The 115,343-nt window shown below is 42.8% G+C and carries 100 protein-coding genes, 1 tRNA gene and 1 pseudogene (1 of these 102 running past the window's edge); 70 read left to right on the top strand and 32 right to left on the bottom strand.

The features are described 5' to 3' along the window. Both G5B00_RS08555 and G5B00_RS08560 read left to right on the top strand, forming a co-directional pair. Window positions 1-787, top strand: a 787-nt coding sequence (locus G5B00_RS08555) for an MBL fold metallo-hydrolase (protein ID WP_317168841.1), incomplete at its 5' end; no start/stop codon positions are given. A gap of 84 nt (window positions 788-871) precedes the next feature. Continuing rightward, on the top strand, window positions 872-1,024 hold the full coding sequence (locus G5B00_RS08560; RefSeq protein WP_163873531.1) for a lmo0937 family membrane protein: 153 nt from the start codon (window positions 872-874) through the stop codon (window positions 1,022-1,024). Here G5B00_RS08560 and ispD read toward each other — a convergent pair. Continuing rightward, window positions 1,021-1,752: a 2-C-methyl-D-erythritol 4-phosphate cytidylyltransferase gene (ispD, locus tag G5B00_RS08565; RefSeq protein ID WP_163873534.1), complete on the bottom strand. Its 732-nt coding sequence runs from the start codon at window positions 1,750-1,752 to the stop codon at window positions 1,021-1,023. The two genes, G5B00_RS08560 and ispD, sit on opposite strands and share 4 nt — an antisense overlap. Before the next feature lie 125 nt (window positions 1,753-1,877). Beyond that, a complete protein-coding gene (gene queA / locus G5B00_RS08570; RefSeq protein ID WP_163873537.1) occupies window positions 1,878-2,927 on the bottom strand; it encodes a tRNA preQ1(34) S-adenosylmethionine ribosyltransferase-isomerase QueA in 1,050 nt (349 codons plus the stop codon). Between the two features lie 284 nt (window positions 2,928-3,211). Here queA and G5B00_RS08575 point away from each other — a divergent pair, with 284 nt between their 5' ends. From G5B00_RS08575 to G5B00_RS08605, 7 genes are all read left to right on the top strand, one after another. Then, window positions 3,212-4,219 (top strand): OmpA family protein, encoded by a 1,008-nt coding sequence (locus G5B00_RS08575; RefSeq protein ID WP_163873540.1) that lies wholly within the window; start codon window positions 3,212-3,214, stop codon window positions 4,217-4,219. 159 nt (window positions 4,220-4,378) lie between these two features. After that, entirely contained in the window at window positions 4,379-6,835 is a 2,457-nt protein-coding gene (locus tag G5B00_RS08580; RefSeq protein ID WP_163873543.1) for a glycoside hydrolase family 31 protein, read from the top strand. A gap of 18 nt (window positions 6,836-6,853) precedes the next feature. Continuing rightward, a complete protein-coding gene (glgB, locus tag G5B00_RS08585; protein ID WP_163873546.1) occupies window positions 6,854-8,764 on the top strand; it encodes a 1,4-alpha-glucan branching protein GlgB in 1,911 nt (636 codons plus the stop codon). A 4-nt stretch (window positions 8,765-8,768) separates the two neighbouring features. Next, window positions 8,769-10,181: a glycogen synthase gene (locus G5B00_RS08590; RefSeq protein WP_163873550.1), complete on the top strand. Its 1,413-nt coding sequence runs from the start codon at window positions 8,769-8,771 to the stop codon at window positions 10,179-10,181. A 12-nt stretch (window positions 10,182-10,193) separates the two neighbouring features. Then, window positions 10,194-11,465, top strand: coding sequence for a glucose-1-phosphate adenylyltransferase (locus G5B00_RS08595; protein ID WP_163873552.1), 1,272 nt, complete (start codon window positions 10,194-10,196; stop codon window positions 11,463-11,465). A gap of 179 nt (window positions 11,466-11,644) precedes the next feature. Continuing rightward, entirely contained in the window at window positions 11,645-11,956 is a 312-nt protein-coding gene (locus G5B00_RS08600) for a hypothetical protein (RefSeq protein WP_163873555.1), read from the top strand. A gap of 202 nt (window positions 11,957-12,158) precedes the next feature. Continuing rightward, complete coding sequence (locus G5B00_RS08605; RefSeq protein ID WP_163873558.1) at window positions 12,159-13,319, top strand: aldose epimerase family protein; 1,161 nt, start codon at window positions 12,159-12,161, stop codon at window positions 13,317-13,319. Window positions 13,320-13,352: 33 nt separating this feature from the next. Here the strand turns inward: G5B00_RS08605 and G5B00_RS08610 are convergent, their stop codons facing one another. Continuing rightward, on the bottom strand, window positions 13,353-14,012 hold the full coding sequence (locus tag G5B00_RS08610; RefSeq protein WP_163873561.1) for a DUF937 domain-containing protein: 660 nt from the start codon (window positions 14,010-14,012) through the stop codon (window positions 13,353-13,355). A gap of 112 nt (window positions 14,013-14,124) precedes the next feature. Next, window positions 14,125-15,000, bottom strand: coding sequence for a PPK2 family polyphosphate kinase (locus G5B00_RS08615; protein ID WP_163873564.1), 876 nt, complete (start codon window positions 14,998-15,000; stop codon window positions 14,125-14,127). A gap of 376 nt (window positions 15,001-15,376) precedes the next feature. Here G5B00_RS08615 and G5B00_RS08620 point away from each other — a divergent pair, with 376 nt between their 5' ends. Both G5B00_RS08620 and G5B00_RS08625 read left to right on the top strand, forming a co-directional pair. Beyond that, window positions 15,377-15,973: a SatD family protein gene (locus tag G5B00_RS08620; protein WP_163873567.1), complete on the top strand. Its 597-nt coding sequence runs from the start codon at window positions 15,377-15,379 to the stop codon at window positions 15,971-15,973. Further along, window positions 15,967-16,695: a DUF3307 domain-containing protein gene (locus tag G5B00_RS08625; protein ID WP_163873570.1), complete on the top strand. Its 729-nt coding sequence runs from the start codon at window positions 15,967-15,969 to the stop codon at window positions 16,693-16,695. Before G5B00_RS08620 ends, G5B00_RS08625 begins: the two co-directional genes overlap by 7 nt. Window positions 16,696-16,699: 4 nt before the next feature. Here the strand turns inward: G5B00_RS08625 and G5B00_RS08630 are convergent, their stop codons facing one another. Both G5B00_RS08630 and G5B00_RS08635 read right to left on the bottom strand, forming a co-directional pair. Further along, window positions 16,700-17,437, bottom strand: coding sequence for a class I SAM-dependent methyltransferase (locus tag G5B00_RS08630; protein ID WP_163873573.1), 738 nt, complete (start codon window positions 17,435-17,437; stop codon window positions 16,700-16,702). A 78-nt stretch (window positions 17,438-17,515) separates the two neighbouring features. Then, the gene (locus G5B00_RS08635) at window positions 17,516-18,937 is read right to left on the bottom strand and encodes an ATP-dependent RecD-like DNA helicase (RefSeq protein ID WP_163873575.1); all 1,422 of its coding nucleotides are present in this window, start codon (window positions 18,935-18,937) and stop codon (window positions 17,516-17,518) included. Between the two features lie 91 nt (window positions 18,938-19,028). Here G5B00_RS08635 and G5B00_RS08640 point away from each other — a divergent pair, with 91 nt between their 5' ends. From G5B00_RS08640 to G5B00_RS08790, 31 genes are all read left to right on the top strand, one after another. Beyond that, the gene (locus tag G5B00_RS08640; RefSeq protein WP_163873578.1) at window positions 19,029-19,826 is read left to right on the top strand and encodes a DUF3822 family protein; all 798 of its coding nucleotides are present in this window, start codon (window positions 19,029-19,031) and stop codon (window positions 19,824-19,826) included. Then, on the top strand, window positions 19,814-20,347 hold the full coding sequence (locus G5B00_RS08645) for an RsmD family RNA methyltransferase (RefSeq protein ID WP_163873581.1): 534 nt from the start codon (window positions 19,814-19,816) through the stop codon (window positions 20,345-20,347). Before G5B00_RS08640 ends, G5B00_RS08645 begins: the two co-directional genes overlap by 13 nt. A gap of 5 nt (window positions 20,348-20,352) precedes the next feature. After that, window positions 20,353-20,835 carry a pantetheine-phosphate adenylyltransferase gene (gene coaD, locus G5B00_RS08650; RefSeq protein ID WP_163873584.1) on the top strand — a complete coding sequence of 161 codons (483 nt, stop codon included), beginning with the start codon at window positions 20,353-20,355 and terminating at the stop codon, window positions 20,833-20,835. Window positions 20,836-20,842: 7 nt separating this feature from the next. Continuing rightward, the gene (locus G5B00_RS08655; RefSeq protein ID WP_163873587.1) at window positions 20,843-21,784 is read left to right on the top strand and encodes a hydrogen peroxide-inducible genes activator; all 942 of its coding nucleotides are present in this window, start codon (window positions 20,843-20,845) and stop codon (window positions 21,782-21,784) included. 62 nt (window positions 21,785-21,846) lie between these two features. Beyond that, window positions 21,847-24,243, top strand: coding sequence for a phenylalanine--tRNA ligase subunit beta (pheT, locus tag G5B00_RS08660; protein ID WP_163873589.1), 2,397 nt, complete (start codon window positions 21,847-21,849; stop codon window positions 24,241-24,243). Window positions 24,244-24,277: 34 nt separating this feature from the next. Further along, entirely contained in the window at window positions 24,278-24,586 is a 309-nt protein-coding gene (locus G5B00_RS08665; RefSeq protein ID WP_163873592.1) for a hypothetical protein, read from the top strand. A gap of 54 nt (window positions 24,587-24,640) precedes the next feature. Next, window positions 24,641-24,931 carry a cell division protein ZapA gene (locus G5B00_RS08670; RefSeq protein WP_163873595.1) on the top strand — a complete coding sequence of 97 codons (291 nt, stop codon included), beginning with the start codon at window positions 24,641-24,643 and terminating at the stop codon, window positions 24,929-24,931. A gap of 250 nt (window positions 24,932-25,181) precedes the next feature. Then, complete coding sequence (gene rny, locus G5B00_RS08675; RefSeq protein ID WP_163873598.1) at window positions 25,182-26,741, top strand: ribonuclease Y; 1,560 nt, start codon at window positions 25,182-25,184, stop codon at window positions 26,739-26,741. A gap of 160 nt (window positions 26,742-26,901) precedes the next feature. Further along, on the top strand, window positions 26,902-27,579 hold the full coding sequence (locus tag G5B00_RS08680; RefSeq protein ID WP_163873601.1) for a response regulator transcription factor: 678 nt from the start codon (window positions 26,902-26,904) through the stop codon (window positions 27,577-27,579). Window positions 27,580-27,586: 7 nt separating this feature from the next. After that, window positions 27,587-28,921 (top strand): sensor histidine kinase, encoded by a 1,335-nt coding sequence (locus tag G5B00_RS08685; RefSeq protein WP_205966371.1) that lies wholly within the window; start codon window positions 27,587-27,589, stop codon window positions 28,919-28,921. A 91-nt stretch (window positions 28,922-29,012) separates the two neighbouring features. Beyond that, window positions 29,013-30,245, top strand: coding sequence for a TolC family protein (locus tag G5B00_RS08690; protein ID WP_163873604.1), 1,233 nt, complete (start codon window positions 29,013-29,015; stop codon window positions 30,243-30,245). Between the two features lie 9 nt (window positions 30,246-30,254). Beyond that, on the top strand, window positions 30,255-31,346 hold the full coding sequence (locus G5B00_RS08695; RefSeq protein WP_163873607.1) for an efflux RND transporter periplasmic adaptor subunit: 1,092 nt from the start codon (window positions 30,255-30,257) through the stop codon (window positions 31,344-31,346). Between the two features lie 6 nt (window positions 31,347-31,352). Next, entirely contained in the window at window positions 31,353-34,442 is a 3,090-nt protein-coding gene (locus G5B00_RS08700) for an efflux RND transporter permease subunit (RefSeq protein WP_163873610.1), read from the top strand. A gap of 201 nt (window positions 34,443-34,643) precedes the next feature. Next, complete coding sequence (locus G5B00_RS08705) at window positions 34,644-35,219, top strand: RNA polymerase sigma factor (protein ID WP_163873613.1); 576 nt, start codon at window positions 34,644-34,646, stop codon at window positions 35,217-35,219. A 106-nt stretch (window positions 35,220-35,325) separates the two neighbouring features. Beyond that, entirely contained in the window at window positions 35,326-36,468 is a 1,143-nt protein-coding gene (locus G5B00_RS08710; RefSeq protein ID WP_163873617.1) for a FecR domain-containing protein, read from the top strand. A 198-nt stretch (window positions 36,469-36,666) separates the two neighbouring features. Beyond that, on the top strand, window positions 36,667-40,146 hold the full coding sequence (locus G5B00_RS08715; protein WP_205966372.1) for a TonB-dependent receptor: 3,480 nt from the start codon (window positions 36,667-36,669) through the stop codon (window positions 40,144-40,146). Window positions 40,147-40,150: 4 nt separating this feature from the next. Then, entirely contained in the window at window positions 40,151-41,752 is a 1,602-nt protein-coding gene (locus tag G5B00_RS08720; RefSeq protein ID WP_163873620.1) for a RagB/SusD family nutrient uptake outer membrane protein, read from the top strand. 11 nt (window positions 41,753-41,763) lie between these two features. Then, on the top strand, window positions 41,764-42,696 hold the full coding sequence (locus G5B00_RS08725; RefSeq protein ID WP_163873623.1) for a DUF5017 domain-containing protein: 933 nt from the start codon (window positions 41,764-41,766) through the stop codon (window positions 42,694-42,696). Window positions 42,697-42,709: 13 nt separating this feature from the next. Continuing rightward, window positions 42,710-44,776 carry a DUF6259 domain-containing protein gene (locus G5B00_RS08730; RefSeq protein WP_163873626.1) on the top strand — a complete coding sequence of 689 codons (2,067 nt, stop codon included), beginning with the start codon at window positions 42,710-42,712 and terminating at the stop codon, window positions 44,774-44,776. 56 nt (window positions 44,777-44,832) lie between these two features. Then, entirely contained in the window at window positions 44,833-45,864 is a 1,032-nt protein-coding gene (locus tag G5B00_RS08735; protein ID WP_163873629.1) for a DUF5017 domain-containing protein, read from the top strand. 10 nt (window positions 45,865-45,874) lie between these two features. Continuing rightward, window positions 45,875-47,932 carry a DUF6259 domain-containing protein gene (locus G5B00_RS08740; RefSeq protein ID WP_163873632.1) on the top strand — a complete coding sequence of 686 codons (2,058 nt, stop codon included), beginning with the start codon at window positions 45,875-45,877 and terminating at the stop codon, window positions 47,930-47,932. A gap of 23 nt (window positions 47,933-47,955) precedes the next feature. Continuing rightward, complete coding sequence (locus tag G5B00_RS08745; RefSeq protein ID WP_163873635.1) at window positions 47,956-48,624, top strand: DUF4627 domain-containing protein; 669 nt, start codon at window positions 47,956-47,958, stop codon at window positions 48,622-48,624. Window positions 48,625-48,876: 252 nt separating this feature from the next. After that, a complete protein-coding gene (locus tag G5B00_RS08750; protein ID WP_240894430.1) occupies window positions 48,877-49,890 on the top strand; it encodes an acyltransferase family protein in 1,014 nt (337 codons plus the stop codon). Window positions 49,891-49,959: 69 nt separating this feature from the next. Continuing rightward, entirely contained in the window at window positions 49,960-51,201 is a 1,242-nt protein-coding gene (locus tag G5B00_RS08755; protein ID WP_163873641.1) for an acetylxylan esterase, read from the top strand. 12 nt (window positions 51,202-51,213) lie between these two features. Next, on the top strand, window positions 51,214-51,918 hold the full coding sequence (locus tag G5B00_RS08760) for a hypothetical protein (protein WP_163873644.1): 705 nt from the start codon (window positions 51,214-51,216) through the stop codon (window positions 51,916-51,918). Window positions 51,919-51,922: 4 nt separating this feature from the next. Beyond that, entirely contained in the window at window positions 51,923-53,524 is a 1,602-nt protein-coding gene (locus G5B00_RS08765; protein WP_163873646.1) for an MBG domain-containing protein, read from the top strand. A gap of 31 nt (window positions 53,525-53,555) precedes the next feature. Next, the gene (locus G5B00_RS08770) at window positions 53,556-54,449 is read left to right on the top strand and encodes a PorP/SprF family type IX secretion system membrane protein (protein ID WP_163873649.1); all 894 of its coding nucleotides are present in this window, start codon (window positions 53,556-53,558) and stop codon (window positions 54,447-54,449) included. A 13-nt stretch (window positions 54,450-54,462) separates the two neighbouring features. Beyond that, a complete protein-coding gene (locus G5B00_RS08775; RefSeq protein ID WP_240894431.1) occupies window positions 54,463-55,647 on the top strand; it encodes a dienelactone hydrolase family protein in 1,185 nt (394 codons plus the stop codon). 120 nt (window positions 55,648-55,767) lie between these two features. Then, a complete protein-coding gene (locus G5B00_RS08780; protein ID WP_163873652.1) occupies window positions 55,768-56,253 on the top strand; it encodes an antitoxin Xre/MbcA/ParS toxin-binding domain-containing protein in 486 nt (161 codons plus the stop codon). Further along, entirely contained in the window at window positions 56,253-56,726 is a 474-nt protein-coding gene (locus G5B00_RS08785) for an RES family NAD+ phosphorylase (protein ID WP_163873655.1), read from the top strand. The genes G5B00_RS08780 and G5B00_RS08785 overlap by 1 nt, the downstream gene beginning before the upstream one ends. 101 nt (window positions 56,727-56,827) lie before the next feature. Then, on the top strand, window positions 56,828-57,790 hold the full coding sequence (locus tag G5B00_RS08790) for a helix-turn-helix transcriptional regulator (protein ID WP_163873658.1): 963 nt from the start codon (window positions 56,828-56,830) through the stop codon (window positions 57,788-57,790). Window positions 57,791-57,815: 25 nt separating this feature from the next. Here the strand turns inward: G5B00_RS08790 and G5B00_RS08795 are convergent, their stop codons facing one another. Next, the gene (locus G5B00_RS08795) at window positions 57,816-58,292 is read right to left on the bottom strand and encodes a DinB family protein (RefSeq protein ID WP_163873661.1); all 477 of its coding nucleotides are present in this window, start codon (window positions 58,290-58,292) and stop codon (window positions 57,816-57,818) included. A 128-nt stretch (window positions 58,293-58,420) separates the two neighbouring features. Between G5B00_RS08795 and G5B00_RS08800 the strand changes: the two genes are divergently transcribed. Further along, window positions 58,421-58,948: a hypothetical protein gene (locus tag G5B00_RS08800; protein WP_163873664.1), complete on the top strand. Its 528-nt coding sequence runs from the start codon at window positions 58,421-58,423 to the stop codon at window positions 58,946-58,948. Between the two features lie 16 nt (window positions 58,949-58,964). After that, window positions 58,965-59,618: an MgtC/SapB family protein gene (locus tag G5B00_RS08805; protein WP_163873667.1), complete on the top strand. Its 654-nt coding sequence runs from the start codon at window positions 58,965-58,967 to the stop codon at window positions 59,616-59,618. A 19-nt stretch (window positions 59,619-59,637) separates the two neighbouring features. Here the strand turns inward: G5B00_RS08805 and recR are convergent, their stop codons facing one another. Next, window positions 59,638-60,252, bottom strand: a complete 615-nt coding sequence (recR, locus tag G5B00_RS08810) for a recombination mediator RecR (RefSeq protein WP_163873669.1) — start codon at window positions 60,250-60,252, stop codon at window positions 59,638-59,640. Between the two features lie 47 nt (window positions 60,253-60,299). On the opposite strand from recR, the gene G5B00_RS08815 reads away from it, so the two are divergent. The 4 genes from G5B00_RS08815 to G5B00_RS08830 are packed head-to-tail and all read left to right on the top strand — an operon-like array spanning window position 60,300 to window position 62,891. After that, window positions 60,300-60,578, top strand: coding sequence for a SelT/SelW/SelH family protein (locus tag G5B00_RS08815; protein ID WP_163873672.1), 279 nt, complete (start codon window positions 60,300-60,302; stop codon window positions 60,576-60,578). Between the two features lie 13 nt (window positions 60,579-60,591). Then, window positions 60,592-61,314, top strand: a complete 723-nt coding sequence (locus tag G5B00_RS08820; protein WP_163873675.1) for an SDR family oxidoreductase — start codon at window positions 60,592-60,594, stop codon at window positions 61,312-61,314. A 46-nt stretch (window positions 61,315-61,360) separates the two neighbouring features. Further along, the gene (folK, locus tag G5B00_RS08825; protein WP_163873678.1) at window positions 61,361-62,140 is read left to right on the top strand and encodes a 2-amino-4-hydroxy-6-hydroxymethyldihydropteridine diphosphokinase; all 780 of its coding nucleotides are present in this window, start codon (window positions 61,361-61,363) and stop codon (window positions 62,138-62,140) included. 46 nt (window positions 62,141-62,186) lie between these two features. Next, the gene (locus G5B00_RS08830) at window positions 62,187-62,891 is read left to right on the top strand and encodes a TIGR00730 family Rossman fold protein (RefSeq protein WP_163873681.1); all 705 of its coding nucleotides are present in this window, start codon (window positions 62,187-62,189) and stop codon (window positions 62,889-62,891) included. A 22-nt stretch (window positions 62,892-62,913) separates the two neighbouring features. Here the strand turns inward: G5B00_RS08830 and G5B00_RS08835 are convergent, their stop codons facing one another. From G5B00_RS08835 to G5B00_RS08845, 3 genes are all read right to left on the bottom strand, one after another. Continuing rightward, a complete protein-coding gene (locus tag G5B00_RS08835) occupies window positions 62,914-63,477 on the bottom strand; it encodes a DUF4256 domain-containing protein (RefSeq protein ID WP_163873684.1) in 564 nt (187 codons plus the stop codon). 9 nt (window positions 63,478-63,486) lie between these two features. Beyond that, entirely contained in the window at window positions 63,487-64,224 is a 738-nt protein-coding gene (kdsB, locus tag G5B00_RS08840; protein WP_163873686.1) for a 3-deoxy-manno-octulosonate cytidylyltransferase, read from the bottom strand. A 96-nt stretch (window positions 64,225-64,320) separates the two neighbouring features. Then, window positions 64,321-65,208 carry a DUF3078 domain-containing protein gene (locus G5B00_RS08845; RefSeq protein WP_163873689.1) on the bottom strand — a complete coding sequence of 296 codons (888 nt, stop codon included), beginning with the start codon at window positions 65,206-65,208 and terminating at the stop codon, window positions 64,321-64,323. A 116-nt stretch (window positions 65,209-65,324) separates the two neighbouring features. On the opposite strand from G5B00_RS08845, the gene rlmH reads away from it, so the two are divergent. After that, window positions 65,325-65,798: a 23S rRNA (pseudouridine(1915)-N(3))-methyltransferase RlmH gene (gene rlmH / locus G5B00_RS08850; RefSeq protein ID WP_163873692.1), complete on the top strand. Its 474-nt coding sequence runs from the start codon at window positions 65,325-65,327 to the stop codon at window positions 65,796-65,798. Between the two features lie 306 nt (window positions 65,799-66,104). On the opposite strand, the gene G5B00_RS08855 is transcribed toward rlmH, so the two are convergent. After that, a complete protein-coding gene (locus G5B00_RS08855; protein WP_163873695.1) occupies window positions 66,105-67,031 on the bottom strand; it encodes a LysM peptidoglycan-binding domain-containing protein in 927 nt (308 codons plus the stop codon). 9 nt (window positions 67,032-67,040) lie between these two features. Further along, window positions 67,041-67,793: a hypothetical protein gene (locus G5B00_RS08860; RefSeq protein WP_163873698.1), complete on the bottom strand. Its 753-nt coding sequence runs from the start codon at window positions 67,791-67,793 to the stop codon at window positions 67,041-67,043. 16 nt (window positions 67,794-67,809) lie between these two features. Here G5B00_RS08860 and G5B00_RS08865 point away from each other — a divergent pair, with 16 nt between their 5' ends. The 3 genes from G5B00_RS08865 (at window position 67,810) to G5B00_RS08875 (ending at window position 72,795) form a co-directional block, all read left to right on the top strand. Beyond that, window positions 67,810-69,165, top strand: a complete 1,356-nt coding sequence (locus tag G5B00_RS08865; RefSeq protein ID WP_163873700.1) for an NfeD family protein — start codon at window positions 67,810-67,812, stop codon at window positions 69,163-69,165. Between the two features lie 253 nt (window positions 69,166-69,418). After that, the gene (locus G5B00_RS08870) at window positions 69,419-70,738 is read left to right on the top strand and encodes an ammonium transporter (RefSeq protein ID WP_163873703.1); all 1,320 of its coding nucleotides are present in this window, start codon (window positions 69,419-69,421) and stop codon (window positions 70,736-70,738) included. A 146-nt stretch (window positions 70,739-70,884) separates the two neighbouring features. Beyond that, window positions 70,885-72,795, top strand: coding sequence for a class II glutamine amidotransferase (locus G5B00_RS08875; protein ID WP_163873705.1), 1,911 nt, complete (start codon window positions 70,885-70,887; stop codon window positions 72,793-72,795). Window positions 72,796-72,895: 100 nt separating this feature from the next. On the opposite strand, the gene G5B00_RS08880 is transcribed toward G5B00_RS08875, so the two are convergent. Together G5B00_RS08880 and G5B00_RS08885 are read right to left on the bottom strand one after the other, a co-directional pair. After that, on the bottom strand, window positions 72,896-74,161 hold the full coding sequence (locus G5B00_RS08880; protein WP_240894433.1) for an AI-2E family transporter: 1,266 nt from the start codon (window positions 74,159-74,161) through the stop codon (window positions 72,896-72,898). 214 nt (window positions 74,162-74,375) lie between these two features. Next, entirely contained in the window at window positions 74,376-75,125 is a 750-nt protein-coding gene (locus G5B00_RS08885) for an RNA methyltransferase (RefSeq protein WP_163873707.1), read from the bottom strand. Between the two features lie 51 nt (window positions 75,126-75,176). On the opposite strand from G5B00_RS08885, the gene G5B00_RS08890 reads away from it, so the two are divergent. Then, a complete protein-coding gene (locus G5B00_RS08890) occupies window positions 75,177-77,471 on the top strand; it encodes a BamA/TamA family outer membrane protein (protein ID WP_240894434.1) in 2,295 nt (764 codons plus the stop codon). 9 nt (window positions 77,472-77,480) lie between these two features. Here the strand turns inward: G5B00_RS08890 and G5B00_RS08895 are convergent, their stop codons facing one another. Further along, window positions 77,481-78,020 (bottom strand): hypothetical protein, encoded by a 540-nt coding sequence (locus G5B00_RS08895; protein ID WP_163873713.1) that lies wholly within the window; start codon window positions 78,018-78,020, stop codon window positions 77,481-77,483. A 128-nt stretch (window positions 78,021-78,148) separates the two neighbouring features. On the opposite strand from G5B00_RS08895, the gene G5B00_RS08900 reads away from it, so the two are divergent. The 4 genes from G5B00_RS08900 (at window position 78,149) to G5B00_RS08915 (ending at window position 81,628) form a co-directional block, all read left to right on the top strand. Beyond that, window positions 78,149-78,403, top strand: coding sequence for a hypothetical protein (locus tag G5B00_RS08900; RefSeq protein ID WP_163873716.1), 255 nt, complete (start codon window positions 78,149-78,151; stop codon window positions 78,401-78,403). A gap of 265 nt (window positions 78,404-78,668) precedes the next feature. Beyond that, window positions 78,669-80,363, top strand: a complete 1,695-nt coding sequence (gene asnB / locus G5B00_RS08905; protein ID WP_163873718.1) for an asparagine synthase B — start codon at window positions 78,669-78,671, stop codon at window positions 80,361-80,363. 209 nt (window positions 80,364-80,572) lie between these two features. After that, window positions 80,573-80,646 (top strand) — tRNA-Asn (locus tag G5B00_RS08910). 64 nt (window positions 80,647-80,710) lie between these two features. Beyond that, window positions 80,711-81,628, top strand: coding sequence for a PfkB family carbohydrate kinase (locus tag G5B00_RS08915; protein WP_163873722.1), 918 nt, complete (start codon window positions 80,711-80,713; stop codon window positions 81,626-81,628). 23 nt (window positions 81,629-81,651) lie between these two features. Here G5B00_RS08915 and G5B00_RS08920 read toward each other — a convergent pair whose 3' ends face one another. From G5B00_RS08920 to murB, 3 genes are all read right to left on the bottom strand, one after another. Then, complete coding sequence (locus G5B00_RS08920; RefSeq protein ID WP_163873725.1) at window positions 81,652-81,900, bottom strand: cytochrome b5 domain-containing protein; 249 nt, start codon at window positions 81,898-81,900, stop codon at window positions 81,652-81,654. Between the two features lie 48 nt (window positions 81,901-81,948). Next, window positions 81,949-82,461 (bottom strand): RNA polymerase sigma factor, encoded by a 513-nt coding sequence (locus tag G5B00_RS08925; protein ID WP_163873727.1) that lies wholly within the window; start codon window positions 82,459-82,461, stop codon window positions 81,949-81,951. A gap of 262 nt (window positions 82,462-82,723) precedes the next feature. Next, window positions 82,724-83,734 carry a UDP-N-acetylmuramate dehydrogenase gene (murB, locus tag G5B00_RS08930; RefSeq protein WP_163873730.1) on the bottom strand — a complete coding sequence of 337 codons (1,011 nt, stop codon included), beginning with the start codon at window positions 83,732-83,734 and terminating at the stop codon, window positions 82,724-82,726. 118 nt (window positions 83,735-83,852) lie between these two features. Between murB and G5B00_RS08935 the strand changes: the two genes are divergently transcribed. Then, the gene (locus tag G5B00_RS08935; RefSeq protein WP_163873733.1) at window positions 83,853-84,461 is read left to right on the top strand and encodes a TetR/AcrR family transcriptional regulator; all 609 of its coding nucleotides are present in this window, start codon (window positions 83,853-83,855) and stop codon (window positions 84,459-84,461) included. Between the two features lie 111 nt (window positions 84,462-84,572). Here the strand turns inward: G5B00_RS08935 and G5B00_RS08940 are convergent, their stop codons facing one another. The 8 genes from G5B00_RS08940 to G5B00_RS08975 form a co-directional block, all read right to left on the bottom strand. After that, window positions 84,573-85,544, bottom strand: coding sequence for a YpdA family putative bacillithiol disulfide reductase (locus G5B00_RS08940; RefSeq protein WP_163873736.1), 972 nt, complete (start codon window positions 85,542-85,544; stop codon window positions 84,573-84,575). A gap of 15 nt (window positions 85,545-85,559) precedes the next feature. Next, window positions 85,560-87,713: an FUSC family protein gene (locus tag G5B00_RS08945; RefSeq protein ID WP_163873739.1), complete on the bottom strand. Its 2,154-nt coding sequence runs from the start codon at window positions 87,711-87,713 to the stop codon at window positions 85,560-85,562. 241 nt (window positions 87,714-87,954) lie between these two features. Next, a complete protein-coding gene (gene purH, locus G5B00_RS08950; protein WP_163873742.1) occupies window positions 87,955-89,481 on the bottom strand; it encodes a bifunctional phosphoribosylaminoimidazolecarboxamide formyltransferase/IMP cyclohydrolase in 1,527 nt (508 codons plus the stop codon). Window positions 89,482-89,526: 45 nt separating this feature from the next. Then, window positions 89,527-90,102, bottom strand: a complete 576-nt coding sequence (gene purN, locus G5B00_RS08955) for a phosphoribosylglycinamide formyltransferase (RefSeq protein ID WP_163873744.1) — start codon at window positions 90,100-90,102, stop codon at window positions 89,527-89,529. Between the two features lie 366 nt (window positions 90,103-90,468). Then, a complete protein-coding gene (locus G5B00_RS08960) occupies window positions 90,469-91,563 on the bottom strand; it encodes a serine hydrolase domain-containing protein (protein WP_163873747.1) in 1,095 nt (364 codons plus the stop codon). 25 nt (window positions 91,564-91,588) lie between these two features. Then, window positions 91,589-92,341, bottom strand: coding sequence for a LytR/AlgR family response regulator transcription factor (locus G5B00_RS08965; protein ID WP_163873750.1), 753 nt, complete (start codon window positions 92,339-92,341; stop codon window positions 91,589-91,591). Further along, on the bottom strand, window positions 92,319-93,380 hold the full coding sequence (locus G5B00_RS08970) for a sensor histidine kinase (RefSeq protein ID WP_163873753.1): 1,062 nt from the start codon (window positions 93,378-93,380) through the stop codon (window positions 92,319-92,321). The genes G5B00_RS08965 and G5B00_RS08970 overlap by 23 nt, the downstream gene beginning before the upstream one ends. A 4-nt stretch (window positions 93,381-93,384) precedes the next feature. Then, a complete protein-coding gene (locus tag G5B00_RS08975) occupies window positions 93,385-94,227 on the bottom strand; it encodes a cell wall-active antibiotics response protein (RefSeq protein ID WP_163873755.1) in 843 nt (280 codons plus the stop codon). 268 nt (window positions 94,228-94,495) lie between these two features. On the opposite strand from G5B00_RS08975, the gene G5B00_RS08980 reads away from it, so the two are divergent. Continuing rightward, window positions 94,496-94,834 carry a DUF3276 family protein gene (locus tag G5B00_RS08980; protein WP_163873757.1) on the top strand — a complete coding sequence of 113 codons (339 nt, stop codon included), beginning with the start codon at window positions 94,496-94,498 and terminating at the stop codon, window positions 94,832-94,834. Between the two features lie 239 nt (window positions 94,835-95,073). After that, complete coding sequence (locus G5B00_RS08985) at window positions 95,074-97,239, top strand: S9 family peptidase (RefSeq protein ID WP_163873760.1); 2,166 nt, start codon at window positions 95,074-95,076, stop codon at window positions 97,237-97,239. Window positions 97,240-97,276: 37 nt separating this feature from the next. Here G5B00_RS08985 and hisD read toward each other — a convergent pair whose 3' ends face one another. Together hisD and hisG are read right to left on the bottom strand one after the other, a co-directional pair. Continuing rightward, window positions 97,277-98,560, bottom strand: coding sequence for a histidinol dehydrogenase (gene hisD, locus G5B00_RS08990; protein ID WP_163873763.1), 1,284 nt, complete (start codon window positions 98,558-98,560; stop codon window positions 97,277-97,279). Continuing rightward, complete coding sequence (gene hisG / locus G5B00_RS08995) at window positions 98,560-99,411, bottom strand: ATP phosphoribosyltransferase (protein WP_163873766.1); 852 nt, start codon at window positions 99,409-99,411, stop codon at window positions 98,560-98,562. Before hisG ends, hisD begins: the two co-directional genes overlap by 1 nt. A gap of 517 nt (window positions 99,412-99,928) precedes the next feature. Between hisG and G5B00_RS09000 the strand changes: the two genes are divergently transcribed. The 7 genes from G5B00_RS09000 to G5B00_RS09030 all read left to right on the top strand — a co-directional run bounded on the left by G5B00_RS09000 (window position 99,929) and on the right by G5B00_RS09030 (window position 108,696). Next, window positions 99,929-100,924, top strand: coding sequence for a formylglycine-generating enzyme family protein (locus G5B00_RS09000; RefSeq protein WP_163873770.1), 996 nt, complete (start codon window positions 99,929-99,931; stop codon window positions 100,922-100,924). Window positions 100,925-101,113: 189 nt separating this feature from the next. Beyond that, a complete protein-coding gene (locus tag G5B00_RS09005; RefSeq protein WP_163873773.1) occupies window positions 101,114-102,430 on the top strand; it encodes a Gfo/Idh/MocA family protein in 1,317 nt (438 codons plus the stop codon). 75 nt (window positions 102,431-102,505) lie between these two features. Beyond that, window positions 102,506-103,414, top strand: coding sequence for a hydroxypyruvate isomerase family protein (locus G5B00_RS09010; protein ID WP_163873776.1), 909 nt, complete (start codon window positions 102,506-102,508; stop codon window positions 103,412-103,414). Window positions 103,415-103,546: 132 nt separating this feature from the next. Next, window positions 103,547-104,785: an MFS transporter gene (locus G5B00_RS09015; protein ID WP_163873779.1), complete on the top strand. Its 1,239-nt coding sequence runs from the start codon at window positions 103,547-103,549 to the stop codon at window positions 104,783-104,785. A 107-nt stretch (window positions 104,786-104,892) separates the two neighbouring features. Continuing rightward, complete coding sequence (locus G5B00_RS09020) at window positions 104,893-106,578, top strand: GMC oxidoreductase (RefSeq protein WP_163873782.1); 1,686 nt, start codon at window positions 104,893-104,895, stop codon at window positions 106,576-106,578. Window positions 106,579-106,589: 11 nt separating this feature from the next. Continuing rightward, window positions 106,590-108,023 (top strand): Gfo/Idh/MocA family protein, encoded by a 1,434-nt coding sequence (locus tag G5B00_RS09025; RefSeq protein ID WP_163873785.1) that lies wholly within the window; start codon window positions 106,590-106,592, stop codon window positions 108,021-108,023. 10 nt (window positions 108,024-108,033) lie between these two features. After that, window positions 108,034-108,696, top strand: a complete 663-nt coding sequence (locus tag G5B00_RS09030; protein WP_163873787.1) for a gluconate 2-dehydrogenase subunit 3 family protein — start codon at window positions 108,034-108,036, stop codon at window positions 108,694-108,696. A 145-nt stretch (window positions 108,697-108,841) separates the two neighbouring features. Here the strand turns inward: G5B00_RS09030 and G5B00_RS09035 are convergent, their stop codons facing one another. Next, entirely contained in the window at window positions 108,842-110,071 is a 1,230-nt protein-coding gene (locus G5B00_RS09035) for a PQQ-dependent sugar dehydrogenase (protein WP_163873790.1), read from the bottom strand. A 579-nt stretch (window positions 110,072-110,650) separates the two neighbouring features. Between G5B00_RS09035 and G5B00_RS09040 the strand changes: the two are divergent. Together G5B00_RS09040 and G5B00_RS09045 are read left to right on the top strand one after the other, a co-directional pair. After that, window positions 110,651-111,771: pseudogene (locus G5B00_RS09040) on the top strand (IS3 family transposase). A gap of 109 nt (window positions 111,772-111,880) precedes the next feature. After that, entirely contained in the window at window positions 111,881-112,534 is a 654-nt protein-coding gene (locus tag G5B00_RS09045; RefSeq protein WP_163873793.1) for a hypothetical protein, read from the top strand. Between the two features lie 358 nt (window positions 112,535-112,892). On the opposite strand, the gene G5B00_RS09050 is transcribed toward G5B00_RS09045, so the two are convergent. Continuing rightward, on the bottom strand, window positions 112,893-113,258 hold the full coding sequence (locus G5B00_RS09050) for a methylglyoxal synthase (protein ID WP_163873796.1): 366 nt from the start codon (window positions 113,256-113,258) through the stop codon (window positions 112,893-112,895). 56 nt (window positions 113,259-113,314) lie between these two features. Next, on the bottom strand, window positions 113,315-114,547 hold the full coding sequence (locus tag G5B00_RS09055; RefSeq protein WP_163873805.1) for a nucleoside recognition domain-containing protein: 1,233 nt from the start codon (window positions 114,545-114,547) through the stop codon (window positions 113,315-113,317). A gap of 289 nt (window positions 114,548-114,836) precedes the next feature. Between G5B00_RS09055 and G5B00_RS09060 the strand changes: the two genes are divergently transcribed. Beyond that, on the top strand, window positions 114,837-115,343 hold the 5' portion of the coding sequence (locus G5B00_RS09060; protein ID WP_163873808.1) for a riboflavin synthase. Its footprint extends 84 nt past the window's final position; the window shows 507 of its 591 coding nt (coding positions 1-507); the start codon lies at window positions 114,837-114,839; the stop codon falls past the right edge of the window.

Genomic DNA, 115,343 nt, shown 5'->3' on the forward strand with positions numbered 1-115,343 from the left:
AAAGGAGATAAATAATATTTTGAGGATTCGATTTTTAGGAACCGGAACTTCGCAGGGTGTCCCTGTGATAGCTTGTTCATGTGCTGTCTGTACATCTACTGACAAGCGTGATAAGCGCCTGCGGACTTCTATTCTGGTCGAATTGGAAAATGAAAATATTGTCATCGATACGGGACCTGATTTTCGTTATCAAATGTTGCGGGAGCGGATCAGTCATTTGGATGCTATATTAATGACCCATTCGCACAAAGATCACATTGCCGGATTGGATGATGTGAGAGCCTTCAACTATGCACAGCAGGAGTCTATCTCTATCTATGCCAATTCGGATACATTGAGTGCATTGGAACGGGAATTTTATTATGCTTTTTCAGCTGTCAAATATCCGGGAGTACCTCAGTTGGAATTGGTTGAGATACAACCGTTAGGATCTATTCAATTGTTTGGACAGGAAATTATTCCTTTTGATGTACTTCATTATAAAATGCCCGTCCTAGGGTTTAGAATAGGTAAGTTTGCCTATATTACGGATGCCAAAACAGTTCCTTCTGAATCTTTAAAAGTATTGGAAGGGGTAGAGGTGTTGGTGGTGAATGCGCTGCAGGAAATACCCCATATTTCCCATTTTACCCTCGAAGAAGCTTTGGCATTTATTGAAAAAGTAAATCCTAAAGCCGCTTACTTGACACATATCAGCCATCGCTTTGGTACACATGCGTATATACAGAGCAAGTTGCCTGCCGGGGTTTTTGTCGCTTATGACCGGTTGCGGGTGGAGGTAAAATAGAAAAGTAAAACCTTTTCGCTTTTTTATTGTTCTACATAACAAAGAACTTTAAACAAATTTATAAACTTTAAAAACTCTAAAGCGATGGGAAATATACTTTATCTAATAGCGGTTATATTGGTCATCATATGGGCAATTAGTTTCCTTGGCGGATACGCTACTGGGAATATCATACACATTCTATTGGTTATTGCCATTATCGTGGTACTGTTGCGCATCATACGAGGTAATGCCTAGGTTTTTTTGTTGAGATACATTTGGGCTATCGTAAAATCTTCAGGATAGGTGATTTTCAGATTTTTTGGATCCCCTTGCAGAATGCTGATAGGATAGCCCAAATGCTCGACCACCGATGCTTCGTCTGTAAAATGGGATTGTTCTTCCTGTGCAAATGCTTTCATTAGGACAGTAGCCGGAAAAGTTTGTGGGGTTTGAATAATCCAAACTTTATCGCGATCCAAAGCTTTGGAAGATCCGGGTGTGCCGACACGTATGGAATTGATACTTTGGATGCCTAATATGTTGCCTTTTCCTTCTTGGCACAGCAGAAAGGATTTTTGGATAAGTTGGGGTGTGATCAGTGGACGGGCGGCGTCGTGTACAGCTATGGCTGTGTTTTCATTGATCAGATCAGCATAATTGTGCTGAATGTGTCTCAGTCCATTTTGTACGCTTTGAAATCGTGTTTTTCCACCAAAAATGACTTCATGTGGCGTTTCGAAATGATATTGTACACACTGGCTTTTCCATAAATCATGCATATCGGAATGAATGACGACAAAGATTTTGTCTGTACAATCTTTGAATGCATCTATCGTGTGCATGAGAATGGGCCTGTCTTTTAAAAGCATATATTGCTTGGGAAGGGTGGAACTTATGCGATTTCCCTGCCCTCCTGCTGCTATGATGACGATATTGTAAGGCATACTTCTGGATATAATAAAAAAAGCGTGAATATTTTTCACGCTTTAAAAATATCGAATTAATTTTATTTTGAAGTTACATAAAGTATGAAAGCGACGTAAGCTGTAGTGATAGTTATGTTCATATATCACCGGATCCCCCTCATCACTAGGGTCATCTTATATTTTTAAATGATCAACATTGCATCTCCGTAGCTGTAGAAACGATATTTTTCCTTGACAGCTACTTCGTATGCATTCATGACATTTTCGTATCCTGCAAACGCCGCAATCATGACCAAAAGAGTCGATTCTGGTGTATGGAAGTTTGTAATCATTGAATTGGCAATACTAAACTCGTACGGAGGGTAAATAAATTTACTCGTCCAATCGGTGGCTGCTTTAAGATGTTTGTCTGCCGAGACAGAAGACTCAATGGCGCGCATGGAGGTCGTGCCGACTGCACATATGCGTCTTTTGCTGTCTATGGCTCTGTTGACTGTGCGGGCAGCCTCTTCGGTGATGATAAACTGTTCAGAATCCATTTTATGTTTGGTCAAATCTTCCACCTCTACCGTACGGAAAGTACCCAAACCGACATGTAATGTGATTTCTGCGAAGTCCACACCTTTGAGTTCCAATCGCTTCATCAGCTCTCTAGAGAAGTGCAGACCTGCGGTAGGAGCAGCTACAGCTCCTTCGTTTTTGGCGTAAATGGTCTGGTAGCGGAATTTGTCTTCGGGCGTAGCTTTACGTTTTATGTATTTTGGAAGCGGTGTTTCGCCTAGGATTTCGATGTTACGACGAAATTCCTCGTCTGTGCCATCAAATAGGAAACGGATGGTACGGCCACGTGAAGTAGTGTTGTCCACGACTTCGGCCACCAACAAGTCGTCTTCTCCAAAATATAGCTTGTTGCCCACACGGATTTTACGGGCAGGATCTACCAACACATCCCAAAGGCGCAATTCCTTGTTCAGCTCACGCAATAGAAATACTTCTATCGTGGCACCGGTTTTTTCCTTGTTGCCGTACATGCGGGCAGGAAATACCTTGGTGTTGTTGAGTATCATGACATCTTTTTCGTCAAAATAATCCAAGACATCTTTAAAAATCTTATGCTCTATTTTACCTGAATCGCGGTGTAAGACCATTAGGCGAGACTCATCGCGGTGTTCGGCTGGTTCGGACGCCAATAAAGATTCTGGTAAATTAAATTTGAATTGGGATAATTTCATTTTGCTATCAATATTAAAGTTCCTTCGTAAAGCAATGCCGCTGCTTAAAAAAAGAATACAAAGGTATATATTTTTCTGGATAAATAGGTGAATTTTAAGACTTATTAACGTCGGGTTTAAAAAGAGGTGATTTGCTGTGTTTTCTGTGGTTTTTAAGGTGTGGAATGATTTTTGTTTTCCTAAATTTAAATTATTCAGCTTCGGTTCGGGTCAGATATAAAATTATGGACGGATTCGTTGTTTGGAATAGTATAGCATGCCATTCACCAAAAATAAAAAATGAAATGAAGAAAACACTTTTAACATTTATCGTTGGATCGTTCCTACTCTCGTGTACTAATAATACAAGAAAAACAGATGAAGGGACTTCTGCCGAAGACAGTATCGTGACAGAGGAAGTAAAAGGAGAAGAAGCAGAAATGGTCTCATCTTTTGACATCAACAGTATTCCGGTATCAGACAAGGAGATCGGGGATTTCCCATTTTTTAGTTTTCCGGAAGGGATGAAATCACAGAATAGACCAATTGAACGTGATTACGACATTATTTATTTTCCGATTGACGGGATAATGACACCGATTGAAGGTAAAGTTTTCAAGGTAAATGTTTCTTTGGAAGACCGAAGAAATGATAATTGGTCGCTTCCTTTTTTTCTAAAAAGTTATGACGATGCTATCCTTTCGGCAGGCGGGCAAAAGATTTTTGATGGAAAAATTACAAGAGAAGAATATGAACGTTATAAAGACGAAGCTACTTACCTGGGAGAAGATGGCTCTATAGGATACACAAGTGATAATATCAAAGTTTATGTCATCCGCCGATCCGACGGCAAAAATATCTACATACAGTTAACGGGCAACACAGCGGGTGGTAAGCTGAACATTTTACAGGAAGAAGGTTTCAAGCAGACTATCACTATCCTCAAATCCGATGAGATCAAAAAGCAATTGGATGAACAGGGCAAAGCGGTCCTGCACATCAACTTTGATACAGACAAAGCAACTTTGAAGCCGGACGGATCGGAGGTTGTAAGTGAAATTGTGAAAGTATTGTCATCCGATCCAACCTTAAAGATTGCCATTAATGGATATACCGACAATTCGGGAAGTAAAGAACATAACCTTAAACTTTCGGAAGAGAGAGCTTCGACCGTAAAAAGTGAAATCATCAAAGCTGGGATAGCGGCAGAAAGATTGACGTCCAAGGGTTTTGGACAGGGAAATCCGATAGCTGATAATGGCACCGAAGAAGGGAAAGCTCAGAATAGGAGAGTGGAGTTGGTAAAGCGATAAGGTCAGTAGGCTTGAAATTCCTAAATATCCGACATCATTATGCTAGCCTGCAGTTTAAACTGCAGGCTTTTTTTTCAAAAAAAGTCTGTTTTATATAAAAATAAATCGTACTTTAAGACCAACATAAACCAAATATTAAAATTAAGAATATAATTTTTTATGGGAGATACGAAGAAAGAAGAATTTGCAACAGAGATGATGGAAGAGGAGTCTTTGGACGGTAATATCCATCACGTCAATAACCCTGTGCTGGATTTGCCAGAGATAGAGAAGAAATACTTGCGTTCAGTAACAGGATATGTAAAAGAATCAAATAGTTATATCTTTACGGATGGTAAGGCAAAAGTAGAGGTCAAGGTCATTACGGACGAAATCATCCGCGTTCGATTGGCTCCGCAAGGTGTATTTTTGGATGATTTTTCATATGCTGTTGTCGAGGTGGACGAGCATGCCAATGCGCATCATAGTTCGGAGGACGGACAGAATTATTATGTGGTGACTTCTAGTGTAGTCTGTACGATCAGTAAAAAGAATTTCTTGGTGTCCTTTGGTGACAAGGATGGGACGATCTTGAATGCGGATTATGCACCTATGCACTGGGAAGAAAACCCCGATTTTGGGGGGTACTATGTGTACTGTACAAAAAAAGCTTATGAAGATGAAGTGTTCTTTGGTGGAGGCGACAAGGCTACGAACCTCAATCTGCGGGGCAGGAGGATACGCAATTGGAATTCGGATACCTATTCGTTTGCCTTTAATCAAGATCCGCTGTACAAGACCATTCCTTTTTATCTAGGTGTAACGCAGGGAAATGCATACGGTATATTTTTCGACAATACATTTAAGACATTTTTCGATTTTGCGGCAGAGTACCATGACCAGACAAGTTTTTGGTCTGAGGGAGGGGAGCTGCAATATTACTACATTCATGGCCCTCAATTGATGGACGTAGTCAAGCGTTATCATGCGCTGACAGGTACACACTATATGCCCCCTATATGGGCATTGGGCTATCACCAGTGCCGTTGGAGCTATTATCCCGAAAACAAGGTGCGCGATGTTGCCAACGAGTTCCGTAAGCGCGAAATCCCGTGCGATGCTCTTTATCTGGATATAGACTATATGGATGGATATCGGTGTTTTACCTGGAACAAACAATATTTTCCGGATCCTAGGAAGATGATCAGTGACCTGGCGGCCAACGGTTTCAAGACCGTCGTCATGATCGATCCCGGTATTAAGGTAGACGAAGACTATTGGGTGTTTAAGGAAGGTCACGACAACCGTTATTTCTGCCGTCGCGGAGACGATTATTTCATGGAGGGGTTTGTATGGCCCGGCAGATGCCAATTTCCGGACTATACCAACCCGAAGGTGAGAGAATGGTGGGGAACATTGTATAAAGGATTGGTGGAAGATGGTGTAGCAGGATTTTGGAATGATATGAACGAACCGGCAGTTTTTGGTCGGGGAACTTTCCCGGACGATGTGCGCCATCATTATGACGGATATAGAGGCTCACACCGCAAAGCACACAATATATACGGTATGCAGATGGTGAGAGCAACCTACGAAGGTTTGCACAAATTATATAAAAACAAAAGACCATTTACGATCACACGTGCAGCTTATGCGGGTACACAGCGCTACTCTTCTGTATGGACAGGAGATAATGTGGCAACTTGGGAACACCTTCGCATAGGTACTTTGCAGCTTCAGCGTCTCGCTGTCTCGGGCTTGTCCTTCTGTGGTACAGATATAGGTGGTTTCACGGGTAATCCTGATGGAGAGCTATACACGAGATGGATGCAATTTGGTGTATTTTCTCCTTTCATGCGTGTGCATTCGGCAGGTGATACACGTGACCGTGAACCGTGGTCCTTTGGACCCGAATGGGAGGCTATATGTAAGAAATTTATCGAATTGCGTTATAAATTGTTGCCGTATATCTACTCGGTTTTTTGGCAGCAACATAAATATAGACTTCCTATCTTAAGGCCCATTGCTTTATTGGAACAGCATATTTATAAGAATTTGTTGCGCGAGGAAGAGTTTGCGTTTGGGGATAAGATATTGGTTTCGCCGGTTATCAATCCGGGAGAGATGTCTAAGATCGTCTATCTCCCTGAGGGAGAATGGTATTATTATTTTTCCAATGAAGTATTTGTAGGGGCACAGGAGGTGACGATAGCTACCCCATTGGACGAAATGCCCATCTTTGTCAAAGGAGGAACGGTATTGCCCGAATACCCGGTCATGCAATACACCAATGAGAAGAAGATTGATGCTTTAAAGTATCTGGTCTACTTTGGAAACGGTGAGCATCATAGTTACGACTATGAAGATCATGGGGACACATTTGCCTTCGAACAGAATATTTATTTGGAAAGGCACTTTGTACAGACAGGAACATCAAAATCCTTGACCTTGCTGCAACAAAGGGAAGGTTTGTACACTGAAAAGTACGATACGTATAAATTGTATTTTGTAGGATTGCCCTTCCAAGCGAGCAAAGCTGTGATAGATGGCATACAAGTCCCTTTGCTGGATGATGTGGAGAACAATATGAAATACATTGTCGTAGACATCGATTTCAAAAAACTCGTATTGGAATAGACTTTATAAACTTAAGTTATGAGTGTTACCGTTGAAGTATTTTCTTTGCTTACAGACTTTGATATCGGCTTATTTAAGGCTGGGAGACATTATCGTCTGTATGAAAAATTAGGCTCGCAGACTGTCTTTATCAATGGCAGACAAGGTGTTTACTTTGCGGTGTGGGCTCCAAATGCACAATCTGTGTCTGTTATTGGGAATTTCAACGGTTGGAATCCTCATAGTCACCAACTTTTTGTCCGTTGGGATGAAAGTGGTATCTGGGAAGGAGTGGTCTACGATATACATATCGGAGAAGTATATAAATATCACATCACGACCCATCAAGGCGAAAAACTCGAAAAGGGCGACCCTTTTGCACTTGTGGCCGAATTGCCACCTAAAACGGCTTCTATCGTAGGTACAACATGGTATAAGTGGGGTGACGAAAGGTGGATGCGAGACCGGAAAGAAAGAAACCGATTGGACCGTCCTTTCTCTGTATACGAAATGCATATAGGTTCGTGGATGCGCGATCCCAATCATCCGGAACGTTTTTTGAGTTATCGTGAGATTGCGGACAAGTTAGTGCCTTATATCAAGAACATGGGCTTTACACATGTAGAATTTATGCCTTTGATGGAGCATCCTTATTATCCATCGTGGGGCTACCAGATTACAGGCTATTTTGCGGCCAGTGCCAGATATGGAGGGCCGCAGGATCTGATGTTTTTGATTGATCAGCTGCACAAAAACGATATTGGTGTAATTCTGGATTGGGTTCCTTCACATTTCCCGGGGGATGCGCATGGACTTTGGCGCTTTGACGGCTCTGCGCTGTATGAGCACGAAGATCCTAGAAAGGGCTTTCATCCGGATTGGAAATCTTACATTTTCAATTACGGTAGAAACGAGGTGCGCTCTTTTCTGATCAGCAATGCGTTATTCTGGCTCGACAGATACCATATCGATGGTTTGAGAGTGGATGCGGTGGCCTCGATGCTGTATCTTGATTATTCGCGTAATGAAGGCGAGTGGATACCCAATGAGTTTGGTGGCAGGGAGAACCTGGAAGCTGTGGCATTCCTTAAGGAATTTAATGAAGCTGTATATGCCAATTATCCCGATGTACAGACCATAGCGGAGGAATCGACGTCTTGGCCTGGGGTGAGCAAACCTACGTATGACAATGGACTTGGCTTCGGAATGAAGTGGATGATGGGGTGGATGCACGATACGTTGGATTATTTCAGTGAGGATCCTATTCATAGAAAGTACCACCACGATAGGCTGACCTTTGCAACGGTGTATGCCTATCACGAGCATTTTATGCTTCCCTTGTCACACGATGAGGTCGTGTACGGCAAACAATCCCTGATCTATAAAATGCCCGGAGATGAATGGCAAAAGTTTGCCAATCTACGTGCTTTGTATCTGTATATGTTTACTTTCTCCGGAACGAAATTGCTGTTTATGGGAGGAGAATTTGGTCAGACCAGCGAATGGAATGTCAACCAATCCCTGGATTGGCATCTGTTGGACTATACTCCGCATAGAGGTATGCAACAGTTTGTCAAACAGCTAAACCATCTCTACAAAGCCGAGCCAGCCCTTTATGAAAAAGCTTTCAGTGAGGCCGGTTTTGAATGGTTGGAGTACGGAGATCGTGATCGTTCGGTTTTCGCTTATATCCGCAAAGGACATGATCGCCACAACGACCTCGTCGTCGTGTTGAACCTCACACCGGTTGTTTGGGAAGACTATCGCTTAGGTGTTCCGGCATCAGGCAATTGGGAAGTGATTTTCAACTCGGATGAGGAGGGCTTTTACGGCTCGGGGATAGATAGCCGAAATGCAAAATCGGAAGCTCTCCCGTGGATGGGCAGAGCGCATTCGATCGTTGTCAGTTTGCCTCCTTTGGGGGGATTAGTGCTTAAGTTAACACAGTAGTTTTATGCAGGTAGTACATTTGAGTGTAGAGTGTTTTCCGGTGGCTAAAGTCGGTGGCTTGGCTGATGTGGTAGGTTCATTGCCCAAATACCAATGCAAATTGGGTATAGATGCGTCGGTGGTTATGCCTTGGTTTGATACATCTTTTGTGAGGGACAATGCATTTGATACGGTCGCTGAAGGTTCTTTTTATCAAGGTTCTGAGCCTTTGCACTATACAGTTTTCAAGGAACGTGAAGACAAGCTTGGATTTCCCCTTTATCTGATCAAGATACCGGGTAAACTGGATAGACCCGAAGTGTATTGCTATGCCGATGAGGCCGAACAGTGGATTGCTTTTCAGCATGCTTTTCTCCATTGGGCCAAATATGACATGGGTACCCCTGATATTATCCATTGTCATGACCATCATGTCGGGCTTATTCCTTTTTTGCTCCGTCATTCGAACGAGTTCCATGACCTAAGTTATGTAAAAACTGTTTTTACGGTGCACAATGGACAATACCAAGGATGGATGGGCTGGAATAAATCTATTTTGTTGCCTCCTTTTGACACGTGGAGGTGGGGGCTGTTGGACTGGGATGGTGTCATTAATCCTCTGGCGACAGCCATCAAGTGTTGTGACGCTTATACCACGGTCTCCGAAGGCTATCTTAAAGAGCTATATAAGGAAGCCAATGGTCTCCAAAACCTGTTTCGTGACCAAGCTGACAAATCATATGGTATCGTCAATGGAATAGACACATCCTATTGGAACCCGGTTTCGGATAAGTTGATCAATTATAAATATTCCATCACTTCGGCAACGAGAGGGAAAAAAGAAAATAAAAAGGCTTTGTGTACGAAGCACGGATTGCCGGATGATGTACCCTTGCTTTCCTTTATTGGTCGGTTTGCACTCGAAAAGGGAGCCGATCAACTAGATAGAATAATACGGTATTTATTTTCGCAAAATCAATATAAAATCGCTATATTTATTTTAGGTTCGGGCGATGCTCGTATAGAGGCTCAAATGCGAGCTTTGAAAGATGAATTCGCAGAAAAAATAGGTGTCTATGTCGGATATAATGAAGCATTGGCCCATGAGGTATACGCGGCTTCGGATATGTTGCTGATGCCTTCTCGGGTCGAGCCTTGTGGCCTCAATCAGCTATATGCATTGAAATATGGAACGATCCCGATCGTGCGGGGAATAGGGGGACTCAAGGATACAGTCAAGGATATAGCGGTGGAGGAAGGCTATGGATTCGTATTTGCCCGCATGGAAGAGAACGATGCCGAAGATGCCATCATGCGTGCTTTGGAAACATACGGCGATACCAAGAAATGGAAAGCTATTCGTTCGAGAGCGATGGCTTTGGACTTTTCTTGGGACAGGTCAGCCCAGAAGTATATAGAATTGTATAACCAGTTATAAAAGAGAATTTTTATGATACATAAAGTTGTTTCCATTGTATTAGGAGGAGGAAGGGGAACCAGGCTTTACCCTTTGACAGACCAACGTTCGAAACCTGCAGTACCTATTGCCGGAAAGTATAGATTAGTGGATATTCCCATTTCCAATTGTTTAAATTCGAACTATAATAAGATTTTTGTACTCACACAATATAATTCGGCATCGCTGAACAAACACATCAAGAACACTTTCAATTTCAGTATTTTCAGTAAAGGGTTTGTGGATATTTTGGCTGCCGAACAGACTAATGAGGGGGACAAGTGGTTTGAGGGAACAGCAGATGCTGTACGAAGAACCCACAAAAATATGGTCAATGTAGACTATGATTACGTGTTGATATTGTCTGGAGATCAGCTTTATCAGATGGATTATTCGGCGTTGGTAGATTTTCATGTCAAGAATGAGGGAGAAGTCACGATTGCGACCATTCCGGTTACAGCTAAAGAGGCTGGAGGATTCGGTATACTTAAGTCTAATGAGAATAATGAGATTACTTCTTTTATAGAGAAGCCTACTGCGGATCTATTGCCCGAATGGACTTCGGAAGTCCCTGAAGATCTGGAAAGACAGGGGCGGAACTATCTGGCTTCTATGGGAATCTATGTGTTTTCCAAGAATGTCTTAAGGAGACTGCTGACCGAAGACCCGGGGATGGACTTTGGTAAGGAAATCATTCCCAATGCGATTGGAAAGCTGAGGATACTTAGTTATCAGTTTGATGGCTATTGGACAGATATCGGTACGATCAGTTCTTTCTTTGAAGCGAATATTCAGTTGACTGACAATATTCCTTCTTTTAACCTATTTGGTGAGCCTGTATTCACTAGGCCACGTATGCTTCCACCTTCTAAAATATCGGGGACAACATTGAACAACGCCATTATTGCGGATGGATGTATTGTCTTGGCGGACAAGATCGAGCGTTCTGTTATCGGGGTGCGCTCTCGTGTGGGGCGTGGCACAGTCATCAAATTGACTTACATGATGGGATCCGATTATTACGAGGATCTCAATGCTGTCGTAGAATTGACCAATACGCAACAGCCACCACCGATCGGTGTGGGGGAGCGTTGCTATATCGAAGGAGCTATCTTGGACAAGGATTGCCGTATTGGGAATGATGTGCGTATTACAGGCGGGCAACATCTGAAAGACGGTGATTTTGACGAGTACACGATTCGAGACGGTATAGTGGTCATCAAGAAAAATGCGGTTATCCCTAATGGCACGACTATAGGATGTTAGATAGGAGAGGAGATTTGGATTTTTCATGTTATCTTTGCCCCTATGTATAAAGTTGTAAGTATTATCTTAGCATCGGTCTTATTATTGTCGTGTAATAACAAAGCAACAATAGATCTTACGGGGTTTGAACTTATGGAGGATGGCGATAATGATCTGTTAGGGAAGTGGCGTCTTGTCAAATGGTTGCTGAAGACGGGAGTATAGTGATGGAGGAGGATGAAGAAGTATCCGATGAAGAAGGAATCTTTATAGAGTTTTTTTCAAATGGAAAAGTTGACCGGATTTTTGCCTATTTGGATGATGGAGATCTGGTCGAAGATATAGCCTCAGATACATATACTGTGTCGCAGGATGGAAGGACGATAACAACCGTAAATGAAGATGAAGGAACGAGTATCTTGTTAATAATAGAGCTGACATCTACCTCATTAAATCTAGAAGAGCTGGTGGAAGGAGTTATGCATAAGTCTTATTACACTAAGATTTTGTAGGAGAATTAAGTTTTTTTTAATTTCTTAGCTTTAAGACCTATAAGATTTTTGACATCTTATAGGTCTTTTTTTTATTAAAAAATGTAGGAGCTACAACACGGTTTGGTCAGTAGCAAATGGAAAATAATTGTATTTTAAACATTTATTTTTCATTACATTTGTTGGTATCATTGTAAAAACTATATTTTAAACATATACCATTATGAACAGACTTACGATGTCATCTTTTGCTATTTTTCTATCTATCGGAATGTGGAGTTGCCAGCAATCTTCTACGTCAAACAAAGAAAAGACCCAAGAATTAGTCTCTCTACCCGATTCGGTACAATTTAGAGACACTATAAAAGGAGAGGAAGTCTCCTTATATACTTTGAGAAACAAAAACGGGATGGAAGTCGCCTTAACCAATTTTGGTGCGCGTATAGTTTCTCTGCTCGTACATGACAAAGATGGGGTATGTAGGGATGTGGTACTTGGCTTTAGCAAGGCTGCGGACTATCATAATCCGACTGAAAAGTATTTTGGCCCTGTCGTCGGTCCTTTTGGCAATAGAATCGCTAATGGAAAATTCTCCTTGGACGGGGTGGAGTACACTCTTCCTGTAAACAATGGCCCAAATACGCTACATGGAGGTTTGGACGGTCTACATTTTCAAGTATGGGAGGCTCGTTACCTGTCCGACAAAGCAGTTGAGTTTACCTGTTCTCTTTCGGATGGTCAAGAAGGTTTTCCGGGCAATAGAGCGATCAAAGTCGTCTATTCTTTGAGTGATGATGACGAATTGATCATCGACTATGAAGGAAAAACGGATAAGAAGACTGTGCTAAATCTGACCAATCATGCTTATTTTAATTTGAATGGTGAAGGTAGTGGCACTATACTCAATCATCAGCTTCAGATATTTGCCGACAAGTTTACACCGGTAGACAGCACACTTATTCCTACAGGGGAATTGAGAGATGTCAAAGGTTCTGCTTTTGATTTTACTATACTAAAGGAAATAGGGCGGGATATAGAGCAGGATGATGAGCAACTGAAGTTTGGAAAAGGTTATGATCATAATTTTGTACTGAACGGGACAAAGCATGAAGCATATAATTATGCTTGTCAGTTGGTCGGTGACCAATCCGGTATTGTGATGGATGTATATACGGAAGAGCCTGGAGTTCAGTTTTACAGCGGAAACTTTATGTCGGACAAGGTTACATTGAAGAATGGTGCGACGGATAGTTTCAGAACAGGTTTATGTTTGGAGACACAGCATTTTCCAGATTCACCCAATCAACCTTCCTTTCCTTCTACAGAGGTTGCGCCCGGACAGCTTTATAAAACCAAAACTATTTATAAATTTTCGACCAAATGATAAAAGAAATGCGGGCTTAAGCCCGCATTTCTTTTATTTGGCAAACATGCCTGCTAAAGCATCGAGTACACTCCCTTTTTGATCGTCACCTTTATCTTTATTAAAAAATTCGCCGGCTAGATCGCTTAATCCTCCCAAGCCGCTATCTTGTGCTTTGGAGGATGATCCTCCCAAAAAGCTACCGAGTACGCTACCCAACAAGCCTCCACCAGCGGAAGAGTTGGATCCGCCACCGATGAGACCACCTAATATATCTCCTAAGCCGCCACCCGAGGATTGTGTTTGCTTTTGTTTGCCAAGATAGCCCATGACGATAGGTGCTAGGGTTGCCAAGACCGTACCGATTTGTGCCGATGAAATTCCTGTTTTGGAAGAGATACTATTTTTGACCATGTCAGTATTGTTACCAAACATATGATGTACGATTTTGTCGCCGTCTTCGGATGGTCCCTGCCCCAAAAAGTCGGATAAAGAGTCTAAAATACCACCGTTGTGCTTATTCTGTAGTGCTTGATCGATACTTTCTTCTTGAGCTTTGTCTTTTTTTGAATTGTAATTCAAGGCGGCTATCATTAGGGGTACTGCCGCAGCGACAATCCATTTTGCTTTGCTTTCGTCTATATTCAATGTTTTTGCGATGGCACTGATCGCTTTTGACCCTATGCCACCTGTGACTAAATCTGTAATGTTCATGTGATTGATTTTTTATGTTTTATATTTCTTTCTTGGTACTAATTTACGCAATGGAAAGAATAGTATGGTCTGTTGTTTTCTGAATTGTAGCTATAATTCGTCAAGAGGCAGCTTATGTGTTTTCCAGATCTTTCTTGTAGCTAGCTTTATGTTGCTCTATTTCGGGGGGCATCTCAGGATATTGTATGTCCTTATATTTTTTGAGCTCTTCCAGTATGGTTTGTGCCACTAAATATCTCGATATATCTTTGTTGTCAGCAGGAATAATATACCAGGGTACTGCATCTTTGGAGGTGTGTTGTATGGCTTCTTCATAGCATTCCATGTACTTTTCCCAAAGCGCCCGTTCTTTGAGGTCTCCGGGTGAAAATTTCCAATTGTGATCTTCCTTTTCCAACCGACGTAGTAACCTTCTTTTCTGTTCATCTTTGCTTAGGTGCAAGAAAAATTTGAGAATGATAGTCCCGTTTTTTGCGAGATGTTGTTCAAAACAGTTGATCTGCGCATATCTCTGTTTCCAAAAATCTTTTGGGATATCTCCGACTTCATTTATACCGGGGATATTTTCGTTGAGGATGTATTCGGGATGTACACGTGTCACGAGGACATTTTCATAATGGGTACGGTTAAATACACCAAATTTTCCTCTTTCGGGTAAGGCTACGTAATATCTCCATAGATAATCGTGCTGTAATTCTTTGGAAGTAGGAGTTTTGAAGCTATGCACTGCCACGCCCCGTGCATTGAATTTTTGGAATACTTCGCGGATTAGAGAATCCTTTCCGGCAGTATCCATACCTTGAATACAGATCAATACCGCATATTTATTGTGCGCATATAGGATGTCCTGTATTGTTGCTATTTCTTTTCTAGCTTTTTTCAATCCCTTAATAGCCTCTTCTTCGCTAATGTGTTTGCTGATATCAGTTGGATGGGCACTTAGCTTGAAGTTGTTGCCTGCTTTGAGTCGTTTTTGAAATTTTTCCATATTTATTTACCTAATCGACAACAAGATAAGGTTTGTTTGACAAAGAAAAAAGAGTTTTTTGTGTGCTTATCTACGGTTGTTTTGCAAAAAGTCCTTTTAAAAATATCATTGATTTTAGTGATAATTTAAATTATCACTGATTTCAGTAATATTCTTGATTATCATTGATTTTAGTGATATTTCAAAATATCATTATATTTGATGATATTTTGGATTATCACTATATTTCCTCTATAAAATGTTTTCAATGGCTGAGGAGAGAGCGATAAATTCCCTTTTATATACAACGCAATTTATTGCATATAAAACGGAATTTATCTAAGTTTGATGATACAATCCCTTACGAGTGGCGTTTAGGGACACAAAGGAAGAGAATATGCATGTGATCATAGTTGGAGATGTCGTAGGGTCCAGACACGTGCAGGCAGACAAGTGGTTGCCTGTGCTGTCTGATGCCTTAAGACGGTATACCAAAAAATTTGATATATTCAGAGGGGATAGCTTTCAGGCAGAATTATCTCCGGAAGGATGCTTTGCTTTTGTTTTTTACCTCAAGGCCAGACTCAGATCCATCGGTCCGTTGGATATCCGGATAGGGATAGGTGTTGGAGAGATCGATTATCAGGATGATTCGATCAAAAACTCCAACGGACAGGCTTTTGTGTTTTCGGGAGAGGCTTTCGATGCGCTAGGAAAGGATCTGATCGCCGTGCGAAGTCCTTGGACTGAATACGATGAACCCGTCAATATCATGTTGGATCTGGCGATGGAGCTCAGCGGCAAGTGGACGGTCAATATGGCTGAAAGTGTGGCTACAGCTATCGAAAATCCACAGGCCAATCAAAAGGAACTGGCAGAAATATTGAAGCGCAAGCACCAGAGTCAAGTCAGTACTTTATTGAACAAGGCACACTTTGCCCAAATTTCAAAAGTGGTGGATTATTGTACAAAGGAATTGATAAAAAGATGCTGACTTTATTTCTCAAGCTCCTACTAGCCCATATCATCGGTGATTTTGTCTTGCAGACGAAGGCATTGGTCGTCAAACGCAAGGAAAATGCTTTCTACCTGCTTTTGCACGTATTGATCCATGTAGCGTTGGTATGCTTGGTGTTTTGGCAAGATATATACAGCGATTGGCCCTACATTGCTTTTATAGGTTTGGCACATTTGGCCATAGACAGTCTGAAAATAATAGGAGAGAAGAAATGGCCTTCCCGACCGGCATTGCTGTTTGTTACGGATCAATTGTTACATATTTTGGTTCTTTTGGCCGTAGTGGCCTACCGTTACGGCATACCACAGTATGATGCGGATATATGGTTTTCGGCCAAGTTTTTGGCGTATATTATTGCGCTGTTGCTGACGGCTGTTGTAAGTCCCATATTTTTGCGTGTGTTTTTCAGTAAATGGCAGCGAGAGCAACCTTTTCCTGCCAAGAAAGATGAAACTTTATTGGATGCAGGACTTTGGATAGGGATTATGGAGCGGCTTATCATTGTGTTGTTTATACAGGTAGGCTTTTTGTCCGGGATAGGTTTTCTATTAGCGGCAAAATCTATTTTTAGGTTTGGTGATCTGACGAATGCAAAGGACACAAAATTTACGGAATATGTATTGGTTGGTACATTCGCTAGTTTTTTGATCGCCATTGTGATAGGCTATGCGTTGCGTGTCACATTGAGGTATTGTTGAATGATTATTTAATCCTTCCCGCCCGAAATATAATCGGAAAGTTGACTTTTCGAACCTCGGATGAGCCCCAAGCTTTTTTTAGATCTTCGGAGATCTCATCCACGGGATTGTAACCGTTGGCGTCGTTGAAATGTCTAACGGCCGACCACGTGTTGAGGTATCCGAGCAGGTTGTCGAAATTCCAAATCTTGATATTGTTGATTTCGGGAGTTTCCAACTCACGAAAAGGAAAAGGGATGGTCTGATATTTCTCTTGGATGTATCGACGTTCAGAGTCCCAATATTTCCCTACAATGTCCGAATATAGCGTACGGACGACTTGATCGATCTCCGGAGTGATGTTATTGAGCTCGTAACCTATAATGGCGATGATAGCATTCGATCTGGCCACACGCTTGACCTCATCGTAGAACTCGTCAAAATCAAACCAATGTACAGCTTGAGCTGCTGTGATAAGATCGAAGCTGTCATCTCCAAAATCGGTGCTTTCAGCAGCTTGCAAGGAATAATGGATGTTGTCGGCGAGGTAGGCATGCTCCAATTGGGATTGGCTGATGTCTGTAGCTTCTACATGGACAAATGTCTGTGCCAGTTCTCTAGCCACCTGTCCATTACCTGTTCCACAATCCCAAGCTTTTTGTTTTTCTTTCAGTAGCGGGTATAAAAAATCAAAGATGGCATGCGGATAGTCCGGACGAAATCGGGCATACTGGTCAGATATGTTTGAAAAGTGATCTTTCATGGCACAACATCTTTACCGTAAATCTACTAAAAAACAATACTCGTATAAATATAAGAAAAAAATATTGTATTGGAATCTCTATTCATAAAACTTACTGTTGAAGTTGACCAAAAAAAGTTCCTGTGTAGCACGTGTAATGGCTGTGTACAACCACCTCATAAATTCGGTGTTCAGCATTTCGTCCGTCATATAGCCCTGATCGATAAACACCAAAGGCCACTGTCCCCCTTGTGCCTTATGGCAGGTAATGGCATAGGCAAATTTTATCTGCAAAGCATTGTAATAGGGATCTTTTTTTATAGCTTCCAATCTATCCTTTTTTAGAGGGATGTCCTCATAGTCCAAGGCAATGTTTTCGTAGAGCTTTTGCTGCTGATCGTAAGGCAATTGGGGTGCCTCTGCGTAAAGGCTGTCCAACAACACTCTGCATTTGACCGTGTCACCTTCGTTGTTGTCCAAAAATTCCAAATCTAGGTCGGCAAACCGAAACCCATGCATATCGTGTATATTGCTGACTTTTCGGATGCTAGCCATGTCACCATTTGCGATAAATCCTACATGTTTTTCGTCATGCTGTTGCAACCAGTAGTAATTGTTGCGCACCACCATGACTATATCCCCACCTGTGATCTCCTCGTCCCGAAAGAGGATTTGATTTCGGATATGGCGGTTATAGAGATTGGCAGACTTGTTCGATCGACAGATCACCATGGTATTCTCTATGCCGTACTTATCATATGCATAATGCAATCCTTCTACCAATCGTTCGCCGGACATGCTGTAAACGTCTTTAAAACCTTTTGTAACGAAATTTGGATAGGTGTACGCCGGATTCTCATCTTCCAAACGGATTTCGTTCCTGATTTTTGTCGCATTGAAGAGGATACCTGAATTTTTCTCTTGCCTCACCACCTCGGTGAGTTCATAGGTATATGTTGTCAACCCAAATTCATTGTCCAGGATATCCGGATCTAAGGCGGGACTATTGGCCAGGCCGACAGGGGGTAATTGAGCCGTGTCGCCGACGAACATCAAAATACAGTTTTCGCCCGATCGTACATACGTAATCAAATCTTGCAACAGCCCATTGGAAAAGAGACTCACACCTTCGTCAGATATCATAGAGGCCTCATCTACAATAAACAAAGTGTTTTCATGTATATTTTCTGCTAAGCTAAAATCAAGCTGAATGGTCGCGGCATTCTTCTTCCTGTATATTTTTTTGTGTACAGTCAGTGCATTCCGTCCAGAGTAATGGGACATGACTTTGGCAGCCCGACCCGTTGGCGCAAGCAATACGCTGCGTTTGTTCAATCGAGGTAAGGATTTGACCAAAGCGCTGATGATGGTTGTCTTGCCCGTTCCGGCATATCCTTTTAATATGAAACAAGATTCTGTATCGAATGTATGAAGGAAATCGCCGATCATTTTTAGCGCTTGTTCCTGTTGGAAAGTAGCTTGCCAAGCAAAATTGGATAATAGAAGACTTTTTATGGACACACCCAAAGTTATCTAAAAGGTTTGTCAATTCAATTGTAAAAGCTAATTTTGTTTAACGGGAAAAATCCTGTCAACAAAAATAAAAGCTTAGATGAATTATACTTCGGAAGATTTTCGTATCCAATATATCTCGACTTATACCTTATATATCCATACGGACTTGGTTTATGATCAGCTTGTTGTGGTCAATGATGACCATCAAGTCGTGTTATTGATGATATACCATCGGGAGAATCCATCGCAGGAGGCTATGAAAATACTGGGTCTGCCTTTCCCGTCTGTCTATGTGGTGTTGGCGCATCAAAATTTGGTTTGGGTTCCCAAGGAAGTATTTGAAGAGGAAAAGAAAGCCGTTTTTACACCTTTTTTTGACCATTCGGAAACTTCCCATATCTTTTCAAAAGATATAGACAATCTGGGGATTACGGCGCTGTACGAATTTGATGTTTTGCAGATAAACCGTTGGAAGGCACTCTTTCCGCAGGCTCGATTTGTACCGGTTTTTGAAGTCGTATTGAAGCAGGCACAACTCCAGATTCCAATTGAAGGTAAGGTATTGGGGGTACATGTGTACAATCATAAAATTGATCTTTTTGTATTTGTAAACGGCACGTTTCAATTCTACAACAGTTTTGAAGCCAGTACTGCAGACGACTTGAGCTACTTCGTTTTGCAGCTATTCAAGCAGTTCGATATAGATCAGCAGGTCGAAAAAATCCTACTGAGTGGGACGGACCTCCAATCGGATTGGGCAAAGCGTTTGACCAATTATACGGGCAATCTAGAATTAGCCAAATCAAAGAACCGATGGTCGTCTACCACGGTAGATGTCGGAGAGAAAGTGGATACATTGGGTGTGTTGATAGATTCGGTATTATGCGCATCATAGGTGGACGGTTGAGAGGCTTACGATTGAATCCTCCAAATGATTTGCCAGTACGTCCTACGACAGATTTGGCAAAGGAAGCTCTGTTCAATATATTGCAAAATCAGTTGGATTGGGAAGGATTGAAATGTCTGGATCTGTGTTGTGGGACAGGAAACATATCCTTCGAGTTGGCTTCGCGTGGTGTACAGTCTGTTGATGCCGTTGACCTGCACATGAAATGTCTTTTGTATATTAAGGATATGTGCAAAAAGCATGGTATAGACAATGTCGTTACCGGAAAGGCGGATATGTTTCAATATATACATTCTTGTAAGAAAAGGTATGATTTTATATTTACGGATCCTCCATACGATGTGGGTCAGCTTTCACAACTTCCCAAATTGATATTTGAGAGGGGATTGTTGACAGAAGGAGGGCTGTTGGTCGTAGAGCATCCATCCATGCGAAAGATGGTCGGACATCCTGCTTTTGTGGAAACCCGAAAATATGGTTATTCATCCTTTAGTTTTTATCAAAATTGATTGACATGAAAATAGCAGTATTTCCAGGTTCTTTTGATCCTTTTACCTTGGCGCATAAAGATATTGTCGATAGGGGAGCCGAGTTGTTCGATAGAATCGTCATTGCGATAGGTATCAATACAACCAAGAAGGGATTGATGGAATATGAGCAGCGGCTTACAGCGATAAAGGAGGTGTATGCCGACAACCCGAAAGTTGAAGCAGTCATTTTTACGGGATTGACGGTCAATTATTGTCAGTCCATAGGAGCAAATTATATCCTTCGCGGCTTGCGTAATGGGAAGGATCTGGAATATGAAAATGCTATTGCACAAAATAATTTTATGCTTGCCCCACAGGTCGAAACCTACTTTTTGTTGAGTAGGGGTGATAAGGCACATATTTCTTCCACTATTGTGCGGGAGATACTGGCAAATAACGGAAAGATTGACCACTTGGTACCCAAAGAAGTGCTTGCAGTGTTGAATCTGGACTCTGCAAAAAAATAGTGAAATCATGACACTGGTTCAACTGGAATATATAGTCGCTGTAGACACTTACAAAAGTTTTGTTTCAGCAGCCGAGAAGTGCTTTGTCACACAACCTACATTGAGCATGCAGATACAAAAGCTGGAAGATGCGCTAGGGGTCAAGATATTCGACCGTAGCCGTCAGCCTATCATCACGACAGAAGTCGGGGAGCGTATCGTGCAGCAGGCCCGTGTCATCCTGACCGAAAGCAAAAAAATACAAGAAATCATCCAGGTCGAAAAGGGTGAAATATCAGGTGAATTAAAATTGGGAGTCATCCCAACTCTTGCTCCTTACCTGATGCCGGATATTATCACCATATTCATGCAGAAGTATCCTAACGTGCAGCTTCAGATATGGGAACACACGACTGAAAGAATTATCCAGGAGTTGAAGCAGGGTTTTTTGGACTGTGGGATATTATCTACTCCACTCCATGAGAGTGCTATTGAGGAAATCCCCTTGTTTTATGAACCTTTTGTAGCTTATGTGTCCGAAAAAAGCGATCTGTATAAGAAGAAGGTATTAAATCCCGAGGATATTGCCGAGGAAAAACTGTGGCTGCTTAATGAAGGTCATTGTATGCGAGGACAGGTGTTGAGTATTTGTAGTTACAAGCACAATCAATCTTCTGCAGGAACATTTGCGTATAATACCGGAAGTGTGGAGACTCTCAAGCGTATGGTCGACATCAACTCTGGGGTCACGATACTGCCCGAACTCAGTATTGCTGATTATGACGAGGACCAACTGTCTCATATCCGGTATTTCAAATCACCGGAGCCCGTGCGTGAAATCAGTATTGTGACCACACAAAATTACGTCAAAAAACAGGCTGTGACAAGTTTGAAAAATGAAATCCTCGAAATCATCCCGGAACGTTTTAAGACCAAAAAGAAAAAAGAGGTCATGGGGTTTGAGTTGTGATGTTGGTTATTGCTGTTTTTCCTTACAAAACCCTATCTTTGTATCCTCAAAAACATTAGAAAATGAATATTTCTTACAATTGGCTTAAGAATTATCTTAATATAGACAAAACACCGGATGAGCTTTCCTTGATCTTGACAGACATCGGTCTGGAAGTCGAAGCGGTAGAGAAAGTACAGGCTATACCGGGTGGGCTTGAAGGTCTGATCGTCGGAGAAGTGCTGACAGCTGAACAGCATCCCAATGCAGATAAACTTCGTGTGACGACAGTTAATGTCGGAAATGCTGAACCCTTGCACATCGTCTGCGGAGCGCCCAATTGCCGAGCAGGGTTGAAAGTCATTGTGGCTACGGTAGGTACGACGTGTCACCCCATTTCGGGAGACCCTTTTAAAATTACTAAATCCAAAATCCGTGGGGAAGTATCCGAAGGCATGTTGTGCGGTGAGGATGAAATAGGGTTGGGGATGTCTCATGCAGGTATTGTTGAACTTCCTGTAGAGGCTAAGGTAGGTTCTTTGGTCAAGGAGTTTTACCAAATTGAGGATGATTATCGCTTTGAAATCGGCCTTACCCCCAATCGTGCCGATGCAGCTTCCCATTTGGGGGTCGCACGGGATTTGGCAGCCTATTTTCGCAGTACATATGATCTGCCGAATATAGAGATTTTCCAAGAAGGGCGTCTTTCTGAAGGGACGGTAGTTGCTGTGGAGGATAACGAGGCTTGTCCACGTTATTCGGGAATCAATATTTCTGGCGTACAGGTGGGCGAATCACCAGATTGGCTAAAAGAGAAATTGCAGGCTATAGGTATTCGAACGATCAACAATATCGTCGATGTGACCAACTATGTACTGCATGATTTGGGTCAACCCTTGCATGCATTTGATGCCGCTATGATAGCTGGAAATAAAGTGGTTGTAAGAAAGGCACAGGAAGACGAACTGTTTGTGACGCTGGATGGGGTCGAGCGGAAATTGTCTTCTGAGGATTTGATCATTGCCGATGCAGAAAAACCTATGTGCATTGCAGGGGTATTCGGTGGAGAATATTCGGGAGTGACCGAAAGCACGACGGATATCTTTTTGGAGTCTGCTTATTTTAATCCGGTTTCGGTACGCAAGACATCCAAACGACATGTTTTGAAAACGGATTCTTCTTTCCGTTTCGAACGGGGCACAGATCCCAACATGACAGTTTTCGCGTTGAAACGTGCGGCTTTGCTCATACGGGAAGTTGCCGGGGGCACGGTGTCGTCGACTATTAAGGATATTTATCCTGCGCCCGTTCCTCCATTTGCGTTTACTGTCAGCTACAAAAACGTGCAACGTCTGATCGGTAAGGAAATTCCGGCAGAAGAAATCAAAGAAATCATCCTGGCGTTGGGTATAGCCATCACGGCTGAAAACGGGGACTCTATTCAGGTGGAAGTACCGGCTTATAAAGTGGATGTGACGCGTGAAGTAGATGTGATCGAAGAAGTGTTGCGTATATACGGGTACAATAATATTGAGTTGAAGTCACAGATATTGGCTTCGCTCAATACGCAGGAAAAACCGGACAAGGAAGTGGTGCTGAACCAAATTGCCGATCTGCTGATAGCTAATGGTTACCGTGAGATATTGTCCAACTCTTTGACCAAACTGTCCTATACAGATGACGAGGCTACGGCTGTACGATTATTGAATCCGTTGAGCTCAGATTTGGAAATCATGCGACAAAACCTGTTGTATTCGGTGTTGACCGCGGTAGAATACAATCAAAAGCGTAAGGCTACAGACTTGAAAGTATTTGAATACGGTAAGACCTATCATCTTAAAGAAGAAGGCTACGAAGAAAAACAACGGTTGGCGTTGGGTATAGTGGGGAAGCAATTGGCTGAACAATGGAACCATGATGCCAAAGCTGTCAGTTTTTATACATTGAAGGCAGCTGTCGACGCTATCGTGAAGCGTCTGAAAATAGACAATCTGCAGATCGAAGAGACAGGCAATAAGGATCTGGCCTATGGATTGGATTATTTGAAAGGGCAGAAGGTGTTGGTATCCTTGGGGGCTGTTTCGTCCGAAGCGATGGGCAAAGCAGATGTGGATGGACAGGTTTATTTTGCCGATTTTGATTGGGATTTGGTACTGAAAGCTATTCGTAAAAATTCTATAAAATACAGGGAGGTATCTAAATATCCGGCGGTGCGTCGGGATTTGGCTCTATTGGTGGACGAAGCTGTTACGTTTGAGCAATTGAAGACTGTTGCTACGAAAACAGAGCGTAAACTATTGAAAGAGGTCAATATCTTTGATGTCTACAAAGGCGATAAACTTCCTAAAGGCAAAAAGTCTTATGCACTGAGTTTTACGATTCAAGATGAAGAAAAAACGCTGAATGATAAACAAATTGATAGCATTATTCAAAAATTAATTGTTAACTTTGAGAAAGAGACGGGCGCAATAGTGCGTTAAAGGCTCATTGATATAATTTAATTGCGAAGAGAGTATGGCATCACTATCGGCACAAATGGATGTTATCGTTGGGAAAACGAGGAACTTGATTCAATTGTGCGAGACTTTACAAGAAGAAAATGACCTGTTGAGATTAGAGTTGCAGTCGATGCAGGTGGCTTTTCAGACTAGTAAGGACAAAATTACCCAGCTTGAGGAAAAGTTGAAAGCAGTAGCGGTCGCAAAGTCCTTGGAGGAAGGCGAGGTGGATAAGGAAGCCATAAATGAAAAAATACTTGACACAAAACAAAAAATTAACGATTTTGTGCGAGAAATAGATAGATGTATAAACTTGTTGAAGTAGTAGGGATGGTTTTTGAAGGGAGAATAGGTTTATAACGTTATTAAGCTCGAAAAAATGGGAGAGATTTCCATAAAAATAAATATCGCTGATCGAGTATATCCATTGCGGATAGAGGCAGAGGAAGAAGAGGTTATACGCCATGCAGCGAAATTGATAAATGAGAGAATGAAGGAATTGCAAGAGAATTATGCAGTTCGTGATAAGCAGGATTTGCTGTCTATGTGTGTGTTGCAGTATGCTACAGGCATGATCAAGGCAGAGAAGAATGTTCAGAACAGTGACATTGGCCTGCAACAGTCGGTTCATGAATTGGATAGTCTTCTTACGGATTTCTTTAACAAATAAATCGTTCTTTATAGAGCTGCATAACGACGAATTTACCGCAATTAAATTCGGGTTGTCACTATTTTAAACTTAACGCTTCAATATCACGAGCATTAACAAGACGAAGGCCATTTTGCGAAAGCCATCTGGGTCATGGTCACAAGCTCAAATCATGTGAATGGAAGTTTAATAATACATGGTACCTGAAATTTAGTTGCGGTTTTTTTTTACCGTAGAATATAATGTAAATAATAAATTAGTAATAATAAATATGAGTATATCGATAACACTTTCAATTATAATATCCCTTCTTATAGGCATTGTGATTGGCCGTTTTTTGTTGCAAATATTGCTCAAAAAACAAGAGAAGGAGGCTAGTGAAAAAGCAAACCAGATCATCAAGGATGCAGAAAGCCAAGCAGAACATATCAAAAAACAACGTCAGTTGGAAGCGAAAGAGAAGTTTCTGCAACTGAAGTCTGAGCATGAAAAAGAAGTAAACCAACGCAACAGTATCATTGTCCAGAAAGAGAACAGTATCAAGCAAAAGGAGCAATCCTTGAATCAAAAACTGGAGAACCTCAACCGTGAAAAGCAGGAGTTGGATAACAAAAACAAGAAGCTGGACCAAATGGTTGAGTTCAACGAAAAGAAACGTGAGGAGGTCGAGCAGTTGAAGAACCAGCATATCAAGCAATTGGAGACCATCGCCGGATTGACAGCAGACGAAGCAAAAGAACAATTGGTTGCTTCGTTGAAAGAGGAGGCACGTTCACAGGCTGTCATGCAGATCAAAGACATTGTGGATGAAGCAAAATTGACAGCTTCGAAAGAAGCAAAAAAAGTCGTCATCCAGACTATACAACGGACAGCAACCGAATCGGCCATTGAGAATACAGTTTCTATTTTCAATATTGAGAACGATGAGATTAAGGGACGTATCATCGGTCGTGAAGGACGTAATATCCGTGCTTTGGAAGCCGCTACCGGCGTGGAAATCATTGTAGACGATACACCGGAGGCGATTATCCTGTCGGGATTTGATCCTGTACGTCGGGAGATTGCACGTCTGTCCCTGCACCGTTTGGTGACGGATGGACGTATACACCCAGCTCGTATCGAGGAGGTCGTAGCCAAGACGCGTACGCAGATCGAGGACGAAATCGTCGAAATCGGAGAGCGTACAGTTATTGACTTGGGTATCCACGGACTACATCCCGAACTGATCAGAATGGTAGGGCGTATGCGGTATCGTTCCTCCTATGGACAAAATTTATTGCAGCACTCTCGCGAGGTAGCCAATTTTGCAGCGACAATGGCGGCTGAGTTGGGACTCAATGTCAAACTCGCTAAACGGGCTGGATTACTGCATGATATCGGTAAAGTGCCTGATGATAACCCTGAACTTCCACATGCCATCCTGGGTATGCAGTTGGCTGAAAAGTATAAAGAGCATCCGGAGGTCTGCAATGCCATCGGTGCCCACCACGATGAGATCGAAATGACATCAATGATCTCTCCGGTAGTACAGGCTTGTGATGCCATCTCGGGCGCACGTCCGGGCGCACGTCGGGAGGTTGTTGAAAGCTATATCAAACGTCTGAAAGAGTTGGAAGACCTGGCTTTGTCTTATCCCGGTGTCGAGAAAACGTTTGCGATACAAGCGGGACGTGAGCTACGTGTAGTCGTAGAGAGTGAGAAGGTATCGGATGCGCAGGCAGAGATTTTAGCGGCTGATATATCAAATCGTATCCAGACTGAGATGACCTATCCGGGACAGATCAAAGTAACTGTCATTCGGGAGACTCGTTCGGTTTCATACGCGAAGTAATAGTCCAGTGGTTTAAGCACCATGGAAAGCCCCAAAACGAAAGTTTTGGGGCTTTTTTATGTGAGGTAAGTCCTTTTATAATATCTATTTATATTAAAAGCAGATTAGAATTAAGTTGGGATAAACCACTACTTCAATATTAATCCCTATTTTTGAATTTATGCAAATTCTCGTAGTAGAAGATGACAAGCGTATCAGTGATTTTCTTATCAAGGGATTGGAAGAAAATGGTATACTGGTGACGCTATGCAAAAACGCAGAAGATGTGTTGGCCTGCTATAGCACTATACAGTGGGATTTGATTATCTGTGATATTATGCTGCCGGGTATGGACGGTATACAACTCGTGCAGACACTGCGTTACAAAAAAGTATTTGTCCCTATTTTGATGTTGAGTGCGTTGGGTTCTGTTCAGGATAAGGTAACCGCGCTCGACTATGGAGCCGATGACTATATTACCAAGCCCTTTCATTTTGACGAATTGCTGTCCCGTATAAAAGCATTGACCCGCCGGCAACAATACCAGCAGGAAGAAGCTCCGACGAGCATTTTCAGCTATGGAGAGTTGACCGTGGACCTAAATCAATATAGAGTGCTGGTTGCCGGCCAAGAGATAGATTTATCCCCGAAAGAGTTTAAACTGTTGGTGTATCTGATCGAAAATGTGGATAAGACCGTCACAAGGACGCAGATACTCAATGCGGTATGGGGCATTACCTTTGATAATCATACGAATGTGGTAGATGTCTATATATCTTATCTTCGCAACAAGATCGAAAATCCAAATAATAAATACATCTATACACTCAAAGGGGTAGGCTATATATTCAAAACGTAGAAACAATATGAAATTAAAGCATCGCCTTTCCTTGTATTCGGTGGTGATCTTCGGTGTGATTACCTTGATTATCTCATCCGTGATCTATATTTCTTATTATACCCAGATGGAGAAAAAAGAGCAGCAGTCTCTGGAGAGCAAGTCCTTATTGGCGGCTATCTATTATCTGGAGAAAGATGAGCTTTCGCTATTGGAGCACGAAAATATCAAAAGCCAGCTGCTCAAAGCGATCTCTCGAAGGAATATCATTGTCTACGATATGTCGGATAAAAAATTTGGCGGAGAGATGACGTCCGATGATGATATTACCACAGATTTTGTGGAAAGGATTCGAACCGAAAAGACAGGTTTTTTTGATACTGGTGATTTTTTTTACAACGGTATATTCTACCGTGACAATCAAGGAGACTTTGTCGTCATCACGCGTGAACCGAAAGATGAGTTCAATACGCAAATGCGCTCCTTACTCCATATACTTATGGCTGTTTCTTTGTTGGGGCTGATCTTTATTTACTTTTTTTCTCGGTATCTGGGTCATATTGCTTATGCACCCATTATCCATATCATCGAACAAATAAAGGATAGGGATGCCAAAAATTTCAATGAACCTATTTCCCTGCAAAGATCCTATGCCGAAGTGGAGGACCTTGTATTGACCTATAATCACTTTGTCGATCGTATTGCACAGACTTTTCACGTGCAGAAGAATTTTATCGATTATGTTTCCCATGAATTGCGTACACCTATCACGGCTCTATTGGGCACGCTTGAGGTGACCGACCAAAGAAAACGTACTGGGGAAGAATATGAAAATGTCATGGTTCAACTCAAACAATATACACACGATCTTCAAGAGACGCTCGATCAGATGATGCTATTGTCTGGAGCGAAGACCAATTTTGAATTCGTGGCCATTAGAATCGATGAAATTATTTGGAAAGCTATTGAAAATGCTGTTTTGTACCATCAAGCCAAGATTGAAGTAGACATACAAGTTGATGATACGGAATGTTTACGACTCGAGGGCAATGACAAGCTGCTCGAACTGGCTTTTAATAATCTGATCGAGAATGCGATTAAATACTCTGACAATAGCCCCATTCATATCAACCTATTCATGCAGGATCAGCACCTGCAGGTTGTCATTATAGATCAGGGTATCGGCATTGATGAAAGCGACTTGAAACATGTCAAAGAGAATTTTTTCCGAGGACAAAATGCGCAGCGTTACCAAGGCAAAGGCATAGGCCTTTCTATGGCACATATTATCTTTAATCTCCACCACGTCGATATGGATATCTTTTCAAATTCGTCGGGAACTCAAGTCCAATTGACATTCTAATCCTATTCTAACCTTTCTTAAAAGTAGTCTTAATACAACCTTATTAGCTTTGCTGCAAAAGATATATATGGTGTACATAGGCTATGTGATAATGATTCTATTTGGGCTATTGGGCGTGGTGCAGGCCCAGATATATACGCTTTCGGACCTTGAATCCCATTTTGTGCAAAACAATGCCTTACTGATTGCCAGTAAGTACAATATTGCAAAAGAGGAAGCGAAGATTGTCCAGGAAAAGCTGTGGAGCAATCCTACATTGAATATATCCGAGATCAATATGTGGAAAAATCCATCGTCCGAAACCCTTCCTTATCTCTTTGGTCGATATGGACAGGCACAACAAATTGCTGTTGAACTGGAACAGTTGGTGGAGACTGCCGGCAAGCGTAAAAAGCGTATAGCCATTCAGAGTTTAGAACGGAATAATGCCTTATTGGATTATGAAGAACTTTTACGTGAATTAAAAAAACAACTGCGGCAGACTTTCAACCATTTAGAAAGAATAAAGCAAGAGGATATGCAATTGAACGACATTATCCGGCTATTCGAACAGTTGCATGAGCAGTATAAACGTCAATCGGAAAAGCAACACGTCTCCATGACAGATTACTACCGTATCCAAAGTGAGTTGGTCGGTCTCCAAAAAGAAAAAGTCGAACTGGAGTCCGAAATGGTAGAACATCTGCACCGGCTTAAAGTATTGACACAATTGCCGGATCTGACATTAGATAAGTTGCGGTTTGCGGATAGTACGACCGACTTGAGCACACGGGTTTCTGTACGTTCCATCGACACATTGCTTGCACAGCATATCGGATTGAGACGTCAGACCAATACATTGGATCTGCTCGAAAAACAGGTTGAGTTGGAAAGAGCACATCGTATGCCTGACTTCACCTTTCAGTTGAACTATGATCGTGGCGGCAATATCATGCGGGATTTTATCGGTGTGGGTGTCAGTTTTGATCTGCCGGTATTCAATACCAACAAAGGAAATATCAAAGCCGCTCAATATGGGCTGGAGCAGGAGAGAAGTCACCGTACATATATGCAGACAGAATTGGAGCATGAGGTCATACGCCTGCAAACTCAATTGCGAGGGTATGAGATCTCTTTGGCAAAGTGGAATGTGCAGCAGGGAGAACAGCCTCATGCCCTGTTGGAAAAATACAAAAAGCACTTGCAGGAGAAGCAGGTGACATTACTTGAATTCATTGATTTTGCGGATGCTTTCCGCCAAGCGGAGAAAGCTTACTGGAGTTTGTTTCAAGACTATAAAAACACGTACGAAGAGTTGCAATATATCGCAGGTAGAGACTTTTAAATCGAATACATGAGACACATACTATATTATTTTGCCAGTTTATGCCTTGCAATCGTAAGCTGCAATGACAGGGCTACAGAGCATTCGGACTCAACCTCAGAAGAAAAGTTTTGTCTGACCGAGCAACTGAAAAAATCCACAACTATTCTGACGGTACAGGAGCAGCCGATTACGGAGCAGTTGACACTCTCCGGCAAGATCGAGTATAATGAGAATGATCTGGTAGCCTTTCGCAGCCTGTTGGACGGTGTAGTGGAAAATGTATATTTCGAGCTGGGTGATCCTGTCCGTAAAGGGCAGGTGCTGGCAACAATAAAATCCGTGCAGATACAGGAGTTGTACCAACAGAAGCTTCATCAGCAAAACCGGATTGCTCTCCTCGAAAAGCAGGTACAGACCAAAGAAGATCTGCTCAAAGACGGTATGATCTCCGCTCCCGAAGTACTGGAGACAGCGCATGAGCTGGAGAATGCGCGATTTGAGCTGGAGCGTATACTTCAATCCTTGCAGCTATACACAGCCATCGGAGGAGGAGCGTTTCAGATACTGGCTCCGAAGGATGGCTATATTATTCAAAAGTCCATCAGTATAGGGCAAAGTATTACCGGCGACAGCGATGTTTTATTTTCGATATCCAATCTGAAAGAGGTATGGGTCATGGTCAATATCTATGCGAGCAATCTCCGCTATGTACATATGGGAGACCATGTCAGTGTGCGGACAATTGCTTATCCCAACAGGCTCTATACAGGCAAAATCGATAAAATATATAATGTCTTTGATGATAGAGAGCATGTGCTCAAAGCAAGGGTGGTGTTGGAAAACCAAGATCTGCGCCTTATGCCGGGATTGAGCGCCGATATTATCATCGACAAGAAAAACAATCTCGGAAGTGCTTATGCTGTTCCACACAAGGCTATCGTATTTAGCAACAACAAACAATACATCGTCGTGTATACAGATGACTGTAACCTTGAATGTCGAAAAATAACCGTCATCGGCAGTAACGAAGAGTATGCTTTTATTCAGGAAAAATTGAATGCAGATGAAAAAGTCATCGGTTCCAATGCCTTGTTGATTTATGAACAGTTAAATCAATAAACGGACATGAAGAAACTGGTTCAAAATATTGTTACTTTTTCATTGCGCAATACCACCTTTGTGCTTTTTGGTGCCATAGGACTGTTTTTTGTAGGTGTTTATGCCTTGATCCATACCCCTATAGAAGCATTTCCGGATGTCACGAACACCCGGGCACGGATTATCACACAATGGTCCGGCCGTAGCGCGGAGGAAATGGAGAAGCTCGTTACGCTGCCGATTTCCAAAGAGATGAACAGCATTCCTCGAAAATCCAATATCCGCTCGATCTCCTTGTTCGGACTGTCGGTCGTTACCATACAGTTTGAGGATGGTGTAGATGATTTCTATGCGCAGCAATATGTTGCGAACAAGTTGTCCGGAGTCAATCTGCCGGAAGGGGCCGATGCGGCGATAGAGCCTCCATCGGGAGCTACAGGCGAGATATTTCGCTACGTCATCAAAAGTGATCTGCCCATAAAAGAAGTCACTGCTATTCAGGACTGGGTTATTGAAAGAGAGTTGTTGGGGGTACCCGGTGTAGCGGATGTGATCAGTTTTGGCGGGGAAGAAAAGATATATGAAATCAAGATCAATCCAACGGAACTCAAAAACTTTGATTTGACACCATTGGATGTGTATGAGGCTGTGTCCAAATCGAATGTCAATGTCGGGGGCGATGTGATCCAACAGGGTGATCAAGCTTATGTGGTCAGAGGTGTAGGGTTATTGGATGATATCGAGGATATCGGAAATATAACGATCAAATTAAACGGTTCTACACCCGTATTGGTCAAAAATGTAGCCGAAGTGGTGGTATCGCATAAGCCACGGTTAGGGCAGGTCGGTTTTAATGCAGAGGATGATCTCGTCGAAGGTATTGTGGTCATGCTCCGTGGTGAAAATCCGTCTGCCGTGATAGAAAGCCTAAAAGCCAAGATAGAGGAACTCAATACCCGTACTTTGCCCGAAAATGTACAGATAGCAACGGTGGTCGACCGGACAAAACTGGTAAATAGTACCGTAAAAACGGTTTCTAAGAATCTGATCGAAGGTATCTTATTGGTCTCCTTGATCGTCTTTGTCTTTTTGTACCATTGGAAATCTACCTTCATTGTTGCCTCCGTTATCCCCTTGTCTTTCTTATTTGCCATCATCATGCTCAAAATCCAGGGGTTACCTGCCAATCTGATTTCTATGGGGGCGTTGGATTTCGGGCTGCTGTTGGAAGGAACTTTGGTTATTGTGGAAACGGTCTTTGTGGCTATGGCCACTTTATCCCATCGGGTAGGGCCGGAGCGGTTTGCCAAGATGAGTAAACTGGGCATCATCAAGAAAAGTGCAGGAAGTGTAGCGTCATATATTTTCTTTGCCTTGCTGATTCTTATCGTTGCTTTATTGCCGATATTTTCCTTTCAGAAGGTAGAAGGCAAGATGTTTACGCCATTGGCATTCACCCTAGGGTACGCTTTGCTTGGATCGTTGATCCTGAGTCTGACATATGTGCCGGCGATGTGTCGGTTGCTGTACACGCGTGGTATGGAGGAAAAGGAAAATTTTATAACACGTTTTTTCAGTCGTTCCATTTATGGATTGTTTGAGGGAGCTTTTTCCTACAAGCGGGTTACAGTTGGTGTGTTTATTGGCGTGTTGCTGTTGTGTGTGTTCAAGTTTGCACATTATGGATCGGAATTTTTGCCACAGTTGAATGAAGGAGCTGTTTATATCCGGGCGACGTTGCCGAATAGTGTGAATCTGGAAGAATCCACGAAATTGACCAAAGAGATGAAAGGGCTGATGCTGGAGAGCTGCAAAGAAATAGATTTCATCTTGACACAGACAGGTAGGCCGAATGACGGTACGGATCCGACCGGTTTTTTTAATATCGAGTTTAATGTGCAGTTGAAAGAGGAAAAAGATTGGGAAAGGAAGGTATCAAAGGAGGATATCATCCAGGAGCTACGTCATCAGCTGAACCAATATCCCGGTATCAATTTTGGTTTCAGCCAACCTATTCAAGATAATGTGGAGGAATATGTGGCCGGTGTAAAGAGCTCTTTGGTCATAAAGATATTTGGCGATGACCTGTATGATCTGGAAAAGTATGCCAATCAAGTGGCGTCTGCTATTTCGGGTGTAAAGGGTATAACCGATATCAATGTCTACAAGAATATCGGATTACCGGAGTTGCGTATCCAGCTGCATGATTCGAAGATGGCCAAATATGGTGTACAGACGAGCGATGTGCAGGAGGTCATTGCCATGACCATCGGTGGGCAGGCCGCCACAAAGTTTTATGAAGGTGATCGTCAGTTTGATGTAGTGTTGCGGTTTGACCGTGCGTATCGTGACACACCGACAAAAATCGGACATATTCTGATCCCCACAGGCGACGGTCAAAATATTCCGTTGCGCGAAGTTGCTACCATCAGTTATCAGACAGGGCCTGCATTTATCTATCGGGAAGGAAATAGTCGTTATATCGGTGTGGGATTCAGTATAGACGGTCGTGATTTGGGAAGTACCATTGCCGAAGCCAAGGAGATGGTCGCTAAAAAGGTCAATTTGCCGAAAGAAAATTACATGGAGTGGGCAGGTGAATTTGAGAGCAAAGAACGGGCTTCCAAGCAATTGATGACCGTCATTCCCATTTCGTTGCTGCTTATCCTGCTTTTGCTTTACAGTAATTTTGGTAATATGAAAGATACGTTGATTGCGGCGATCACTATTCCTTTTGCTTTTATAGGTGGTTTTATTTCGCTGTGGGTGACAGGTACTATATTTGGTATTTCGGCAGGTATAGGACTGATTATCTTGTTTGGCGTGAATACGATTAACGGAATCATCCTGATTGCCGTGATGAAAGACTTTCTCAAAAAGAATACGTTGCAACAATCAATTAGGCTCGGTGTGAAAAGCCGGATTCGCTCTATCGTGATGATTGCTTTGATGGGGTCGATGGGACTGCTGCCGGCCGCTATGTCGACAGGGATGGGTTCTGAAATCCAAAAACCATTGGCTATCATGATCGTCGGTGGTTTATTGATCTGTCTGATGCTGTCCTTTACGGTATTACCTGTGATTTTCCATTATATGTACCGTCGGTCGGCGGAATAGATTACTCGTCCTTAATTTTGTCTAAAATTTTGCTTTTTCATATTGTATGTCTTATCTTTAGCTATCGAAAATCTTAAGGCCTAAGATTATAAACTTCTTACCGTACATGTCGTATCTGTTAAAATACAAAAGAGATGTGGTTTGAATTAAAATCGTGTACGTAAACAAAATGACCTGATATAAGATTGAGATATATCTGATATGGATAAGACGATAGACAACGAACAAGATTTATTGGCTGAGGTTAGCCGGGGGGATGAAGACGCCTTCCTTCAGTTATACGATACCCATTGGGAGTATTTGTTTGTCTACGTCTCTGGTTTATTAAAAGACAAAGATGATGCCGAGGATGTTCTGCAAGAGCTTTTTATCACGATATGGCAATCAAGAGATAGGTTGCTTCATATTCATGATCTAAAGTCTTATATGTGGAAAGCAGCGAGAAATATGGCTTTACGAAAATTGATGTTGGACAAGCGACAGAATCAATCGATAGATTCTTTTATGGATTTTGTTGCTACGCATCATTTATCGCCGGCGCAGGAGTATGATGTAAAAGAACTTTCCTCTTATATCCATCAACAAATTGATAGTCTACCCACCAAGATGAAAGAGGTTTTTGTGTTGAGTAGGGAGATCGGGTTGTCCAACAAAGAGATCGCCCGTCAACTTGATCTTTCTGAGCATACCGTTAAAAAACAAATCAATAATTCCATTAAGCGTATTAAGGAAAATATGGGGTATTTACACCCCTTTTTATTATTTATTATATTTTAATTCGCTGATATATAGTTTTTTATATTTTTTCTTAAAATTTATCTAATACCTCCTTCTCTTTTTTTGCTCTTCTATATAAAGTAGCACCAGTTTTGAACATTCATCCGTGAGAAGGAAAGACGCAAAATATATATTACAAAAATACCTGGATGGGCAATGTACCCCTTCCGAAGCCAAATTGGTGGAATCATGGTTAGATCATGAAGCAAGCTCCGGCATAGGAAAAGCAGAGAATACCGAGAAAATGTTACGTTCCCGGGATAATATCAGAGAGCAGCTCATCCAAACCATACGTGCAAAGCAACCAAATACCCGACAGATGTGGACACGTTTGTCTATCGCGGCGTGCTTTCTTGCTTTTGTTGTTTTCGGAGCCGTATTGTTACGAAACGAGAAAGAGGAGGGTGAGTATCTTGTTGTCAACAAAGTCGTCGAAGAGGTCGTTACACCGGGAAGTCAATCCGCTATACTTACCTTAAGCGATGGTTCTACGATCCGGCTAGATGATATTGGTGAGGGTGTTCTCGAACATAATGATGGTGTAAAGATAAGCCAAAGCGCGGATGGACAACTGGCGTATGAAGTCGATAATAGCCAGTCTGTACAAAAGACTCGTATCAACAAGATTTCTATACCTTTTGGAGGGTTTTATAAAGTCATTTTACAGGATGGGACAAAGGTCTCTTTAAACTCCGGTTCTACGCTGGTATATCCTACACAATTTACGGGTGATACACGATCCGTCGAATTGCAGGGAGAAGCTTATTTTGAGGTGGCGTCAAATAAGAAGCGTCCTTTTATTGTGAAAGCGCGGGATACCGATATTCGAGTGACTGGTACCAGCTTTAACCTGGAGGCTTATACGGAAGAGAAAGCAATTGTCACGACTCTTTTGGAAGGAGAGGTGTATGTCAGTAAAGAACAAGCAACGGTTCGCCTGCAACCCGGTGAGCAATCGACCAGTGTATTCGGAACCTCCCGTATCACGAAAAAGGCTGTCGATGCGAAGAGCAGCATTGCCTGGACGACAGGCTATTTTATTTTTGAGGATCAGGAGATTGAATCCATACTGCGGGAAGTGGCCCGGTGGTACGATGTGGATATTTATGTTCAACGTAAATCGGCGGATAAGAAATTAGGAGGGATATTTTCCCGGCAAAAGAGTGTAGAGGAGTTATTGCACTACCTCAAGAAACTAAACGTTTTGGAATTTGAAAAAGAAGGGAGGAGGGTTACGGTTATGTTATAAATGAATAGATAGCTGTCAGCCTGAAACAAAAAACCAGAAGTGGTGCGAACACTTCCGGTTGGATGACTTAGGACTGCATCAGGCGATTTTGTAGGTATCACGAATTCTAATACAACCTAAATTAAACAAATGTACAAAAATATGATCGTAAACGTATGCGGTTATCCCAATCGCATACCTCTAAAGTTTCTCTTACTTATGAAGCTCCTTATTAGCATTATGCTGCTTTCGGCATTGAGTGCCCAGGCAAGCATTGTATTTGGTCAGCGGGTTAACTTAAAAGTGCAGAACGTTCAACTGAGATCGGTTTTCAGAGAAATTCAGAAACAAACCAATTATGATTTCCTATACGTGTCTACCGACCTGAAAGGTTCAACGCCTGTTTCTGTCAACTTCGTAGACAAACCGTTGAAAGAAGCATTGGAAAGTATTCTAAAAGACCAGCCTATATCTTTTGAAATTGATAAAAATACAGTGCTGATCAAAAGGAAGACACCAAAGGTACAGCGTAAAGACGCACAACAGTCTATTCCAATCACCGGTCGAGTCACCGATAGCTTAGGAAATGCGTTGGAAGCGGTAAGTATACGTGTGAAAAATAAGAATATAACGGCCGTGTCCAATCCAGACGGATATTATCATATTAATGTTCCCGAAGCTGGTGATGTGTTGGAATTTAAAATAATCGGACATGCCAGCCAGGAATATACAATAGCTGTCGATACGAAGGTGCTTAATGTTGCCATGAAGGTGCAGCGCATGGATATTGAGGATGTCGTTGTGATTGGATATGGAGAGGTACAAAGAAAAGATCTGACGGGATCAGTGGGTTCCGTTAATATGTCGGAGATCACGCAAGCACCAGTCATGTCTTTCGACCAGGCATTAGCAGGAAGAGTGGCGGGTGTTCAGGTATCATCAAATGATGGACAACCTGGGTCTGAAGGCATCAATATTGTCATTCGGGGAGCCGGATCACTCACACAGAGTACGGCTCCCCTTTATGTCGTAGATGATTTTCCGATGGAAGATTTTGATGCGGGAAGTTTGAATATGGATGATATTGAATCCATAGATATCCTAAAGGATGCTTCGGCTACGGCAATTTATGGTGCCCGGGGGGCGAATGGCGTAGTTGTCATCACAACAAAGAAAGGGAAGGTTGGAACCCCTGTTGTAAATTATAAGGGATCTCTCGGGTTTCAAGAATCGGTCAAGCAAGTCGAGATGATGAATCCCTATGAATTTGTGAAATACCAGTTGGAGCGGACAAACTACTCCAATCAAACTCGAAATTTGTATACACCCGGAGATTTCCCCGAAACAAGTCCGTCGTATGATCCAGAGGGTAAAACTTTGGAAGACTATAGGAATATAAAGGGTATCAATTGGCAGGATGAAGTGTTTCGGAAAGGAACAACTTCTATTCATGAATTATCCTTACGTGGAGGGAACCGCCAGACACGATATTCGTTATCTGGGTCAATCTTTAGACAGGAAGGTGCTGTAATCAATAGTGGCCAAAACCGTGTAACCGGCAGGATAGCCATAGATCAGGAAATTAGCAAAAAATTGAAAACGGGAGTTGTTGCTAATTATTCGGATAACCCGTCCTATGGGAAGCTTTTGTCAGGTGAAACTACGCACGGATACTCCTACTTAATGTATAGTGTATGGGCTTATCGGCCGGTTTCGGGAAGAGAAGGGCCTTCGGGAGTAGATGAGGAGCTTCTTAATGAAGATGTTGATCCAGAGAGCCCGGAGGACAATTATCTGATTAATCCCGTTACGAATCTAATGAATACAGATAGGAGAAACAGGAGAAAAAACCTTACCGGAAACGGTTATCTGAATTATAATATAAATAAGAACCTGACCTGGAGATCTACAGCTGCCTTTATGCAGTATCAGTCTGAAACGACAGGTTTTTATAATTCACGCACAAACAGTGGTACACCCAGAAATCCGAATAACCGAGGAGTACGGGGAAGCCTTTCTTCTACTAATATTAACACATGGAGGTTTTCGACGTATATGACTTATCGGAAGCGATTTAACCGAATACATAATCTGAATGTTATGGTTGGAATCGATTTCGATGAACGAAACTCACGAAATTATGGATTCGGTACCCAATATGTCCCCGAGGAATCGTTAGGTCTCAGCGGTATGGATGACGGTGTGCCTGCTTCCACAGATATGTTTGTAAGTAACAGTCGTACCCATTCTTATTTTAGCCGTGTTAATTATGATTTATTCTCGAAATACTTGTTTACTGCAACATTTCGTGCAGACGGGTCTTCTAAATTTGCACCCAAAAACAGATGGGGATATTTCCCTTCTGCAGCTTTCGCATGGAAGTTGGATAAAGAAGATTTTATAAAAGACATTTCATTTATTTCTGAAGCCAAGTTAAGAGCGAGCTATGGTTTGACAGGTAACAACCGGGTTTCAGATTTCGCTTATCTGGCAACGATTGCAGGATCGGGTATAGCGAATGCATACTCCTTTGGAAATGCAGCGCCGTCGGTGGGTTATTATCCGGATAAGTTAGGAAATGAAGACCTGAAGTGGGAGACCACGAAGCAAACAGATATCGGGTTGGATCTTTCTTTATTCGATAAAAGAGTAGATTTTGTCGTTGATATCTATAGGAAAAATACCGTAGATCTGTTGTTAAATGCCAATACTGCATCCCATACAGGATTTAGAAGAGCATACAAAAATATAGGAGAACTACAGAACGATGGATTAGAATTGAGTTTGGGCGTAACCAATATGAAGAATCAGAAATTCAGTTGGAAAAGTGACTTTAATATCAGCTTTAACCGGAATAAGATTGTATCACTTACATCGGACGAAAGTAGTATGTACTCGCTCGTCACATGGGATGTTATCCATAATAATTCCTTTTTGTATTCTGCCCGAGTCGGCGAACAAGCGGCTATGTTTATGGGATATCTTTTTGATGGTGTCTATCAGGTCGATGATTTTACCTGGCAAGGCAATAGTGACCCCTCCATCCCCCATGAAAATCGGGTTTATACATTGAAGAGCCATATGCCCGACAATGGAGGAGCATCGCGTGATGATGTGCTTCCGGGTGATATTAAGTATAAAGACATTAACAACGATGGTACAATTGATGAGAAAGACGAGACCATTATCGGAGATCCCATGCCGATTCACGCAGGAGGCTTTTCAAACAATTTTACATATAAAAACTTTGAATTGAATGTCTTTCTTCAATGGGTGTATGGCAATGAGGTATATAACGCCAATAGAATATATTTTGAAGGCGGTAGACCGGTAGGATCCAGAAATCAATATGCTACCTATGCGAATCGATGGACATTTGAAAACCCAAGTAACGAATATTTTAGAGCCGGAGGTCAGGGGCCACTCGGCAGGTACTCTTCCAGGAATGTGGAAGATGCCTCATATCTGAGGCTTAAGACGGTGTCTTTGAGCTATACGATACCCGCTCGTTTTACCAAACGGCTTAATGTCGATAAAGTGAGCGTGAGTGCTGTGGCGCAAAATCTGTTTACCTGGACGAATTATTCAGGTATGGATCCAGAGGTATCGGTAAGAAATAGTACGTTGACACCCGGATTTGACTGGTCCGCATATCCAAGGGGACGAACAATAGTTTTTGGAATTAAAGCAACATTGTAATCTTATGAAAAAGATAAAATTATACATAGTTACAAGCTTAATGGGCAGCATGGCTTTGCTGAACTCCTGTAATAGTTTTCTCGATACAAAACCGGAGGATTATTTTACAACTGTAAATTATTATCAGAATGAGGGACAGTTGGAAGCCGCTTTAAATGCTGTTTATTCTGCTTTAGGGGATTATCGGCTGTATGGTCGACAAATGATACGGATGGGACTCGATGCAGATGATGCATTTTACAACGTCACTAACACCCAACATGGTGTTCGGATATATGATGTTGTTGCAACAGATGATTGGATAGGCGATTTTTGGAGTACCTGTTACATGGGGATTAATCGAGCCAATACACTTTTGGCCAATATGGATAATTCCTCCAATATCGGATTGGAAGCTAAGAATAGGGTGAGAGGAGAAGCACTTTTTTTACGATCTTATTTTTATTTTCTATTGGTCAGTAATTTTGGGCCGATACCGTATATAACAGAACCTACTGCTGAAGTTAATATACCGCAAACTCCGCCAAAAGAAGTCTATCAGAATATTATAGCTGATATGGAAGTGGCCGAAAGCTTGGTCCTACCTATCCGGGAGATCGGTCACGGCGGACGTGTCAGCAAGTCCGCTGTCCGTGGTGTATTGGCTCGTGTCAATCTGTATATGGCTGGCAATCCGGTGAAGGACGAAACACGGTACTCGGAAGCGCGCAAATGGGCTAAGATGGTTATAGATGATACAGATGCTGCACATGCGCTAAATCCTGATTTTTCCCAGATATTTATCAATTACGCTTCCGATGAATATGATGTTGCAGAAAGTATATGGGAGATAGAGTTTTGGGGTAATCATCAGGATTCCTATCGGGAAGGTGGACAAATCGGAGTTTATAATGGTATCCGATACGTCGGCGGTGACCCCAATTATGGACGATCTGAAGGGCAGATTAATGCTACAGGAGCATTGTGGGAGAAATATGAAGCCCCTGGGCAACTTACCTCACCCGATTTGAGAAGGGATTGGACCATTGCTCCATTCTCCGTATCAGGGAATCCAGCTGTTGAAACACCTAGATCTATTGAGCAGATTTATCAACGTAACAACGGCAAATTTAGACGTAGGAATTATGAAGTTGTCTTGCCTCGGGATGGGCAGTATTCGCCGATTAATTTTCCAGTATTACGGTTTTCGGATGTATTACTCATGTTTGCAGAGGCTGATAATTATGTCAATAAAGGACCTTCCGTGGATGCTTATCTAGCTGTAAACAGAGTGCGTAGAAGAGGTTATGGTTTTCCAGACGACATCCAAGCACCTGGTGTTGATTTAGCAGGGTTGGATCAGGCGGATTTTTTGGAAGAATTGCAGGATGAGCGCTCCCGAGAGTTAGCTTTTGAAATATTGCGGAAAGGTGATTTGGTGCGATGGGGGATATTCATGAAGAAAATGACCGCAGCCCGTGATCATATCGAGCAAGCGGGTTTAACGTCGAGTTACGAACATGCTTTGCGGTATTTTAGAAATGCTTCGGCAAGGGATGTGATATGGCCTATTCCTGCCTATGAAAGAGGGATGAATCCAGAATTAAAACAAAATATAGGTTGGTAATTGCTAATGATATGAAAAATTCAATCTTTATTACGATAATAACAGCTTCCCTTCTAGCGGCGTGTAGGAAGCATGAGGTACAAAATCCGAGTTTTGATGTTGCTCTCTTAGAGAAAGCTACATATAAAGTCGGGGAAGAGGTGACCTTTAACTTATCCGGTGAGGCTGATCAGGTCACCTTTTATTCGGGGGAAATGTTGCATGAATATGAATACAGTCACGAAAGTAGAAAATCGATGACGCAGTCGGTAAAAGTTTCTTTCCGGACGAATGTAACCTATAATAACCAACCTGATCAATTTTCTGTAGATCTGTCAACAGATTATAACGGAGGGGGAACCTATCAGGACGTTCTTGATGCGACATGGAAAGACGATATCAGTCAACAATTTCAGATAGCGCCAGAGGATAATCCATGGGGTTCTGCAAACAATTTTTTCTCCGGAACAGTAGATTTAATAGATGCATTTGAAGAAGGTAAACCTTTATATATCCGATTTCGATATAAAAATAACCCCGAACTTGGTATAGCTCGTAACTGGTATGCCTATAACTTAAATGTAGAAGCAAGTACAGTGTTGGGTACAAAAACCGTTTTTAACTCCTATACAGGTTTTAATATTGTATACGATAAAGAGTTTACCGTCGAAGATTATAAAAACAGTATGGTCTACGCAGGTTATATCATGTTGCGCTTACATTCAGCTATGAGGCCCATGCCAACCGAAATATGGGGTATTTCACCACCTATTTATTTAGAGGAAATTGATCATGGGCCTGACAGACCAGATCCCATTAAGGGTTATAGAGATCCCATGCCTTTGGAGTATAGCTATGTATATGAACAGCCCGGAACTTATACCGTTTCATTTGTGGCATATAACTCCAGTGTTTATGGGCTGAAAGAGACTGTTAAACAGATTCAACTTACCATTACAGAATAATACGCTATTTTTTATGAAACAAAATTTTTCTCTTTTTTTATTGCTATTACTCTCCATCAGCTTGTTTGCGAACGACCAACTTACGGTTGTTAGAGACGGCGATCATATATCTTTGTCCAACAGTGAGCTTTCCTTAGACTTTGAGAGTTCGGCACAATCCTTTAAATTGCTGGATTTCTCCAGTCCGGGGAAAATGTGGTCGGTTCATAAGGATCAGGATATGATATGGCAGCTCATGCTCGTCAATACAGCCGGACATCCGATTATCGTTAACCCCCGGAATTCGGCGTATAAAGGTGTAGAAGTTCTTGAAGAACAAGGTAAAAAATCTTTACAGTTTTCCTGGCAATATGTCTTAGATAATAATAAGTCGGGACTTGTACAGGTGACTGTGTCTGTTACTGATAAAAACACCTTGTCTTCCTGGGAGATACAGAGTGACTTTCCATCGGAATGGCAGGTAAGTGATTTAAATTTTCCCATTATCCACCTGCCAAAATCAGATCAGCAAAAATTGATTGTCCCTGCAGGTTGGGGAGCAGAATATGAATTGAAGAACATTACAAGACAGAAGTTTAGCCACAACTATCCTGGTAGTCGCGGAACCGTGCAGTTAATGGCTTTACATGAGGACGATCATGTGTTTTATTTTGCAACACATGATCCGCAGGCTAATTTAAAAATATTCTCTGCTACCGTATCCAGTTCTGATCTGGAGTTTTCTAATAGCGCACCTCCTTCAGCTGCATGGGATAAGGAAGGAAAGTTTAGATTACCTTGGGCTATATCCATAGGGCTGTCTAATAAGGGCTGGGAAGATGCTGTGCGGAAATGGTATAGACCATTTGCATTGGCAACGATCTGGGGCAAGAAAAGTATCATTGAAAAAAAACACCCTCAGTGGTTGTTGAACTCCGATCTATGGTTAGTGGGTGGTCCTACCGATGAAAAAGAATTGGAGGTTACTAAGGATGCTATTTCTTATTTCGGGGCACGAACTTCTTTTCATTGGTATTATTGGATGAATCACAAGTTTGATACGAAATATCCTGACTATTTCCCGGAGCGTGATATTTTTAAACAAATTATAAAGGAAGTGCAGAAAAGTGGCAGCCATGTGATGCCTTATATCAATGGACGCTTGTGGGACACAACCACGGTAAGTTACCCAGAGCTTGGAAAACATGAAACCGTAATCCGAAAAGATGGCTCTCCACAAATATCCATATATGCATCTAAAGCACCCAATGCGGTAATATGTCCAACATCAGATGTATGGAAAAAGGTGATGACTGATGTAACAGAAAAGATAAGTAATAGTGTGTTGGGTGCTGACGGTGTTTACTATGATCAGGTTGCTTCAGCGAGATCCATGGCATGTTACGATGTGACTCACAACCACCCGCCCGGAGGAGGTGATTTTTGGACCCCTGCTTATCGAGAGATCTATAAAGAAATAAGAGCGGGGCTGAAACCAGGAAAGGTGCTTGCTACTGAGCAAAATGCGGAACCTTATCTGGATATGTTTGACTTATTCTTGATGGTTAACTACCCATCGGGAAAAGTATACAATCCAGTGCCACTGTTTTCGATCATCTATTCCGACCGGGCGTTATTGTACGGTTTCTATATCTACAACCACAACAATATGAGCTACCGGGTGAAAAATGCACTTACATTATTATGGGGGGCACAACTGAATGGGGGGCGTACTTCTTGGTTGATGTCAAGAAATCTTGCGGATAACGCAGCATTTTTGAAAGGATTAACCTTATTCCGCAAAGAACATCATGATGTTTTCGTGGGGGGAACCTTGCTGAAAGAAATTACACCGACGGGTGATAACCCCGTAATAGCGGTGCCAAACTGGCCTAGTCGATCGTCTACCGAAGGAGCATCAGCGGCTGTACGAGGCGCCCTTTGGAAAAGCACCACTGGTAAACCTGTAGTCATCCTCGTAAATGTGGATACGCAAGCGCACCGTGTCGCTTTATCTAATGGAGGAAAAACTATTAGCATACAGGCAGGTGGAGCGGTACGCATAGAAATCAGCGAATCAGAGTTCCACAAGCTTATATAGAACGAACAGTTATGTGTATTAAATAAAACTTAGATAAAACAATTAAATTAAAAATTATGAAAAGAAGTATCTTATTCATGATGGCAAGCATTTTCTTATGTGTGGCTTGCGGTAAAAGCGGAGATCCAGAACCAAAAGAAGACACAAAACCTGATGAAAAGGTAGATCAGGAATTTGATGTTAAGTTAACAACTACCACTTATAAAGTGGGGGATGAGGTAACTTTTGATTTTTCGGGTAAAGAAGTAGACGACATTACATTCTATTCAGGAGAATTTCTTCATGAATACCAATATTCTCAAACAGACCGGATTACAAGGAGCAATTCAGCCGTAGTATCTTTTAGGACTAACCTAACTTACGGAGCACAAGCGGATCAGTTGGCTGTTTTTGTCTCTACAGACTATAATGGAAGTGGAAACTTTGCCGATGTTGCTACAGCTAACTGGAAAGGGAAAGAGGATTTTAACCCCTGGTTTACGCTTGCTCCGGAGGATAATACATGGGGTGATCCAAACAGGGTTCTCTCTGGAGACATTGATTTAAGAGAAGCTTTTGAAGAAGGAAAACCATTGTATGTAGGATTTCGGTATAGATACGATCCCAATGTCACAGGAGGTCCTAGGGCTTGGCATGCCTACCTTTTCAAGGCAATTACGAGTATACGCCACCCTGATGAAAACGGAGATTTAGCTGATTATACGACGACCCTTTATGATAACTACTTAGATTTCGCCTTGATATATCAAAATGAAGCTATACGCACAGTACATGAAGGAATGAGCGATCCAAGTACTAAAATTACAGCTTCGGGTTCTTATGTGAAGTTATATATGACTTCTGCACAAGTAACTAATGCGGAAATCTCGGATCCTACAGAAATATGGGCTATCTCTCCAGCGTTAAATTTGGAAGAGTATAACTATGGCTTAGACATGCCCAAAGAAGTCGTAAAGGAATCCACAGATGTTATGCCAAAAGACTTTAAATATGTTTTTATGGAGCCGGGTAAATATACTGTGTCTTTTGTGTGGAAGGACGGTGAGGAAGAAAAGGTGAAAAATTTTGAAGTAACCGTAAACGAATAAATCGAATATAGTGAAGAATACCCTATCCTTATTTTTATTTCTCCTGGTTTTACAACCCGTTCAGGCGAACAGATACCTTGCGCTAACCGAAAGTGTGGCGCAGGTATCTATCAGTAATGACGATCTGTCGATAAATTTCGGAAATTCAGGTTCGTTCCAATTATTGAGTTTATCAGACAATAAGGGGAAAATATGGACGGTGAGTCCCTCAGGGGCACTGTGGCGTTTGGTAGTGATGCAGCAAGGCGGCTCTAAGGTAACGCTCACACCCCAAAACACGCAGTATCAGGGTGTAAAAGCAGTAGAAGAGCCCGATAGGAAATCTTTAGTATTTTCCTGGTTGTATCCTTTAGGCGGAGATTCTTCCGGAAAGATTATTATGACCGTGTCAGTGACAAATAAGAATACACTTTCGGAATGGGATATACGGAGCGAGTTTCCTTCCGGGTGGTATGTGGATGACTTAACTTTTCCACTTATTACATTGCAAAAGACTCCACAGTCTAAGATGATCTTACCCATGGGCTGGGGTGTTGAATTTGATCTGATGAGTCGTACAAGTGGAACATTTAACTGCCGGTATCCAAATAGCGCAGGCACAGTACAATTGATGTTGATGCATGAAAACAATAATGTTTTCTATTTTGCTACACATGATTCCAATGCCAATATCAAAACTTTTATGGCTAAGATAGCCACATCTACTTTGGAACTCTCGAATGTTATTGAGCCATCGTCCACATGGAATGACAATGGTAGGTTCAGCCTACCTTGGTCTGTTTCCATTGGTCTCTCAAACAAAGGTTGGGAAGAGGCGATAACCAAATGGTACCGGCCATTCTCTTTTGAGACAACCTGGGGCGAGAAGAAAATCACTGAGAAGCAATATCCAGAATGGTTTCTCAACTCGGATTTGTGGCTTACCGGTGCAAATGCCTCTACGGCAGAGTTGCAACGGACACAGAAAGCGATGACGTATTTTGGGACCCAGACGTCTTTTCATTGGTATTATTGGCCCCAAGCACCTTTTGATACGCAATATCCAGAATACTTCCCTGCAAAAGATGGTTTTGAAGATATTGTGGAGCAAGTTCAAGCTGCAGGAAGCCACGTCATGCCATATATTAACGGGAGGCTATGGGATACGACAATTCCGAGTTACATAACAGAAGGAGGGAAAACCGCTACGGTACTCAATAAAGACCTCACACCCTTCACATCAACATTCAATAATGTGGTCAGTGCCGTGATCTGTCCTTCTACCCTTGTATGGAAGCAGAAAATGATCGAGCTGACACAGCGGATACAAGGTGATGAAGTAGGCGCAAGTAGTATTTATTTCGACCAGATTGCTGCTGCTCGTGGTGTACCTTGCTATAATCCTGAACATAACCATCCTCCAGGGGGAGGCGATTTTTGGGTCAATTCATTTCGAGATATCTTCCAATCAGTACGGGCTACGCTGAAACCTAATAGTATTATTGCTACCGAACAAAATGCTGAACCTTATATGGATATGTTCGACCTGTTCCTTATGGCAGCCTCTCCGCAACAAAATGGAGAACCTGTACCACTCTTTCCTATTATCTATTCTGATCGGGCCATATTGTATGGTTTTAAAATTGCTAACAATGCCAATTTGAGCTATCGTATACAAAATACTTTAGCATTGCTATGGGGAGCACAGCTTAACGGCGGGCGTACAGAATTTGTACAATATACGAGTATGGTAAGCAACGCTGCTTTTTTAAAGGATTTGGTGAATTTCCGTAAACAGCATCATGATGTGTTCGTCGGAGGCACCCTATTAAAAGAGATTACACCGGAAGGAGACAACCCAATGTTGACTGTACCGGATTGGCCCGTTGCTTCTTCCACAGGCACTTCTTCGGCGGTTAGAGGAGCACTTTGGAAAAGCCCAACCGGACAGTATGCTGTCGTACTCGTCAATGTGGATGAACAGCCCCACACGGTTGCCCTATTTTCTGGAGGAAATATGCTCAGCATAGGGGGAGGAAAGTGTGTAAGAATCGATATAGATGAAACGCAAATCCATAATTTTATTTAATAACTATAATTTATTTTAAGAACATGAAAAAGCTATTTTCTTTAATTTGTTTATTTGTAACATGCTTGACTATCTATGCACAGGAAAATTTGATTGAAGACGGTAAATTTGAGGATACCTCCTTTACAGTATATGATATTTATCGAAAATTTCCCGGACCAGGAAAATGGTATCCTTATCTGACTTCGGACAAGCAGGCTGTCATGTCTGTTATTCAGGACAACGATAAAGGTAAGGCAGTATCTATACAAACGTTGACAGGTACAAGCTATGCTTATTCCTTTATCGGACAGCGTGTCGAAAAGAACGTCTCCGAAGGTATATATACCCTCAAGTTTTGGGCCAAAGCAACAAAGGATATACGGACGTCTGTGGGTGTCTACCTAAAAGTGAAAACGCCAAAAAGTCAAACCTTATATTTCCCCATTAGCGGATTCGATCCACAGACGACACCATCACGTTCGGGTGCTTTGAAAACACTAATACTCTCTAATGAATGGAAGGAGTACACTGTAGAATTTGATCTTTCTCAAGTCGTCAATAGCGTGCCTTCTCCAAAAGTCTCTAAGACAGAAGTTATTGTGAAAAAATCGGAAGTGGATCATCGGAAAAGTTTTGACGTAGCTATTGCATGTATGACTAAAAACTCAGGGATGTTATTTACCGATGTCAGTTTAGTTAAAAAGAACTGACTTACTTTGCACGTTTGAACTATATAGAATATTCCTGAGAAGTTGATTTTAATGACCCAGTTATAAATAACAATGCAGCAGAGGTATTATTCTTTAGATGTATTTCGCGGTGCTACGGTGGCTCTTATGATCCTCGTTAACAACCCTGGCAAAGGATTATATACATTTTCGGCATTGAAACATGCCTCATGGCACGGTTGGACACCTACAGATCTGGTCTTTCCTTTCTTTTTGTTTGCTGTGGGGAATGCTATGTCCTTTGTTATTCCACGGTTGAGAGAGGCGGGAGAACGCATTTTTTTTGGTAAGGTAATCAAACGGACTGTGCTGATTTTTTTAATTGGTGTGGGCCTGAATTGGTTTCCCTTCGTGAAGTGGAGTGGAGACTCTCTGGTATTCAAGGAATGGATTAACAGTGATAATCCTACATATGGCATAAGGATTTTAGGCGTATTACAACGCATTGCTATTTCTTACTTTTTTGCTTCGGTATTGGCATACTATTTTAAACCAAAGTCCCTTATCTATATTTCAATGAGCATCTTATTAGCTTATTGGTTTCTCTGTACTTTTTTCGGGACAGGGGATCCTTATTCACTATCTGGATGGTTTGGAACAAAAATCGATATGCAGGTTTTTGGTGCAGCACATATGTTTAAGGGAGAGGGGGTGCCTTTTGATCCAGAAGGTTTGATGAGCACATTCCCAGCTATTATACAAGTAATACTGGGTTATCTTGCAGGAATGTATATCCGAGAGCAGGGAAATACAAATTGGCTATGGACAAAGCTGCCTGCATCATCAGAGCGTTATTTTAAAATGTTATCCGGATTAATGGTAACAGGTTTTATAATTTTGATGGTAGCATGGATATGGTCATTAGGATTTCCTATTAATAAAAAGATATGGACGAGTTCTTTTGTTCTCCATACTACAGCCTTAGCAATACTGACGATAGGTGGGGTTATATGGTATGCGGATATACAAGGTGTGCGAAATGGACTGATGAAATTTTTTGATGTATTTGGTAAAAATGCATTGTTTATTTATGTCTTAAGTGGGGTCTTTCCAAAAACGCTTCGTTTGATTAGAATAGAGGAAGAGGAGCATTTTACGAACCCTTTACGGTGGTTCTACAAAAATATCTGTGCAAATATACCCGGTCCTCCTGAATTAGGCTCTTTAATATATTCGTTATGCTTAGTGGTGTTGATGTGGACAATAGCCTATTGGTTGGATAGAAAAAAAATCTATATAAAAGTATAATGCTAAGCTAATCGTTTTATGATGTTTTTTATAAGAATAGTTATTGTCCTGTGTTTTTATTGTCTTTCCATGATAAATGTTTTTGCCGTTACAGCGCAATCCGATGAAATTGAAATCGTCTTGAAGACGGATGAAGCGGATTGGCTGTACAACGTTTCGGACACAGCGTATGTTGACATGAGCGTACTTTTGAATGGTCAGTACGCAAAAGGAATCGATTTGCAATATAAAATAGGAACGGAAGGGTTGAAGCCGACAAGTACAAAGAAGATAAACCTGAAAGATAGTATCTATAGGTTATCCCTTGGTACATTGGATAAACCTAGGTTTATACGGTGTGTAGTCACGGTAGATTATCAAGGTGAGAAGTATATCAAGCGTGTCACCGTCGGATTTGATGTCGATAATATCCACCCCACAGTTACATTGCCGAAAGATTTTATGTCCTTCTGGAAATCCCAACTCAAAGATGCGCGGGTAATTCCGTTGGATATAACCATGGATAAGATCGAATCCCGCAGTACCTCGACGGTCGATGTGTATGAGATAAGCTATCAAAATACGAAAGATTCAAGAATATATGGTGCATTGGCAATCCCAAAAAAAGACGGTAAATATCCTGTTGTTTTACGTGTACCGGGCGCTGGTGTCAGGCACTATCTGGGTGATAGGTCATTGGCCGATAAAGGCTTTATTGTCTTGCAAATAGGCATTCATGGTGTATCTATTTCTCAACCTAAAGAGTTTTACAAGGAGTTGTTAAGAACTCGTCTGAAAGGTTATTATCCCCATTTTGATGCCGACGATAGAGAACAGTATTATTATAACAAAGTATATATTGGCTGCGTGAAGGCTGTAGATTTTATTCAAACTATATCCCAATACGATGGAGAAAATTTGGCCGTAGTGGGCGGTAGCCAAGGGGGAGCACTCGCCTTAGTAACAGCGGCCTTAGACCAAAGAGTGAAGTATCTTATTTCTTATTTCCCAGCCCTGAGCGATATGACAGGGTATCTTCATGAACGAGTGGGTGGATGGCCTCATATTTTTAGAAAGCCGGAGAATCGAAAGGATAAAACGATACACGCCATGGCTTACTATGATGCTGTCAATTTTGCTAAATATGTGACTGTTCCGGGATTATATAGTTGGGGGTATAACGACAGAACATGCGTTGCTACTACGTCATATGCATTATACAATACAATAAAAGCAGATAAAGAGAAATTTATTGAGAAAGAAGCAGGACATGTATATACACCGGGACAGCAACGTTTGATAAATGAATGGTTAATAAAAAAATTAAAGTAAGTGAGGTATTATATGCTTAGTAAATTATCTGTGGTAAAATACATTGTTGTTATTGTGTTTTCATTAGGTACTGTGAAAGTATCTGCACAGGCTTTTGGTTCGGGTGATATTGTGTATGTGAAAGAGGGGGGCAAAGGTAGCGGATCTTCTTGGTCAGATGCTATGGGTGAACTATCCCAAGCATTGTTTTTGGCTTCTGATTGGGATCCAACTAATGACGGGACACTTCAGGTTTGGGTGGCTGCGGGAAAATACCTGCCAACGACCGATCCCAACGACCGTAAAGCGACTTTTCAACTGGTCAGTGGAGTACATGTTTATGGCGGTTTTTCGGGAGAGGCCGGTACAGAAGGCAATCTGTCAACACGTGATTGGGTAAAGAATGTGACGATATTATCGGGAGACATCGACCGTAATGATAGGGCACAAGTCATTAGCGACCCCGTCACACAGATGGTGGGCGAGAATAGTTATGCCGTGGTTACGAGCTCCCAAACGAGCCCAACTGCGGTACTCGATGGTTTTACCATTACTGCTGGTTCGGCTGATGAAAAAAATACGATGACATGCGGAGGTGGAGTGCATAATTCAAATGGCAAGCCTACATTCAGAAATCTGATTATTACCGGAAATATATCCTCCACAGGAGATGGTATCTGTAATGTCAATGGAGGAGCACCGGAATTGACAAATGTGAAAGTCATACACAATCGATAAAATTATGAAATCCAACTTATTGTTGATGTTGCTGTTCTCCTGCTGCTGGGGCGGATATATATGGGCTCAAACGCCGTCGTCAGATCATATTCTCTTTGTAAAAAAAGGAAGTACAGGAAATGGTTCTTCCTGGGCAACTGCAATGGGAGAATTGGCTGAAGCATTGGTTTGGGCAGAGAACAACTGGGATTCTGCTGCCGATGGCCCGCTGCAAATTTGGGTGACATCCGGCAGATACCTACCTACCACAAATGCAGCCGATCGCAACGCCACCTTTAAATTGGTAAAAGGTGTGAAAGTCTATGGAGGTTTTTCGGGGGTGGAGGCAGTACTTACAGAGCGGGATTGGGCGAAGAACATGACTATTCTTTCTGGTGATATTGATGGCAATGACGTCGCAGCAGTGATAACAAATGTCGATCAAGAGCTCAAAGGAAACAATAGCTATACGGTGGTCAATGGTTCGGGCACAGGCCCGACAGCCAGACTGGATGGTTTTATCGTTACTGCCGGTTGTGCGGATGAAGCTATGGCCGGTAGTCACAATCTATCCAACAGTGGCGGAGGGATATATAACGATGGGGGAAGTCCCACATTGGTAAACCTGACGATAACTGGCAATAAAGCAGTATATGGAGGAGGGGTATTTAATCAACAAAGCGCACCTGATCTGAGGAATGTGACCGTGAGCAATAACAGAGCAGAGAGTGGATATGGAGATGGGATATTTAATGACACGGATAGTCACCCTATCTTGAAAAATACAATTATTAGTGGCAGTTGGGCGGATGATGCCGGAGATTATGCCATTACATTTACAGATGACGATATCTCTCCCGTGCTGACCGTGGTCGCCAAATCGGAGCAGCACAAAACATATGGTACGGAGGATCCGATATTGACCTATACCGCTAGTGGGTTTCTTCCAGGTGATAATAATGCCGTCTTTTCGGGGGCATTGTCGAGAGATGCCGGGGAAGACGTCGGCTCGTATCCGATTAAGCAAGGGACACTTTCTGCCGATAATTATAGCTTATCTTTTATTGGATCGGATTTCACGATTGATAAGTCTCCTCAGGAAATCACGTTGGTAGCGCCTGAGGAATTGTCGCTTGACGTAGGTATACAAACGTTGGCGGTGTCGTCGAGCAGTGGGCTTCCGGTTACACTTGAGGTGGACGATATCTCGATTGCTACCCTGTCGGGAACGGATCTCCATTTGGTGGGGATGGGCGTAGTCACTATAACAGCTACGCAACAGGGTAATCAGAATTATGAGGCGGCAACTCCAGTTAGTATGGTGATCCGTGTGTTAGAATCTCCCAAGGAGAGTATTCCATTACGTGTACACAAAGCGTTGTCTCCAAATGGAGATGGCATCAATGATTTCTTGTTTATTGAAGGTATCGGGGGATATCCCGAAAATAAGCTTCTCGTTTTTGATGCCGGAGGGAATATTCTCGCGGAGATAGCCGGATATGACAATGGAAGTAACGTCTTTCGCGGAGAGCAGTTGAACGATGGTACATATTTTTACTATCTGGATGTGACCGTAGATGGTAGGCGGGAGCGGATAAAGGGTTTCTTCGAAGTGAAGAGAAAGTAGATAATTTGGACGTTAAATATAAGATAAAACAATGAAAGAATCCCTTAACCTTCTATTCATTGCAACCGTGCTGTTGGCCTTCCCTTTCTTAGGGCGGGCGCAGCATGGTTTGAGTTATAATCAGTTTGGCCAGCTCCGCAATGCGTTCAACGGTTCGTTGAGCTTGATGGATCCCGATGGTGGCGCGGCGATATTAAGTCGCTTGCAGTGGGTGGGGCTGGACGGTGCGCCGCGCTCGTACTGGGCAAGTGGCCATGTGGGAGTCAAACGCTTGGGTATAACGGTGGGTGTCGATGTTAAGCAGGCTACTATGGGCGTGGTCCGGGATAATGAGCTGAGTGGTTATATCGCTAGCGCAGTCCGCCTTTCGGAGGACGAGTACCTTGGGCTTTCGGTTGGTGGAGGGCTTTTGATACACAACGGCAATTTTTCTACCTTAGATGCGGAAGATCCTTCTTTCCGGGAGGACATTCGCGGCAATCAGGGGATGATGAGCATCGGGACATCTTACTTCCGGGAAGACAAGTACTACTTTGGCGTCTCTATTCCCCGTTTGGTATTGGGCAGGAACGATAATGAATTTGACTATGACTTCCGTCGGGTCTACTACATCACAGGTGGTGCGTTATTCCGTATCGATGATGGTTTCCATATCCGTCCATCCTTTATCGTGAGCCATATGGAGGGTATGACGCCCCGTTACGACGTGAGTGCTTTGGCATTCTTTGCACAGAAGTTTGGCGTGGGTCTGGGTGTGCAAAACCAAGGTGATCTGTCGGGTTTGTTACAGTTCAATATGGGGGGCTTTGGGATCGGGTACAGCTATCAGTTTAGCCCCGGTAGCAACACCACGAAACAAAGTATATCCAACAAAACGCATGAGATAGGGTTGCGATACCGTGTGGGTGGCATGAAGATGCTTTAATAGATAAATAAAAATGAAAAATAAATATATGAATTGGAAGAACGTTTACCTGTGGTTTTGGACATTTTGCTTGTCATTCATATCACAACAGATGGCTTGGGGACAACATATAGATGCGGCAGCGGAGTATAAGCCGATAGATCCATTTATTAAACCTTATTTTACTCCACCCGATAGTTTGAAAGATCAATTTGGCCCATACAATTCATTATTGGTATTTCAGGATGGTAGTCAGGTAAAGACAGTGCAAGATTGGAATAGGAAACGCGAGGAAATCAAGACGAAGTGGCACAGTATTATGGGAGAATGGCCCGTATTGTTGAAAGATCAGGATTTGACGATTATCGCTTCCGAACAGAAAGATGGATATGTACAGCATCATGTCCGTTTTAAATGGCTGCCTTCGGAAGAGACGGACGGTTATTTGTTAATACCGGACGGAGCGGGTAAACGTCCTGCTGTTGTCACTGTTTACTACAATCCGGAAATGCCGGCAGGCGTCATCGTCAAGGCGAATAGACCCTATCGTGACTATGCATTACAATTAACCAAACGTGGTTTCGTGACGTTGTCTATTGGTACAAGAGAAGCATCGGCAGCAAAGCGATTTTCGCTGTATTATCCTTCCCTGTATAATGCACAGGTGCAACCGCTTTCGATGTTGGCTTATGCTGCAGCAAATGCCTGGCATGTATTGGCAAGGCGACCTGAAGTGGATAAAGAGCGCATAGGTATCATTGGACATTCTTTTGGCGGGAAATGGGCGATGTTTGCGTCGTGTTTGTTTGAAAAGTTTGCCTGTGCCGTATGGTCTGACCCGGGAATTGTATTTGACGAAACAAAAGGGTCGAATGTAAACTACTGGGAGCCGTGGTACCTTGGTTACTACCCACCACCTTGGGACAACGTTTGGCGGAAGACCGGTATGATTCAGGAAGCCAAAGGTATATACCCGAAGCTTGTTCGAGAGGGATGGGATTTGCACGAGCTACATGCCTTGATGGCACCTCGGCCGTTTCTGGTCTCGGGTGGGTCATCCGATCAGATAGAACGATGGGCGCCCTTAAATCATACTATTCAGGTCAATGAACTGTTGGGGTATAAGAACCGGGTAGCAATGCATAATAGACCATTACATCCGCCTAATGAAAACGCGAATGAAGTCGCTTATCGCTTTCTGGAATATTTCTTGAAATAATTTGTTACATGGATTGCGGTACCGGGTGGGCGGTATGAAGATGCTTTGATATGAATAAAGAATAAAGAAGTTTGGAAAAGCAGTAGTTTTGTTGTACATTAGCACTATAATTGTTGTGTTATGACAAAAGAAGTCAAAAACGTCAAGCCATTCCATATAACGGAAAATGTCTCCAATATAGCCGAGGAAGGGGCTGTAGCTTGGGTGCCGGGAGCTGTAAAGCCTTGGAGCAATATGTTGGATCGTGTGCAAATCATACGTAAAGGCCTTCCGTTCGAAGCTATAGAGGAGCTAAGTAAGAAAATTAATATCCCCGTTAAATCCGTGCTTTCCATCATGCGAATGCCCCAGACGACCTACAACAAAAAGAAAAATGAACAATCCTTATTAGATAGCCACAATACCGAGTTGATATTGCTTATAAGTGAGCTCATAAATTACGGGGTAGATGTATTCAATGGTGAGGAGCAAAAATTTCAACGCTGGCTCAAGAAACCAAATACCTCACTCGGAGGCTATTCACCCGATAGCCTCTTGGATACGATGACAGGTATCCAGGAAGTAAGGTCATGTTTGGATAGACTGGAGTATGGAGTATTTGCTTGATGCGGGTATATCGAATAGAGCGTGAGCGATATCTGCATAACACATTGGAAGGAGTGGGGGCGTCTTTATCTTCTGGTTTTCGCTGGAATCCTTTGCACACCCGGTTGGTGTACACCGCCGATAGCCGCGCATTATCGATGTTGGAGGTCGCTGTACATTTAGACTGGAGCGAAGACTTACCGCGTGATCGCTATTATGTTGAAATTGATATCCCAGATGATATTCTCATTTTAAAAGTGGACATCGATGATCTTCCTTCAGATTGGGATGCTAAGCCACCAACGAGGGTTACACAAAGCATCGGTGAGATTTTTGTGCGCCAACACAAAGCTGCTGTCCTCAAGGTGCCTAGTGCTATTGTTCCGTTCGAACATAATTACCTGATAAATCCGATACACCACGACGCGAAGCGTATATGGGTAGTGCGATCGACTCAAATGATTTTTGATCAGCGGTTTTTATTTAACGGTTGATAAATTTGATCCAGTGTTCTACATAGCGAGTATAGCCCTCGTTGCACGGCATAATCGTTGAAATGTTATTATCTTTACCGATAACTATAGACTGGCGTTAGATGGATATAGAAAAACGGTTTGACCGCATTTTGGCTATTTATTTTCATTTACAGGCTAAGCCTGTCGTAAAAGCACAGGATTTGGCGGACAAGTTTCAAGTGAGTCTTCGAACGATTTATAGAGATGTTAAAACTTTGGAAAATGCCGGTGTCCCCATTTACGGCGAAGCTGGGATTGGCTATTCGCTGATAAGCGATTATAAAATTCCGCCTACTCTTTTTACCCCCAACGAAGCACTGAGTTTTGCAATTGCGGAAAAGTTGATGCAGCACTATCTGGACAAAGAGATCGGTCAACATTTTAGTAATGCGTTACTAAAAATGAAGGCTGTATTGCGGTATTCGGATAAGGAACATCTCGCTTATGTAGAAGATAAAGTACTCATCAATAAAAGGAAAGATTTCCTCAATACAAATGTTCCTTCAGCCTTAGCCGTTTTATTTGAAGGTATCGCTAAGAAGCGGCAGTTAACATTAGCTTATAAATCTGCCGAAAGCACGGTCGTAAAGGAGCGTCGGATTGAACCTATAGGGATTTTTCAGGAGGGTGATTTTTGGTATTTCATGGCATTTTGCCATCGGCAGGATGAAATTAGACAGTTTCGTCTCGATAGAGTGCATAAAATTGAACTATCTGGAACCCCGTTTGTAGGAAAATATAAGCCTTTATCTTTTTACTTGGAGAAAAAAGGAGAAACGGCCGAGGTGCAGACAGTCCGGATTAGGGTGTCCCGAAAGGCAGCCCACTATTTGACATGGAAACGAAAATATTATGGTTTCATAGAGGAGGTGGAGAAAGGTGACAATGTGGAAATGCTTTTTAAAACCCGAAATACACACGGGGAGTTTGCCCGTTGGTTTCTGATGTATGCTGATGAAGCTGTGATTTTGGAGCCGCTGACCCTTAAAAAACAAGTCAGAGCACTTCTCGACACTTACCTTAAAAAAATGGAAGCGGAATAAGATCCGCTCCCTAAAATAACTGATTTTATTGTTGCCTTTCCCAAAAATGAGGTGGTTCAATTCCCAATGCCCTTAAGTAAACATATCCTTGTCCGCGATGATGTATTTCATTATCTACAAAATACTGGATATTCTCTATAATTGGAAAGGCATATTCTCCAAATAAATTGAAGTTTTCGTGAAAACGCTCGTCAGGAATCTGATTGAACAATTCGATGATTATTGGGGTGTCTTTATCCCATCGAGCGAGAAGTTCTGCTTTGGTCTGTAAGGGTAAATCATGGTTGTAGCCCTCTGTACTGTTAGCAACGATCCCCCGTAGACCGGGCGCTGCAATGGCTAACAACTCCTTAACGAGTTCAGCGAATGGGCGCATTCCGCCTAATGAGAACGTGAATAACTCTTTTTCAGGAAATGCTTCGATAACGCGACGCGTTAGGTTCCGATGACCCAACCAGTGGTTGAGAATGTCTTCTTTGGGTAGAATAGTGATTGTTTTCATACTTAATTATGTTTTGTTTTTTTACGATAAGACAAAACTAATACAGTGGTTTGACAACAGTATGTCAACAGCGATCTTGGGAAAATAATTTTATAGCTCATAACCCGATATTCCTTACCTTTGAGAGTATGAAGAAAAAAGGGAGAAACACCAAACAGCAACTACATTTTGATAGACCCGTCGATCGTTATTTTTATGAATTGGATCAGACCTATAAGCAAGGGGACAAAGGGTTATATGCTTTATTCTTGGCATTGGCGTTTTTTGGGGTCATGGGATTAATATGGATGATCCCCTTCCCGCAGTTTGATTTTCTGGTTCGGGTAAATGCTCACACCTTCCTGAATTGGGGCTCTTTCTTCATCGCCATCATCATTTACTGTTATCTGAAACTTGCACCCACCTTGTCTTATGCAGTTCTTTTTTGTATCGGAATCATGAGTTTTTTTATTGTACAGTTGGAGTATGTCGAACGGGATGGTGGACCGACTGTCGTAGGGGTATGTAGTTTAATTGCCGGACTCTCATTGCTTGCGCTCTGGCTTATTACAAGAAAAGAAGGATATATAAACGGCAGGAATTTTGTAAGATTGTTGACTATGGGACCTATTTGGTTATGGTCCAAAGTGTTTCAACAACTAAAATGGAAATATTAAAGTAAATAAAGCAGGAATGTGGGAGGAAATCATAGCGTATGTGCAGGAAGAGTATGTCCAGGCGATATTACTATCGATTGGTTGTGGATCTGTTATCGGGCTCGAACGGGAGTATAAAAATAAATCTGCCGGCCTCCGCACGGTTATTTTGATTTGCTTTGGTGCCACGATATTTACATTGATTTCCCGGATGGGGAATATCTCGGATGATCGTATCGCAGCCAATATCGTGACGGGTATCGGTTTTCTTGGCGCCGGTGTTATTTATCAGGGGAAATTTTCTGTACAGGGGTTGACAACAGCCGCCGTGATATGGACAATGGCTGCCATTGGGATGTCCATTGGCTTTGGCGAATTTAAGTTCGGCATATTTTTGACGGTTCTGATGGTAATCGTTTTGTCTTTATTTCAGAAGATGGAAGATCTGTTAGCTGATATCTATTTTGTCCGAACCATGCACATCACTTTCATTGACCATGCAATAGGTCGGATGTATGAACTGGAGCAGTTTATGCGGGACAATAACATCAAACCTCTCCGAAAAGGTGTCGAAAAAAATGAGAATCAACTTATTGTGGCTTATGAAATCATAGGCAATCGCAAACGTATCAATATATTAAGCGAGAAAATTATTGCTTTAGAGTATGTATACTCGGTCAATAGCCTATAAGATACTGTCTCAAAGGTAATTAGCCTACGTGACGTTCATAAGGCACCCGCGTCATAATGGAACGTCCTAAGGTAACTTCATCCACATACTCCAGTTCGCCGCCAAAGGCGATACCTCGGGCAATGGTACTGATCTGTATGTTGAACTCCCTCAGTTTACGGTATAAATAAAAGATCGTCGTGTCGCCTTCCATAGTTGCACTCAGCGCAAGGATTACCTCGTTGACATTGTCCTGCCGGATACGGTTAATTAAAGCTTCAATTTTCAGATCCGAAGGACCGATGCCATCCATGGGCGAAATGAGCCCTCCTAGCACATGGTAAACACCGTGGTACTGGTTCGTATTTTCAATGGCCATGACATCCCTTGTGTCCTCTACGACACAGATTGTCGATTTGTCTCTTTTGACGGCATTACAAATTTCACATACAGTAGCGTCCGAAATATTAAAACAGACCGCACAATGTTGAATATGTTCTTTTAGATGGTCCAAGGCCTCTGTAAATCGCTTGACATCTGCATCGGGTTGCTTTAGTAAGTGGAGCACCAGGCGTAGGGCTGTTTTATTCCCGATCCCGGGCAGTCTACCAAATTCATCTACGGCACGCTGCAATAATTTCGATGAGAAATTCATAGTGCAAACTTAGATAAAATGTTGTACATTTTTGCTAAATTTAAAACATGAGACCTAAAATTGAAATAGAATATTGCCCGAAATGTGGATGGATGCTACGTGCAGCATATATGGCCCAGGAGCTACTGACTACCTTTACGGAGGATGTCTATGGCATCACTTTGGTACCTAGCGAGGTCAATGGACGGTATCAGGTCCGTGTTGAGCAGTCCATCATTTTTGACCGCAAGAGGGAGGGACGTTTTCCCGAGATTAAAGAACTGAAGCAATTGGTGAGGGATGTGGTCAGCCCCGATAAGTCGTTGGGACATTCGGATAAGAAATAAATTGAAATGCGTCGTGGAACAGAATAAATATGCTTTGGTTACGGGAAGTGCAGACCGGATTGGCAAAAGTATCGCTATACAGCTGGCCGCTATGGGGTATCATGTCGTGGTGCATTATAAGAATTCCCGGAAGAAAGCCGAAGGCTTAAAGAAGGAAATTGAAGGAATGGGGAGGAAAGTCCATGTCATGCAATTTGATTTCCTGCAGACTAATGATTTCGACCGTTTGTTTGCCGATCTTAAAGCGCAACAAATCATATTAGAGGTCTTGGTAAACAGTGCTTCCGATTTTGTGCCATCAGGTTTTGACGACCTTGGCGATACCATGCTGTCTAAACAGATCAAAAGTAATTTTGATGGTGCCTACCTGTTGACCAAGTCCTTTGCCCGGATATTTGGAGAAGGCTCAATTATTAATATCTTAGATACCAAGGTGACAAAAGACCGTACGGGACACCTGGACTATATATTGAGCAAAAAGCTGCTTGGCGAGTTTACACGGATTTCGGCTGTGCACCTGGCACCCACTATACGGGTAAATGCGATCTGTCCGGGACTTATCCTTCCTCCGGAAGGTAAGGATGAACAGTATCTGCTAGACTTGGCTTCGGGTATTCCACTCCAACGGATCGGTAGTGTCGAGGATATCCAACGGACTGTTCAGTTTTTGGTGGAAAGTTCCTTTGTCACCGGCCAGTTTTTATATATCGATGGTGGTGAGCATCTGGCATTGTGACGCTGCAATAACAAGAATTTGATAGCATAAAATAATACATGCAACTATGGATAATAACTCTTCATCTTCGTTAAAATTGCTGACAATACGTGTAGATAGTTTGCGTTTGCGTGCCTACATCGGATATTTGGACTGGGAGAAAGAAAAACTGCAAGATGTGGTTGTTTCCTTTTCCTTCAAATATAATGCTGCGATGGCAACACAAAGTGATGATGTACAGCATGCCGTAAACTATAAGAGCCTGACCAAGCTGATTATTAAAAAAGTAGACAACCAGTCCTTTCACTTGATCGAAACCTTGGCTGAAACCCTATATCAAACTATTGCTGCATTCAGCCCATCGATAGTGGATATTTGTGTGCAGGTCGAGAAACCCCATGCTTTGCGTTTCGCGGACAACGTTATGGTTAGCTTATCGAGTAAGGATCTATTCCATACGGTGCTGGTTGCCTTAGGTTCCAACATTCAGCCCGAGGCGAATATGTTGAAAGCGCTGGAATTCCTCACGCGATTGGGAACCGTCGTAGAACGTACCGCATTTATCCGGACCAAGCCCTTGAAGTTTGAGGAGCAGGATGAATTTTTGAATGGGGCAGTGTTGCTCCGTACGAACTTGTCCTGGTTTGAATTGGAAGGCGAACTGAAGCAAATTGAAGCTTTGATGGGTAGAATTCGTACGGAAAATAAAAATGCACCACGTGTCATCGATTTAGATATCGTTGTCTTTAATGGTAGCTTGATGGATGAAAAAGAAATAGTCGAATTACCTTTTCTAAAAACCTTTATAGCGCAGCTGCAACCAGAGGTATTGAGTAAGTGCGGTTAATTGATTATCTTAGAATGTTTCAAAGCAGCTATAACGAATAATATATATGACAGGAGAAAACAGGATCAGAAATTCATTTGCAAATAAGACGTGGCAAGAGATTAAGGTTAAAGATTCATGGCAGATTTTTAAAATCATGGCCGAATTTGTAGATGGTTTTGAGAAGTTGGCGAAGATAGGTCCATGTGTATCCATTTTTGGGTCTGCCCGGGCGGCGGAGGGACATGATTATTACCAGATGACCATGGAAATCGCCCGCCTGCTGGCGGAGAAGGGGTATGGTGTCATTTCGGGAGGTGGCCCGGGAATTATGGAAGCAGCCAACCGGGGTGCGCATAGCGCAGGTGGAAAATCTGTCGGATTGAATATTGAGTTACCTCACGAGCAGTTTCACAATAAATATATCGACCGGGATAAATTATTAGAATTTAACTATTTCTTTGTGCGCAAGGTGATGTTCATGAAATATTCACAGGGTTATATTGTTATGCCTGGTGGATTTGGTACAATGGATGAGCTCTTCGAGGCCATAACCTTGATTCAAACAGGGAAAATAGCCCGGTTTCCTATCGTACTGGTCGGCTCAGCTTATTGGGAAGGGCTTTTGGACTGGGTAAACAAGACGATGTTAAGTAGCACCTATATCTCGGCAGAAGACCTCAAGTTGTATCGTGTCGTTGATACCGCTGAAGAAGCTGTAGAGCACATCTTCCGTTTTTATGACAAGTATTTGTTGAAGCCGAATTTTTAGTATCGGGTAACTGTTTTCAATGTTATACTCTTAACGAACCTCTAAATCCGCGGACTCCATAATATGATTCGGCACCATTGTGGTAGAAAAATACCCTTCCGTAGCGCCAGTCTCCAAATAGGGCACCTCCCAGTTCTCTCATTTCGGTTGGAGTTTTGACCCAACTGGAGGTTTTGGTGTCAAATTTTCCAAATTGTTGCAATTCCAGATACTGTTCCTGAGACAAGATTTCGATGCCCATCTCAGCAGCCATTCCTATAGCACTGTGGTGGGGTTTGTGCTGTTTTCTGGATTCAAGTGCTTCGAGATCATAGCAGACGCTTCTTCGACCTTTAGGACTTTCGGATGAGCAGTCATAAAAAACGTACTCATCTGTGGCTTTATCGTATCGTACGACATCGGGTTCACCTCCTGTTTCTTCCATTTCATGAAGAGAACGCAGTTTTTCTGGATGAGCTTCCAGTTTGGCCTGTATGGGCGCCCATTGCAATCCCTTGTGACGATCCATGTTCTGTTCAAAACGTTTTTTTAGCACTATAAGCAGCTCTTTACTTTCTTCTGGATGAAGCTTGTCCGTATTGTTCATAGAGATGTGTTAAAAATATTTGTCGATGATCTGTTTTAAATCTTCAGGCGTATCGATAGCGTCATTTGTATGGCTAGACAAAGCAGTCTGTATTTTATAGCCATTGTCTAACCAACGCAGTTGCTCTAAAGATTCCATAAGTTCCAGATCCGATACAGGCAATTCACTCAACAGCTTGAGGACGTTGGTTCTATAACCATAAATCCCGATATGGTTGTAAAAAGGGCGTTTGCTCAACCAATTTTCTATGCGTTCGCCCCTAAGGAAAGGGATAGTTTGCCGTGAAAAATATATTGCTTCCCCCTTTTTATTTAGAACGACCTTGGGTTTGTTTTCATTGGTTAGTTCTTCCAATGTGGCGACTTTTCGAACCAGTGTTGCTATCTCTGTACTTGGAGTTTCAAAGCAAGCAACCAATAGATCTATCTGCTGTGGATCTATAAAAGGTTCGTCACCTTGTATATTGATCGCCACATCAAAACCTTGTACTTGTTGTACTACCTCGGCACATCGATCCGTTCCTGACTGGTGTGTGCTTTTGGTCATGACGACATTGCCGGCGAAACTTCTGACATGGTCATATATACGTTGGTCGTCTGTAGCGACGATGACCTCATGTAGCGTAGCGGCATGTTTAGCTTGTTGGTACACCCTTTGTATCATGGTCTGTCCGCCTATGTCGACTAGTGGTTTTCCAGGGAAACGCGAAGATTCGTATCGCGCAGGTATTATTCCGATCACTTTCATACCCGAAAATAATTATTATATTGTATAATAAAAAAGACTTCCAAAGTTTCTAAAAACTTTGGAAGTCTTTGGAAGCTGAAATAATGTTGGAAGTTATTAGAATTTATACGTAATCCCTGCACCCAATATCTGTTTTATCTGTAGTTTGGGGCTACTTCCGATTTCTACACCGTTTTCAATGGTCGGAATCTTGGTGTTGTCATCGTAGATGAGCTGTACACCTGCATTGACCGAGATAAATTCATTGACCTTCATGAATAGATTGGCCGTATAGTCGATGTCCACATTCTGAGGTTTTTCCAAATAATTGGAATATAGTCGCAAGATGTTTTCAAAAGTTACGTTTTCTACAATAGGTGTTTTGTAATAGGCGTCTAGTGAGGCCCCGAATTCAAATCTTGATTTTTTGCCCGGATCCAATCCGTACAATGTTTCGTCGACATCGGGATTGGTTACAAATACGAAACGGGCAGCAGCAGGTGATATATTGATCTTGAAGTTGTCAGACTCTTTGAAGGCGATACCGGGACCAAAACTGAGGTATGCCGGAGAGAGTCCCGAAGAGGTCAATGTGCCGTCGCCATTGTTGTCGTAGTTATAACCATTTACAAATTGTGTATTGAAGTTGAGGAAAAATGTATAGAGCCATTTTTGGTTTATCTGATGGCCCAACAGTGAGTTGAGTGCGAAGCGGTCATCGTTTTTGCGCCAGTCGGTTTCCTTTTGGAAAGTCTGTCCATAGGCGGCTAAAACTTTGTTGTCCCAATTCCATTTGTCTTTTTTGTAATTGAAATCGTAATTGAACATTAGGTTACCGGCGAAAGCGTTGACACCCCCAGCTGCCCAGTTGGTAAAGGAACTTTGGTTGATGAGGAAGGTGTTTTCCCCTTTTATTGTCCAGATTTTTGTGGTATCCTCTTGTGCTACGACAGGAGCGATAGCCATCAACAAAGCAGTCGATGCTAGTAGTAAGTGTTTTTTCATATCTCTGTTTTTTGTGAAAGTAATGAAATGTGTGTATGATTCTGTTTTTCTATGTTTGTTTTCAAAATTTTGTGGACATTTGCTGACAAGTTTGTGTTGATTTTGGGATAAATATAATGAAGATTAGTCTTATCTGCATAGGAAAAACTGATGAAAAGTTCATTCAGGAAGGTATTGACAAATATTTGAAACGGTTGAAGCATTATATCGGCTTTCAATTGCTCGTATTGCCAGACGTCAAAAATGTTAAAAATCTGTCTGAATTTCAACAGAAGGAAAAGGAAGGAGAATTGTTGTTAAAACAGCTTTCCCCACAGGATTTTGTGATCCTGTTGGATGAACGGGGAAAAGAAATCAGATCGGTAGAATTTGCACGCTATTTCGAACAGAAGATGCTGGCCAGCACGCAGCACGTTGTATTTCTGATCGGTGGACCCTATGGTTTTTCAGATGAAATGATCAAAAGGGCAAATGATAAGATTTCACTCTCCAAATTGACTTTTTCGCATCAGATGGTACGTCTCTTTTTTGTGGAGCAGGTGTATAGGGCTTTTAGTATCTTGAAGGGAGAGCCGTATCATCATGAATGATGTTTCTAGCTTTATCGTCATATCGATGAAGTATGAGGAGATATCTATGGATGAATAGGGTTATAATGTCTTTTACCGCTTCGGGCATTTTTTGCACCTTTTGCCCTTTTTATATTTTTTACAGCATTTTTTGAGAATACAACATGAATAACAGCCAAAAGGATTGAGGCCTTTGGGAAATTCCTGGATTTCATGCATTTCGGTACATGAGGATATTTCACTTTGATTCATGCTACAAAGATAGTTGTTTAGAATGAATTCAAATTAAAACAGTTGTAATTTTTTTAAATTCTTCTCCTATGGATATTATTCCAATGGCGCACCGTAATTGAGCTCTATCAAGAATCTTTTGTCCAGTAGGCCAAGCGCAGTCGCAACAGACTTGGACAAGACGACGATTGCATCATGTGTTTCCTGATTGTCGCCAAACTTGCCTACGACCTTGGCAAAGGTGACGCTTTTGTTCATGGGATTGGTGATTTTTAGAATTGTACCTATCGGAGCTGTCTTGTGTAGGGCCAAACTCGTTTGTCCGTCACCTAAGCTCTCCATCCATGTTCCTATTCCACGTTCCTTTTTTTCACGGATGCCATATCGATTGGCCCTAAATTCGGAATCATCGATGGGCTGTCGTTCCTCTACAATGTCGGGAATCGGTGTCACGACTTCGGGGGTAGTGGGTTCAGGGTTACTGGAGTCGGGTATTTTGAGGAGCTGTCCTTCGCGGAGCGTATCGGATGTGAGGTTGTTCATTCTTTTGACAGCGTCTACACTGACACTAAACCGTCTTGAAATAGCATATAAGGTCTCGTTTTTGCCCACTTTGTATTCGGTAAAAATCTTTTGTGTCGTACCGGTGGCCGGATTTGTTGGTGTCGAAACAGCCGAGGCTACTTCCTTTTGAATATTTTCTATTGCGACCGCTACTTTTCCACGGGGAATTTTTACCGTATCGCCTACGCGTAAGTTTTTCTTGTTGTTGGCTTGCATAATATCTTTCACCGGAACATTATAGATACGCCCCAATTGATAATACGTTTCTTGTGGTGTCAATTTATGGATCACAAATCTATTCCCATTGACCACCTCTGTACCGATAGAGTCGGGCACTGCGTGTGTATTGATCTTATATATAATAGTGGCGCTTGATGCGTTAGGATGGAATATAGGGAGACCAAAAAAGATAAAAAGTGATAATCTATGGAATATTTTTATTGTTCTTTTCTTTATCATAACATGCAATTATACTAAATACGTCACAATTTCTTGCTTCGTATGGGATAAAAAGAAAATATACCTTTCGACTTGAAAAAAGGGTTGAGGGATTAATCTGTCTAAGCCTTTGAGTATAATTTTTGTGTCAAACAGTTCATTTTTAGTCGATAAGGCGATATGCAAGTCGTATTTGTGTTCCTGTGCCAAGTGATAAGACCAAATGTATATATCATCGAATGGAAGCAGCCAGATACTGTCTACAAAAGGTATTTCACGGATGAAATGAGGCAAGGTTCCAGTGTAGGCTATTGGATAATGTATGTGCAAAGAAGGGGATAGGTATGTTTGATCTTTGCTTTGGGTAATATTGCCGGTGGCTATTTCCATAGAAAATAGCAGTCCTTCCGGAATGGATCGGTGTCGGGCCACTACTGTGCCCTGGTATACTTCCTGTAGGACATACTCCATGGCTGTGGTTACGACACTGCGGCTGGGATAGTGCAAAATACGGATCCCAGCCTCTATGGGTGATGAACTACCGAATCTTTTGAGGATCAAGAACTCTCCTTGTATAGCTTCCAGTGTCCATTCCTTTTCATCAGCGGGCAGAGCTACACATCTTACATTTCCATCAAAATCCAATACAGAAAAAGAGGGCAAGGTCGTGCCGGGGTCTCGATACTCTATTGCCATACAATTGCAGGCACAATCGACTTCTATTTTCCAAATAGGGGAAGGAAAACTTTTCTCAAATGCTTTTTTAATTGTATATTTATTCATCTTATTTGATTGGACAATGACTTTATACAAATTTACGAAAACCATTTTGTTTTTAATCCTTGTCGCTGTTGCGACAAATGCGGCGTATGCACAGCGGATCTATAAGACGGACCTCAAAGAAGACGTAGGACCCAATGCCTGGAGAGTAATTAAAAATTCGTATAAGGCTGCCCAAGAAGAGAATTCGGATTATTTTTTCGTGGAGATGAATACTTTTGGGGGCGCGGTCAATTTTGCGGATTCTATTCGGAGTCTCCTGCTGAATGCCGACATGAAAACCATTGTGTATGTCAATAACAATGCGGCTTCTGCCGGAACATTGATTGCCTTGGCGTCGGATTATATCTATATGCATACCGGTTCATCCTTGGGAGCCGCCAGTGTGGTCAACCAATCGGGGGAGATTATGCCCGAAAAATATCAATCTTACATGCGTGGATTGATGCGTGCTACAGCAGAAGCTAAAGGTCGTGACCCGAAGATGGCTGAAGCTTTTGTCGATCCATCGATATCCTTGCCAGTCTATAAAGAAGACGGACAGGTATTGACATTTACGGCTTCTGAAGCTGTAAAGGCGCAATTGGCCAAAGCGGAGGTCAAAACAGAACAGGAGATCTTTGCCGATTTGCAGATACTGGCGCCTACTGTGGTACAACACGAGTTGACATGGACTGACCACATCATCGCGATGCTCATCAATCCTATGGTCAGCGGGTTGCTCATCATGGGGATATTGGGAGGAATTTACTTTGAATTGCAAACACCGGGTATTGGTTTTGCCTTGGTCGTAGCTATTGTTTCGGCGGCCTTGTTTTTTGCGCCTTTGTATCTACAGGGACTGGCAGACAATTGGGAGATTGCCTTGTTTGTGATTGGAGTTGTACTCTTGGCCCTTGAAGTTTTTGTGATACCGGGCTTTGGTGTGGCCGGTATCCTGGGTATTATATTTGTCTTGTGCGGATTGGCCTTTTCAATGTTAGCCAATGATTATTTTGATTTTAAGCTATCTAAACCTGGTTTATTGATGGAATCGTTTTTGGTTGTTATAGGTGCTATGGTGCTGTCCATAGTCCTTATGGTTATTTTTGGGAGAAACGTATTGCGTTCTTCAGCTTTCAAAAGATTGGTGCTACAGGACGAACAGCGTTCGGATACGGGCTATACTTCTTCTGTGCCCAAAGTCAACCTTATCCACAAGGAAGGGGTTGCTAAGACCGTGTTACGACCTTCGGGCAAGATAGAGATCGATGGGGTATGGTATGATGCGGTTGCGTTAGATGGCTTTATCGATGTTGGAGAGCAGGTATACGTAGAGAAGCATGAAAACTACAATTTATTTGTCCGCAAGCTTGCGGATAAGCCTGTGGTGTAGGCGTTGTTCTGTGCACGCATCCCAAGGGGATGGTGTGGTTAGCACTTAACGAGCATTTTGAATCGAACATTATAAAGTATTCCGTTTCAGTTAGCGTTGTTCCTTTGTTGATGGAACAACGCTTTTTTTTCTTTGTTGAGTATGTTGTTTTTATATTTTTAGACCTATTTATATAAATTTTTTAAAAAAATATTCATTTTGTTATTTGAATTTCATTTATTTGTGCTGTTTTAATATAAAAATGTAAAAAAATATGAGTTTATCGGGTAAAAAATCTTTTGTTCCTATCTTTTTGATGGCAATTATTGTGGGGATTGCCTTGTTTTCACCTTCTTTGCCTCATGGTAATGAAAATTATACGTATAATGGGGCGGATGTAGCCTGGATGTTGACATCGGCGGCTTTGGTTTTGATCATGACCCCGGGATTGGCCTATTTTTATGGTGGAATGGTAAAAAAGAAAAATGTGATTTCTACCATGTTGCAGAGTTTTATCTGTATGGCCGTCATTGCAGTTGTATGGGTGGTATTTGGTTTTTCCTTGGTTTTTGGCGATTCGATAGGGGGAATCATCGGGGATCCTACGACCTATTTTATGTTTAACGGTGTCTTGGATGGAAAACCCTGGGGAGGAGCTTCTACGATACCCTTTACGCTCTTTGCTATGTATCAGTTGAAATTTGCTATTATCACTCCGGCATTGATTACAGGGGCTTTTGCCGAAAGGATCAAATTTACCTCTTATGTGTTGTTCATATGCTTATTTTTTATTTTTATATATGCTCCATTGGCCCATGCGACTTGGCACCCCGATGGGATTCTGTTCAAGATGGGGGTGCTGGACTTTGCCGGGGGAACGGTAGTGCATATGTCGGCAGGTCTGACGGCATTGGCTTCTGCGCTCTATCTAAAACAGGGTAAACATTTCAAAGAACATACACCGGCGCGTATCACGTATGTCTTGCTCGGTACAGGTATGCTTTGGTTTGGTTGGTTTGGTTTCAATGCAGGGTCTGCTTTTGGTGCGTCACAATTGGCCGCGACGGCGCTGGCGACGACTTCTACGGCTTCGGGTGCGGCGGCCTTGACTTATATTTTCTTTGATGCGGCACGGGGTATCAAACCTTCTGCTATGGGCGTTTGTATAGGTGTGGTTGTTGGGTTGGTGGCTATTACACCGGCTGCCGGATTTGTCAGTGTTCCACATTCATTGGTCATAGGTGCAGTTGCTGCAGTGGTTAGCCGGCTTTTGATAGACTGGCGAACCAAATCCAAACTGGACGATACGTTGGATGTGTTTCCTAGCCATGGTGTCGGTGGTATGGTAGGTATGGTCTTAACGGGTGTATTTGCACATCGCTCTATCAATGAGGCTGTCGAGGCTAATGGATTGTTCTATGGTGAGACGGATCTCTTTGTAGCCCATGTGATCGGTTTGATCGGCGCGACGGTATTTACGCTCGTTATGGCGTTTGTGCTGCTGAAATTCACCGATATCATTTCTCCGCTGCGTGTCTCCGAGGAAGAAGAGGAGGTAGGATTGGATCTTTCTCAGCATGGAGAGAAATTATAGTATTTTTCAATTCGAACCTTAATAACAATGATCCCTGGTCTGCCTAAGGCCAGGGATTTTTGTTTATACATTTTTGTGTAAAAATATAGCGGGCAAATATTTTAAAAAAATTTAATTTTCGTACCTTTGTATCCTCAATTCATGCTATGAGCGACGCTATTAAACACGAGTGTGGTATTGCACTTATCAGATTATTAAAACCCCTCTCATATTATCAGGAAAAATATGGCACCCCTTACTACGGTATCAACAAACTGTACCTTCTCATGGAGAAGCAGCACAACCGTGGACAGGATGGTGCGGGAATTGCCACGATTAAGTTTGATGTAAAGCCCGGTAACCGATATATCAGTCGATACAGAGCGATGGGGTCCTCAGCTGTGGCAGATATTTTTGAATATGTACAGAAAAAATTTGCTTCCGTCAATAAAGCTTTTCCGGTAGAGTCCAAAGACACACAGTGGTTGAAGGATAATGTAAGTTTTACAGGTGAGGTATTGTTAGGGCATTTGCGCTACGGTACGCACGGTAAGAACAGTATCGAGAGCTGTCATCCTTTTTTACGACAAAATAACTGGATGACAAGGAATCTCGTAGTTGCTGGCAACTTTAACATGACAAATGTCGATGAGCTGTTGCAGCAGTTGTACGATTTGGGACAGCATCCGAAAGAAAAAGCGGATACGGTGACTGTCCTCGAAAAGATAGGTCATTTTCTGGATGATGAAAATCAGGAATTGTTCGACAAATTTAAAGAAGAAGGCTATTCGAATATAGAGATTTCGGCACAGATTGCTCAAAACCTTGATGTGGCCAAGATATTGACCCGTTCGGCAAAGACTTGGGATGGTGGTTATACCATTGCAGGTATCTTTGGACATGGAGACGCTTTTGTGATGCGTGACCCGGCAGGAATCCGTCCTGCATTTTATTATCAGGACGATGAGATCTTGGTTGTTACTTCCGAAAGACCTGTTATTCAGACAGCATTTAACATTCCGTTGCGTGCCGTTAAGGAAATCAAACCTGGTCATGCCCTTATTGTCAAAAAAGACGGTACGATCACCGAAGAAATGTTTCGACAACCAGTAGAGCAGAAGTCATGTTCTTTTGAACGTATTTATTTCTCCAGAGGTTCGGATGCAGATATCTACAAAGAACGTAAAGCTTTGGGTAGGCTGTTGTGCGAACAGGTGTTGGAATCGGTCAATCATGATATCGAAAATACGGTTTTCTCTTTTATCCCCAATACAGCCGAAGTGTCTTATTACGGTATGATGGAAGGAATCAACCAATATGTAAGAGATTATCAAAAGAATGTGCTGTTGTATCGGGATGACAAGATATTGGATACCGAGTTGGAGAAAATCCTAAACCTCCATCCTCGGTTCGAAAAACTGAATGTGAAGGATGCCAAGCTGCGTACGTTTATCACGCAAGATGCGGATAGGCAGGATATGGTACAGCATGTGTACGATACGACATACGGTATCGTCCGTAATGACCAGGATACCATTGTTGCGATTGATGACTCCATCGTGCGGGGGACGACATTGAAACAATCCATTTTGACGATCTTGGATAGGCTCCACCCCAAGAAGATTGTGATCGTCTCCTCGGCACCACAGATCAGATATCCGGATTGCTATGGTATAGATATGTCCCGTATGGGTGAGTTTGTGGCATTTGAAGCAGCTATCAATCTTTTGAAAAAACGGGGAATGTCCCATATCATAGACGAAGTTTATCAAAAGTGCTTGGCTTCATTGACCAAACCTAAGGATGAGGTTGAGAATTACGTCAAGGCGATTTATGAACCATTTACGGATGAGGAGATCTCTATAGAAATAGCCAACATTGTCCGTCCTCATCATCTTAATGCAGAATTGGAAGTTATCTTCCAAAAGTTGGACAATCTGCATGTCGCATGTCCTAACCACAAGGGTGATTGGTACTTCTCGGGTAACTACCCAACTCCTGGAGGGAATAAGGTCGTGAATCGGGCATTTATGAACTGGATGGAAGGAAAGAATGTGAGAGGTTATTTTAGTAGTTAATCCCTAAAACCAGAGTCTGTCGTCAGGCAGTTATGTTGTGTGCAAACATCGTTCAATAAAAAAACATCCATAAGCTTTTCAAAACCTTATGGATGTTTTTTTATTCTTTTTTATCGTCTTCTGACGATTCTTCCAGCGGCAACTCTTCACTTTCGTTGATTTCTTTGTAGGTCACTTTCGTTTCCGGTTGCGTAGGATCTTCCGTCTGTGTGTTGATGTCGATTTCAATTTTCTTCTTATTGCGTGGCAGACGCACGATTCCCCATTTCATCAGCAATTCCTGTGTGGAGTTGCGCTTGAGGTGTTCTTTTTCGGGTTCTCCTATCAAAAAGCCAAAAGCTTCCATGCTCGGAATGGCGTCAAAAATGACTTTCAATGTGGCGATAAGCGGCAAAGCTAAGATAAGTCCTGCCAAGCCAAAGAGCATTCCGCCGAGAAAGATACCGATGATTGCCATCAAAGGATTGATACTGACCTTGCTCCCGACAATATTGGGGGTGATGATGTTTCCTTCCAAAAATTGTACGACTTGAAACCAGGCAATGACACCAACAGCATACCATGCACTGTCCTTGACTGCTAGTGCAAATAGGGCCGGGAGAATGGAGCCGATCGCAATTCCTATGTAAGGGAGGAGCATCAGCAATGACGCCAATGTTCCAAAAAACCAGGCATAATCTATGCCCATTATCATCAGGCCTATAGTGTTCAATATGGCCACGATACCCATGACGGTGACTAGGCCTACAAGGTAGCTTTGGACTACTTCGTATATCTTGTTGAGAACTTCATTGACTTTTCGTTGCGGAGCGGACTTGAACGCCTTGAAAAAGAACTCCCGGAAGAAGTCCCGGTAATACAACATAAAAAAACTGTATAAAGGAACCAATATAGCGCTGGCCAGCATATTACCAATAGATCCAAAGGTAGACGTAATCACGCCTGCAACGTTTTCTAAGGATTGGTTGCCCTGTTCGCGCAGTTTGTCCATGACCTGGTTTTTGCCAATACCAAATTTTTCATAAAGCCATTGTTGCCCTGACTCCAGCACGGATAGTACTTTGTCGGTAATGGCCGTAGCGTCCTTGCCGATAATAATGCTCTGGTGTACGATAAACCATATAATAGCCGATATGATACAAATAGCTACCATGACGGCTAGGAGGGAGGAAAATGCTTTTCCCAGACGCAAACGTTCAAAAAAACGTGCCAGAGGAAACAGGGATATGGATATCAATGTGGCAAACAAAAGAGGCAAAAGTACACTTTGGGCCATATACATCAATGCCAAAATCAATACCAATGCGAGTAGGCTGGCCGCTAAATCAAGTGAATAGCTCTTTTTTGGGGATTGGTTTTCCATCATCGGGTGGTCATTAAGGGTTATTTTAACATTCCAATTTACGATATAACATGGATATTGCAAAAAATGTTTACAAAATAAAATAAAGTGATAATGGTTATGAAGGTGATGGGAGTGATGACCGCCGCTGCGCTCATGCTTGCGCCAGACTGGATAGTTGGTCACAAGTTACGCTTCACTAAACTTGCGACAGGTAGAGCTTTGGGTAGATTTACCACTAAAGTAGCCTCTGCCTAGCCACTTCTGCACAGAAAATGGTCGTTGCGATGGCTACATTGAGCGATTCGGCTTGGCCGATGCGAGGTATGGTGATTTTGTGCCTTATCCTTTGCTTTAAACCTTCGCGTATGCCGTTTCCTTCGTTGCCCATAATGATAAGGCCCTCCGTGCCAAAATCAGTTTTGAAAATGGAATTTCCTTCCAGAAATGCACCGAAAGTCGGTAAGGAAGTGTTTGCCACGAGCTCTTCGATATCCAAATAATGTATGTTTACCCGTGATAGAGACCCCATACTGGCCTGTACCACCTTTGGATTGTAGGCATCTACGGTATGGGGCGAGCATAGGATATTTGCGATACCAAACCATTCAGCTGTGCGTATGATAGTACCCAGATTGCCCGGATCCTGTACATCATCCAATACAAGGTGATGGGTTCCTTTCAATTGTTCGATGGCTATGTTTTGGATCGGAGGGAGCTGCACGAGTGCCAATGCTCCTTGTGGATTTTTCAGACAGCTTATTTTGTTGAACTCTCTATCCGGAACATTTTCGCACTTTATATTTTGCGGTATTTTATCCAATTTTGTAAGGACTTCATCGGTATAGAAAATTTTTTCTACCTTGTAGGAAGAATGGGCAAATTCCAATACGGATTTTATGCCCTCCACAACAAAAAGATTATGTTGCGTGCGGAACTTTTTATGCTGTAACGAGGTAATGAGGCTTATTTGAGCTTTTGACAACATTGATGAATGACTGAGTATCGTAGATTTTTATTTTTTACAAGTATAGGGCTTTTGTTGGTAATTTTTGCATCCTGCCGCTCTGCAAAATACCTGGAAGATGGGCAATCCCTTGTGACCGATATTGATATGCAAGGGATTCCATCTGAACTGAAGGAACAGGCCTCTCAATATGTGTCGAATGAAATCCGCCCCAATTCTGCCTTGAATCTGTCTATTTACAACCTTTTCAATACCAAGGACGGACGATATAAGAAAGAGAAAATCCGTCAAGTGGGAGAAGAGCCTCATGTGTTGGACTCTTCCTTGGTGGAGCTTTCCAGTACACAGATAGGACGTTTTTTACAGACCAAAGGTTACTTTAATGCAGAAGTCAAACCGACGGTCAGCACAAAAGGAAAGAAGTCGAAGATAACTTTTGAAGTAGAGCTGGGCAGCCCCTATTACATCGGCGATATCTCCTATGATTTTGAGGATCAAACAATCGGTGCAATATACGATCATCAGGTCAAGCCCACTACAGCCATTGTACGCGGAGAACAGTATGATATGCAAAAACTACTGGTCGAAAGGGAAAATCTGTACGTTTCTGCCAAAGATTTGGGATATTTTGATTATTTGCGTCAGTATATGCGTATAGGGATAGATACCAACCAGGTTCGTCATCAAGCTGATCTCTCTATGAGTATTCTAAGGCCCGATACGACAGATCAAACGGCTTACTATATACAAAATGTGTATCTGACTATTAAAAAGGGCGAACCAGCCCAGGCTCCTGTCTTTGTCTACGATTCATTGTCACGGATAAATTTTGCAGATGAGACGGGACACTTTCGGTTGAAACCTATTGCCCGCTATACTTTCTTACGTTCAGGACAACTTTACAGCTTGAAAAATGAAAACCTTTCCTATGATCGGTTATATGAGATGAATGGCTTTAGGAGTGTGCGGATAAATTACGAAAAAGAGTCCGACAACCTATTGAATGTGTACTATGAGCTTATGCCACGTTCGGTCATGGCCAATCAAATAGAGGGAGAATACACATTCAGCTCCGGTATGAGTGGCTTTAATGTGGGGAATACCTTCTCTCATCGCAATATTTTTGGAGGATCGGAATTGTTGGAAGTCAAGTTGCGGTACGGTGTACTGTTTGATCCCCGTTTGGAAGGAAGTCTTGGACAAAAAATATTCAACAATGATTTTCAAGTAGGGGTGAATCTGACCGTTCCTCGGTTGCTGTTGCCTTTTGGTGTACGAAATGTGGGTAAGTACGGTCTGCCAAGAACTACTTTATCTTCCAGTCTACAGCTGTTTAACCAAGACCAGACCTATTCTAATCGGTATTTTATCAATACGTTGAACTATTCGTGGTGGCAATCTTCCAACCTGCAGCACAGTTATACACCTTTAGTGCTTGAATATCGTGTAGGACGACTGGATAAAACCTTTAGGGAGAACCTGGAGAAGGAGGGCTATAGCCTTTACGTAGAATCTAATGATAGGGAATATTTTGGTTTGGGATCCCAATATGCTATTACGTTAAATGCACTTCGATTGTTGAAGCTGGAAAACTTTTCTTATTTCAAAGGCTCGTTGGATGTCAGTGGCAATACGCTTGGGATATTGAGTACACTCTTCAATTTTCGGGAGAACTCTTCCGGAGAAAAACTGCTTTTCAATGTGCCGTATCTGCAATACATTAAAGGAGAGGTAGACTACAGGTGGTATAGGTATCTCGGTGGCCATCGCCAGGTCGTGGCACGGTTTAATGGAGGATTGGCGGTGCCGTATGGCAATAACTCCAAACTGCTTATTTTTGAAAAGAGCTTCTTTGCCGGGGGGATGAACGGTATTCGTGCTTGGCAAGCCCGGACCCTGGGGCCGGGAAGCTATAACCGTGAGGTATTGCCTGAAGATTTGCGTCTGAATTTGAGGAACCTGGACCAGTTGGGTGAAGTCAAGATAGAGGCAAATTTTGAATATAGGTTTCGGCTATTGGACAATTTTTTGGGAACGAAAATGAATGGGGCCACATTTATTGACATGGGCAATATTTGGCGTTTGCGTTCGGATGAAAGGATTCCCCGGGGAGAATTTAAATTGGACAAGATGCTAGGACAGGTAGCTATAGGCGGAGGCTTTGGTTTGCGGTTTGATATGGATTATTTTGTCCTGCGATTGGATGCCGGATTGAAGATGAAAGATCCTCAGTTTGAAGGAAACGATCAATGGGTCGTGCAGCATTGGTTTCGTTCGAAAGATTTTAAACGGGAATACTATTCCAGCCATCGACCGGATAGATACAATTTTGTCCAGTATAATTTTGGGGTAGGATTGCCGTTTTGATATTTTTATTTATAAAAAATTCTTGATGGTCTGATAGGCACTTTCCAATATCTGTATAAGGGAAAGACCTTTGGAGTAGGAAAAATATCCATAGACAATGGCTATGATAGCAAAAGTAGTCAGGAAGCGTTTGAAGACATAGCCGATGAGCAGGATAAACAGTGGAATGGCCAATAGCAGTACGCCGTTGATTTTGACGGGTGTGATTTCACGGTCTTTTTTGTGCAAGAAATAGAGTTTTCCTACATTTCCTTCTTGATTCTTATGCTTGAAATAAGCAAATGTGGATCCATCTATCGGATGGGAAGGGACGGCTACACCTTGATGAAATGCCAGAGACTGTTCGAAGCCATTGATGCTGAACTTGAATGTTCCGTTGATGCTTTCATCGGCGTTTTCGGCCGAATCTACAGCTATAATGGCGATTTTCCCGTTGGACGTGAGGTTTTCCTTGATCATAAAGTTGTTTATCCGTTGGTATTGCCCCGATACGACGGCAGGTAGGATAAGGCTGAGGATAGCAAAAAGAAAACTGAAATATTTCATCATGGTAGTGCAAGTTTACTCAATGTTCGGCTAAAAATAAAATGTAAGTATTTTTTATATGCAACATAACTATATTGCATATAAAAGAAAATTTATCTAAGTTTGCTCAAGAAAAAATATTTACGTTAGATATGGAAAATACAGCAGTCGAAAGACAACCCAAAAAAACAGATAATAACGCCAATCAGACACATTATTATGTGACATTGACCATCGCCGTAGCTATAGGATTGTTCGGTGTTTTTGTTCGTTTTGTACCGGATGTTATCCCTGCATTGGACCAGTTGACCTTTGTATTTTCACTTGTAGCTAATATTGCGATGATAGTGGCGACTTTTATTGCTTTTAAAGTCGTGTTTGCGATATTGGGCTTTGGCAAGAAATAGAAATTAACATATACATTATAATATACATTATACGGAGAGTTGCCCCAAAAGGGCAACTTTTTTGTTTTATTACCGTTCTCTTCTTTCCTTATTTTTTGATTTTATTAAATATGATACCGTTTTGCTTATTTTGTTATTATTAATTTAATAAAAATAACATGTTTTTATTAAAATTTCAATAAAAATTCAAAAACTTTATGAATTTCATTTTTGTGTTGTTTACCTTTGTACAATAATTATTGAAAAACTATAAAAACAAAAAATTATGTGTGGAATTATAGGAGCCTTTGATTTGGTTCAAACAGAAGGAAAAATACGACCACAGGTGCTAGAGATGTCGAGACGCATTCGCCACCGTGGGCCCGATTGGTCTGGTATTTTCAGCTCGACAGAGGCTATTCTTGCCCATGAGCGTCTAGCTATCGTCGATCCCAAGTCGGGGAGTCAACCTTTATTCAGTCCGGATGGTAAAGTTGTCTTGGCTGTGAATGGTGAGATATACAATCATCAGGAACTTCGAAATTTTCTTCCACACTATAATTTTTCGACACAGTCCGATTCGGAGATCATCCTTGCTTTATACTTGGAAAAAGGACCTTCATTTGTAGAAGACCTTAATGGGATTTTTGGATTTGTGCTATATGATTCGCGTGATGGTTCTTATTTTGTGGCTCGTGATCACATGGGTATCATTCCTCTGTACTATGGACAGGACGAGTTGGGACAATTCTTTGTAGCATCCGAATTGAAATCTCTGGAAGGTTTTTGTTCACGTATAGAACAATTTCCTCCGGGACATTATTTGTGGAGTAAAGAAGGGGGTGAGCCGAAGCGTTGGTACAGTAGAGACTGGGAGGATTATGAGGTGGTAAAGAACAACGAAACGGATCTGATCGCTTTACGTCAAGCTTTGGAAGAAGCAGTACGTCGTCAGTTGATGTCGGATGTTCCTTATGGTGTCTTGTTGTCGGGAGGTTTGGATTCTTCGGTCATTGCTGCTATCACCAAAAAATTTGCATCCAAACGTGTGGAATCAGGAGGGATGGATGAGGCTTGGTATCCCCAATTGCACTCTTTTGCAGTAGGTCTCAAAGGTGCTCCCGACTTGATAGCGGCACAGAAGGCTGCTGACCATATCGGTACCATTCACCATGAGATCAACTTTACCATACAGGAGGGGCTTGATGCTGTACGTGATGTGATCTATCATTTGGAAACGTATGATGTGACTACGATCAGGGCCTCTACGCCGATGTATTTGCTGGCGCGTGTCATCAAATCTATGGGGATCAAGATGGTGTTGTCCGGAGAAGGTTCGGACGAGCTTTTCGGAGGATACCTTTATTTCCATAAGGCTCCAAATGCCAAAGAATTCCATGAAGAGACGGTTCGTAAGCTGAAAAAACTATATCTGTACGATTGTCTGCGGGCAAATAAGTCCCTGGCAGCTTGGGGGGTAGAGGGACGTGTTCCGTTTTTGGACAAGGAGTTTATGGATGTGGCGATGCGATTGAATCCCAAGGACAAGATGATCCGGGATGGCCGGATAGAAAAGTGGGTGGTACGCAAGGCTTTTGAGGATTATTTGCCGGAGAGTATCGCCTGGCGCCAAAAAGAACAGTTTTCGGATGGAGTCGGATATAGCTGGATAGATACATTGAAGGAACAGGCCGGGCAAAAGGTCAGTGACGAAGAATTTGCCCTTGCCGCTAGCCGTTTTCCTATCAATACTCCTAAGAATAAGGAAGAATATTACTACAGGTCTATTTTTGAAGAACATTTTCCCTCGACTACGGCAGCGTTGACAGTACCTTCCGTCAAATCGGTAGCCTGTAGCACACCGGAGGCTTTGTTGTGGGATGCCTCTTTCCAAAACCTAAATGATCCTTCGGGAAGAGCTGTTGCAAATGTGCACCAGGAAAGCTATGAGAAAGAGGGTTCGGAGGCCATTGCAGAATAGTGCTGAATGCCTAAAAAATAGAAGAAGGGGGTTGCAAATATAAAAGCAAACTTTTATCTTTGTAGCACCTTTAAAAAGGTTGTTCAGAGATTCCTCAGTAGCTCAGCTGGTTAGAGTCCCGATCGATCGGGATTAATCAGAGGGTCGCTGTTCGGAAAGATAATAAGTATCGCAAGGATCCTTTAAATTGAGAATATTAAAAAATATACTCCTGAATAGCTCAGCAGGTTAGAGCATCTGACTGTTAATCAGAGGGTCGCTGGTTCGAGCCCAGCTTCAGGAGCAAGATAAACCGGCTAAAGGCCGGTTTTTTTATTTATACTGTTTTTATATATAAAGGAGAAATAATGAGTTTAGTTATTGTAGGTACCGTAGCTTTTGATGCGATAGAGACCCCATTTGGTAAGACTGATAAAATCGTTGGAGGAGCAGCGACCTATGCCGGTCTCGCGGCATCGTATCTATACAACCGGGTCAAGGTGATTTCGGTCATTGGCGAAGATTTTGGCGATCATATTGATATGCTGACGAACAAAGGTATAGCTGTAGAGGGTGTACAAGTCATCAAAGGTGGGAAATCCTTCTTTTGGGCAGGAAAGTATCACAATGATATGAACAGTAGGGATACGTTGATCACCGAACTGAACGTTTTGGCAGACTTTGATCCTAAGATCCCTATCTCTTATCAGGATTGTAAATATCTGTTGTTGGGCAACCTCACCCCACAGGTGCAGATCAACACATTGGAACGTCTTGCGCATAAGCCCAAGTTGGTCGTATTGGATACAATGAATTTTTGGATGGATGTAGCGTTGGATGATCTGAAGAAGGTGCTCAAAAAGGTAGATGTACTGACGATAAACGACTCGGAAGCGCGTCAGCTTTCGGGGGAGTATTCGTTGGTAAAGGCTGCTGACGCCATACTCCGCATGGGGCCGAAGTACCTGATTATCAAAAAAGGAGAGCACGGTGCTTTGCTGTTTGGTGAGGGGCAGGTCTTTTCTGCTCCAGCATTGCCTTTGGCAGATGTTTTTGATCCTACTGGAGCAGGGGATACCTTTGCGGGGGGCTTTATCGGTTATCTGGCCAAGGTAAAATCCATTAATTTTGCAAATATGCGTAATGCTGTCATTTATGGTTCGGCACTTGCTTCGTTTTGTGTGGAGAAATTTGGAACGGAACGTCTCCAAGGCTTGACCAAAGAAGAAATAGTATCCCGTATCAAGGAATTTATTACACTGTCTAAATTTGATATTGGCGAATAGTACCCTATTCGCCAATGTATGTGCTATACCAGTCTGCCAACGATTTCCATTCGTTCGAATACAGAGGAGGTATGTGGTGCATCGGCTAGTTCATCCGTGAGGTCTTGTCCGGCCCAATGCTCGTAGTGCATACCCTTTTGCCATAGACGGCTTTTACTGACGTCGTATATTATCCCTTTATAGGCTACCCATATCGCGGGTTTGTCCTGCCCGTTTCGTAGGGCCAATTGTGTCTTAGTATAAGCAGGCAAGTCGTCATGGAGGTTGTTCATGACGCAAAAGTACGGTTTTTGGTAGAGACGCGATCAATCGCGTCTCTACTAGTCCCTGTGCTTATAGCTGGACAGTTTTTTCTTCATGGCTTTTCTGGCCATGTGGATGCGTGTCTTAACCGTGCCTATCGGAATATTCAGATGATCCGATATCTCATGGTATTTGTAGCCTTCATAATACATGGTAAATGGAACATAATATTCGTCGGATAGGTTCGTCAGGGTCGAATTGATATCTTCCATGACAAATTTGTTTTCACCGTTATTGTACGATGCCGAAACCATCAAATGACCGGGTGAGATTTCTTTTTCTTTGGTAAGGAAGCTGTTTAATTTGCTGATACGTCGATAGTTATTGATGAATGTGTTTTTCATAATGGTATAGAGCCAACCTTTGAGGTTGGTTCCCTCCCTAAAATTTTTGAAATAAGTAACAGCTTTCAGTAGGGTGTCCTGTACCAAATCGTTGGCATCGTCCGGTTCTTTGGTAAAGTTTCTGGCGTAAAGTCTCAACGAATCGGAATGTTGAATCACGAGGTTGTTAAATTCAAATCTGTTCATGTTTTTCTTAATTTTAGAGTTAAACCATGTGCCAAGTCTTGTGTCCAAACGGTAAGGATAGTTGAATGACTGGGCTTTAATGAACAATACTATCTGATCTGAATATTGCAAACATCGTGCTAATATTTATTGAATTGGATTAAATTTTTATTAAATATTGTTAAATGTCCGTGCATGCGAAGAGTTAGGATGCTCGCAGACGGTTTAAAAGGAGGTTTTTAACTCTTTCGAAAGAGAGTTATTAAGAAATGTGGAAAACTTTTTATAAAATATTGACTTCTCGCTCTAACATAACACCGAATTTTTTGTATACGTCCTCTATAATCAGGCAAGAAATATTATAAATTTCTTTTCCCGACGCGCTTCCACGGTTGACGATTACCAAAGCTTGGTTTTTCCAGGTGCCTGCCTGACCTACGAATTTGCCTTTCCAACCGCATTGTTCGATAAGCCACCCGGCGGCCAGTTTGCTCTCTTTGTCAGCAAATGGATAATATACGATTTCGGGGAAATCTTTTTTTAAATTTTCGACTTGATCATTCGACACAATGGGGTTTTTGAAAAAACTTCCGGCGTTGCCTACGGTACTGGGATCCGGTAATTTTTCAACGCGGATATAGGAGACGACCTCTGCTATATCCTTGATCGATGGCTGTTGTATACCTCTTTTTTGAAGCTCCTGTTCGATTGCCCCGTATTTGGTGTTGAGCGGAGCGTGTATGGAGAGTTTGTATGTGACGGATAGAATGATGTATCTTCCTTTGTATCTGGATTTGAAGATACTATCCCGATACGTGAACGCACAGTCTGTATTGTGAAAGGTCCGGAATTCTCCCGTTTTGGTGTCGAATGCCCTGCACGAATAGAAGATATCCATCAATTCTGCTCCATAAGCACCTATGTTTTGCACGGGTGAGGCACCGACAGTACCCGGTATCAGTGCCATATTCTCCATTCCCGGAAAACCATGATGTACACAGTACCACACAAGATCATTCCATACCTCACCTCCCGCAGCGGTGACATAGATGTGATTGCCTTCGATAAAATGCTGGATGCCTTTGTTGGATACACGAAGGATAGTTCCGGAAAAATCTTGCGTAAACAATATGTTGCTTCCCCCTCCAAGAATATAAAACCTTTCGGCAAAAAAACCGTTTTCGTACAATTTTAATAGCTTTTTTTCATCCGCTAAGTTGATGAATCCTTGTGCGGTGGCTTCCACACCAAAAGTATTGTAAGGTTTGAGCGAAATGTTTTGTTCTACCTCCACGGCTTGCAGTTTTTGACTTTTCTTTGTATAAATTCAAATTAAAGTGATAACTTTAATTGTTCAATGCGATAAAGATAAGAGAAAGCATTGTTTTTGGACAAAAATATTTTTTATTGTTATGCCAAAAAATGCCGACGAGAAAAGAAATAAGATACTGGAAGTAGCCAAAAGACGTTTTGCCCACTACGGTATGGCCAAGACAACCATGGCCGAGATTGCCAAGGACCTGTCCTTTTCAAAAGCTTTGCTCTACTATTATTTCCCTGACAAGAATAGCTTGTACAGTGCTGTTCTCGAATTTATCATTGATGAATTCGGAGAGGAGTTGCAGGAATATCTGCAAGGTTTTGATAATGTCGAGGATTCTATCTTGGCCTTGCTCCAAAAAAGGATCGAGTTTATCAAGCGCTATTACTATATTATTGAGTTTAGTTTGTTGAGTCGCAAAGAGATATCCGAGGATATGGAAAAGACTTTCATCTGTGCTTTTGAAATGCATAGGCAAGCTGTTGAGGGCATTTTGCGCAAAGGTATGGAAAGGGGGGAGCTCGGACAGCTAGATGTAGAAGAATGCTCTAAACTGTTTTTGTTTGCCACTATGGGCTTACGTTTAATGGCTACCAAGGATCTCAAAAGTGACTTCCTTCCGTCGAAGGAAGATTTTGATTATATTGTCGGTATGCAACAAAAGCTCGCCAAAATATTTATTAAGGGGTTGAAGGCTTAGCTTTTACTTATAATATCCTTGACAATTATATCCGCATGTATCCTATGCTGGCGCACGAATCCTTTCGTGTGCTTGTTTATCGAGGCACACGAAAGGATTCGTGCGCTAACATTAGGTCTTGCTGATAATATCTTTGATAATCAGATCGGCATGTATCCTTGAGTTTTCTATAAACCAAAGATGCGTGTTCAGACCGCCACATACCACTCCGGCAAGGTAGATGCCCGTGACATTGGTCTCCATCGTTTCGGGATTGTGTACAGGGATTCTGGGGACATCTTCGGGAATCGTAATACCTATCCTTTGTAAAAACTCAAAATTGGGACGATAGCCTGTCAGGGCCAGCACAAAATCGTTGTCGATACGGACCATGCCATCCGGCGTACGAATGACGGCTTCCCTTTCCGTAACTTCGGTCAACTCACTGTTGTAGTATGCTTTGATACTTCCTTCGGCTATACGGTTTTCGATATCGGGTCTGACCCAATATTTTACCCGATGACTGATTTCGTTACCCCGGATGACCAAGGTGACGTTTGCTCCTTTTCGGTATGTTTCCAATGCCGCATCAATAGAAGAATTGCTGGCACCGACGACAATGACATTCTGCCCGGCATAATAGTGTGGGTCGTTGTAGTAATGGGATACTTTGGGCAGTTCTTCCCCCGGAATGTTGAGGTACATGGGGATGTCATAAAACCCGGTAGCGACGATGACATTCCTACAGGTATATTCTCCTTTGGAGGTATGTATGGCAAATAGGTTATCCGCATCTTTATGTATGGCCGATACCTCTTCAAACAGATGGGTATTCAGCGCAAACTTATTGTGGATGCGTCGGTAGTATTCCAAGGCTTCGGCACGTTTGGGCTTGGGAAGGATAGTCACGAAAGGTGTATCTCCGATTTCAAGCCGTTCGGATGTGGAGAAGAAGGTCATGTTGACCGGATAGCGGTACAGGGAATTTACCAGACAGCCTTTTTCGATAATGAGATACGATAAGTTGTTTTTCTGTGCCGCAATACCGCATGCCAGACCGATTGGCCCGCCTCCTATGATGATGATATCGTATATTTCTTCCATTTCCAAACTTGTGCCTTATTCCTCTTGATTCTTGCTGACCAGCTCTGTGGTGACTTTCAGCAAATCTGCTGAAATTTTGACCAAAAACTGTAATTGTTCTGTAATTATTATAGCGTCCTCACTATCGGGATTACAGTCGATAATATCCTTTATGCTCTTGACCAAGGTGAATGTATTGTCCTCTTGGTCATCGAGTGTATAGACAGCTTTTTCGAGATTTTGCAATGCTTTATAGAATAATCTTACGTCCTCGTTATTGAAGTTTGTCGTATCCGCCTCCTTGAGCTGTGTCATCAGTGTGGTCGAATAGGAGGAGAAGATATGGTTCAGAATGACAAACCTGTTGACTTCCTTCGTTATTTTCTGTCTCCATTTTGGTTCGGTCAGCAGACGTTGAAAGGTAGAACCCATATTGGCCGAAGCAATATAGACCTCTTTACGGGCGAGTTTGTAGTCCGTTATGGCGATCTTTTGTCCAGAGAGGATATTGATGGCCTGCGCGAGGTATTGATAATTGGCGATGAGCAATTCCCGCATGTTTTTTTTGATCTGTAGGCTCTCCCAATTGGGGAATATGACGTAGCTGGATACAAAAGCGATTATCCCACCGAGTAGCGTATCGATTACTCTTTCTTTGGCGATTTCCAATGTGTTGGCGCCCGTGAAGCTGAGCAGGATCAAGACATAGGGTGTCATAAAAATGACTGCTATAATATAATTGATACGGAAAAGGCTGTATGCTATCAGAAAGAAAATGACGAGGATGATAAATCGCGCGGTCATATCGGGAATCAGCATCAGCACAAGGGCGCCTATGACGCCTCCTATAATGGTTCCGATGATCCGTTGCAGATTGCGCTCTTTTGTCAGCCCATAACCTGGTTTAAGAATGACCAGAATAGTCAACAATACCCAATAGATCCCAAATTCGGAGAAATCAATGAGATTGAGGATAAGGTAAGTCATCGACAAGGTAACAGACATCCGTAATGCATGTCTGAATATACTGGAATTGAGACTTAGGTTGTCTCTAAAACGTTGCCAATTGATGATGTCCGTTTTGACAAATTTTTGCGTATGAGCCATCTCTTCTTTTTCGATGTCTATTTTTTTGAGCTGGCAGTAATTGTATATCTGTAGGATCAGATTGACAATCGTCCTGATATTGACAATGATTTTCTTTAGGGCGATGGAATTGGTGCCGTTTTCTTTGTCATAGACTTCCAGTGCAGCCCGCAGTTCATCTATTTCTTTATTGAGATCATGCCGTTGGCGAGGTAGTTTTTCGGCGTGCAGTCTATACGATATGTTGTCGAGTTCATAGCTTACCTTGCGCAGGATGAGTTTTATCTTTTCCAATAGACCGGACGATGCATATTTGTCACGGATAGCCGTATAGTCGTAATGTGTGGCCATGCTCTGTTCGAAAAGGTCCACGATATCGGTAAAGATCAGTGTCAGGAATCGGCCCTTCTTGGTGGTATCCTTGATGGATCTTTTACTGTGAAAGAGGATATCCCGGACATTTTCCTGGTGAGCATTGACTTCGATCTGCTTTTCGATCAGTTTGTCATAGTTTTTGTCCAAGTCGGACTTTATGTCGTAAAAATTTGCTTTTAGTCGAATGTAGTCTGCTACCTGTATGATCGTCTCGGACAGCTCTTGCTGCGCCAATCGGTATGGACGGACATAGGTAATGGAAAAACTGATGATAATGTACCACAATGCGCCTATGATAAAATAAGACAGGTAGGTGAGTTCTTCTTGCAAGGTGTACATGTCATCGACATTGATCAGCATGATCAGCAGGCACATCGTACCGATAGTAGATGCACGTGCATTGAACACAGCAAACATGGAATAGAGAAAACCAAGCGTGGCTATGGTGATGGTCATGGCTATCAGCGAACTGTTGAGCAACACCGTCACGACAATGGTCAAGACGCACAGTACCGTACAAAGGACTACACCCGCCCTTCGGTGCGTAGGTGCACCGGGAGTGTCAGACATACCGACTACCAAAGCTCCGAGAGAGACCAGGGTGCCTGTGGTAAACTCACCGAGTAAGGCACATACGATGACGGGAATGATTGCTCCCAACGTAATCCGTAACCCTTCGCCAAAATATTGACTGTAAAAAAAACTGCTGATTTCTTCAGATTTTTTCATAAGACCTACACCAACAAATTTAATAGAACGGATCTTAGGGAGGTGTTTGCATATGTAATGTCCTAACAGGGCTACATATTTTTACCAGCCAATTCCATTTTTGACTGTGCAAAGTTAGCTAAAAATAATATGTAAAGGAATGGGAGGGTAGAGACTTCCGAAGTTTAACTTTAATTTTTTGTGTTTTTGAAGGCAAAGTTGAAGGCTTTGCCGTTTCGAAACTTCGGAAGTCTTAAAAAACTTAATGCTTAAAGTGTCTTACACCTGTGATCACCATGGCAACACCTTTTTCATTGGCCATGTCAATGGATAGCTGGTCCTTGATAGAACCTCCGGGTTGAAGTATAGCGGCGATGCCCGCGTCTCCGGCTATTTCGACACAGTCCGGGAATGGAAAGAAAGCATCCGAAGCCATAGCACTGCCACGAAGCTCAAAACCAAAAGATTTTGCCTTTTCGATGGCTTGCTTTAAAGCATCTACACGGGATGTCTGCCCTACGCCGGAAGCCAATAATGTCCCGTTTTTTGCAAATACAATAGTGTTTGATTTTGTATGCTTGACGATTTTGTTGGCAAAATGCAGGTCTTCCAATTGTTCGGGCGTAGGTTTGGTTTTGGTGACGGTAGTCATTTGTGCCGGGCCTTCTACGGTGTTGTCCTTATCTTGGAGAATGACACCATTCAACAAGGTTTTGAACTGTTGACTAGGAAGTCTGACCGTTTTGCGGCGCAGGATGATCCTGTTTTTCTTTTCTGTCAAGATGGCTATGGCGTCATCTGTATAGCTAGGTGCGATCAATACTTCGAAGAAAAGTTTGTTGATTTCTTCTGCCGTTTCTTTATCTACTTCACCATTGGTGATGAGTACGCCTCCAAAAGCAGATACCGGATCGCAGGCCAAAGCATCTATCCAGGCTTGTCGGATTGTGGGGCGTGAGGCGACTCCACAGGCGTTGGTGTGTTTTAGGATCGCGAATGTAGGCTCCTCAAACTCGTCTATGATGGCTACAGCGGCATCCACATCGACAAGATTGTTGTAGGAAAGCTCCTTGCCGTTCAATTTGTCAAACATAGCATTCAGATTGCCGAAGAATACACCTTTTTGGTGCGGATTTTCTCCATAACGCAATACCTGGGCCTGTTGTTCAGATTGTTTGAAGACCTCTAAAGGATTTTCTTGGTTGAAATAGTTGAAAATGGCCGTATCGTAGTGCGATGAGGTGTTGAATGCTCTTTTTGCAAAGGACTTGCGTTGTTCCAAGCTTGTGTTTCCTTCTTGTGCAGTTAGGATTTCTTCCAATTCTTGATATTGGTCCTTGGACGAGATGATCACGACATCATTGAAATTCTTGGCGGCCGCACGGATCAGAGATATACCACCGATATCTATTTTTTCAATAATATCCTGTTCGGGGGCACCCGAAGCTACGGTCTCTTCAAAAGGATACAGGTCTACGATGACAAGGTCTATTTCGGGGATTTCGTATTTTTCAAGTTGTTTTTTGTCATCTTCCAAAGGACGACGGGAAAGGATGCCGCCGAACACGTTGGGGTGCAGTGTTTTTACACGTCCTCCTAAGATTGATGGGTATCCGGTCAGATCCTCTACACGTTCTACCGTTATTCCTAAATCGCGGATAAAGGTTTCTGTACCACCCGTAGAGTAGAAAGTGACACCATATTTGTTGAGTAGTTGGATAAGGGGGGCAAGGTTGTCCTTATAATATACGGAAACCAGTGCATTTTTAATCTTGACAGGATGATTCATTGTTATTTATTTGGAGCCGCAAAGATAAGGATAAATAATCGTTTTTTAATTGTATTTTTTCAGTAGATTCTCGATGATCTTCGGATAGTGCAAATGTTCCAATTGTTGGCCATTGAATTTCAGCTGTTCCAATGTATCGGTGGGCTCAACACGGAATCGTGCCTGATAGATCACCTCGCCTTCGTCAAAGTTTTCATTGACAAAATGTATAGTGATGCCATGTTCGTCGTCGCCTGCTTCCAATACGGCTTTGTGTACGCGATCTCCGTACATGCCTTTGCCACCATGTCTGGGCAATAGGCTAGGGTGGATGTTGATGATCTTGTTGGGAAAAGCCTTCAACAGATTGTCGGGTATGAGCCACAAGAATCCGGCCAGCACGACCAGATCTATTTCCAGACGTTTCAGCAAGTTGACGATTTCGTCTGTTTGATAGAAATCATGTCGGTCGAAAACATGGGAAGGGATCTCAAAATTATCAGCACGTTGCAGCACATAGGCATCGGCGTTGTTGCTCAGTACCAAAGCCACTTCCGCGTCATTAGAATATTTGAAATGTTCCATGATTTTTTGAGCGTTGGAGCCAGATCCTGATGCAAAAATAGCGATTCGTTTTTTCACTTTTTCTATAGTTTTAAATGTGTGTTGCTCTCAAACTTACCGAATTTTCCCATTATATGCAATATAGATGCTGTTTATATAAGCTAACAACTTAAGTTAAAATTGATTTTCTATCCATTGGAGGGGGTCTAAAAAGGTCTGGCAATTCATTAATCGTCATTTCGAACGAAGAGAGAAATCTATGGATGAATTAGAATTAACTAATTTTCAACAAGTTGAAAAGCTGCTCAACCATAGATTTCTCCTCGTACCTCGTCGAAATGACGGTATGATTGGCTTTTTAGACACTCTCTACGAAGCAGTTTGCATATGGGCTTGTAGCCCAAACGGTACATCTACCCATCTCGTTGAACCATGCACAAGAGATCATTCCGTAGCAATGATCCTTTCCATTATCTGTGTACAGATATCATCTGTTGATATAGCCGTATTGGTCAGTACGACCAAAGCTGATTTTTTGTCGGGAGCCAAGGCGATAAATGAACGATATCCACCCGAATTGCCTGTATGCGAATAGACAACGATGTCTCCGACCATGTTCATGTGCCATGCCAGCCCAATATCAGAATCGGGAGGGAGGAAATACGTGAATTGTCGTGTCAGCGCCATAGCACGTTCTAGCGGAGTATTTGGCATGTTGAACTGTGCCTGAGCGTACACCAGGAGATCCTTTAGGCTTGATTTTAGGACTGTTGCACCTGCCATAGCCTGTGTATTCCAAGATAATGTTTCCTGTCCTTTTTCATCGTATCCCTGTATCAGTTGCTGGGTCTTGGGGTTCAGCTTGTTCGTCGTGTTTGTCATGGAGAGTGGGGTCGTGATGACTTCTTTGACAAGCTGACCATAAGGTTTCTTTGCAATCATGGAAATCAATTCGCCCAAAAGACCATATCCCAAAGGGCTGTATTCGTATTTTTCTCCAGGTGTGGTGTTTGCCTGGAAGCTTTTTAGAAAAGCGAATAGATCTCTACGGGTGTATAATGCGTATGGATCCTGCGGATTATAGTTGGGGTTCTTGTCCAGGTTGGATGGTGAATGGGGCAGGCCGGAAGTATGATTGGCTAGGGATTGAAAGGTTATACCTTGCAGGCTGGTATTGTGGGCTATGGAGTCGGGCAAAAATTTTACAATAGGATCTTCCAACCGGATGATACCCTTTTCGACCACGTCGGCCAGTAGCGTTGCCGTAAAGATCTGGGTCATCGAACCTATCTCGTAAATCGTTTCTTCGGTCGGTAATGTTGCATTTTCCTTTACCGTTTCACCGTAGAAGAACGTTTGTGCACGGTTATGGTGAACGATACCTATGGCCAGCGCATGTGTATGGGACTGTTGGGTATAGGTATATGCGACCGAATCGATGTACGGCTCCAATGGATCTCGTTTCAAGGTGTCTTGGGCCAATACACCATTGATCGCGAAGGATAAAAAAATAAGTGCCGAAAAGAAAGCTTTACTCATACGGCAAAATTACAAAAACAAAGGACTATAACCCAATAGTTTGTTTCAACCTTGCATATCCGGATTTACTGATATTTACTTTGTCTCCGTTGAGCAGGATACCCTTATAGCTTTCCTTTTCCATGGGTTCGATCTTGGCCAGTTGGTCCACCCGGACGATATACGAGCGATGGACACGTACAAATTGTTTGGGGTCTAATTGTTTTTCAAAAGAGGACATGGTTTTGTTTTTCAGAAACATGCCGTCGGTACAATGTATCTTGACGTAATCGTCGTAAGCTTCCAGATAGAGGATATGTTGTACAGGGATGAGTTTGATCTGTGAACCGTTTTTGACGACGATACGTTCGAGCGTTGTTTCTTCGATTTCGCTTTTCAAGACTTCCATATTCGAAGTATTCGAAGAGGAGGTGCTGGTCTGGGAAGTATGCAATTGTCTGAATTTTTGCAAACCTTGTTCAAATCGCTCTTGGCTGATCGGTTTGAGAAGATAGTCTACCGCACTCTTTTCGAAAGCTTTTAGGGCAAATTCTTCAAATGCGGTCGTAAATACGATATGGGGTGTTTCGTCCAGTATCTCCAACATCTCAAATCCGGTCAACTTGGGCATTTGTACATCCAGAAACACCAGATCCGGCTTGTGCTGTTGAATGGCTTTTATCCCTTCAAATCCGTCACCACATTCGCCTACGACCGTGATGTCGGGGTGTGCAGCAAGGTATTCGGAGATAATAAGGCGAGCCAAAGGCTCATCGTCAATTATCAATGCTTTGATCATGTTGAGGTATTTTTATGCTTGCTATAAATTTACTTTCGGTTTTCTGTACAGACAGCAGGTCCGTACGTCCATAGATCAAGAATAGTCTACGCTGTACACTGCTCAATCCAAATCCAGTGCCTTTGGTGCTTGTATATTGATCTTTGTCGTAGGGATTGCTGATGGATATGGTCAGCATCTGTTGTTCAAGATGGATATGTGTTTCTATGCAGACGTCACCGGTGAGGTTGTATAGACCGTGCTTGATGGCATTTTCCATGAGAGGCTGGATGATCATGCCGGGAACTTTGGTTTTCAATACCTTTTCCTCATAATGGAATACCGTATTCAGTCGGTGACCAAAACGAACCTTCTCGATTTCCAGATAAAGTTCCAAGTGGCGGATTTCGTCGCCCAAAGGAATGAGCTGTTTGTCATCCTTGCGCATCGTTCCCCTCAAAAAGTCCGACAGCTGAAAGGTCATTTTCCGGGCCAGATCGGGTTTGGCCGAAATCAAAGCAATGATCGAGTTGAGGCTATTGAATAGAAAATGGGGCTGCAACTGCTGTCTGAGGTTGTAGAGCTCGGCCTCCCGCACCAGTTTTTCGGTTTCTTCTTTCCTGCGTTTGTTGTCCTCGTATTCTTCCTGTATATTCCAGAATATATTGATGACCATGATAAACAGCAGCAACAGAAAGTTGATAATGAAACGATAGGGTAGCCTTGCTGTAAAATGTTCAAGCGACGGTACATCAAAAAACTGCAAAAGAGCAAAGACAGATATGGCTACGCTGACGACCGTCAGGATGAAGCAGATGATGATAATCTTGATGTACTGGTTTTTTCGGGGAAGGTAAAATTGTAAAGAACTGAAAATAAGATAAGAACATATTGTCATGGAAACAGCTCCTATAGCGGGTTCGGTAGGTGTTACCTTCAAGGGGCGCATATCCCACCACAGCAAGAAATAGGATACTAGAAAATACAGGATGCCGACCGTACATGAGCTGATGTGGATCAGACGGTTTTTATTCTTTATTTTGAATGGGGGAGACGACATGCTACTAGCTGTTTTTGATGGCAATATTGCTCAAGATAGATGTTCCTGTAATGTATAACCGCTTATTTTCGTCGTAAGGATGGTTGATGATGATACGCCTATCGTCATTTTCGCTCAGTACAGAAGAGACCTGCGTAGATATTGTCCAATGTGGAGGAACAATGATTTTTGTACTTCCAAACAATTGAAAGACATCGATGACAGCAGGCTGTTGGAGGTCTGCCTGCAACAGGTTGATCTCTGTGCTCCCCAATATATTGGTCAATGTCCCTCCCAGAAAATTCTTGGTCATCAAAATCTTCTTTGAACTGCCCAGGATAGCTTCGACTTTTAGATAGTTTTCCAATCCGTAGGGCGACGAAGCATACGTACGTTCGTCATTGCGGCTATGATCCGTTTCTTCGGTCGCAGAGAAGTCTCCGACCCGTTTGTCCCAATCGAAGCTGTCGTCAGTTGTAGCAGCGTCCCCTTGTGGCGGAATAGGGGGGTGAGAGCCAGCTTGTCTGTTACGTTTGACCAGATAAATACCTATGCCTATGGCAATCAAGGGAATAAGGACTTTGCCTACCGAAAACCCTATCCATTCCTTCAATAAAAACAATACACCCAAACAAATAAGGATAAGGGATGATTTTTTCTCAAAATTGGAATTGACACCGATGACCAAGCCGATGATAATAAGTATCATTTGCCACCCCAAGATCCAGGAAGGAATGATTATCCCAAAGTCCAGGTTCTTCAATAGCAGAAAAACCCCGAACAGGATAATGATAGCGCCGACCGTAGTAGCACTTTTGGAGTTGTTGGGAGGGACTGGTGGTATGTTATGTTTATCTTTTGTATCCATTTCTAAATTATTACAATTCGAATATACATGAAAATCGACATTTACCCGCAACGTACTTAGGCATCTTTGGGATAAAGGTCGGTAAAACCCCTGATTTTGTCGGTGAATGCTGCGCACGATAGCTTTTCCAAAGTTTCAAACTTTGGAAAAGTTTTAGGGACTAAAAAACTTTTATAAATTTTTCATAAAAATTTGGACTTTTAAAATTAATTCCTATATATTTATAGCATCAAAACATTGAAATTAAACTTAAATACTTACTAGACTAATGGGAGATTTTGAAAACAAAGAGCGTGAAGAGGTATTTTCAAAAAAGGTGAGAGCGGGAAAACGTACTTATTTTTTTGATGTAAAAGCGACTCGGTCAAATGATTACTATGTGACGATCACAGAAAGTAAAAAGCGTTTCGAAGACGGTCAGTTTATCAAGCACAAAATTTTCTTATACAAAGAAGATTTTGAAAAATTCGCCGAAGGATTGACAGAGGTGGTGGAATATATCAAAGCCAACCAGGACGTCGTAGAAAAGAGATACGAGCCCGGTCAGGACGATTCGACTTATGAAAGCAATGGAGAGTTGGTCGAAAGAAACAATTTTACGTTTTAGCCTCTAGTATCTATTTGAACTTATACGAAGCCACTTTAAAAAGGTGGCTTTTTTATTTATAATTTTACAGTACATGACAAAAAATAAAAACAACATAAAAACGCGTCATTGCGAGAAGGCACGACGTGGCAATCTGCGTTTTTCGTCCGTAGAGATTGCTTCGCTTCGCTCGCAATGACGAAAAACTTTTTTTGTCATGTACTAAATTGTAACTTCGTCCGACTAATTTTTAGATTTCTATGAAGAAAGTTTTTAGCACCCTGTGGGTTGTTGGCTTGCTTATGGCCTATCACCTGACCCATGCGCAGACCAGGCGTTTGAGCTTTGATGAATCCTGGGGACAAGGATATACGCTCACCCAACCGATAAACGGATATTCGGGTTGGGCTGATGATACGCATTATCTGGAAGAAGACGCAAAGGACAAAAAGACCTATCAAGTCGACGTCAAAACCGGAGCCAGAAGCCTCTATGTCCCTAAGGAAGACATCTCCACACGAGTGTTTGTACGGGACAAGGATATTTTTATCGATTATGGAACGGGAGAAGAAAAGAAATTGACCGATTCGCCCGAAGAGGAAGAACAGAATCCTACGCTTTCGCCCGATGGAAAGTATGTGGCTTTCACCAGGAATAGCAACCTATACAGTATGGAGATCCGTTCGGGCAAGGAGGTACAATATACTTCAGATGGTACGGACGTGATCTACAACGGTTGGTCATCGTGGGTGTATTATGAAGAAATCTTGGGTAGACCGACAAACTACAGAGCCTTTTGGTGGTCATCGGATAGCAAGCAACTGGCCTTTATGCGGTTTGATGATACGAGAGTCCCCATGTTTCCGATCTACGTGTCCAGGGGACAGAATGGCTATCTGGAAGAAACCCGGTATCCTAAAGCGGGACAGGAGAATCCGAAAGTTAGGATAGGTTTTGTCAAGGTGGAAGGTTCTCCGATCGTATGGGCAGATTTTAACGAAGATGAAGATCAATATTTCGGACAACCCTATTGGAGTTTTGACAGCCAATCCATTATGGTGCAATGGATGAACCGAGACCAGACCAATCTAAAATTTTATGCCGTCAATCCTTTTGATGGAAGCAAGAAAGAAATCTATGACGAACAACAACCGACATGGATCAATCTGGACCACGAAGAACGCATCACCTACCTGGCGGACAATAAACATTATATTTTGAAATCCGATAAAACGGGTTGGGCACATTATTATCTGTACACACTGGATGGCAAGCTGCTCAATCCCATCACCCAAGGAGATTGGCAGGTCGTCTCTTTGGAATACATCGATGAAAAGAATAAGGTGATCTATTTTACGGCTCGTAAAGAAAATTCGGCTACGGTAGATTTATACCGGATAGATTATTCGGGAAAGAATTTCAAACGTTTGACGTTTGGCGATTATACGCATCAAGTCCGTGTGTCACCCAATGGAGCCTACTTCATTACGAATTATTCCAACGTGGATACACCAAACAAAGTGGCTTTGGTCGATAATAAAGGTAAAATCATGCGGGAATTGGCAGATAGCAAATCACCTGATTTTGCCAGGTATAACATTGGCAAAACCGAATATTTTACGATAAAGTCCGATGATGGTAAGTTTGATCTTCCGATTGTGATCACCTATCCAACCGATTTTGATGAAACCAAAGTTTATCCGGTCATTATGAGTATCTACGGAGGTCCCGACGCCGGTACGGTCAAAAATACGTGGAAAAACAGTTCACAAAGTCCTTATGGAGGCATGTCACAGTATTGGGCCAATGAAGGAATTATACAGATACAGTGTGATCACAGGGCTTCGGGGCATTTTGGCAAGCAAGGTGTCGCCTGGATGCACCGCAATCTGGGACATTGGGAGCTGATCGATTACATTACTGTCGTCAAATGGCTCAAATCCAAACCCTGGGTGGCCAAAAACAAATTGTTGATCACCGGGCACAGCTATGGAGGGTATATGACCTGTCTGGCATTGACAAAAGGAGCTGATTATTTTGATTATGGCATTGCGGGAGCACCGGTGACCAGCTGGGAACTGTACGATACGCATTATACCGAACGTTGGATGGATACACCACAAGACAATGCGGAAGGGTATAGATCAGGGTCTATATTGACGTATGTCGACCGTTATAAAGGAGGTCTGCGTATTATGCACGGGGATTTGGATGACAATGTCCATCTGCAAAATACGACACAATTGGTTGATGCATTGACGGATCATGGTGTACCGTTTGAATTGATGATCTATCCGGGTAGCCGACATGGATTCGCACGGTCAAAACTGCGGTATGACTTTTACGAAAGGGCTCGTTTCTATTACCAATACCTGTTGGAGAGGCCGATTCCGGAGGAATTTAAGGAAAGGTTCGGGAAGAGATAAATTAAATAAAGAGAGGAGCATTAGCTCCTCTCTTTATTTAATTCCGTATGCTCACCGCATTCTTATGCGCTTGCAGTCCTTCCAGTTCGGCGAGTATCTCTACAGTGGAGCCTATCTGTTGGAGACCTTCTTCGCTGATGTGCTGAAAGGTTATTTTCTTGATAAAAGAATCTACGGATACGCCCGAATACGAACGGGCATAGCCCGACGTAGGCAAGGTGTGGTTGGTGCCCGATGCGTAATCTCCTGCACTTTCGGGAGTCAGATGTCCGAGAAAGACAGATCCCGCATTGCTTATTTTAACGATCAGGGATTGCCATTCGTCACTTTCTATAATGAGGTGTTCCGGAGCGTAGGCATTGGAAAACTCCATGGCTTCTATGAGCGTTTCTGTAATGATAGCATACGAGTTTTCAATGGCTTTCCGAGCCAATTCCTGTCGAGGTAAGACAATTATCTGTTTTTTTAGTTCTTTGTTGACTTTCTCTATGGTAGCAGATGAAGTGGCTACCAATACAGCCTGGCTATCGGCTCCGTGTTCGGCCTGGGCAAGCAGATCTGCCGCGACAAAAGCCGGATTGGCACTCTGATCGGCAATGACCAGTACTTCCGATGGCCCTGCCGGCATATCGATACTGACGTTGGTTTGCCCCTGAATGATGCTTTTGGCTTTGGTGACATATTGATTTCCCGGGCCAAATATCTTGTCTACTTTCGGGATAGTCTGCGTCCCGTAGGCCATGGCACCCACTGCCTGTGCTCCACCGACAAGGTATATACGGTCTATCTTTAGTAAAAGCAGACAGTAGGCTACGAAACCATTGATCTTACCGTCTTGTTGAGGCGGAGAGCAGACGACGATTTCCTTACAGCCGGCAATGCGGGCTGGCACACCGAGCATCAAGAGGGTAGAGGGCAATACGGCAGACCCTCCTGGGATATATAGACCCACTTTTTCGATAGGGCGCACCTCACGCCAACATTTTACGCCGGGCATCGTTTCGGTGACGCGTTCGCGCCGGAGCTGTGTGCTGTGAAATCGGTGTATATTCTGAAAGGCAATTTCCAACGCACGCTGCTGATCGCGGGAAATGGTGGAAGCTAAAGCTTCGATATCGCTTTTTTCCAGAAATAAATTCTTCAGATCTACCTTGTCAAATTTCGCAGCAAAATCCCGCAGAGCTTCATCGCCTTTGTTTTTGACCTGATCTAAAATGCCGGAAACCGTTTCTTGAATCGTATTGTTCGGATCTGTATTCCGTTGGATCAATTGATTTTTCTCCTCTGCCGAAAGGGTATTGTATTTGTATGTTCGCAGCATTACAAAATGATTTTTTCGATAGGCATGACCACGATTCCCTGTGCTCCTGCCGATTTCAGTTTGTTTATTTTTTCCCAAAAATCATCTTCGGATATGACGGTGTGTACCGCTACCCAACCTTCTTCGGCCAATGGGACGACGGTAGGGCTTTTGACCCCATGCAGAAGTTCCGTGATTTGGGGTAAATTGGATTTCTCAACATTCAGTACGACATATTTGGTCTCTTTGGCACGCAATACCGATTGGATACGTTGTAACAGTTCACAAAGGATCTCATTTTTTTCCAGACCATTGCGCCCGATCAGGATAGCTTCAGATTTGCGTACGTCTGCGAAGGGCTTCAGTCCATTGCTCTTTAGTGTACCACCTGTAGAGACAATATCGCAGATAGCATCGCTCAGTCCAAGCCCCGGTGCGATTTCGACCGAACCGGAGATAGTCTGTATATCGGCTTGTATCTTGTATTCGTCCAGAAAATTTTTAAGAATGTTGGGGTACGAGGTTGCAATAGACTTGCCATTCAGATCTTTTAGTTCCTGTACAGGTGAATCTTTGGGTATGGCCAGTTTTAGGGTACACTTACCGAACCCCAAACGCTGTATATAATTGACCTTGGCCTGGCTTTCGTCGATGACATTTTCGCCAACGATGCCCAGATCGGCAATGCCTTCTTCTACATACCCCGGAATATCGTCGTCCCGCAGGAAAAGTATTTCGAGGTTGAAGTTGGATACAGTGGTGATGAGGGAGCTTTTGTAATTTTCGAAGTCCAGTCCACAGTTTTTAAGAAGAAGAACAGATTTTTCGTTTAACCTACCCGATTTCTGGATAGCAATTTTAAGATTTTTCATTAGAATGTTCTATTTTTTAACGGCAATGAAGCTTGCATGAATTGTTTTTTTGCCTATTGTCTGTGGTCTACAGTAGAGCTTGCTTAATTTGTGTTCTTTTGTGAAAGTGAGGCAATTCATGCAGGTTTCAAAGTATTCAAGTTGTCGTTGATAATTATTAATAAATAAGGACTATTGGGAAAAATGCTTCACGTAGAAACACATAACAGTTACATATCGCCGCAATGGCGATGATGCAAATGGATGTGGTATATACGTAAAACCGTCATTTTTATTAATAATGGCCAAATTTAGCGTATTCTTAGCTGGTATGCAAACTTTTTTGTATTTCATCTTTCTTCTCATCCCTATGCCCGAATGCATTCGGGGCAAGCTGTCTGGACGACAAAAATATATATGCTTAACAATACCTAAATATTTATTTTCTGTATTCTGTAACGACAATGTTATTGCAATTGTCATTTGGAAGTCTTAATTTTAGGTTTTATTAAAGTGTACTTTGAACACTAACCATATTATGGGAAGGATTATTTTAAGTATTTGTTTTTTGCTGGGGGGCGGGATTGTTTTAGGTCAGTCGGTTCCTAATGAGCGGTATACGCAGGTCATACCCAATACGTCTCTATCGTTTTCTATGGAAGCTATTCCGGCCGGGAGTTTTTTGATGGGTAGCAAGACAGGCAACGCAGACGAAAAGCCTGTGCATCAAGTGAAAATATCTCCTTTTTGGATGAGTACCTACGAAATCACCTGGGATGTTTTTGAAGCTTTTCTCTACCAAGACTATGAACTTTCCAAACGGACAGATAGTGAGGCAAAACAAAAGGTGGATGGTGTGACACAGCCTACGGGCATTGATGCTGTGACGCGGCCCACAAAACCTTATCTGGACATGACCTTTGGTATGGGCAAGCAAGGTCAACCGGCGATAGCCATGACACACTATAATGCGATTCAGTTTTGTAAATGGTTGTACCTGAGAACGGGTATATTTTATCGGTTGCCTACGGAAGCTGAATGGGAATATGCCTGTCGGGCAGGATCGGCTACCGAATATTATTATGGTGATGATGCTCCCGCGTTGGGCGAGTATGCGTGGTATGCTGATAATAGTGAAGATAAAACGCATAAGGTAGGACAAAAGAAACCAAATGCTTTTGGTTTGTACGATATGATCGGAAATGTTGCGGAGTGGACCTACGATCAGTACCTCCCGGACTATACGCATAGGGCCGATAAGGATGTTGTAGAAGATCCGGTTACTGTTCCTACAGAACTGTATCCACATGCAGTACGGGGCGGGTCTTTCAAAAGCACGGCCGCCGAATTGCGCTCTGCGGCAAGAGGTTTTTCAGATCCGATGTGGAAGCAGCTGGACCCACAGGTTCCCAAGTCCAATTGGTGGTTTCCCGAAGCCCCCTTTGTAGGGATGCGTGTGGTAAGACCATTGAACCCGCCACCTTTGGAAGACATCATAAAATATTATAACCAAAAACCAATTGAAGACTTTTAATAGCTAAGAACAATCACAGACTACATGATTCTCAGATGAATACAGTAAAAAAAACACGTCATTGCTATGAGGAACGAGGAGGCAATCTGTGTTTTTCGTTCGAAGAGATTGCTTCACCCTCATGCCTCGTGTTCGCAATGACGAAAAACTTTTTTATCATGTACTAACTACTTAATAAACAATAATTATATGAAAAATATACACCGAAGAGATTTTATCAAATCTTCATCCCTTGTTGCAGGTTTAGCCGTTGTGGGCACCAGCCCGGCAGTCTCTTCCGTATTGTCTGGAGTAGACGATGCGATCAAGATAGCCGTTGTAGGCTGTGGTGGACGAGGTACGGGAGCTGTGGTCAATGCCTTTAATTCGGGACAGCATGTGAAATTGGTCGCTATGGCAGATGCCTTTGCAGACAATATAGAGAAGTCTTACAACAATTTAATCAAAAAATATGCAGACAAGGTTGATGTACCGGATTCCCGGAAATATGTTGGTTTTGAGGCATATAAACAGGCTATTGCCGATGCAGATGTTGTTATTTTGACTACGCCTCCAGGATTTAGGCCTCAGCATTTTGAAGAAGTGGTCAGGCAGGGTAAACACGCCTTTATGGAAAAACCTGTAGCGGTGGATGTTCCCGGAATCCGTAAGATATTGGATTTGGCCAAAGAAGCCAAACGCAAAAAACTGAACGTAGTAGTCGGTTTCCAAAGGAGATTTCAACGTAATTATCGAGAGGCCATCCAACGTATACATGATGGGCAGATCGGGGACGTGGTATCGGGACAGGTCTACTGGAACAGTGGAGGGGTATGGTTAAGGCCTAGAAAGCCCGGTCAAACCGAAATGGAATACCAGATGCACAATTGGTTTTATTTCAATTGGCTATGTGGTGACCATATTGTGGAGCAGCATGTGCACAATATCGATATAGCCAATTGGATCAAAGGAAAATACCCTGTTTCTATCCAAGGAACGGGATCTCGGGCGCACCGTACAGGCAAAGACCATGGAGAGATCTACGATAATTTTGCGGTAGAACTGACATATGATGATGGAACAGTAGTGTACAGTCAATGTCGGCATTTCGAAGGGATCACCAATCGGGTGGACGAAACTTTTCAAGCGACCAAAGGAAGGGTATATCTATCGGCAGGAAACCAAGCGGTGCTGTGGGATGCACAAGGAAATGAAATCTATAGGCATCAGTCCAAAGGTGACCCCAACCCCTATGCACAGGAACATGTTGAACTGTTTGATGCTATTGCAAAGGGCGAATACCGATTTTCGGATATTGATTTTTCGGCCTATAGCACATTGACAGGTATCATCGGCCGTGCGGCATGTTACACCGGAAAGGTGATCAAATGGGATGAAGCGTTACAGTCTACTGTCGATTTATCTCCGGAAGTATATGCCTGGGATGCAAATCCGAAGATCATGCCCGATGAGAATGGGTTTTACCCTGTCGCGAAACCCGGTATCGATACACACCTTTATATCTAGTGGTATATAGTTCGTGATTTAATAAGTACATTTATTTATAATTATAGAAAGAAATCAACATAAACCTTGTATTTGATGAAAAGATCAGATTTTATTAAAAGTACAGGAGTACTTGCAGGCAGCGCCATGCTGTCTTCACATACGCTATCAACAACCCGTATGCAGGGAACGACCTTTAATCTGGATTATGCCCCCCATCAAGGCATGTTTAAGGCTTCTGCAGGTAGCAATATGCTAGATGAGATAAAATACATGCATGACCTGGGTTTTCGAAGTATCGAAGACAACGGTATGCCAGACAGAAGCGTGGACGAACAGAAAAAAATAGGTGAACTTTTGACTAAATTGGGTATGCGGATGGGGGTATTTGTCGTACCCAAGGGTGGCAATGGCGCAAACACCTTGGCTGCCAATAAGCAAGAGCACTTGGATATATTTTTGAAAGGTTGCCGGGCATCCATCGAGATTGCCAAACGGGTCAATGCCCAATGGGTGACCGTAGTCCCTGGAAACTATGAACGAAAATTGCCTTTGGGTGTGCAGACTGCCAATGTCATCGAAGGCCTAAAGCGAGGAGCGGAGCTGTTCGAACCTCATGGCATCACGATGGTTTTGGAACCGTTGAGTGATACGCCGGACTTATTCCTGAGATATACCGATCAGGCATACGAAATTTGTAAGGCTGTAAACAGCCCTTCCTGCAAAATTCTGTATGATGCTTATCATCAGCAAAAGAACGAAGGGAATCTGATTAACTTTATGCAGCAATGTTGGAGCGAGATTGCTTACATACAGGTGGGGGACAATCCTGGGCGTAAAGAACCGACTACCGGAGAAATCAACTATAAAAATGTGTTCAAGTGGTTGTACAATAAAGGTTATAAAGGAATCGTTGGTATGGAACACGGTATGTCCAAATCTGGAAAAGAGGGAGAGGAAGCTCTGGTCAATGCCTATAGGGAAGTGGACGGTTTTTTGAAATAAAATGATAATGGTTATGGTAGTTACGGGGGTTATGAAAGAGACGAAGGCTCATGGCTTCTATAACCACTGTAACCTTTGTCACCATCATAACTTTAAAATAAAAAACGCTAATCAATTTAAAACAAAATAAACATGACACCTTCAATCAGATTTAAACTATCGTTTATGATGTTCCTCGAATTTTTTATTTGGGGAGCGTGGTTCGTTACGTTGGGTACATACCTTATTAAGAACCTTCAAGCCGAACCTTATGAGATATCCAATGTATTCTCTACACAGTCATTAGGTGCTATTATTGCCCCGTTTATCATCGGTATGATTGCGGATAGGTATTTCAATGCGGAGCGGATCTTGGGAATCTTGCATCTGATCGGCGCATTTTTGATGTTCCAGATGTACAATGCAACAGAAATAGCTGTTTTTTATCCTTATGTGCTAGCCTATATGATTTTGTACATGCCTACGTTGGCCCTGGTCAATTCCGTCTCATTCAGACAGCTGACCAATCCCGAAAAACAATTTTCCAGTATCCGTATCTGGGGGACAATAGGTTGGATTGTAGCCGGTCTGTCTATCAGCTATCTGTTCAAATGGGATTCGCAAGAAGGCGCTGCACAAGGGCTGTTGAAAAATACTTTTTTGATGACAGCAGTTGCTTCCCTGGTATTGGGTTTGTTTTCCTTTGTCCTGCCTAAGACCCCTCCGGTCAAAGCCAGTATAGAGGAAAAACCTTCTTTCGCCTCCATTATCGGGTTGGATGCCGTGAAATTGTTGAAGGACAAAAACTTTCTTATATTCTTTATTTCGTCCATACTTATCTGTATTCCATTGGCGTTTTATTATCAGAATGCCAATCCCTTTTTGGCTGAAATAGGATTGAAAGATCCAACAGGAAAGATGACTATTGGGCAGATGTCCGAGGTGTTTTTCTTGCTGTTATTGCCTGTTTTCTTTACGAGATTTGGCTTTAAGAAGACCATTTTGGTCGGTATGTTGGCATGGGGCTTACGGTACCTGTTGTTTGCCTACGGAAATGCAGGAGAGCTGTCTTTCATGTTGATCTTAGGTATAGCCCTGCACGGAATTTGTTATGATTTCTTCTTTGTATCGGGACAGATCTATACAGATAGCAAAGCAGGCCTAAAATACAAGAGTGCTGCGCAAGGATTGATTACATTGGCGACTTATGGTGTAGGACAACTTATTGGATTTTGGGTTGCCGGTTTTATCGGAGATAAATATCAAGAACTGCGAGGGTCGGATTTAGCGGGGTTCTGGCAACAGGTATGGATTGTTCCTGCCGTGATCGCCTTTGTAGTGATGCTGATATTTTTAGTGCTGTTCAAAGACGAAAAGGTATCGAATCAGTAACAAGTGGTCAGTAGTCAGTGGTCAGTTACTGATCACTGACTACTGATCACTGACCACTAAAAAAAGAAGAGAGAGTTAAATAATCTAATATAAACAAACTAAATAAAATGGTTGAGAATAATGTGTACGACGCTATTGTGATAGGTTCGGGGATCAGTGGAGGCTGGGCAGCGAAAGAGCTTACGCAAAAAGGGTTAAAAACGATCATGCTGGAACGTGGCCGAAACGTGGAGCATATCAAGGATTATCATGCCAATGAAGACCTGTGGCAATACCCGCATCGGGGGGGCAGAACCAGGGAGATGGAGGAAAATTATCCCGTTTTGAAGAGAGATTATCCCCTAAATGAGAAAAACCTGGATTTCTGGGTAAATGAAAAAGAGAGCCCCTATACGGAGGTCAAGCGGTTTGACTGGTACCGGGGGTATCAGGTAGGAGGGCGCTCCCTGACCTGGGGAAGGCAGAGTTACCGTTTTTCGGATCTGGATTTTGAGGCCAATCTAAAGGATGGCCACGGCACGGATTGGCCTATTCGGTACAAGGATATCGCTCCTTGGTATAGTTATGCCGAGCGGTTTGCCGGTATACAAGGTAACCGGGATGGTTTGGACGTGCTTCCAGATGGCGAGTTTATGCCGGCTATTCCGATGAACGTGGTCGAAAAAGACCTGGCCGCTCGCCTCAAACAGCAGTACGGCGGTACCCGGCACTTCATCAATTCCAGATCGGCCAACATTACTGTACCGCATGAAGGCCGGATCAACTGTCAATTCCAAAACCAATGTTGGCTGGGGTGTAACTTTGGAGCGTATTTCAGTACGCAAGCTGCTACACTTCCTGCCGCGATGAAGACCGGTAACCTGACGTTGAGACCGTTTTCGATCGTGACCCGTATCTTGTACGACAAGGATACCAAAAAAGCAAAAGGTGTAGAGATCATCGATGCAGAGACAAACCAGACTTATGAATTTTATGCCAAGATTATTTTTGTAAATGCTTCGGCATTCAACTCTACCTGGGTATTGATGAACTCCGCCACGGATGTGTGGGAAGGAGGACTTGGCAGCAGTAGCGGCGAACTTGGGCACAATGCCATGGATCATCACTTTAGGTTGGGTGCCAGAGGAATAGTGGAAGGTTATGATGACAAATATGAATTTGGAAGACGTCCCGGAAAATTATATGTACCCCGTTTTGTCAATGTGCCCGGAGATACGAAAAAAAGGGATTATGTACGTGGATTCGGTTATCAAGGGGGAGCAGGTCGTGGCCGCTGGTCGGGCTCTGTCGAAGAGATGAGCGTAGGAGGAGCCTGGAAAGATGCGATGCTCGAACCCGGAGCCTGGTCGATCAACTTCGGTGCATTCGGCGAGATCCTGCCTTATCACGAGAACCGTATATTCCTGGACAAGGACAAGAAGGACAAATGGGGGCTGCCGATCCTGGCCATGGATATGGAAATCAAGGAGAACGAGAAAAAGATGCGCCCGGATATGATGAACGAGATGAAGGAGATGCTGGAAAGTGTCGGCGTAAAGGACGTCAAAACCTATGATAATGGTTACGGCTTTGGCCAGGGTATCCACGAGATGGGTACGGCACGTATGGGTACGGATCCCAAGAACTCTGTGCTGAACAAACACAACCAGGTGTGGGATGCCTTGAACGTCTTTGTGACCGACGGTGCCTGTATGACCTCTGCTGCCTGTATCAACCCGTCGCTGACCTATATGGCCCTGACGGCTCGGGCTGTAGATTTTGCGGTGGAGGAACTCAAAAAAGGTAATTTGTAATTTTTAAGACCATGCAGACTAACGAAAAAGAAAACCGTAGAGATTTCATTCGCAAGGCCGCTGTCATCGCAGCGGGCGTCAGTATCGTGCCAAGGCATGTACTGGGTGGAAAAGGATATAGAGCTCCTAGCGATATGCTACAGATTGCCTCCATTGGTGTCGGAGGAATGGGCAGATCGGACGTCAACAACTTTCACAAGAGTGGCAAGGCCAATATCGCCTATCTCTGTGATGTGGACAAAGTCCGGGCAAAGGATAGTGTCAGCAATTTCCCAAAAGCCAAGTTCTATACGGACTTTAGGGAAATGTTGGACAAGGAACACAAACATATCGATGCTGTGTCCGTCTCTACCCCCGACCACAACCACGCGATACAGGCATTGGCTGCCATGGAATTAGGCAAGCACGTGTACGTGCAGAAACCCCTGGCACATGATGTATGGGAAGCCAGGGCATTGACCCATGCCGCCAAAAAATACAAGGTGGTGACCCAGATGGGCAATCAGGGGGCATCGGGAGACGGTGTCCGCCAGATGCGCGAATGGGTGGATGCAGGTCTGATCGGTGACCTTGTCGAGGTATATGCTTGGACAGACAGACCGGTATGGCCACAGGGAATCGCCTGGCCGACGCAAAAAGCACCCGTACCGGCTACATTGGATTGGGACAAATGGCTTGGTACTGCCCCCTATACGGACTACATCAACAAATTGGTGCCGTTCAACTGGCGTGGATGGTGGCCGTACGGCACAGGAGCCTTGGGCGATATGGGATGCCATAACCTGGAGGCACCTTTCAGTATTTACGGACTCCAATATGTCAAGGATGTGCAGGCCAGTGTAGGGTCGGTGTACGTGGATGAGTTCAAGAGAGGGTATTTTCCCGAATCCTGTCCTCCGTCCAGTTCGGTGACCCTTACCTTCCCCAAAACGCCAAAGACCAAAGGAGATGTCAAGATCCATTGGATGGATGGTGGTATACAGCCACCCAGACCGGACGAACTGGAACCCAATGAGAAATTTGGCGACGGAGGAAACGGTATCCTGCTGATCGGTAAGAAAGGCAAGATACTGGCCGATACCTATGCCGCCAACCCACGTCTGCTGCCTACGTCCAAAAAGTACAAAGAGGTAAAGCAAAAGTACGCGAGAGTTCCCGATGGTGCCAAAGGACACTGGGCACAGTGGGTAGAAGGCTGTCTTGCCGGATATGGCAAGATGGAAATGTCTGCCCCTTTTGAGATCTCAGGCCCTTTGACAGAAGCCTTGTTGATGGCCAATCTGGCTATCCGTGGCGCAGATCTTCGTATAAATAATAAATATCCCGGCAGGAGCCTGAAGCTGTTGTGGGACAATGACAATATGCGCGTGACAAATTTTGATGAAGTGAACCAATTTGTAAAGCGCACGTATCGTCCCGGATGGGAAGTCAAGTATAATTTTTAATGTAACTACAATGAACAGAAGAGAAGCTATACAACGGGTCGCCATGATATTGGGCGGCTCTGTGATCGGAGCCAATCTGTTTTTGGAAGGCTGTACCAGACCAGCTTCCAAAACGGTGGAGACGCTATTTGAAAAAAACAATATAGATTTTTTGAATGAACTGGCAGAAGCGATCCTGCCCCGGACAAGCACGCCGGGGGCAAAGGATGCGGACGTGGGTTCGTTTATCCCGGTAATGATCCGTGACTGCTATTCACCGGCCGACCAAAAGGCATTCGTCGAAGGGTTGAACGGAGTGAATGAACGTGCCGGAAAGGATTTCGGTAAGAAGTTCGCAGAGCTTTCTGCCGAGGAGAAACTACAGTTTGTGAATACCTTGGACAAGGAGGCGAAAGAATTCCAAAAAGAGCGGTCGAAAACGTTGAAGGAACGAGAGGAAGAGCTGAAAGCGAAGGAAGGGGACAATACAGGTGAGATCGAATTCAAGCGCAAAGTGGATGCGATCAAGGATGAGACTCCCAACCACTTCTTCCATATGATGAAGCAACTTACATTGACGGGATTTTTCACCTCGGAAGTCGGTATGACACAGGCGTTGCGCTATGTGAAGATACCGGGGAAATTTGATGGAGACTATCCTTACAAAAAAGGAGATAGGGCGTTTGCGCTATAAAAAACTGCTTTATTAGTTGGCACACGCCACAGGCGTGTGCCCTTTTCTTTTATTTACCCTCCGCTAGCGCACGAATCCTTTCGTGTGCTCGTTTATCTTTGGGCACACGAAAGGATTCGTGCGCCAGCATCATGAGTTTAGTTTATTACTTGCCAACCCGGTATAGCCTGCCCCCATCTGTGATCGCATAGAGCGCACCGTCCTTCCCATCGATGACATCACGGAAACGTTGACCTTCTTTCGTGAGCAATCTTTCTTCTCCCACGACTTTGTTGTTTTGAATGACCAACCGGGCGATGTGCGTACTGCTCAATCCGCCAATAAACAGGTTATTTTTCCATTCTGGAATGTCAGATCCTGTGTAAAAAGCCATGCCGCTTGGCGACAATACCGGATCCCAATAATAGACAGGTTGTTCTAGTCCCTGCTTTTGCTGTATGGGTGGGTTGCCTATTTCCTTTCCGCTATATTCCAATCCATACGTGATGACAGGCCAGCCATAGTTTTTGCCGGCCACAATCCGGTTGAGCTCATCACCTCCGCGCGGACCGAATTCCGTTTCCCACAGATCTCCGGTCTCTGGATGGAAGGCCAGGCCTTGTACATTACGATGCCCGTAGGTGTAGATTTGAGGAAGGGCTCCTGCGGTATTTGCAAAGGGGTTTCCAGCGACGGGTTTACCTTCCGTTGTCATGCGCAGGATTTTACCCAAGCCCGTTTTCAGATCCTGTGACAAGGGTCTGGTCACTCTATCCGAACGCTCACCCGTACTTACAAATAGGTTGCCTTGTTTGTCGAAAAGGATACGCCCTCCGAAATGCAACTTGCCGTCATGGGCAGGGCCTGCTTGAAAGATGACTTTGACATTTTCAATAGTTTTCTCATTTGCAGCAAGTTTCCCTTTAGCGACAGCTGTGAGGTTGCCGCCATCCACCGATTGGGAAAATACCCAGTATACCATTCTGTTTTTGCTGAATTGAGGATCCAACGTTAAGCCCAAAAGACCTCCCTGTCCTCTGCTATCTACCTTTGGCAGTCCGGTGATAGCCTCTGATACATTACCTGCCTTGGTCACGATCCGCAGGGTTCCCTCTTTTTCCGTGATCAGAAACCGTCCGTCCGGTAGGATCGCTATTCCCCACGGGGATTTTAGACCTTGGGCGATCACCTTTGCCGTGTAAGGGCTTTTGGTCTTGACACCGGCTATACGGGTCTGGCCCTTGAAAGCAGGTTTATAATTTGTGTTGGGTTTGTTTGTTTCTACAGGAGCACCCGTACTGTCTTGAAGCGTATTATTCGCGTCTTCTCTGAGATTGGTGCAGGCCGTGGCTTGCAAAGCACAGAGAACAAATATGGAAAGCAGTGTTTTTTGCATAGTCAATGAATTAAAAATTTATTTAAAGATAACACAAAAATCGTGCAAAGGTTGTAGGCTTTTTAAGCTTTTACATAATATATTGCAAACATATTTTCCCAACAATGTGGGTTCGAGGATAACAATAAGCATCAAAAAACTTTTTTATATACGCAAAAATAAATATGTTTGGAATGCCAGTATTATATATTAAACAAGCTTACGTAAGGGCCTAAATCCATATTATGAAACTACCAAAAACTTTAATCTTAAATTGCTTTACATTCCTCTGTTGCTTTTATTCATTTGCTCAGGACATACCAAAAGAATATTACTATACGGACGGTAGGAGTGACAGTACGGTATTTCTATATGTAAAGGCACTAAGACAGGCTAGTGAGTTAAAAATCAGAGGGATGCGAAATCCAGATACTATAGGCTATAAAGAGGAACATAATGAGATAAAAAGACCGGATAACGAAAAGATTACTGCCATGGATCGTATCGATCTCATGAGAGTGATCTCTCCCCAAAAAACTGGAGTATTTAGAAGTAGAGAATTCGTTTATGAATTACTAATTTTAAACGGGAGGAATATCCATGAAAAAATCAAAGTTTACCGAAGCGCAGATCGCCTTTGCCATCAAGTAGGCCGAGACCGGTACACGCGTCGAGGAAGTGTGCCGCAAAATGGGAATCAGTGAAGCCACTTTCTACAACTGGAAGAAGAAATATGGTGGCTTAGGGGTAGCTGAACTGCGCCGTCTCCGGCAGCTTGAAGAGGAGAATGCTCAATTAAAAAAGTTGGTTGCGGATCTGAGCCTGGACAAGCAGATGCTGCAAGACGTTTTAAAAAAAAAGTATTAAAGCCTGCTCAACGTCGAAAAATGGTTGCTGGATTGGTTTCTGATTATCGAATTTCCCTTCGCAGAGCATGTCATGTATCACTGCTGAGTACGTCCGTGTGGTATTATAAAAATGTTCGTAAGAACGATGCTCCACTACGGCAGCGCATACGGAATATTGCGGAGACGCGGGTTCGCTACGGTATCGAGCGGATTGTTGTTTTACTAAAAAGAGAGGGCTGGAAAGACAACCATAAGCGTGTTTACCGTATCTACAAAGAAGAGGGCTTGGATCTGCGCGTGAAGCGCCCAAGGCGTTGCCGGGCTGCTTCCCACCGCTCCGAGCGGCCTGTTTTTTCCAATTTACATGATTGTTGGAGTATGGATTTTGTGGCAGATGCGCTGTTCGATGGCCGAAAGATCCGTTGCTTAACTATAGTCGATAACTATAGCCGTAAATGCATGGCGATTCAAGTCGGACAAGGGTTAAAAGGAGGCGACGTAGTTGCCGTTTTGGAGGAACTTCGTCTATTAGAGGGCGTAAAGCCGAAAAAGATTCAGGTAGATAACGGATCGGAGTTTATTTCTAAAGAAGTCGACAGGTGGGCGTATGAACATCAGGTTGAATTAATTTTCTCTAGACCGGGAAAACCCACAGATAATCCGTATATTGAGTCTTTCAATGGGAGCTTCCGGGATGAGTGCCTAAACGCACACTGGTTTCTTTCACTGGAAGATGCCAAAGAGAAAATAGAAGTCTGGAGAGAGGAGTACAACACCTTCAGGCCGCATAGTTTCCTCGGAAATTTGACGCCGGAAATGTTCATAGAAAAACAGGTCAAAACAGCCGATTTTTCTATTTTAGAAGACTCCTAAATATGGGGAGGGGTCACTAAATTATAAAACTACATTAATAATCGTAGCTAATTTTAGGGTAGATTACAATAACACAGGGGATACTGTTGTCATAGGAGGAGATGCTGCTATGAATCAAATCGTACTTAGTGCGTCCAATTCAACAGAAGCTACAACTGCTTCACTGCACTTAGATGCATTAGATGAAGTTGCAACATTTAGTACTCCAGTTATAGGGCAACCAGCTGTAAATTCTAATCAATTTGTCACCAAAGCACAATTGGATGCGGCTACAGGCGGAGGAGAATCAGCTAAGACTTATATTGAGTATTTATTTGGGGATAATGACGAGTTAAGCGGAAGTTATCCTTTAGATGAAAGTTTAGGACTTAATCTTTTAATTACTGGTAATTTAGGTTATGGCAGTTTTTTATGTAGTATATTTAATGAAGATGCTAATAGTTATGGGGATTTTATAGGTATCCATACTGCACAAATTTTCAATTCCGCATCTTCTAACTTTGGTACTCCACATGGTTCGTATAATGGTATAGGTGGTAATGATGGCAATGATATAGGTGACATTTCTGTTGCAGGAGTACATGGTGCTAATTATGTGATTGAAAAATGGAGTACTCTAGTAACAATGAACTATCCTAATTCGATTGTAAGAAAGTGGAATGTATTTATTGAACTTAATTCTGTAAGTAATGTAAGTAATGGTGTAGCTTCTCCTTTATCTGATGTTACCACTATTACGGTAAAAATTCAAGAGATATTGTAAAGATTGTTTTTAACACATAACAATGATAAAATTAAAATGGATACCCAAGCACAGCAGAGTAATAGCTATGACTGTATGGCCCTTTCTGTCAGTCAACCCAAAGTACCTCTATCGGATATAAGATAAAAGATATAGATAGGTAGTATTTTTGCTTAAATATAAAGGTGTGATACAATCAAAACCACTCTTGAGGTCAAGTCCCTTACTTGCGACGACTATATTTCCCTTTTATTTTAAAGTTATGTAAGTTATGGATGTGAAGTAGGTTATGAAGGTATGCGTTTTGCCTTCATAACTACATCACTATCATCACCTCCGTCACTTTATTTTATAATCACCCTAATAAAAGAAATAACAGCTAGTCCAGCAACCCCTCGATAATCAGCGATCCGGTTGCCGGATTGGTAGCCAAGGGTACATTGTAAAGGTCGCAGATACGCATGAGCATCTGTATGTCCGGTTCGTGCGGATGCTTGCCCAGGGGATCCCGAAAGAAGATAATGCCATCTATTTTTCCTTCGGCAGCAAGGGCGGCAATCTGCGCATCGCCACCTTTGGGGCCGCTCAGTTTGAGCTCGACATCCAATCCCGTCTGTTTGACGTAGGAGCCTGTTGTGCCCGTAGCGACCAGTTTTGCCTTGCTTAAGAATGCAATGTGATCTTTGACAAACCCGACCATTTCAGCCTTTTTACCATCGTGGGCTATGAGTGCGATTGTTTTCATATATATTTTTTTTGTTTGAAGTCCAATAATTCCATTCGGGTGCACCCATTCCATTCCTATCCAAAAAAGATATACGCCAGGACAATAGCAGCTATGAGACCGACCAGATCAGCCAACAAGCCACACGTCAATGCATATTTCGTATTTTTGATGCCTACAGAACCGAAGTAGACAGCCAACACATAAAATGTGGTTTCGGAAGAACCCTGGATAATACTGGCCAACCTGCCCTGGAATGAATCTACGCCATAGGTCTGCATCACATCGACCATCAATCCCCTGGCGCCACCACCGCTCAAGGTCTTCATCAGCCCTACAGGTACAGCAGGGACAAATCTCGTATCCAACCCAAAGAAGGCTACGGCATGCTCGATACCTCCTACAATATAATCCATACAACCGGTCGTGCGAAATGCGGATATGGCAACCAGAATGGCGATCAGAAAAGGGATGATCATGACTGCTGTCGTAAAGCCTTCTTTTGCTCCTTCGATAAACGAGTTGTACACATTGATTTTTTTTGCCGCACCGTACACGATAAAAAGGATGATGATCGAAAAAATCAAGAGCCCGCCTATCAGTCCTGCCACCTTTTCCATTTGGTCGGGAGGAAGGTCCTTTAGACCAAAGTATAGCAGGAACATCAAACCGATAAAAAAGCTAAAGAAAACCAGGATAGGAAGCTTGAATAAGTTTATTTTCTGGAAAGCTGCTACGGCCAGCATACCGCTCACGAACGAGATAAACGTCCCGATCAGCGAAGGGATGAAAATATCTGCCGGATTTTGCGCCCCACTGGCCAGGCGTAGCGCAATGACCGAAGTAGGGATCAGGGTAATCCCTGCGGTATTCAGCACCAAAAACATGATCTGCGCATTCGTTGCTGTTTCTTTTTCCGGGTTGAGCTCCTGCAACTCTTTCATCGCTTTCAGCCCGACAGGGGTGGCCGCATTGTCCAGTCCAAGCATATTGGCCGAAAAGTTCATGATGATGGAGCCGTTGGCGGGATGCCCTTTGGGGACACCGGGAAACAGCTTGCTGAAAAAGGGATTGACACCCCGGGCAAATACGGAAATCATGCCGGCCTGTTCGCCGATCTTCATGATACCGAGCCAGAATGTCATGATCCCGATCAGGCCCAACGACAGTTCAGCACCTGTCTTGGCACTGTCAAACATGCCGTTGATCAGGTTTGAGAATATTTCGGTGTCTCCAAAAAAGATAAGTTTGATTAAGGCAACAATAAAGGCAATGATAAAGAAGGCTATCCAAACGTAATTTAAAGCCATAGAGGTCGATTATTTGTGTAAAAATAAGATTTATGAGGGAGTGTTACAAATAATGTGATTTATTAATCTTTTCAAGGGTCGGATCAAGCAGAGATGCAACATCTTGCGTCTTAAAAAAAGAAAGCCCAGAAAATATTGGGTATTTTCCGGGCTTTAATTTTATCCTCGGACGAGGACAATCAACCTAAACCTATCCCAAAGATAAGGAGTAATACCCAAAAATGCAAGTAAAACAGCAAAAAAATATTTGACATAAACTTCCTATCTTTGTGAAAAGACAGGATAGAACATGTTTACAGGAATCGTTGAAGCGCTTGGCGTCGTAAAAAAGCTGGAAAAAGACCGATCAAACCTCCATATATTTATCGAATCACCCATTTCCGACCAACTCAAAATAGACCAAAGTGTATCCCATAATGGCATTTGCCTTACGGTAGTCGGGGTAGAAGGAGATGTGCATCAAGTGACGGCCATCGATGAGACCTTACAAAAGACGAACCTATCTGGACTCAAAGAAGGAGAATCTGTAAACCTGGAACGTTGTACGCCTGCCAACGGTCGTTTTGATGGGCATATCGTCCAAGGGCATGTAGACCAGACAGCTACCTGTATAGAAAAAACAGCACAAAATGGCAGCTGGCTATTTACTTTTCAATATGATCCTTCAACCCATAATATTACCGTCGAAAAAGGATCGATCACGGTCAATGGTATCAGCCTGACTGTTGTCAATTCCCAAGCGGACCGTTTCTCGGTAGCTATCATTCCCTATACAATCGAACATACCAATCTACAA

The organism is Parapedobacter sp. SGR-10 (assembly GCF_011030405.1).
GTDB lineage: Bacteria > Bacteroidota > Bacteroidia > Sphingobacteriales > Sphingobacteriaceae > Sphingobacterium.

Coding starts and splice junctions, on each gene's coding strand:
- G5B00_RS08560 (WP_163873531.1), top strand. CDS start 872: ATGGGAAATATACTTTATCTAATAGCGGTTATATTGGTCATCATATGG.
- queA (WP_163873537.1), bottom strand. CDS start 2,927: ATGAAATTATCCCAATTCAAATTTAATTTACCAGAATCTTTATTGGCG.
- G5B00_RS08575 (WP_163873540.1), top strand. CDS start 3,212: ATGAAGAAAACACTTTTAACATTTATCGTTGGATCGTTCCTACTCTCG.
- G5B00_RS08580 (WP_163873543.1), top strand. CDS start 4,379: ATGGGAGATACGAAGAAAGAAGAATTTGCAACAGAGATGATGGAAGAG.
- glgB (WP_163873546.1), top strand. CDS start 6,854: ATGAGTGTTACCGTTGAAGTATTTTCTTTGCTTACAGACTTTGATATC.
- G5B00_RS08590 (WP_163873550.1), top strand. CDS start 8,769: ATGCAGGTAGTACATTTGAGTGTAGAGTGTTTTCCGGTGGCTAAAGTC.
- G5B00_RS08595 (WP_163873552.1), top strand. CDS start 10,194: ATGATACATAAAGTTGTTTCCATTGTATTAGGAGGAGGAAGGGGAACC.
- G5B00_RS08600 (WP_163873555.1), top strand. CDS start 11,645: ATGGTTGCTGAAGACGGGAGTATAGTGATGGAGGAGGATGAAGAAGTA.
- G5B00_RS08605 (WP_163873558.1), top strand. CDS start 12,159: ATGAACAGACTTACGATGTCATCTTTTGCTATTTTTCTATCTATCGGA.
- G5B00_RS08610 (WP_163873561.1), bottom strand. CDS start 14,012: ATGAACATTACAGATTTAGTCACAGGTGGCATAGGGTCAAAAGCGATC.
- G5B00_RS08615 (WP_163873564.1), bottom strand. CDS start 15,000: ATGGAAAAATTTCAAAAACGACTCAAAGCAGGCAACAACTTCAAGCTA.
- G5B00_RS08620 (WP_163873567.1), top strand. CDS start 15,377: ATGCATGTGATCATAGTTGGAGATGTCGTAGGGTCCAGACACGTGCAG.
- G5B00_RS08625 (WP_163873570.1), top strand. CDS start 15,967: ATGCTGACTTTATTTCTCAAGCTCCTACTAGCCCATATCATCGGTGAT.
- G5B00_RS08630 (WP_163873573.1), bottom strand. CDS start 17,437: ATGAAAGATCACTTTTCAAACATATCTGACCAGTATGCCCGATTTCGT.
- G5B00_RS08640 (WP_163873578.1), top strand. CDS start 19,029: ATGAATTATACTTCGGAAGATTTTCGTATCCAATATATCTCGACTTAT.
- G5B00_RS08645 (WP_163873581.1), top strand. CDS start 19,814: ATGCGCATCATAGGTGGACGGTTGAGAGGCTTACGATTGAATCCTCCA.
- coaD (WP_163873584.1), top strand. CDS start 20,353: ATGAAAATAGCAGTATTTCCAGGTTCTTTTGATCCTTTTACCTTGGCG.
- G5B00_RS08655 (WP_163873587.1), top strand. CDS start 20,843: ATGACACTGGTTCAACTGGAATATATAGTCGCTGTAGACACTTACAAA.
- pheT (WP_163873589.1), top strand. CDS start 21,847: ATGAATATTTCTTACAATTGGCTTAAGAATTATCTTAATATAGACAAA.
- G5B00_RS08665 (WP_163873592.1), top strand. CDS start 24,278: ATGGCATCACTATCGGCACAAATGGATGTTATCGTTGGGAAAACGAGG.
- G5B00_RS08670 (WP_163873595.1), top strand. CDS start 24,641: ATGGGAGAGATTTCCATAAAAATAAATATCGCTGATCGAGTATATCCA.
- rny (WP_163873598.1), top strand. CDS start 25,182: ATGAGTATATCGATAACACTTTCAATTATAATATCCCTTCTTATAGGC.
- G5B00_RS08680 (WP_163873601.1), top strand. CDS start 26,902: ATGCAAATTCTCGTAGTAGAAGATGACAAGCGTATCAGTGATTTTCTT.
- G5B00_RS08685 (WP_205966371.1), top strand. CDS start 27,587: ATGAAATTAAAGCATCGCCTTTCCTTGTATTCGGTGGTGATCTTCGGT.
- G5B00_RS08690 (WP_163873604.1), top strand. CDS start 29,013: ATGATTCTATTTGGGCTATTGGGCGTGGTGCAGGCCCAGATATATACG.
- G5B00_RS08695 (WP_163873607.1), top strand. CDS start 30,255: ATGAGACACATACTATATTATTTTGCCAGTTTATGCCTTGCAATCGTA.
- G5B00_RS08700 (WP_163873610.1), top strand. CDS start 31,353: ATGAAGAAACTGGTTCAAAATATTGTTACTTTTTCATTGCGCAATACC.
- G5B00_RS08705 (WP_163873613.1), top strand. CDS start 34,644: ATGGATAAGACGATAGACAACGAACAAGATTTATTGGCTGAGGTTAGC.
- G5B00_RS08715 (WP_205966372.1), top strand. CDS start 36,667: ATGAAGCTCCTTATTAGCATTATGCTGCTTTCGGCATTGAGTGCCCAG.
- G5B00_RS08720 (WP_163873620.1), top strand. CDS start 40,151: ATGAAAAAGATAAAATTATACATAGTTACAAGCTTAATGGGCAGCATG.
- G5B00_RS08725 (WP_163873623.1), top strand. CDS start 41,764: ATGAAAAATTCAATCTTTATTACGATAATAACAGCTTCCCTTCTAGCG.
- G5B00_RS08730 (WP_163873626.1), top strand. CDS start 42,710: ATGAAACAAAATTTTTCTCTTTTTTTATTGCTATTACTCTCCATCAGC.
- G5B00_RS08735 (WP_163873629.1), top strand. CDS start 44,833: ATGAAAAGAAGTATCTTATTCATGATGGCAAGCATTTTCTTATGTGTG.
- G5B00_RS08745 (WP_163873635.1), top strand. CDS start 47,956: ATGAAAAAGCTATTTTCTTTAATTTGTTTATTTGTAACATGCTTGACT.
- G5B00_RS08750 (WP_240894430.1), top strand. CDS start 48,877: ATGTCCTTTGTTATTCCACGGTTGAGAGAGGCGGGAGAACGCATTTTT.
- G5B00_RS08755 (WP_163873641.1), top strand. CDS start 49,960: ATGATAAATGTTTTTGCCGTTACAGCGCAATCCGATGAAATTGAAATC.
- G5B00_RS08760 (WP_163873644.1), top strand. CDS start 51,214: ATGCTTAGTAAATTATCTGTGGTAAAATACATTGTTGTTATTGTGTTT.
- G5B00_RS08765 (WP_163873646.1), top strand. CDS start 51,923: ATGAAATCCAACTTATTGTTGATGTTGCTGTTCTCCTGCTGCTGGGGC.
- G5B00_RS08770 (WP_163873649.1), top strand. CDS start 53,556: ATGAAAGAATCCCTTAACCTTCTATTCATTGCAACCGTGCTGTTGGCC.
- G5B00_RS08775 (WP_240894431.1), top strand. CDS start 54,463: ATGAAAAATAAATATATGAATTGGAAGAACGTTTACCTGTGGTTTTGG.
- G5B00_RS08780 (WP_163873652.1), top strand. CDS start 55,768: ATGACAAAAGAAGTCAAAAACGTCAAGCCATTCCATATAACGGAAAAT.
- G5B00_RS08785 (WP_163873655.1), top strand. CDS start 56,253: ATGCGGGTATATCGAATAGAGCGTGAGCGATATCTGCATAACACATTG.
- G5B00_RS08790 (WP_163873658.1), top strand. CDS start 56,828: ATGGATATAGAAAAACGGTTTGACCGCATTTTGGCTATTTATTTTCAT.
- G5B00_RS08795 (WP_163873661.1), bottom strand. CDS start 58,292: ATGAAAACAATCACTATTCTACCCAAAGAAGACATTCTCAACCACTGG.
- G5B00_RS08800 (WP_163873664.1), top strand. CDS start 58,421: ATGAAGAAAAAAGGGAGAAACACCAAACAGCAACTACATTTTGATAGA.
- G5B00_RS08805 (WP_163873667.1), top strand. CDS start 58,965: ATGTGGGAGGAAATCATAGCGTATGTGCAGGAAGAGTATGTCCAGGCG.
- recR (WP_163873669.1), bottom strand. CDS start 60,252: ATGAATTTCTCATCGAAATTATTGCAGCGTGCCGTAGATGAATTTGGT.
- G5B00_RS08815 (WP_163873672.1), top strand. CDS start 60,300: ATGAGACCTAAAATTGAAATAGAATATTGCCCGAAATGTGGATGGATG.
- folK (WP_163873678.1), top strand. CDS start 61,361: ATGGATAATAACTCTTCATCTTCGTTAAAATTGCTGACAATACGTGTA.
- G5B00_RS08830 (WP_163873681.1), top strand. CDS start 62,187: ATGACAGGAGAAAACAGGATCAGAAATTCATTTGCAAATAAGACGTGG.
- G5B00_RS08835 (WP_163873684.1), bottom strand. CDS start 63,477: ATGAACAATACGGACAAGCTTCATCCAGAAGAAAGTAAAGAGCTGCTT.
- kdsB (WP_163873686.1), bottom strand. CDS start 64,224: ATGAAAGTGATCGGAATAATACCTGCGCGATACGAATCTTCGCGTTTC.
- G5B00_RS08845 (WP_163873689.1), bottom strand. CDS start 65,208: ATGAAAAAACACTTACTACTAGCATCGACTGCTTTGTTGATGGCTATC.
- rlmH (WP_163873692.1), top strand. CDS start 65,325: ATGAAGATTAGTCTTATCTGCATAGGAAAAACTGATGAAAAGTTCATT.
- G5B00_RS08855 (WP_163873695.1), bottom strand. CDS start 67,031: ATGATAAAGAAAAGAACAATAAAAATATTCCATAGATTATCACTTTTT.
- G5B00_RS08860 (WP_163873698.1), bottom strand. CDS start 67,793: ATGAATAAATATACAATTAAAAAAGCATTTGAGAAAAGTTTTCCTTCC.
- G5B00_RS08865 (WP_163873700.1), top strand. CDS start 67,810: ATGACTTTATACAAATTTACGAAAACCATTTTGTTTTTAATCCTTGTC.
- G5B00_RS08870 (WP_163873703.1), top strand. CDS start 69,419: ATGAGTTTATCGGGTAAAAAATCTTTTGTTCCTATCTTTTTGATGGCA.
- G5B00_RS08875 (WP_163873705.1), top strand. CDS start 70,885: ATGAGCGACGCTATTAAACACGAGTGTGGTATTGCACTTATCAGATTA.
- G5B00_RS08880 (WP_240894433.1), bottom strand. CDS start 74,161: ATGATGGAAAACCAATCCCCAAAAAAGAGCTATTCACTTGATTTAGCG.
- G5B00_RS08885 (WP_163873707.1), bottom strand. CDS start 75,125: ATGTTGTCAAAAGCTCAAATAAGCCTCATTACCTCGTTACAGCATAAA.
- G5B00_RS08895 (WP_163873713.1), bottom strand. CDS start 78,020: ATGATGAAATATTTCAGTTTTCTTTTTGCTATCCTCAGCCTTATCCTA.
- G5B00_RS08900 (WP_163873716.1), top strand. CDS start 78,149: ATGGAAAATACAGCAGTCGAAAGACAACCCAAAAAAACAGATAATAAC.
- asnB (WP_163873718.1), top strand. CDS start 78,669: ATGTGTGGAATTATAGGAGCCTTTGATTTGGTTCAAACAGAAGGAAAA.
- G5B00_RS08915 (WP_163873722.1), top strand. CDS start 80,711: ATGAGTTTAGTTATTGTAGGTACCGTAGCTTTTGATGCGATAGAGACC.
- G5B00_RS08920 (WP_163873725.1), bottom strand. CDS start 81,900: ATGAACAACCTCCATGACGACTTGCCTGCTTATACTAAGACACAATTG.
- G5B00_RS08925 (WP_163873727.1), bottom strand. CDS start 82,461: ATGAACAGATTTGAATTTAACAACCTCGTGATTCAACATTCCGATTCG.
- G5B00_RS08935 (WP_163873733.1), top strand. CDS start 83,853: ATGCCAAAAAATGCCGACGAGAAAAGAAATAAGATACTGGAAGTAGCC.
- G5B00_RS08940 (WP_163873736.1), bottom strand. CDS start 85,544: ATGGAAGAAATATACGATATCATCATCATAGGAGGCGGGCCAATCGGT.
- G5B00_RS08945 (WP_163873739.1), bottom strand. CDS start 87,713: ATGAAAAAATCTGAAGAAATCAGCAGTTTTTTTTACAGTCAATATTTT.
- purH (WP_163873742.1), bottom strand. CDS start 89,481: ATGAATCATCCTGTCAAGATTAAAAATGCACTGGTTTCCGTATATTAT.
- G5B00_RS08960 (WP_163873747.1), bottom strand. CDS start 91,563: ATGAGTAAAGCTTTCTTTTCGGCACTTATTTTTTTATCCTTCGCGATC.
- G5B00_RS08965 (WP_163873750.1), bottom strand. CDS start 92,341: ATGATCAAAGCATTGATAATTGACGATGAGCCTTTGGCTCGCCTTATT.
- G5B00_RS08970 (WP_163873753.1), bottom strand. CDS start 93,380: ATGTCGTCTCCCCCATTCAAAATAAAGAATAAAAACCGTCTGATCCAC.
- G5B00_RS08975 (WP_163873755.1), bottom strand. CDS start 94,227: ATGGATACAAAAGATAAACATAACATACCACCAGTCCCTCCCAACAAC.
- G5B00_RS08980 (WP_163873757.1), top strand. CDS start 94,496: ATGGGAGATTTTGAAAACAAAGAGCGTGAAGAGGTATTTTCAAAAAAG.
- G5B00_RS08985 (WP_163873760.1), top strand. CDS start 95,074: ATGAAGAAAGTTTTTAGCACCCTGTGGGTTGTTGGCTTGCTTATGGCC.
- hisD (WP_163873763.1), bottom strand. CDS start 98,560: ATGCTGCGAACATACAAATACAATACCCTTTCGGCAGAGGAGAAAAAT.
- hisG (WP_163873766.1), bottom strand. CDS start 99,411: ATGAAAAATCTTAAAATTGCTATCCAGAAATCGGGTAGGTTAAACGAA.
- G5B00_RS09000 (WP_163873770.1), top strand. CDS start 99,929: ATGGGAAGGATTATTTTAAGTATTTGTTTTTTGCTGGGGGGCGGGATT.
- G5B00_RS09005 (WP_163873773.1), top strand. CDS start 101,114: ATGAAAAATATACACCGAAGAGATTTTATCAAATCTTCATCCCTTGTT.
- G5B00_RS09010 (WP_163873776.1), top strand. CDS start 102,506: ATGAAAAGATCAGATTTTATTAAAAGTACAGGAGTACTTGCAGGCAGC.
- G5B00_RS09015 (WP_163873779.1), top strand. CDS start 103,547: ATGACACCTTCAATCAGATTTAAACTATCGTTTATGATGTTCCTCGAA.
- G5B00_RS09020 (WP_163873782.1), top strand. CDS start 104,893: ATGGTTGAGAATAATGTGTACGACGCTATTGTGATAGGTTCGGGGATC.
- G5B00_RS09025 (WP_163873785.1), top strand. CDS start 106,590: ATGCAGACTAACGAAAAAGAAAACCGTAGAGATTTCATTCGCAAGGCC.
- G5B00_RS09030 (WP_163873787.1), top strand. CDS start 108,034: ATGAACAGAAGAGAAGCTATACAACGGGTCGCCATGATATTGGGCGGC.
- G5B00_RS09035 (WP_163873790.1), bottom strand. CDS start 110,071: ATGCAAAAAACACTGCTTTCCATATTTGTTCTCTGTGCTTTGCAAGCC.
- G5B00_RS09045 (WP_163873793.1), top strand. CDS start 111,881: ATGAATCAAATCGTACTTAGTGCGTCCAATTCAACAGAAGCTACAACT.
- G5B00_RS09050 (WP_163873796.1), bottom strand. CDS start 113,258: ATGAAAACAATCGCACTCATAGCCCACGATGGTAAAAAGGCTGAAATG.
- G5B00_RS09055 (WP_163873805.1), bottom strand. CDS start 114,547: ATGGCTTTAAATTACGTTTGGATAGCCTTCTTTATCATTGCCTTTATT.